This is a genomic window from Tractidigestivibacter scatoligenes (genome assembly GCF_001494635.1).
GTDB classification, from domain to species: domain Bacteria; phylum Actinomycetota; class Coriobacteriia; order Coriobacteriales; family Atopobiaceae; genus Tractidigestivibacter; species Tractidigestivibacter scatoligenes.
Genome location: NZ_LOJF01000009.1, coordinates 171992 through 287334, shown reverse-complemented (window position 1 = coordinate 287334; position 115343 = coordinate 171992). Strand labels below are relative to the sequence as shown.

The following is a 115343-nucleotide window of genomic DNA, read 5'->3' as shown; positions in this document are numbered from 1 at the left end:
CCTTGGCCTCTCGGAGGCAGACCGCCTCGTGGCGCTTCGCTCGACGGTTCGGGGCTACCACCAGGCAATGTCGCGCTTCTCCAAGATGGGCAACCTAGACGTGTGGTATGCCCACCTCGACGTCGAGGAGCTCTTGCAAGAGCATGCCGACTACCTCAACAATGCCGAGAAGAGCGCCCTTGCGGCAACCGCCGGGAAGGCCATCAAGAAGACAAACAGCCGCGCCGTCGAAAAGTTCACCGAGACCGTCGATGGCGAGCTGCGCGTGGTGAGCGACCCGCCGCTCCTGATTCTCCTACGCGACCTTGCGAGCTATGCCATCTCACAGGAGACAATCGTCAAGGTGCTTGGCGCCTATCTCGCGAGATACCGCCTCACCCTTCCGCGCGAGCGCCGGTCGCTCATCGACCAGTACACCCCGCAGGACATGGCACGCAAGGTCGTTGGCGTGGGCAGCGTTGGCATGCGCGCGTGGATCATCGTGCTCGAGGGGGCTGCCCCCAACGACTCCCTGGTGCTCCAGCTCAAGGAAGCAACCTCCTCGGTTCTCGAGCCATACGCGGGCCAAAGCGAGTTTCTCGACCATGGCAGGAGGGTCGTCGAGGGACAGCGGGCCATGCAGACGGCCGGCGACGTTCTTCTCGGCTGGGCTCGCTCGCCAGACGAGAAGGGCGTCATGCGTGACTACTACGTGCGCCAGCTGTGGGATTCCAAGGGGTCGGTCGACCTGGAGCGTATGGATGCCTACGAGCTCTCACGCTTTGGGTCACTTTGCGCTTGGACCCTCGCGCACGCACACGCCCGCACGGGTGACCGCCACGCCATTGCCGGATACCTGGGGAAAGGCGCGGTCATCGACAACGCGCTCTGCGAGTTTGCACAGGCCTATGCAGACCAGAACGAGGTCGATTACCAGCTGTTCCTCAAAACCTTCGACGACGTGCGGTAGGGGAGAGGACCGCCGTGCCCGCATTGGCTCTGTACGGCTGACCCGCCATAATGCTGCCTCGCGAAGCTAAGCAGCTCCCTCCCCGAATATACGGAATTGCCCATGCCCAATCCCTCTACTCTGTGCCTAGAGCCGTAATGTGCGCCGACGCAAGCCGGCGCGGCAGCGAAGGGAGAGGGGCATGTACGACAAGCTTTTCGAACCTGGCCGTATTGGATCGGTCGAGCTCAGGAACCGCCTGGTCATGGAGCCCATGGGGGTAGGGCTTGCTAATCTTGACGGGACACCCACTGAAGAGATGATTCGTTATTACGAGCTGCGCGCCGCAGGTGGTGCCGGCCTAGTGATACCGGAGATCTGCCGGATTGACGACGAGACGGGCGTCGGTGAGCTGCGCCAGATTTCCGTCACACGCGACCGCAATGTTCCGCAACTCGCGCGTCTTGCTGAGGCAATTCACCGCCATGGTTCCAAGACATTCCTGCAGCTGCATCACCCAGGCAGGGAGACACCCAATGTCCTTCTCGGCGGAAAGCCGGTTGTCTCGGCGTCTGCGATTCCTTGCAAGAAGACGCAGGCGGAGACCCGCGCGCTCTCTACGGAAGAGGTCCAGCATATAGTCCAGGAGTTTATCGAAGGCGCAGTTCGTGCCGAGCGCGCGGGCTTCGATGGTGTCGAGCTGCACTGCGCGCATGGCTACCTGCTGCAGCAGTTCCTCTCTCCCTACACCAACAAGCGAACAGACCAGTATGGTGGCAGCTTTGAGAACCGCCTGCGCATTGTCACCGAGATCATCGCAGGCATTCGCGAGCGCTGTTCTGCAGGCTTTGCGCTTGGCTGCCGCGTCACCGTCGAGGAATTCCTCGACAAGACCGGGGTTACCGAGGACTACATCCACACTGCAGACGGCGTCAAGATCTGCATGGCGTTCGAAAAGGCAGGCGTCGACTTCATAGACGTGTCCGTTGGCCTCTACGAGACCGGCATTACGTGCGTGGAGCCAGTAAGTTATCCCGAGGGATGGCGCCATGACATCATCCGAGCGGTGAAAGAGCACGTCAGCGTTCCCGTGATTGCGGTCTCCGCATATCGTGGCCCCGACGTTCCCGAGGCATTCCTCGAGGAAGGAACTATCGACTTCGCCGGTCTTGGCCGCGCGTGGCTCGCCGATCCCGAGTGGGGCAATAAGGTTCAGCAGGGTAGAGTTTCCGAACTTCGCAAGTGCATCAGTTGTCTGCGCTGCTTCGAGTCCCTGGAACAGAACGCCGAGAAATGCATGCCCCTTGAGTGCGCCGTCAATCCGGAGTGCGCGCATGAGCTGCGCTATGGTGAGCTGCCAATCGACGTTGACCATCATCACATTGTTGTAATTGGTGGCGGCCCCGGTGGCTGCCAGGCGGCGGAGACCGCGGCGCGACGCGGCTGCAAGGTGACGCTGCTTGAAAAGGGCGATCGCCTTGGCGGCCAGGTTCTTCTCGCCGAGCGCCCGCCACGCAAGGAGAAGATGGACTTTGTCCCGCAGTATTACGAGACGATGCTGCCCAAGCTGGGCGTGGACGTCCGCCTTGGCGAGGAGGCGACGGTTGACTCGGTGATGGCATTCGAGCCCGATGCCGTCATCTGCGCTACCGGCGGAGATCCCATCGTGCCCGGGTCGATTCCCGGGATTCACGGCGAGAACGTGATCTGCGTGCCCGAGGCCCTTTCCCGCGAGAGCTACGAGGGCGGGCGCGTCGTTGTCGTGGGCGCTGGCATGACGGGCCTTGAGACCGCCGAGTACATTGCCGATAAGGGTGCGGCTTCCGTTACGGTCGTCGATATGGTGGCCACGCCGGCTCCGGGTACAAACCAGACCAACCTCGCTGACCTGATGGGACGCCTGCGCGCACAGCAGGTTGAGCTCAAGCTGGGCGAGAAGCTCGTTGAGGTTGGGTCCGATGGCATTGCTGTCGAGAGCGTTGCCGATGGAGGGCGCTCCAAGGTTGAGGCGGACCTTGTGGTGCTTTCGCTGGGGAACCGGCCTGCAAAGGAGCTTGCGGAGGGTCTGCGTAAGCGCGGCGTCGATGTTTGCCTTGTTGGCTCCGCTGTGCGCGACGGGAACATTGCGCCTGCTACACGTGGTGGTTACGAGGCTGCCCGCGGTCTCTTCTCGGCGCGCGCCGCTCGCTCGAGCTTTTGCATGGACTCCGCAGACCTCCAAAAGTTCGGCGCACCGTCCGTAATGTCTGACCAGCGTGGCTTGTATCTCGCCTACACCACCGACCCTTCTGCCATCGAGCGCATCCTGCCTGCACCGCTCAAGCCCTTCTCGATGCCCGTGGTGACGCTCTCCGTGAATCACATCCTGCGGCCGTCGTTTACCGATGACTACTACGAGGCAATTCTCGGCGTGTACTGCTATCTTGACGATCAGCTTGGACAGTACACGATGTCGCTGCTCTTGGGCGGTAACGGTGCTGAGATGGCAACGCAGCTTGGGCGTGACAACGGATCCATGCCCAAGAAGCTTGGCACCCAGTTCTCGATTCGCAAGGAAGGCTCGGCGCTCTGCGTTGACCTTGCGCGCCGCGGTCACCGGCTGGTACACGTGGAGGCAGACCTTGGCGAGTACAACAGCCCCCTCTGCCACCTGATCTTCCAGTCCCCGGCTGCCGGGAAGACCACCAAGGGTTGTGGGTTCTACTACCACTTCGACCGTCCGGCACTGGCGCAGGGCGGAGCGCAGCTGACCGGCGGTGCCATCAATGCCGCGCTCATCCAGTACGACTACCACCAGTGGGTGCCGGGCTATGTGACGAGCGTCGAGATGGCCTCGAGTCCAGATGACCCGTGGGGAGAGCTTCCTGTGCTCTCTGTGCTCGGCTGCGCTTACTCCGAGCTTGACCTGACGGTTCTAGGCGAGAAGAAGCTGGCAGACGTCGATGCGGGCGAGTTCTTCCCCTACGTCTTTGCCGGCTGGTACGACCGCACCACCCTTGGTGAAGTTGGCCGCGTCTAGCTTTTATGCTGCCTGTTTGTGTTGGTTGCGCCGTGGCGCCCGTCTTTCGATAGTGGAGACGGGCGCCACGCATGTAGACCTACCCCCACACCTTCCTTTGTGCATGTGGTATTTCTTCCCTGTGGCAACGTCTCTCTGGTGTAAAGTGTCAACTGTCTGCGTAACCGCAGGCAGCGTAGGTGACTCTGCTCGCAATCGAGCGGCGGCGTCGCGTGCGCCCGCAGAAGTGCCAGTGAATGCGCGGGGGAGTCATTAGGGTATGCGCCACACGAGCGACGTGCACATGTTCCGTCAGGCCACGGATGCTTGCTGCATCCACGCATTTCTCGCCACGCGTGTAACGACTACGGTGACTATCTAGGCGGCTGTCCCTCACCTGGCCTCGTGCCATGTGACAGTCGCCGTTATGCGCCGCGGTGCCGGGTTTGGCCCGCAACGTCACCTTGCAGTCAGAATTTGGGGAGCTACCCCAAGGAAGAGGTTTCTCATGAAGGTTCTCTACAACGACGGTCACGTGGACGAGTGCCCCGAGGACCAGGAGCTGCACGTCGTGCGCCACTCCGCGGCGCACATCATGGCCCAGGCCATCAAGCGCCTGTACCCCGAGGCGGACTTCGCCTTTGGCCCCGCAACCGAGAACGGCTTCTACTACGACATCGACCTGCCCGAGGGCACCAAGATCTCCGAGGAGGACTTCCCCAAGATTGAGGCTGAGATGGCCAAGATCTGCAAGGAGAACCTCAAGTTTGAGACCTACGAGCTGCCCCGCGCCGAGGCCATTGCCCACATGCAGGAGCGTGGCGAGAAGTACAAGGTAGAGCACATCGGCGACCTTCCCGAGGATGCCCGCATCACCTTCTACAAGCAGGGCGAGTACGTCGACATGTGCGTTGGCCCCCACATCCTCTACACCAAGGCGCTCAAGGCCTTCAAGCTCACTGGCGTCTCTGGCGCATATTGGAAGGGCGACAAGGACAACAAGATGCTCACCCGCATCAATGGCGTCGCCTTCCGCAGCAAGGATGAGCTTGCGCAGTGGGAGCACATGCGCGAGGAGGCGGAGAAGCGCGACCACAGGAAGATCGGCCAGGAGATGGAGATCTTCATGATGAACGAGGCTGGTCCTGGCTTCCCGTTCTGGCTGCCCAACGGCATGCGCATCCGCAACTCTCTCATGCAGTACTGGCAGGAGATGCAGGACAAGTACGGCTACGACCAGGTCCAGACGCCGATCATCCTGTCCCGCAGCCTGTGGGAGACCTCGGGCCACTGGGACCACTACAAAGAGAACATGTACACCACCAAGATCGACGACGAGGACTACGCGATCAAGCCCATGAACTGCCCGGGTGCCTGCCTCATCTACAAGAGCAAGCCGCGCAGCTACCGTGACCTGCCCCTGAAGCTCGCCGAGGCCGGCATCGACCACCGCCACGAGCTCAAGGGCGCCCTCCATGGCCTCTTCCGCGTTCGCGAGTTCCAGCAGGACGACGCTCACCTCTTCATCCGCCCGGACCAGATCACCGAACAGGTCACGGACGTTGCGCACCTCATCACTGCCTACTATGCGCAGTTTGGCTTCCCATACCGCGTCGAGCTCTCCACGCGCCCCGAGAACTCCATGGGCTCCGACGAGGACTGGGAGCGCGCCGAGCAGGGCCTGAAGGACGCCCTCGACGCCATGCACGTCGACTACAAGCTCAACCCCGGCGACGGTGCCTTCTACGGTCCCAAGATTGACTTCCACCTGCAGGACTGCCTGGGCCGCGAGTGGCAGTGCGGCACCATCCAGCTGGACTTCCAGCTCCCGCACAACTTCCAGCTCGAGTACACCGACAAGGACGGCTCCAAGAAGCAGCCCATCATGATCCACCGCGCAGGCTTTGGCTCGTTCGAGCGCTTCATCGGCATGCTCATCGAGCAGTACGCGGGCAAGTTCCCCACGTGGCTCTCGCCCTGCCAGGTCAAGGTGCTCCCCGTCTCCGAGAAGACCCGCGACTACGCGAACGAGGTTGCGCAGAAGCTGCGCGACGCCGGCGTGCGCGTGAAGGTCGACGAGCGTGACGAGAAGATCGGCTACAAGATTCGCGAGGCCCGCTCCATCGATCGCGTCCCATACATGCTGATCCTTGGCGAGAAGGAGGCCGAGGCTGGCAACATCTCCGTGCGCGACCGCTCCAACGAGACCACCCAGCGTGACCTCGACGAGTTCATCGCCGACGTCACCGAGGAGATTCGCGAGCGTCGATGAGACAAAGGGACAGTCCCTTTGTCTCATGTGTGCGGCGGGGCGGCCTCGGCTGGCTGTCCCGCCGCTTTCTTGTTGGGAGTAGTTATGGCCAAGCGAGGCAGCGTTCTGCGGGTTGTGTCCAAGGATGAGCTTGAGGGGGCCCTGGCCAAGGGCTTCTCAGCGCCCATCGAGCCGCTGGTAGGCGTGCCCGTAGCATGTGCGGACGTACGGGGCCTTGCTGCCGCTGCACACGAGCAGGGCATAGCTGTAGCCTGTGACCTCTCGCTTGTAGGAGCGGCTTGCGCTGCCGTGAGGCTTGGTGCAGACGTTGCCTTTGCGCCTGCTGCTGATGAGGGCGAAATGCTGGTATGGGTAGCGAGAGGTGAGCAGGGCATTGCGGATGCGGCACGCGGGCTCCTCTCGGCGGGTCGCGAGGCCGGAGACCCAGAGTTGGCGCTGCTCGAGCAGCGCACCCGCATGTGGCGTGCGTCTTCCGATGCGGCACAGGTGGTGGCGAGCTACCTCGTATGCCATCCGCGCGTCGAGCGCGTCGCGTACCCAGGGCTGCGCTCGGACCCCTCGTACGAGATTGCTTCTCGCACACTTGAGAACGGTTTTGGCCCGCTGGTCGACGTGCGGCTGGTGGGGGAGGGCTCGTGGCGCCGCATCACCTGCACCCCAGATGATTCCATGGCGCAAGTGGCCCGGCTGGAGCAGCGGCTTCGCGAGCGCCTGTCGTAAGCGCTTCTAGCTGCAGGAATGCTACTTTCGGCGAGAATTTGGTGCCCGAAAGGGCGTTTTGGAAGCAACCCCGCACGAAGCCGCTGCTCCGGCGTCGTTTTGGCGCCCGAGGGCTCGTTTGCGCAGCAACCTCGCACAAAGTCGCCACTCCGGCGCCAATTTCTCGCCGCAAGGCAATCTTTCTCAGCTCCAGTGCCGGATTTCCCGTGCCCCAAACACGTTTAGAAACATGCCGATAAACGAAGCGTTCTTCTATATGCACAATCGACCGTAAGCGGTATGATTATGCCGTCGAATGGCACCAGGGTAGTTTCCTGGCGTCTCCGGCAGCCCACGCGGGCAACCATGTCCCCTGGGCGCTGCGCTTCATCGGTACTACCTCGCTCTCTTGTTCGGTCTGCTGTTAAGTTCGGCTGGCCTCAGGGTCTGCCGACCGGGGATATGGAGGTAACATGGCACAGAATGCTTCGGTCATCGATAGCGTGGAGACGCTGGAGGCGCATCTGAAGACGATGCGCGAAGCCCAGGCAGAGTTCGCAAAGTTCACGCAGGAGCAGGTGGACAAGATTTTCTATGCCGCCGCCATTGCAGCGAACAAGGCCCGCATTCCTCTCGCCCAGATGGCCTACGAGGAGACCGGCTACGGCGTGATGGAGGACAAGGTCGTCAAGAACCACTACGCCGCCGAGTTTGTCTACAACAAGTACAAGGACACCAAGACCTGCGGCGTCATCGAGGACGATCGTGCCTTTGGCATGAAGAAGATCGCCGAGCCCCTCGGTGTCGTGGCTGCCGTCATCCCCACCACCAACCCCACGTCGACGGCCATCTTCAAGACGCTGATTTGCCTCAAGACGAGGAACGCCATCATCATCTCCCCGCACCCGCGTGCCAAGAAGTGCACGTCGGAGGCCGCACGCGTCGTCCGTGACGCCGCCGAGGCCGCGGGCTGCCCCAAGGGCATCATCGACTGGATCGACACACCCTCCATCGAGCTTACCAACACGCTCATGCAGGAGGCCGACATCATCCTCGCGACGGGCGGCCCCGGCATGGTCAACGCCGCATACAGCTCCGGCACCCCTGCCCTGGGCGTTGGCCCGGGCAACAACCCCGCCATCATCGACGACACCGCAGACGTCATCGAGGCCGTCAACTCCATCATGCATTCCAAGACCTTCGACAACGGCATGATCTGTGCTACCGAGCAGAACGTAATCGTTCTCGACGGCGTGTATGACGCGGTCAAGGCTGAGTTCCAGAAGCGCGGCGCCTACTTCCTCAACGACGAGGAGGCCGACAAGGTCGGCAACACCGTTATCGTGAACGGTGGCGTCAACGCCAAGATGGTTGGCCAGCCTGCCACCAGAATCGCGGAGGCTGCAGGCATCGAGGTTCCCGCCTGGACCAAGATCCTCATTGGCGAGACCGAGTCCGTCGAGCCCTCCAACCCCTGGGCGCACGAGAAGCTGACCACCATCCTCGGTATGTACCGCGCTACGGACTTCGATGATGCCCTCGCCAAGGCGTCCCGTCTCATCGCTGACGGCGGCTACGGCCACACCTCCTCGCTCTTCATCGACACCCGTGAGACCGAGAAGGTCGACAAGCACTCCGAGGCCATGAAGACCTGCCGTATCCTGATCAACACCCCGGCCTCCCTCGGCGGAATTGGCGACATCTACAACTTCGAGCTTGCCCCGTCGCTTACGCTTGGCTGCGGCTCCTGGGGCGGCAACTCGTTCTCTGGCAACCTCGATATCCACCAGCTGCTCAACATCAAGTCGGTCGCAGAGAGGCGCGAGAACATGCTTTGGTTCAGGACTCCCGAGAAGGTCTACTTCAAGAAGGGCTGCATGCCCGTTGCCCTCCGCGAGCTCAAGGAGGTCTACGGCTGCAAGCGCGCCTTCATCGTCACGGACTCCTTCCTCTACACCTCCGGCTTCACCAAGAAGATTGAGGGCCCGCTGGACGAGATGGGCATCACCCACTCCAGCTTCTGGTCCATCTCGCCTGACCCCAAGCTCCAGGATGCCGAGAAGGGCGAGGAGCTTCTCCGCGCCTTCAACCCCGACGTGATCATTGCCATCGGCGGTGGCTCCGCAATGGACGCCGGCAAGATCATGTGGACCATGTACGAGCACCCGGAGGAGAAGTTCGACGACATGGCCGTCGACTTCATGGACATCCGCAAGCGCGTCTACCGCTTCAAGCCCATGGGCCAGAAGGCAAAGTTCGTCGCCATCCCCACGTCCTCCGGTACCGGCTCTGAGGTCACCCCGTTCGCCATCATCACGGACGCGAACACCGGCATCAAGTGGCCCATCACGGACTACGAGCTCATGCCCACCATGTCCATCGTCGACACCGACAACATGATGACGCAGCCCAAGGGCCTCACCTCCGCCTCCGGCATCGACGTCCTCACCCACGCGATGGAGGCCTACGTCTCGATCATGGCATCCGACTACACGGACGCCATCGCCCTCAAGGCCGCGAAGCTCGTCTTTGACTGGCTGCCCACGGCCTACTCCGAGCCCACGAACGTCGAGGCCCGCGACCACATGGCCAACGCCTCCTGCCTCGCCGGCATGGCGTTCGCCAACGCCTTCCTCGGCCTCAACCACTCCATGGCCCACAAGCTGGGTGCCTATCACCACATCCCGCACGGCTGGGCCAACGCCGTCATCCTTACTCGCGTGGCGCGCTACAACGCCGCCGAGCGCCCGACCCGCATGGGCACGTTCTCCCAGTACGAGTATCCCCACGCAAAGGCCCGCTATGCCGAGATGGGCCGCTTCTGCGGCTTTGGCACTGCCGCCGATTCCGACGACGTGGTGTTCGAGCGCTTCATGGACGGCATCGAGAAGCTCAAGGACTTCATCGGCGTCAAGAAGACCATCGCCGAGTACGGCGTGGACGAGAAGTACTTCCTCGACACCCTGGACGAGATGAGCCTCAACGCCTTCAACGACCAGTGCACCGGCGCCAACCCCCGTTACCCGCTCGTGGCCGAGATCAGGAGCCTGTACCTGGACGCCTACTACGGCCGTCCCGCCACGTCCTACGAGGACGAGGGCCTGGAGATCCGCGAGATCGAGAAGACCGACCACGCCGGTCAGGCGGAGTCCGCAGAAGAGTAACGTCCAGAGGCCACGCTTGATAGGAGGAAGCATGAAGCTTTCCGATGATAAGGTCGAGATTGTCCGCAGGCACAACAAGGTCGTCTATCACGACGGAGACCGCACGGTGAAGGTCTTCGTCCCCACGAAGCCCGCCGTCGACGTGTTTCGCGAGGCTCTCAACCTTGCCCGCATGGAGCAGGCTGAGGGGCTCAACACGCCGCAGGTGCTCGAGGTCTCGCAGGTCGAGGACGGTTCTTGGGCGCTCGCGATGAAGTACGTCCCCGGCAAGACCCTCCACGAGATGATGGACGAGGCCAAGGGCACGCCCAAGTTCGACGAGCTCCTCAAGTTCTTCGTGGACCTGCAGATCAAGGTTCAGAAGACCCCCGCGCCCAAGGCGCTCAACGCGCAGGGCGACAAGCTCGTCCGCATGATCTCTCGCGTCAAGGGGATGGACCCCTCCGCCCGCTACGATCTTCAGATGCGCGCGGACCGCATGAAGCGCGGCACGGCGATCTGCCATGGCGACTTCAACCCCACGAACATTGTGGTTGGCGAGGGCGAGCCGTTCGTCTGCGACTGGACTCACGTGACGGTTGGCCTGCCTGAGGCGGATGCAGCCATGACCTACATGCTGCTCAAGCTTGAGTTCCCCGAGGCTGCCGACAAGTACCTTGACGTCTACTCCAAGTCTGCCGATGTCCCCAAGCAGAAGATTATGTACTGGCTGCCCGTCGTCGCTGCCGCAGAGCTCTCGCGCGGCCGTAAGGGCAACGAGGAGTTCCTCAAGGGCTGGATCGACATGGCCAGCGACTACGAGTAGGCCGTTCGACCTTCTTGCCATCTCGTTTGATCGAGGCATCCGGTGCAAGCCGGGTGCCTCTTTCTGTGCAGGAGAGGCCTGTTTCGTCTAAGCTTGATTGGTTACTTTCAGGTAGATCCCGCTCGTGCATCGCAAGGAGTTATCCATGCGTTTCTCGTCTCGTCGTCGCCATCAGCTTGCCCAGGCGCTCTCGTTCCTGGGTGTCCTTGTCCTTGCCGTGGTCGTTGTCTTCTCACTTTCTGCCTGCAAGAGCGATACCGAGAAGGTCACAGAGACCGTGACACAGTTCATGGACGGCTACGATGCCCTCGCCCACCCTAAGGACGATGACGACAAGAAGGACGACGAGAAGCCCAAGGACGATGGCGTGCCAGACCCCCAGTTTGGCGACGACGCGACCGTCACCAAGCTCGACGAGTTTGGCGTTGAGACGGAGGAGTACCACCAGCACCTGCTTACGCACTTCTCGTACCAGGTGGGAGACGTGAGTGTGGCCGATGACGGCAAGACCGCCACAGCTACGGTGAGCATTACCAACGCAACGCTCTCAGACGCCATCACCAACGCCGCGTCAGACTTCGAGGCTTGGATGCTCTCGGACGAGATGCAATCTACGCTTGACTCCGGTGGGCGCGCCGCACTCGTGGACAAGCTCTTTAACTTTCTCTACCAGCGCCTCGATGCCGATGACGCCACGTGCGCCACGACTGACGCCACGCTGACGCTTACCAAGGGCGATGACGGCACCTGGGCCATCGACACCCCGCTTCCTGATGAGTTCTACGCAGCGCTCTATGGCGGTACCGATATCCGCACCGCCGAGGAGGCCGTCACTCAATGAGACAAAGGGAGTTTCCCTTTGTCTCATTCCCTCACATACGTGAAAAACGAGAAGTGCGTGCCCTTTGCGGTGACGCCGGCGTCCTCCTCGTGCTCGACGCGCCACGCGGGGTCATCGTCCAGGTTGGGAAAGAAAGCATCGGCAGGTTTCTCGACGTCGAACTTGGTCACGTAGATGTGCGTGCACTGGCCGAGAAGCGCCCGGTAGATGGACTCGCCGCCAATCAGCCACACCCTGTTGGGGTCATCTGCCGCAACAGCCTTCAGCGCCGCGGCGGGGGAGTCAACGCCAACGACGCCCTCTGGCAGCGCCGCGGGGTCGTGCGTGACCACGACGTTCCTCCTCCCCTTGAGCGGACCCCCGGGGAAGCTCTCGAGGGTCTTTCTCCCCATGACAACGGTGCCACCCATGGTCAGCTCCACAAAGCGGTGCATGTCGACCTTGCTGTGGACAAGAAGCGAGCCCTGGTAGCCAATGCCCCAGTCACGGCACACAGCAACGATTGCGTTCATTGAGACCTCCAATTTCTCATCCCAGTTGTTCCCGCCCCATCTTCCTTTCCCCGTTCTTTATCGGTTTCTGAGAAAACGCCCCTGCATTTGCCCAGTTGGCGAGAAGATCAATTCTCAAATTCCGATAAAGAACGAGGGGCCGGCGGAACCAGCAGGGGCGGCGGAACCAGCAGGGTCGGCGGGATAGGGGCAGCAGCTAGATGGCGATGGGGATGTTCTTGACCTGTGGGCCGCACTCGTAGTCCTCGACGATAAGGTCATCGGTCGTGAACTGGTAGAAGTCCGTGACCTCGGGGTTGAGGCTTACCTTGGGCGCCGTGTGGCGCGGGCGGGAGATGAGTTCGCGGATGATGGGCACGTGGCGGTCGTAGATGTGGGCATCGGCGATCATGTGCACAAGCTCGCCCGCGTTCATGTTGGAGACCTGCGCCACCATCATGAGGAGGATGGCGTACTGGCACACGTTCCAGTTATTTGCCGCAAGCACGTCCTGACTGCGCTGGACGAGGAGCATGTTGAGCGTGGGTCGGCTCTCGCCAGGCTCCTGCGTCACGTTGTAGATGGCGTTATAGGCACAGGGATACAGGTGCATCTCGGAGAGGTCCGAGAACGTGTAGAGGTTGGTCATGATGCGGCGCGAGTAGGGGTTCTCGCGCAGGTCCTTGAGAACGCGGTCCATCTGGTCATAGTCGCCGTCGGCGTAGTGGGAGACCTTGCCCACCTGGTAGCCGTACGCCTTGCCAATGGAGCCCGTCTCGTCTGCCCACTCGTCCCAGATGTGGCTGTGGAGGTCGTGGACGTTGTTGGACTTGCGCTGGTAGATCCAGAGGACCTCGTCCATGCAGCTCTTGAGCGCCGTGCGCCTCAGCGTGATGGCCGGGAACTCCTCTCGCAGGTCGTAGCGATTGCACACGCCAAAGCGCTTGATGGTGTAGGCCGGCGTGCCGTCCTCCCAGTGCGGACGAACCTTCTGGCCCTCGGTGGTGGTGCCGTTCTCAAGAATATCGGTGCACATGTCGACAAAGATGTCGTCTGCCTTGCTCATGGGTCTCCCTCCCGTGCGTGGTGGCGTGTGGGCTCGTCTTCCTACAGGGGCTCCGATTCAATTATCTGGTCCCAGGCAGTCCCCAGCGTCTGGATGAGCCCTTTGTCTGCCGGAAGCCAGTCCACGCCGAGAAGCCCGTCGCGCCCAAGCCACCGCAGCTCCTTGTGCTCACCGGGCTTTGCGACGGGCTCTGCTCCCGGTGCCAGCGTGCACACGAAGCAGTCCATGACCAGGTGGAACTCAGGGTAGTCGTAGGCCAGCGTGTCGAGAAGCCACATCACCTGAAGCTTGCAGCCAAGCTCCTCCGTGATCTCTCGACGGCAGGCCTCCTCGCTCGTCTCGCTGGGCTCCACCTTGCCGCCGGGAAACTCCCAGCCGTCCATGCCGTGCGCGCGCCGAGCTGCCAGGATAAGCCCGTCTCGCTGGATGATCGCTGCCGCCACGTGGACCGTGGGAAGCGCGACCTCGGTCTCCTCCGTCATGCGCGGCCCTCCATCCTCATGATGGCTCGGGCCTTGCCGTCATCGCCGTTGATGCTCACGGTGATGTCGTTGCCGTCGCCATAGACCACGGGGGTCAAGGTGTCGCCGAGGAGTGCCATGGTGCGGTACTGCACCTCAAGGCGCACAAGGTCGATGGCGTGCCCCAGCTCGCCGGCTGCGAGAAGGGCAAAGCGCACGTACTCCGCGTTGTTCACGTGACGGTTGGTGTCCAGGTGTTGCTCGGTTATCACGATGGGGGAGGTTGCGGTGCCCTCGCCCTGGGGCTTCAGGTGGCGCGAGATCTGCGGCAGGTCCGCCGGGCGTTCGTCTCCCTGAAGGAAGACCGACTCGCTCTGCGGGATGCTGATGACGCGCTCCTGCGAGAAGTCGTACATGTACCACTGAGAGTCTGCGCGCACGTGCGTGGTACCGTCTGCCCCGCGAATCTCGAAGCAGCGTTCGGCCTGTAGGCGCTTCATGGCATAGCACCAGGTGCTTGTCGTGATGGTGTCGCAGAAGTGGGGGAGCGAGTCGATCTGGATGAGCCAGGAGGTCACAAACCAGCCAAGGTGGTCGCGATTGAGCTCTTTGAGGCCCCTACCCACCTCCTCGCACTGGAAGGTGGAGCAGTCCTGAAGGTAGTTCATCATGGGGACGAGGGCGAGCACGCCCTTCTCGTCGCACTCGCTGTAGCGTACCCTGCTGTCGAATGAGTACATGCTGCCTCCGGTAAGGTAGGTAAACCCCCTCACCTTACAGCAATCCGGGTTAGCGACGAAGCGTTATTCTCCGCCTGCCGGCGCCCGCGTCCTGTGCCATCACAGAAAGAGCCGTGTCAGCTGCAAAGGTCAGCGCGCACGTGGTGGCGGTTGCCTCGCACGCGAACTCTCCCCACGACGAGAAGAAGGCAATGAGCTGTGGCTCGATGACAAAGACCACCAGCACCGAGAAGATGCCAAAGACCGCCGAGGCTATGGGGCAAACAATCCCACGGTAGTTGAGTGGCCAGCCCGTGTAGTCCCACCAGCGCCTCCCAAAGCGCTCCTCAAGTACGTGTCCCGTGGCATACTCGATGGCTGTTGCAAGGATGGAACCCGCAACAAACACGGCCAGCGGGCTCTCCAGGTGCCCGAGAAGAACGTAGACAGCAACTGCGCCGGTGCCGTAGATGGGGCATGCGGGTCCAAAGAGAAAGCCGCGCCGCACGGGGCGCCTCTCCACAATCGAGCAGTACACGGTCTCCCAGACCCACCCTCCCACGGATATCGTTGTCATCGAGAGCATGAGAATCGAGATGCCCCATGGCGTAAGGTCCGGCGCGTTCATGGTTGCGAGCGCGGCAATTACCGCCACGATGCGTTCTAGCATGCGGTACCTCCCTCAGATGTGGTGGCCCAGGGGCGTTGCGCGAAGACCTCGACCGTCGAGCAGGCCTTGTCGACAAGCGAGACCACAAGGGCTTCCACGTGACGTGGGGGAGAGGGCACGAGCGGGAACATGTGGTGGGCGATGATGTCTCGTTCGAGCGGGGTAAGGTCGGGAAAGTCTGCCTCGGCGTTTCTCAGCGCATGGCGTGGGTGCGTGAAACCGTGCCACGCGTCGGGAGCGGCGTTGTGGTCATGCCAGTCGTAGAGATAGTAGTCGTGGAGTAGCGCCCCGCGCACCAGCGCGCGTTCGTTGCAGCGGATGTCAAGCTTTCTCACCAGAGCCAGGCTTAGGTAGGCTACGGCAGCAACGTGCTCGAGTGTGGTGGTCTGGCCGTGCTGCACGTAGCCTGCCATGAGCGCCACGCGAGGGGCTGCAAGCGTGGGCGCCGCCAGCTCCTCGTAGCGTTGACGAATTTCATCTGGGGTAGAATTCACGCGTGGCTCCCTAATCCGGAGAATCGACTTATTTCCAATATTGGAAATAAGTATACTATGGGAAGTAAATGACGGGCATGGTAAACATCACGTCGTTCTTGAGGAGTGAGTGAGATGGGCACCCAGCCCACGGTACACATCGACCTTCGCGTAAAGCGCTCGCAGGCAGCCATACGAGCCGCCGTGGTTTCGCTGCTCTCCGAGAAGCCCACACAGGACATCACCGCAAAGGACGTTGCCGAGCGTGCTCTCATCAACAAGAAGACCTTCTATGCTCACTACCCAAGCGTGCGCGCTGTTCTTCAGGAGATAGAGAACGATGCTGTGAGCGAGGTCTCGGGCATCTTCAAGTCCGGCGACGTGAGCACCCCTGCCGGGCTCTCGAAGGTGCTTTCCCAGCTCAAGGGCCTGGCTTCCGACGGTGCCACGGCGTTTGGCGCGCTCGCCCGTACGCCTGCCCGCACGCTTCTCTCCGAGCGTCTCAGGCGCGAGCTCTCCGGGCACCTGGGCGGACTCTCGGCCGTATCCTCGCAGCTCTCCACATCCCTCTCGTCTCGAGTTTCATGCGCCGTCGACTTTGCCTCTGGTGGCATCGTTTCGCTGTTGGCAAGTTGGCTATTTGGAGAGCGTTCTATGAGTGAGGATGAGCTTTCGCAGACTGTCATACAGTCGGTGCGCTCGTGCCTGGGTGCCGTGCGCTCTATGGCTATGACTCCAACCGGAGATACTAACTGCGCATAGCTCCTCCGCCAACGCCCGGCCTTCTCTGCTCTAGAATCTCTTGTATCAGATGCGTGTCGCGCTGTCTTGTGCGGTGCGATCGCGCCGAGCGGTGGCAGGCGAAAGGGGCGTCCCATGACCCAGGGGCAGAAGGTACGCATCGCAACCATTGGCACAAGCGGGATAGCCCAACGCTTTCTCGATGCGCTTGCCGGCTTTGAGGGTGCCTCCTACGCGGGGGCCTACTCGCGCGACATCTCGCGTGCCCGTGCATTTGCGCACGAGCATGGGGGAGAGCTTGCCTTCGATTCTCTCGATGAGCTGTGCGCCTGCCCCGACGTCGATGCCGTCTACATCAGCTCCCCTAATGCAGTTCACGCACCTCAGGCGCTTGCCTTGGTGCGTGCCGGCAAGCACGTGCTTGTCGAGAAGACCTTCGCCTCCAATGCTCGCGAGGCCAAGCGCGTGTTCGACGCGGCTTCCGAGCAGGGCGTTGTTGCCATGGAGGCCATGCGCTCGATCCACACGCCGGGCTTTCGCGCCGTCGTGGAGACATTGCCGCAGCTTGGCGAAGTGCGTCTCGCCCAGATGGGCTTCGCAAAGGTCACGTCGCGCATTTCGCGCCTAAGGGCGGGCGAGCGCCTCAATGTCTTTGACCCTCGACTCTCCGGCGGCAGCCTCATGGACATTGGCGTCTACTGCGTGGAACCCGCTATAGCACTCTTCGAGCGCCCAACTTCGGTGAATGCTTCGCTGGTGCTCACCGAGGTGCCTGGCGAGCCTGCCGATTCCCCGTACCGCAAGGTGGACCTTGCCGGTGCCATTCTCCTTGGGTATGGCGACAAGGTCGTGACGCTCTCGTTTGGCAAGGTCTCGGATGACCTGGCACCCTGCCAGGTGGAAGGCGAGCGCGCCACGCTCATCTACCAAGACATCACCAAGCCGCATGACCTCCGCGTAGTCGAGCACGTTGACCGTGGAATGACATGGGGGACCGTGGGCGGCACCGAGCGCACGGTGCGAGTTGAGAACCCCGAGAACGACATGGTCTGCGAGCTGGCGGACTTCTGCGAGGCGGCAAGCGGCGATGCCGTGGCGATTGAGCACGCGAATATGTGGGCAGACGTCACGCTGGCGTCGCTCGAGGTGATGGACAAGGTTCGCGCGCAGGCGGGTGTCCGCTTCCCGGCAGATGACGAGGGCTAGGCGCGGGCGCTACTCCTTGGGGAACGCAATCTCGTCAGCATCTGCAAAGCGGGCGGGTGCGTCCGAGTTTGGCTGGTACGAGCTCATGCTGTCGACCACAATGCTGCACGCCCCTGGAAGTACCTTGGCGTGATACTCGGTGACGTCTGAGCTCACCACGTCACCGTCAATCTCGAGCGGTACGGGTTCCTCGGTGCGCACCGTGATCTCATGGCCGCGGAAGGCTTCAAGGTGCGGACGGCCTATCGACTTGCCCGTCTTGTCAACAATGCCTGAGAAGAGAGGACGCAGCACCTGGGCTGCGTCCTGCGTCTCGATGACAATAACGTCGAGAAGCCCGTCGTCCATGCGGCAGTCAGGCACAATCTGAATGTCACCCTGGATCATGGCATTGTCTGCCACCATGCAGGAGATACCGCGACGGTGGTACTCCTGGCCGTCCACGATGATGGTGAACTCCTCGACAGTGGGCCGTGGGTTGGCGAATGCCGCGGCGAAGTAGGCGGCCTGTCCCATGGCGGCCTTGTTGGGCAGTGCCGCCTCCATGAGCTGGGCGTCAAAGCCTGTGCCAGACATGAGCCCAAAGCCCTTCACGTGCTGGGTGCCCTGCTCGTCTTCCCAGGAGATCTCTCCGAGGTCGATGCAGGCAGTGTGGCCAACGCGGCACGCCCGGGCCAGCGCCGCCGGCTCGGGCGCGTTGCCAATGTTTGCGAAGAGCAGGTTCGCCGTGCCCGAGGGAAACACGCAGACGGGCACGTTGCGGTTGCGCAAGGCGTAGAGCAGCCCCGTCACGGAGCCGTCACCACCGGAGAGCACGCAGACGTCAAAGTCTTCGGCGTCTGCCACAGCCTCCTCGGCAACGAAGTCCGGTGCGAGCGCGCGGAACGTGCACTCGTCGCCAGCGTGGACGAGGGCCCGCTCGAACTCGAATATGGCATCCGAGCCAAACCCCGACATGGGGTTGTGAATGATGACGCTGCGCATGATGGTCCTCCCCGGTCCCCCAACAAGGGATAGCATGTATCATGTTCCGGGCGCCGGCCCCCCGCCGGGCCACATGCACATGGTAGCCCAACGCTGGGGCCTTTGGCTAACACCTTTGAGCTGGGAGAGTCGAGTGTACATATCCACAAGCGATGAACTGAGTGCCTTCTGCGAGCGAATTGGCAACGAGCCCGTCATTGCCGTGGACACGGAGTTCCTCCGCGAGAGGACCTACTATCCCAAGCTCTGCCTCGTGCAGGTTGGTACGCCCACAGAGATTGGTGCTATCGATCCCATCCTGATCGAGGACCTCTCGCCCTTGGCGCACATCTTTGCAGACGAGCGGGTCACTAAGGTCTTCCACGCCTGTGGGCAGGACCTCGAGGTCATTCTCGACGGCATGGGCGTGACCTGCGCTTCGGTCTTCGACACGCAGGTCGCTGCCGCGTTTCTGGGCATGCGCCAGCAGGTGAGCTACGCTTCGCTGGTTGAGGCCTACGCAGGCGTGAGGCTTCCCAAGGCAGAGTCCCTCACGGATTGGTCGCGCCGCCCGCTCGACCCAGAGCAGCTCACCTACGCCGAGGATGACGTGCGCTATCTGCCTGCCATCTACGACCGCATGATGGAGCAGCTCGTCGAGAAGGACCGTCTGGCCTGGGTCCAGCCCGAGATGGCGGAGGTGACCGACCCTTCCCACATGCACAGGGACCCTCGAGAGGCCTATCTCAGACTCAAGCGCTCGAGCTCCCTCACGCGCCGGCAGCTTGCCATCGCGCGCGAGGTCTGCGCGTGGCGCGAGCAGACGGCGGCAAACCACGACGTTCCCCGCAAGTGGGTTCTCTCGGACGAGGTGGTGGTTGAGGTCTGCAAGAGGGCGCCGCGCAGCCGCGACCGGCTGCGCAAGATTCGCGGCACCGACCAGCTTAGCGAGAGGGACGTGCGCGACCTTCTCGACGCCGTCCACGCAGGGGAGGAAGTCCCCGGCTCTGCCTGCCCACAGCCGGAGCGCCATGCGCACCCCTCCGCCGAGGTGGAGAGCGTGGTGGACCTCATGGTTGCGCTGGTGAGGATTGTCTCCGAGAAGTCCGGCATCGCAACGCAGCTCATAGCCACCAGGGATGACCTTGTGGAGTTCGCGCAGGACCGCTCTAAGTCGCGTCTTGCGACCGGTTGGCGACACGAGCTGGCCGGCAAGCAGCTCGAGAGCCTGCTCGAAGGTTCTGTGGGCCTCACGGTGCGCGACGGCCGCATCGAGGTCATCTAGGGCGGGGACGAGAGGAACCGGCATCAGGCCTTTCTTGCGCATGCTATTTGTGTCGCGCGGCTTTTGTATCATCGTTGGTGCCGGACGGCCTTGGGTACATATGCCCCACGGCCCCCAACGATTGGAGCTTCCTATATGGGCTATTACTACTACGGGTACGGTATCGACTTTGCCTACTACGGCATCGTGATCCTCTCCCTCTTCTTGGGTCTAATCACCCAGTCCTACATCAAGCGTAAGTACGAGCGCTGGTCCAAGGTCGACGCATCTTTTGACGGCACCGGCGCAGACGTTGCGCGCCAGATGCTCAACGAGGGTGGCGCATCGAGCGTGGGGATCACCTCGGTTGCCGGGCACCTCACGGATTACTACGACCCACGTGACAACAACCTGCACCTCTCCGAGGAGAACATGCGTGGCGGCTCCGTTGCCTCCGTTGCCGTGGCCTGCCACGAGGCGGGTCATGCCGTGCAGCGCGCCAAGGACTATGCCCCCATGCGCGTGCGTACGGCACTCGTGCCGGTGGTCAACTTCTCGCAGAACGTGTGGATGCTCGTGTTTCTCGCCGGCGTCTTCATGAACGCCGTCGGCCTCGTGCGCATCGCTATTGCGCTCTTTGCCTTCTCGGTCATCTTCCAGCTTGTCACGCTCCCGGTAGAGATAAACGCCTCCAGGCGCGCCGTCCAGTTCCTCGAGACGCACGGCCAGGGCATAGACCGCCAGGGCGCCAAGGAGGTGCTCACGGCGGCCGCGCTTACATACGTCGCCGCGGCGCTCGTCTCGGTGGTGCAGCTGCTCTACCTCATGGGCCGCACCGATAGGAGGGATTAGCCCATGGCGGGCACCAAGGAGGAGCCGCTCTCGGTGACCGAGGCGGTTCAGGTGGCCAAGGGCCAGGTGGCGCAGATTCCCACCCTGGTGGTCATGGGCGAGGTGAGCGGCTTCCGCGGGCCAAACGCCCGCTCCGGACACTGCTACTTCGAGGTCAAGGATGCCACGGCGGCCATGTCGACCATCGCGTGGCGCGGTGTTTACCGTGACTTTGTCGAGACCTCTGGCACGCAGCTGCGCGACGGCCTCCAGATTCAGATGACAGGCGCCTTCGACGTCTACCAGAACACGGGCAAGCTCTCGTTTGTCGCCAAGCACATCACGGTGGCGGGGGAGGGGCTTCTCCGCCAGCAGGTTGCCGAGCTTGCGCGCAAGCTCGAGCGCGAGGGCCTCATGGACCCGGCGCGCAAGAGGCGCATCCCAGCCTTCTGCTCGCGTGTCTGCGTTGTCACATCGCTTTCCGGCAGCGTGATTGAGGACGTCAAGCGCACGCTGCGGAGAAGGAACCCGCTCGTGCAGATAGACGCGGTGGGCTGTGCCGTGCAGGGCAAGCATGCCCCGGCAACCATCATCCGCGCGCTTGAGGTCGCCGCGGCGTCGAAGCCAGACGCAATCCTGCTCGTGCGCGGTGGTGGCTCCTTCGAGGACCTCATGTGCTTCAATGACGAGCAGCTTGCCCGCGCCGTCGCCGCCTGTCCCGTGCCCGTGATCACGGGCATTGGCCACGAGCCGGACACGTCGATCTGCGACATGGTATCGGACAGGCGCTGCTCTACGCCCACGGCAGCGGCAGAGTCTGTGGCACCTGCCATGAATGAGATTGAGACCCTCATCAACCAGCGCGGCGTTCGTCTGGGCAACGCCATGGCAGCATCGTTGCAGGCTAACGCGAACGCTATGGACGCCCTTGGCGAGAGGGCTGCGCGTTCCATGGAGGCGAGCCTCTCTCGTCTGTCGGTATATGTGGACTCTCTTGCGTCACGGCGCTGCCTCACCGACCCCATGGCCACGTTGGAGGACCGCGCCCGTACGCTTGACCTCACCGAGGAGAGGCTGCATGCCGCAATCCCCAAGTCGCTCGCGCGATCCTGCGAGCGCGTCGAGAGTGACGCGCACCGTCTGTCCGTGGCGGGCAGGGGTCTCTTGCGCCCGTACCAGACGTCCGTGGCGCGGCATGCGGCAACGCTCGACGCGCTCTCGCCGCTCAAGGTCTTGGGCCGCGGCTACGCCCTTGCCCAAGACGCCGAGGGGCACGTGCTTTCCAACGCGTCCCAGGTGGAAGTGGGTGAAGAGATTTCCGTTCTCCTTGGCGAGGGGGAGCTTGGGGCAACGGTGACCAGTGTGGGCCAGGCCGCGTCGTAGGACAACTTGTCACACGTTCAACGCGAACACGCGGCTTTGCCGCGAGGAAGGGAGACAAAGATGGCAGATGACGCCACCAAGGACACGAGGAAGGTGGAGGACCTCAGCTTCAAGGAGGCCTCCGTCGAGCTCGAGCAGATCGTGCGCTCGCTCGAGGCGGGCGACCTTGAGCTCGAGGAGTCGCTCGAGCGCTACAGCAGGGGCGTGGAGCTCCTGAAGAGCCTGCGCGAGCGCCTTGCCAATGCAGAGCAGAAGGTGCGCGTGCTTCTCGACGCCACCGACGAGGACGCCCCCGTTACCGATACCACTGCGGCGCCCTCCACGGCCTACCTGGACGACTAGCTCCGCGGCGGGATTGAGTTGCCGGGCAATGGAATCCCATTGCCCGGCAACGGGATTCCATTGCCGGGGAGGAAAATCCCGCACACATGGGACGAGATAAGGAGTAAGAAATGCCAGACTGCCTCTTCTGCAAGATCGCGAACGGCGAGATTCCCACCAACTTCCTGTACGAGGATGATCTTGTGGTCGCCTTCCCCGATATCAACCCGCTCACGCCCACTCACGTGCTCGTGGTTCCCAAGAAGCACTACGAGAACATCACCGACAACGTTCCCGCCGAGACGCTTGCCGCCATTGCGCACGCGGTGAAGGTCGTCGCGGAGCAGACGGGCATTGACAAGACCGGTTTCCGCTGCATCACCAATACCGGCGACGACGGCGGCCAGTCCGTGCACCACCTGCACGTCCATGTGCTTGGCGGCCGGAAGCTCGATCCCACCGCAGGGGAGGGGAAGTAGCGTGGAGCCCAGAAGCGAGCTTGCCGCCGAGCGTCACGCCCGGGGCTACAACTGCGCGCAGGCCGTCGTCTGCACCTATGCAGACCTGGTAGGCATGGACGAGACCACGCTCTTCAGGGCGTGCGAGGGCTTGGGACTTGGCATGGGAGGCATGGAGGGCACCTGCGGCGCGCTGTCAGGCGCTTGCATGCTGGCTGGCCTTGTCAACAGCACGGGTGACCTCGCACACCCCACGAGCAAGGGTTCGACTTACGCGCTCTCCCGCCAGATGGTGGCGGAGTTCGGGCGTGAGGCCGGTGCCACGGCGTGCCATGACCTCAAGGGCCGCGAGACGGGTGTTGTTCTCACCCCCTGCCCGCGCTGCATCGAGATAGCCTGCGACCTGGTTGAGAAGACGCTCTTCTCGGGCAAAGTCGCCTAAACGTCACAGGGTTTTCTGCGCCTTCCGCGCGGGTTCGCTGCCATTTGGGTGGCAACGAGCCCGCGCGGCGCTATCATGGCCCTTGTTGCGTGTGCATTTGGGGCATCGCACCCTTCGAGAGGAGATTCATGAACGTTCTTGTCATCAACGCCGGCAGCTCGTCTCTTAAGTACCAGTTGCTCGACACCAAGACTCGCGAGGTCTACGCAAAGGGCAACTGCGAGCGCATCGGCATCGATGGGTCATTTGTTGGCCACGAGGAGCGCGGCGGCGAGAAGAAGAAGCTCGAGGTGGCCCTGCCCGACCACAAGACTGCCGTGAAGTACGTCTTCCAGATACTTGACGAGGCAGGCTTTGACACCGCAAAGATCGAGGGCATTGGCCACCGCGTCGTTCAGGGCGGCTGGTACTTCCCCGAGTCGAAGGTCGTGACCGACGAGACCCTGGGCTGGGTCCGAGAGGTCGCGCCGCTTGCGCCGCTGCACAACTACGCCGAGGCGGACGTCATCCAGATCTGCCGCGAGATGTTCCCCTCCATCGGCAACGTGATCGTGGCCGACACCTCGTTCCACTACAACATCCCCGAGAAGGCATGGCGCTACGCCCTCCCGCGCGACGTCGTGGACAAGCTGCATATCCGCAAGTACGGCGCGCATGGCACTTCTCACCGCTACATCTGGCGCACCACCAGCCAGTTCCTCAACGGTGACGTTCACAAGCTCGTCTCCTGCCACCTTGGCTCCGGCGCCTCTCTTGCCGCCATCCAGGATGGGCACGACATGGACACCACCATGGGCCTCACGCCGCTCGACGGTCTCATCATGGGCACTCGTTGCGGCACCATTGACCCGGCCACCGTCTGCTACCTGGTGCGTGAGGGCGGCTACACCATCGACGAGGTCGACACCATGATGAACAAGCAGTCCGGTCTGCTCGCGCTCTCCGGCGTCTCCTCTGACTCCCGCGATATCGAGGCGGGTGCCGAGAAGGGAGACAAGAACTGCCAGATGGCACTTGACATGTTCTATTACCGCACCTCTCAGCTCATCGCCGAGATGGCTCAGTCCATGCACGGCTTTGACACCATGGCCTTCTCCGCGGGCATTGGCGAGAACTCCGCCGAGATGCGTCTGGGTGTGGCCAAGGAGCTCGAGTGGCTGGGCGTCAAGATCGACGAGAAAGCCAACGAGGTCCGCTCCGACGAGCCGCGCGTCATCTCCACGCCGGACTCCAAGGTGAAGGTGCTCGTCGTCCCCACCAACGAGGAGTACATGATTGCCCTCGACGTCGAGGAGCTGCTCTCCAAGTAGCGCTGTTCAACGCATTGGCGTAACGAGAAGTCCGCCTGGGACCGGTTCCCAGGCGGACTTCTTTTTGCTACTGGTTGCGGCGACGTGCAGGGGCGTGCACGCTCCTAGAACGGCGATACCGAGAACTCGTAGGAGACCTTCTCGCCCAGGTCGAGCGACTCCATGCCGCGCTTCTCCTCGAAGATGTCCGACTCGTCGTGGCAGGTGGCAACGCCGCGCCAGGGCTCGATGGCAACGAAGGGCGCGCCGGGCGCCGACCACACCCCAAGGTAGGGGAAGTCATCGAAGTCAAGCTCGACGCCGTGGCCGCTCTTAGTACCCAAGAGCGTGACCGTACGGCCGGGAACGTCCTGGAACGTGAGGGTGAGGTACTTGTCGAATAGCTCGTGCGAGAGGGACAGCGTGTCCGCGTCCTCGAAGAGCGTGAACGGTCGGTCAAAGTCGCAGAGCCCATCGGCGTCGATGGCGGGGGAGACGGCCGTCCAGGGACGTGTGAAGCGCAGCTCGTAGTCATCGAACGACTCGCCGTTGGCGTCTGGTGCGGGCACGTTGAACGCTGGGTGGCCACCAAGCGTGAAGGGCATGATTTCGTCACCAGTGTTGGTGACGGTGAAGCGCTGGAGCATGCGCTCGCCATCGACCGTGTAGGTCATGTTGAGACGGAAGGCATAGGGGAATGCGCTCATGGTCTCGGGCGTGCTCTCAAGCTCGAAGGTCACGGAGTCTTCGGTCTTCTCGACAATGCGGTGTTCGTAGTTTCTTGCCAGTCCGTGGCGGCCAAGGTGAACCTCGCCTGCGGCGCTCTTGGCGAAGTTGTTGCGCAGGCAACCCACGATGGGGAAGAGGATGGGTGCCCTTCTCGGCCAGAACTTCTCGTCTCCCTGCCAGAGGTATTCATTGCCACTGAGCTTGAGGCTCATGAGCTGCGCGCCCTGTGAGTCTATCGAGGCCTCGAGTGCGCCCTTGCGTATTGTGGTCGTGGTCGACATCTCTTCCCCCAAACGTCGCTTGCGTCCCAGGCGGGTGCCTGGCCGGAGCACCTCAGGTGCCTGCTCTGTCTATTCCCAAAATCGGACAGCGCCCACCCCCTGACGGGATCATTTCGACATATCCGGCCAGAAGGGGCAGAAGTTCATCAAGGATTCGACAAGGTGCCGCGATTGTTAACAAATAGTCACTCCACCAAAGGTACGGGTAGAATCAACCCTCGGGGCGCGGTTCCCGGAGCTAACTTCCGGGCTCCTGCCAATCCCACACGGTGAGCGCCCGTTTTGCGCCACCGCTCGCATGCTTGTCTTTGTTCGGCGCACGTAAGCTGCACCTAGGAGGTCTGCATGGTAGTTGAGGAACTTGAGCAGTATGGGATTCACCACACCGATGACAGGACGGCGATAGACCCGTCGCCCGCTCGCCTGATCGAGAAGGCCGTCTCGCGCGGGGAGGGCATTCTCACCAGCACGGGCGCGCTTGCGGTCACCACGGGCAAGTACACGGGTCGCTCGCCAAAGGACCGCTTCATCGTGGACACCCCCGACGTCCACGACAAGATTGCCTGGGGTAACGTTAACGTACCCTTCTCCGAGGAGGACTACCAGCTCGTTCACGATGAGGTCATCTCGTACCTCTCCGAGCGTCGCATCTTCATGGTCCACGGCATCGCTGGTGCAGACAGGCGCTACTCTCGCAAGATCCTGGTCCTGACTGAGCTCGCCAGCCAGGCGCTCTTTGCGCACCAGATGCTCGTGCGCCCCACCGAGGAGGAGCTTGCCAACTACGGCCGCGCCGACTTCGTGGTTATGGCGTGCCCCGGACTCAAGCTTGATCCGGCCGTGCACCACACCCACTCCGAGGCCGCGGTCATCATCAACTTCAAGGAGCGCGTGGTTCTCATCGCTGGCACCCAGTACTCCGGCGAGATCAAGAAGTCTATCTTCTCGGTTATGAACTACCTGCTCCCCGTTGAGGAGAACGTGCTCACCATGCACTGCTCCTGTAACATGAACCCGCAGTCGCACGGCACCACGGTCTTCTTTGGCCTCTCCGGCACCGGCAAGACCACGCTCTCTGCCGCAGAGGGGCGCCTGCTCATTGGCGACGACGAGCACGGCTGGGCAAAGGACTCCGTCTTCAACATCGAGGGTGGCTGCTACGCCAAGACCATCCGCATCTCCGAGGAGACCGAGCCCCAGATCTGGCACGCCATCCGCTTTGGTGCCCTTTGCGAGAACGTGGTGCTTGACCCCAACAGCCGCATCGCCGACTACGATGATGATTCCCTCACCGAGAACGGCCGCGTTGCCTACCCGGTCGAGTTCATCGACAACGCCGTGGTCAAGGGCCGCGCCAAGCGTACGCCCGACGTAGTAATCTTCCTCACTGCCGATGCCTTCGGCGTATTGCCCCCCATCTCCAAGCTGGACGAGAATGCCGCCATGTACCACTTCATGACCGGCTTCACCTCCAAAGTCGCCGGTACCGAGCGCGGCATCAAGGAGCCCACGCCCACGTTCTCCTCGCTCTTTGGCGAGCCGTTCATGCCGCTTGACCCCATGGTCTACGCCAAGATGCTTGGCGAGAAGATCGAGCACAACGGCACGCGCGTCTACCTCATTAACACCGGTTGGTCCGGCGGCTCTTACGGCACCGGCAGTCGCATCAAGCTCAAGTACACGCGCAAGATGGTTGAAGCCGCTCAGTCTGGCATCATCGACGACTCCGAGTTTGTGCATGACGAGCGCTTCAACCTCGATGTGCCCACGAGCTGCCCCGGCGTGCCCGACGAGCTGCTCAACCCGCGCAGCACCTGGGCCGACAAGGACGCCTACGACGCCACTGCCGAGAAGCTCGCGCAGATGTTCGTCGAGAATGCCGAGAAGCGACTGCAGTCGATGACCCCCGAGGTCCGTGCTGCCGGCCCGCGGCCGCTGGGGAAGTAAGGGGGTCTCGCCTTTACGCCCTGACGTCTCTGCACTGACGCCTGATTGCCCTTCCTCGTGAAAAAATTGCTCCGAAGAGTGCCCTCCTGCGCCAGTTCGACGCCGGAGGGCATTTCATGCACGCAATTACGACAGCGCGGGCTATTGCCATCCGGAAATGGAATCCCGTTGCCCGGTAAACGAATCCCATCCCAGGGGAGGGTTGGGAGGTCGATACACATTCGTCACCCGAATGTGTATCGACCTGGGCGCGTCACAGATTCGTTCACGAATGTGTATCGGACGAGAAGGGCAATGGCGGACAAGTACCTCGCTCCGGCTCCATCTTTTGCGCCGATGGGCGCGTCTTGCGGGGAAAGACGTCGGGACCCACCTTTCGGTGTCATGCTCTCGTCCGAGGGGCATTTCGGCAGATAGCGGTGGCACTTCGGTGCCCCAGGACATGCTCTTTCCCAGAATGAGTGCAATTAGGACGCTGTCCGCTATTGGGTGAAGTCCGCAGCCACGAATCCTCACCTGCTGTTCAATCGCTTGTGCCTGGGCGCTTTCGAATAGGGGTTATCCTCAAGCTTGTATAACGACTAATAATTTGTTAGGCTTACATAAAGTAAGTATGTTAGATGCCCTCACGGCCAGGGCATTTCGTGGTTTTGGAAGGTACCATCCTTGAGAATCCTCAATGTCAGCGCTCAGAAGCCGGATGGCACAGGCAGTGGCACCTTCCTCGCGCAGACCGTGGCCTCGCAGGTTGAGCTGGGCTACGAGACGGCCGTGATCTGCGGCATTGACGATGGCGACCAAACGTCTGCGCTACCGGGGCAGACGGCCGTGTTTCCCGTGCGGTTTATGACCCCGGAGCTGCCGTTCCATGTGTGCGGCATGTCAGATGAGATGCCCTATTCCGCCACGCGCTACCGCGACCTCACCCCTGCCATGGAAACACGGTTCGAGGCCGCGTTCCTTGCTGCACTCGAGCGCGCCCTTGCGGATTTTGCCCCCGATGTCGTGCTCTGCCATCACCTGTATCTACTTTCCTCAATTGTGCGCGAGCAAATCAAGGGAATCCCCGTTGCCGTGATATGCCATTCGACCGACCTTAGGCAGATGGCGACCCACGACCTCGAGCGTCCACGCATCATCTCTGCCATGCGGTGCGCGGATGCGGTGTTCTGCCTCCATCGCGCTCAAGCCGAGGAGGTCGTGCGCGTCTACGGGATTGATCCCTTGCGAGTCCATGTGACAGGAACGGGCTACAATTCCTGCGTCTTCAACCAGGAAGGTCCGCGCGTCCCCCGGCAGGCTGGCAGGATTTGCTTCGTGGGCAAGGTCAGCTTTAAGAAGGGCGTGGAATCGCTCCTCTCTGCGATGGACCTCATCTCCCCAGCCGCAATCGGCGGGAGGAGCCTGGAGCTCGTGCTGGTAGGCGGCCATGACCCCGCCTCCCAGGACTACCGTCGCATAGCTGCGAAGGTTGGGGCTGCCACTGCCTGGCCGGTGAGAATGGCGGGTCGCGTCCCCACTGAGGAGCTTGTGAGAATCTATCGTTCGAGCGACGTATTTGTGCTGCCCTCTTTCTACGAGGGGCTGCCCCTTGTGGGTATCGAGGCCTTGGCCTGCGGCGACAAGGTCGTCATGACGGCGCTTCCCGGTGTGAGGGAGGGTATGGGGGACGTTCTCCCCGGAAACCCCATCCAATGGGTTGAGCCTCCTGCCATGCTCGATGTGGATACGCCAGACCCAGGCAGTCTGCCGGCGTTCGAGAGGCGTCTCGCGGATGCCATCGTCCACTCATTGGTGACGCCGCAGCCAAGCTTTGACGTGACCCATGCGTCATGGGACAAGGTCGTCTCGCGCATGCTCATGTGCCTGAGGGAGGCAGACATAGCGTGAGAAGCACTATTCGCCGTAGGTGCGGAAGTGCCCTGGACTTTGCCCTTCTTTTTGTCCTTGCCGCCTTTTGCGCCGTGTTCGTTGTCTGGCCCATAGGGTCGTTTGTCTGGCAGGCACTGCCCTTTTCCGGCTCTGCGCCCAACATGCTCGAGGTTCTTACCCAGAACTCTGGGGCCATACTCAACAGCGTCTTCGTTGCCGTGCTGGTAAGCCTTCTCTCGTGTGCCATTGCGCTGGCAGTCGCCCTTGTCGTTACGTTTGGCCGGCGAGGCTGGGCGAGCTTGGTGACGGGGCTTGTCACGCTGAGCCTGGCCTCTCCTCCTTTTGTGGCGTCTCTTGCCTACATCGAGCTCTTTGGCCGAAGGGGGCTCGTGACACACGGGCTCCTTGGCCTTTCCGTGAGCCCGTATGGCTGGCAGGGCATAGTCTTCATGGAGGCGCTCTTCTTCACCGGCATCAACGTCATCCTGCTTGACAGCGTGCTCGAACGCGTTGACAAGAGCGCCGTGAGCGCTGCGCTTGACCTTGGCGCGCCCATGCGTCGCGTGTTCGCGGACATCATCCTTCCGCTCCTGAGGCCGGGCGTCGCGGTGTGCCTGCTGCTCACGTTCGTGCGCTCGATTGCCGACTACGCCACGCCCGTGGTCATCGGTGGCAAGTTCGAGACCATCTCTACCCAGATTTACGTGCGCGTCGTTGGCTACTCTGACCTTGGTGCGGCGGCCGTGCTGAACCTCGTGCTCTTTGCTGCCTCCTTTGTCGCCTTCATCGCATACCGTCGGCTTGGGTCGACCCTCGATGTGGCGTCTAAGTCCTTGGGGGCGTCCGTCCGGCCGGCCGACGACGAGGCGGGCTTCAGACTTCGGGGCGCGCTCGGGGTCTTCGCCCACGTTGTGACGGCGGCATTCTCGTCTGCCATCGTGGCCGTCTACGCGACGATAGTCCATGCCGCGTTCACCAAGGGCATGGGGTGGTCTGCGCCGCTCACCTTGGACAACCTCACTCACCTCATGGAGTACAACGTCGACGCAATCGGCCGAAGCATCCTCTATGCCCTGCTTAGCGCTGGCGCATCAACGTTGATCGGGCTTCTCGCCGCCTACTTCGTGCACAGGCGCCGTGTTGCCGGAAGCTTTCTGCTCGACTTCCTGACTTCGCTTCCCTATACGATCCCAGGCATCTGCCTTGGCTTGGGCTACATCCTTGCATTCAACCGTCCGCCGCTTGAGCTTGTGGGAACGTCCACGATCATCGTTGCTGTCCTTACCGCCAAGGAGATCGCCATCTCAACGAGGGCCTTCACGGCCGCCCTTGCCCAGGTGCCCCCCGAGCTTGACATGGCGGCGAAGGACCTGGGCGCACCAGATACCTCGGTTCTTTGGGGCGTCCTCGCCCCCAACCTTCGCTCGGCCTTTGGCGTGAGCCTCATCAACGGCTTCACGGGCTCAATGATGGCCTATGCAGCCGTCCTCTTCCTCATAGTTCCTGGCCACAAGACGGCGATATTCGAGCTGTTCGATGCCCTCTCCGGCGGAAAGTACGGCGAAGCCGCCATGATCTCGCTCGCGCTGGTGGCCATCACGTCCCTTGTGTGCGCGGCCTTCGGACGCCTTCTCGTCAAGCGTAGGAGCTAGCATGTTTCTTGAGCTTTCCCACCTCTCCAAGTCCTTTGGGAGTCACGAGGTCATCGATGACCTTTGCCTCAGCGTCGAGAAGGGCGAAGTCATGTGCCTTCTCGGGGCATCCGGCTGCGGGAAGACAACGACGCTCCGCCTGGTTGGGGGGTTTCTCGCTCCGGATGGCGGCAGGGTGGTCATCGATGGGCAGGACGTGACCGGAATGTCGCCCGAAATTCGTCCAACGGCAACGGTGTTTCAGTCCTACGCGCTCTTCCCCCACATGAGCGTGGTGGAAAACGTTGGCTATGGCGTGCGTTTTTCTGGCGCAACGCGCGCCGAGGCCAAGCAACGGGCGATGGAGATGCTCGAGGCCGTAGGGCTTTCCGAATGCGCGTCCAGCCGTGTCCAGGACATATCGGGTGGCCAACAACAGCGTGTCGCGCTTGCGAGGGCACTCGTTCTGGGGCCCAAGGTGCTTCTTCTCGACGAGCCGTTTAGCAACCTCGACGCCAACCTCCGCATCCGAATGCGCGAGGAGGTACGCCAAATCCAGCGTCGGTTCGGCGTGACGATGGTCTTCGTCACACACGATCGTGAGGAGGCCATGTCCTTCGCGGACAGGTTGGCGATCATGCGCAATGGCAAGATCCTCCAAGTGGCTACCCCGCGCGAGGCATACGACCATCCCGCCGACCTTTACTGCGCAAGGTTTCTCGGCCACGTAAACGAACTTGACGTGCCAGGCGGAACGCGATTCTTCCGAGACGAGGCGGTGACCCTTGGCAAGGAAGGCGGGGTCCTGGGCGTCGTCGGGGATGCCACCTACCTTGGCGGCTATTGGCGCTATGAGCTGCTTGTGGGGGAATCGCGCGTGTACGTTCGCGCTCCTGCAAACCAACGCTACGCAAGGGGTGCGACAGTGCCTTTTGTCATAGACCAGACCATCGACGTATAGAGAGGGAGACAAGGTGAGTAACATCGTTTCGAGAAGGGGATTCATTCGCATTGCCGGGGCGGCGAGCCTCCTTGGCCTTGCGGGCTGTTCTCAGGGCAACGGGGGAGGGTCCGCCGAGCCGGACAAGGCCGACACGTCAACCGAGGGGCTTACGTCCACCTCGGGGAAGACGCTCAAGGTCCTCTGCACGAGCGAGAGCTACAAGGCGCTCTTTGATAAGTTCACCTCCGAGGTGGGTGCTCCCGTCGAGTACATCTCGATGTCTTCGGGTGAGGTTCTCTCCAAGCTCAAGGCCGAGGGGGGCAAGCCAGCGGCGGACCTCTGGTTTGGAGGCGGAATCGACTCGTTCATGAGTGCGGCTGACTCCGGCCTTCTCGAGAGGGTCGATTTCGACCGTGCCTCCGAGTTTGCCGAAGGCTTCAAGTCTGAGGACAACTACTGGTTCTCCAAGGGTGCCACCATCGTCGGCTTCATCGTGAACAATGACATCCTTGACGAGATTGGCGCCGAGAAGCCAGCGTCTTGGGCGGACCTTGCGAGTTCCGACTACAAGGGCGAGATCATGATGTCCTCGCCTGCGGTCTCGGGCACGAACTACGCGGCCGTTGCTGCCATCCTCCAGACCATGGGAGAGGACAAGGGCTGGGAGTACCTCACGGCCCTTAACGAGAACATCCCGTATTACACCAAGCGCGGCAGCGACCCCTCCACGCGCGTGGCTGCAGGCGAGGCGGCTGTTGGCATCACCTACATCGACAATACGCTCGATGACATTCTGGCCGACGGTACGCTCGAGATCGTCTACCCCGAGGAGGGCATGCCCTACATTCCTGATGGGGTTGCGGCCTTTGCCAACGCGGACGACACCGAGGACGCCAAGCTCTTCATCCAGTGGTTCTTCTCGTCTGACGAGAACCTCCGGGCTCTGGCTGACATCGACAAGAAGTCAACGATACTGCTTGCGCTGCCTACGATCGACGGCCTCGAGCTTGACTTTGACCCATCGCAGCTCATGACTGAGGATCTAAGCAGGTTTGGGTCCGACCGCGATGCGACGCTCGCCAGGTGGGATGAGGTCACAAGCGGCAAGGAGGTCGTCTCCAGCAAGTAGGCCTTTGCCTTGGCAGACTTCCCGGCAGTTCCCGCGGTGCGCTTTTGCGCCCCATAAAACGAGCGACGAGACCGTAGGGCACTGAAAGCTCGTGGATGGCGCACCGGCCGTGTAGCTACCAAGATGAAGAGCGCCCCCGCCCCTTCTGACCTGTGAGGGTGAACGGTCGGAAGGGGCGGGGGAGGTTTTAGGCGAGAAAACCGCAGGGTTATGCGCTCTTTAGGCGAGCGACAGACATGTCCTACTCGGCCATCTGCGCCTGGACGGCGGTGATGGCAACAACGCCCACGATGTCCTCGGCGGAGCAGCCACGCGAGAGGTCGTTGACAGGCTTCGCGATGCCCTGGAGCACCGGGCCGTAGGCTTCGGCGCCGGCGAAGCGCTGGACCAGCTTGTAGCCGATGTTTCCGGCCTCGAGGTCGGGGAACACGAGCACGTTGGCGTGACCGGCAACGGTGGAACCGGGAGCCTTGAGCTCGGCCACGCTCGGCACCAGGGCGGCGTCAAGCTGCAGGTCGCCGTCGACGGCGAGCTCGGGGGCCTTCTCGTGCGCAAGGGCGGTTGCCTCCTGGACCTTGGTGGGCACGTCGCCCTTGGCGGAGCCCATGGTGGAGAAGGAGAGCATGGCGACCTTGGGCTCGGAGCTCATGTACTTCTTCCAAGAGCCCGCGGAGGCGATGGCAATCTCGGAGAGCTCGTCGGCCGTGGGGTTGATGTTGAGGCCGCAGTCAGCAAAGAGCAGCGTGCCGTTCTCGCCGTACTCTGCCTTGTCGGTGCACATAATAAAGAACGCCGAGACGAGCTTGGTTCCGGGGGCGGTCTTCAGGATCTGGAGCGCGGGTCGCAGCGTGTTGGCGGTCGAGTGGCAGGCGCCGGAGACCAGGCCGTCAGCGTCGCCCATCTTGACCATCATGGTGCCAAAGTAGGTGGCGTCGTTCATCTGCTCCATGGCCTCGGGCAGCGTGACGCCCTTCTTCTTGCGCAGCTCGGCGAAGGCGGCAGCGTACTCGTCGTGCCTCTCAGCAGTGCGCGGGTCGATCACGGTGACGCCGGGGACGTCGATCTTGGCAGGGTCGCCAAGGATGACAAGGTCGGCGATGCCTTCGTCCACAATCTGGCGGGCGGCCGCAATGGTGCGCGGATCCTCGCCCTCGGGAAGGACGATCTTCTTCCTGTCGGCCTTGGCGGCGGTCTTCATGCGGTCAAGAAACTCACTCATCGATGCTGCTCCCTCTTGTCTTGTGGTGTGCCGCTTACACCCCTTGTGCGGTCCGTTCGCGGGCCTTGGCCTGTAGATTGTGAGACCGTGCCCGGCCAGCCGCATGGGTCGTTACCCATTATAGGAGCGAGTGTTAAAATCAACAGCCAGATCGAGATGCGTTGCGCCCTGCGCACACACTCGATTCTTTTTGGCCGCGCTTCGCGGTCCGAGGTATCGGGGCCCCACGGGGCGCTTGGGAAGGACTTTCATGGGAATCGCAAACGGACTGCCTGCCGGCTTCAACCCAGATGCATATGATGCCATCATCGTGGGCGCGGGCTACGCGGGTGCGGTCTGCGCCCGCCGCCTTGCAGAGGCGTGCGGCATGAAGGTTGCCGTCATCGAGCGACGCGACCACATTGGCGGAAACGCCTACGACTACGTTGATGATGCCGGCATCCTGGTGCACAAGTACGGCCCGCACATCTACCACACCATGAACGACCGCGTGAACCAGTACCTCTCGCGTTTCACCGAGTGGACGGGCTACCAGCACAAGGTCCTAGCCAACATTCACGGCACGCTCATGCCGGTTCCCTTCAACCACACCTCGCTCAAGCTCGCGTTTGGTGACGAGAGGGGAGAGGCGCTCTACCAGAAGCTCGTGGCGACCTTCGGTGAGAACAAGAAGGTCCCCATCATGGAGCTGCGCGAGAAGAACGACCCCGAGCTCTCCGAGGTCGCCGACTACGTCTATGAGAACGTCTTTCTCCACTACACCATGAAGCAGTGGGGCAAAACTCCCGACCAGATTGACCCGTCGATCACTGGCCGCGTGCCCGTCTTTGTTGGTGACGACGACCGCTACTTCCCCACGGCAAAGTACCAGGGCATGCCCGCCGAGGGTTACACGAAGCTCTTTGAGAACATGCTCAACCACGATCTGATTTCCGTGTTTCTCGGCGTAGACGTGCGTGACATCCTTAAGGTGAGCACCTCGAATGTCCTCATCTGCGGGCGTCCCTACGGCGGAGAGATTGTCTACTCCGGTCCCCTTGACGAGCTCTTTGGGCTTGACTTGGGCGCGCTGCCGTACCGCACGCTCGACATGCAGTTCGAGACGCTCCCCATCGACCAGTTCCAGCCCGTGGGCACCGTCAACTACACCACCTCCGAGGACTTCACGCGCATCACCGAGTTCAAGAACATGACCGGCCAGGTGGCGCCTGGGCGCACGACCATCATGCGCGAGTACTCCAAGGCATACGTGCCCGAGAGCGGCCAGACACCGTACTATGCCATCCTGGAGGATGACAACCTCGAGCTCTACCGCCGCTACCGCGAGCGTGTTGCCGGCATTCTCAACTTCCACTGTGTTGGCCGCCTTGCGGAGTACCGCTACTACGACATGGATGGTGTGGTTGCCTCGGCGCTCAACCTGTCGGACGAGCTCATTCAGGTGCACAAGTAGCACGCTTCGGAGCGGGGCACAGCGCTCCGCCCCATTTTTCTCGCGCGCTTTAAGACCGTTTGGTCTGTCGTGCCAACCACAGCCACGCTCCCTCGACCAAGGACAAACTCACATGGAGAAGACCATCACCTTTGGCATCCCGTGCTATAACGCGGCGGCCTACATGGACAAGTGCATCACTTCCATCCTCGAGGGGTCCGGCTATGCCGAGGACGTCGAGATTGTGATTGTGGACGATGGCTCCACCAAGGATGACACCCCCCAGAAGGCTGACGACTGGGCAAAGCGCTACCCTAACATCATCCGCGCGGTGCACCAGGAGAACGGCGGACACGGCAAGGCCGTGATGGCTGCTGTGGGTGCAGCCCAGGGCGCGTACTTCAAGAACATCGACTCCGACGACTGGTTTGACGCAGAGGCACTCCAGCGCCTTCTCACCACGCTCCGCCGCTTTGACGAGCTTGGCGACAACGTCGACCTCGTGATTACCAACTACGTCTACGAGCACGTGGAGGATGGCACGCAGAACGTGGTCGACTATCGCCACGTGCTGCCGGTGGGACGCGTCTTTACCTGGGGAGAGATTGGTCACTTCAAGAAGACGCAGTATCTTCTCATGCACGCGCTCACGTACCGCACCAAGACGCTGCGCGCGGCCAACCTACAGATGCCGGCCCACACGTTCTACGTGGACAACATCTACGCCTACGTGCCGTTCCCCAGGTGCCACAACCTCTACTACCTTGATGTGGACCTCTATCGCTACTTCATTGGGCGCGAGGACCAGTCCGTGAACGACGCCGTACTCACGAGTCGCGTTGACCACTACTGGCGCGTTGCTCGCGTGATGTGGGAGGCCTATCACCTCTACGACGACGTCCAGCCGCGCAAGCTACGCGAGTACATGATGAGCTACTTCACCATCATCATGGCCATCTGCTCGGTCTTCTCGAAGAAGTCCGATAGGCCCGATGCCGAGGAGCAGCTGCAGAAGCTCTGGGATGACCTCAAAGCCTACGATCCCAAGATGTATCGTCGTGCGCGTCATGGCGTTGTGGGCATCGCGACCAACCTGCCTGGCCTCGTGGGCAAGGACATCACGCTCTGGGGCTATCGCGTGGCCCAGAAGCACGTGAAATTCAACTAGGGACGCGCAAGGGGAGACGTACGGGGGCTTGGGGCCCTGTTTGCTTCTGGAGTTACGCTTCGCGAAGAACTCCTGAAGCAAACAGGGCCCCGCGCATGCGTATTCCCTTGGCGCGTCAGGCTTCGGGTCTTGGCTCGGGGTCCTTCCTTTTCGGAGAACAGCTCTTTTTCTTAAAACGACTACACGCCAACAGGGCAAATGCAGACTGCTTTTAAGAAATGGAGCTGTTCTCCGCGAGGGGCGAGAACGACCTGACTATGGGCTCTGAGCCCTCGCCTTAGGCCGAGCTTACCTTGGCGGCATCTGGGAGACTATACGAGTCGGCACTGAGGCTGTGGACCAGAGCGCAGGCTGCCGGCTGCTGCTGTCTGGCTTTCGACTAGAGTCGACAATTGGCCGCTGAACTTCAAAAGAGCCAGGTAGCTAGTCCGCAATGGGCAGGTCCGGTGCTGTCGAGCCGCAATGCCTTCTGAAACCTGCCAGAAGAGAAGACGCAACCATGATTGACCGTGTCTCCTGTCTATAACTGCGTCTTCCGAGAATGAGCTCAGCCAGTTGAGGGATGAGCTGGAAGCTGATGTGAAAGGGGCATGCTATGAACCACGGGGACATCTCTTCAAGCGCGGACTGTGTAGGCGTTGCGGTTGTGAACTGGAAGATGCCGCGTCTTCATGACCAGGCGGGTATCCTCGAGAACTGCGAGCATATCGCTTCTTATATCAAGGGGCTCAAGACCGGGCTTCCCGGACTCGACCTCGTGGTCTTTCCCGAGTACTCCACGCATGGGATCATGTACGATTTCGACGAGATGATGGCGAATGCGACCACAGTGGATGGTCCTGAGGTCGCGATCTTCAAGAAGGCCTGCATAGAGAACCATGTCTGGGGCGTCTTCTCCCTGACAGGCGAGCGCCACGAAGAGCATCCGAAGAAGGTCCCCTACAACACCTTGATTCTGATCAATGACAAGGGGGAGATTGTCCAGAAGTACCGCAAGATGATTCCCTGGACGCCAATCGAGGGCTGGTATCCGGGAGACTCCACCTATGTGAGCGAGGGCCCCAAGGGCCTCAAGATTTCCCTCATCATCTGTGATGACGGCAACTATCCTGAGATTTGGCGAGACTGCGCGATGTGCGGGGCCGAGCTTGTTATCCGCTGCCAGGGCTACATGTATCCGGCGAATCAGGAAGAGGTCAATGTCGTCCCCGTCATGGCATGGTGCAACAATGTCTATGCGGCAGTTGCCAATGCATCGGGCTTCGATGGGGTCTATTCCTACTTCGGCCACAGCTCGATCTGCGGCTTTGATGGGCACATCCTTGGCATGACCGGTGCAGAGGACTACAGCTACCAGTATGCACAGCTCTCGGTGTCTGCCATTCGCGATGCCCGTGCTAACTGGCAGTCTCAGAACCATCTCTACAAGCTCTTGCACCGCGGCTATACGGGCACAATCAATTCGGGCGAAGAGCGCTTCGGCGAGTCGAAGTGCCAGTTCGAGTTCTACCGCAAGTGGGTCGAGGACCCCGAAGGCACCCAGAAAGAGGTCGAGGGCATGACCAGGACGCTTCCGGGCGTCAAGTGGGCACCGATTCCCGGCATTCCCCACGAGGAATAGCACGAAGGAATAGCGCAGAGGAAAAAATGGTGAGCGGGACTGTCCAGCTGGGCAGCCCCGCTCTTTGCGCTAGCTCTCCGGTGCTGGCAGAATCTCTGCAAGCTTTTCCTCGAGCTTTGGTGCATCGCACTGATGGCAGGGAACGGACAGGATGCTCACGGCGGCGGTCCTTTCATGCTCGGGACAAGGCGCTGCCCCACTTCTGGGAACTCCACACATTGAGGGGCCTTGCCCGGCGCTTGCCAGTCGCCGCAGGAGTTACGCCAGGTCTCGAGCAGCAGGAAGGCCATACGCTGCGGTGGCGCCTCTCGCCCCGTCTGCTATCGCCCGCTCGAGGGCGCGTGTGGCGAGAACCCCAACCACATCCACCTGTGCCTCGACCTCGCCCGTGGCCATCACAAAGACGGTGTCGCCGTCGTTGGTCGTGTGGGTGGGCCTGATGGCGTGGGCGTAGGCGTCTGCCGCCATCTGCGCCACCTTCGTGGCCTGCGGCTTGGTGAGGCGCGCGTTGGTGACCACGCACGAGATGGTTGTGTTGGTGCGACGCTCGAGCGGCATCTGGGCTGCCAGCGAGAGGATCTCGTCCTCCGTGCTTGCAAGGGCCTCACCGTCCTTGGTGCGAAGACCTGCAATTGCCGCGCCGGTTGCGGGGTCGACTACGTCTCCGCAGGCGTTCACGGCGGTCACGGCGCCGCAGACCAAGGCTCCCACGCCCTCCACGTCCTCGCCAAGGCCGCTCTTCATGGCGCGCGTGGGACCTCCAACCTTGCCAACGGTGCAGCCCGTTCCTGCACCCACGTTGCCGCGAGCAAGCGGCTCTCCGTTCCCAGCAAGTGCCAGGCGCGTGGCCTGGGCCCCGTCCTCTGCCGTGGGTCGCACGTGCGGGTCTCCACATGCCAAGTCGAACACGCACGCGCCCGAGACAATGGGCACTACGCCAACTCCCACGTCCAGACCAATGCCGTGGCGCTCGAGCTCCTCTGCGACGCCACAGGACGCTGCAAGGCCGTATGCGGACCCACCCGAGAGAACCACGGCATTGATGGTCTGGACGGTCTCCTCAGGGCGGAGAAGGTCAGTCTCGCGCGTTGCCGGGGCCCCACCACGAACGTCGACGCCACCCGTGGCGCCCTTGGGGCACACAATGACCGTGCACCCCGTTCCGGCCTCGGCGTTGGTTGCATGCGCGGCAAAGATTCCAGGGATTTGGGTGATGCTCTCGATGCTTGCCATGGTTGTTCCTCTCGTCAGCTAGTCCTGCGCGCCCAGGCAGTGGGCAACGAGGTCCTGCCTGCCGAGAAGCGCCTCAAGTTCTCTCACCACGCGGGCAACCGGCAGCCCTACAACGTTTGCCCAGTCGCCTTCAATGCCACTCACAAGCAGCCTGCCGCGACCCTGGATGCCGTAGGCGCCGGCCTTGTCCATGGGCTCGCCAGAGGCAACGTAGGCACAGATCTCCTCGTCTGTGAGGTCAAAGAACGAGACGCGCGTGGTCTCGACAAAGGAACGGGTTGCAAGCGCCTTTGCTGTGGGGTCAAGGTGCATGAGGCAGACGCCCGTGGATACGTGATGCGCTCGACCCGAGAGCTCTCGCAGCATAGCGCGGGCGGCCTTCTCGTCTGCGGGCTTGCCCAGAACGTCGCCGTCCTCGGTCCAGACAATAGTGTCGGCGGCGAGAAGCACGTTCTCGGTAGTCCTGCCTCCCAGCGACGCGCGCGTAGCCTCTGCCTTCTGACAGGCAAGTCGCTTCACCAGATGCGTGGGCGTCTCGCCCGCTTGGCGTGTCTCGTCTATGTCTGCGGGCACAATGGTGAGCGAGAAGCCCGCTGCCTCGAGGAGCTGACGCCGTCTGGGGGATTGCGATGCCAGGTACATGTGCTTCCAATCACTAGGGTTTGCTCGTTGGTAGCATAGTCGTTCTTGAGCGCGCTGATGCCAATGCCAGGCAGAGACAAAGCGAGGGGGCCGCTTGCGCGACCCCCTCGCCTGTGCCAGAGCCGTATGAGCCGTGCTGGGCTACTCGACGGTGATGGCGGAGACGGGGCAGTTGTCAGCCGCCTCCTGGGCGCTATCCTCGGCATCCTCGGGCACGTCGCCCTCGATGGCGTGCGCGACGCCGTCGTCACCGATGCTGAAGACGTCGGGGCAGGTGCCCTCGCAAAGACCGCAGCCGATGCAATCCTCGTTGACAGAAGCCTTCATGTTGCGTTCCTCTCACTTGAACTTCTCGTCCCTGGGCCCCTTACCCAAGGTCCTAATCTTTTTACACGTTTCCGGAGCGGTGCGCAACGTAATTCTGCCTACGGTCTAAAAAGAGCTGCGAGGCACAGAATTGGGCCGTTGAGCTGCGGTTTATTCCTAGCTGTGAAGGGGGATTTGGCATAAGGGAGCCGGCCTTGCCGAGAGGGGCTCGGACGCCGAGAAGAACGAAACCCCCGCTCCGGCGACGATCTGGCGCCGGAGCGGCATCTTTGTACGTGATTGCCACGGGAACGGTACGTGATTGCTGTGACAACGAGCCCTCCGGCGATTGGGGTGTCTCCGCAGGGCGCGTCTTGTTGCAATCCGCATCAAAATCGCTCCTCCGGAGACAAATTGTCTCCGGAGGGCGCCCAGTGATGCAAATCGCACCAAAAGAGGCCTTCCGGCGACAATCGTCACCGGATGGCACGTTCTGGCAGCCGCAGCGTCCCAGCAACAGCGCCCCAAGCAGCAGCGTCCCAGCGACAGCTCCCCAGCAACAGCGCCCCTAAAAGCCTTTTCTCATCCAGACGTGGGGGCAACCCTCGTCGTCGCACCTCTCGTCGAGCGCCCGAAAGCCAAGCTTCTCGTAGAAGCCCTGCGCCCTCACCTGCGCCAGCAGCTCGATGCGGTGCTTGCCCTGCTCCAGCGCGCGCTGCTCGCACGCGCGCACAAGCGCCTGGCCTACGCCCTTACCCCTGCCGGCCTTGAGCACCGCAAGCCTTCCAAGCACAAGGCACCCGCGCTCATCCGAGGAGAACAGACGGCAGGTCCCTATTGGCGCGCCATCCTCGAAAGCAACAAGGTGCAGCGCGGAGCCGTCGATATCGTCAAACTCGTTCTGGAAGCCCTGCTCTTCCACAAAAACCTTCGTGCGGACGAGAACCGCCTCCCGTGGAAGCGAGCGATACGCGCGAATCTCCAAAACAGATCCTCCTGCCAAGGTCCTATTGCGCGACCTGCGTGCTCTTGCAATGAGACAAAGGGAAACTCCCTTTGTCTCATTGCCTGTGGAGGATGGTCACGTTCTCCACGTGGAAGGTCTGCGGGAAGAGGTCCACGGGCGTCACGCTCACGGGCTCGAACACGCCCTCGTCACGGAAGCGCGCGAGGTCGCGGGCAAGCGTCGCGGGGTCGCAGGAGACGTAGGCGATGGCGCGCGCTGGCTGGTCGGAGAGCTGCGCCACCACGTCGGCAGCAAGGCCCGCGCGTGGCGGGTCGACCACGATGACGTCCGCATCAACGTCGGGGAACTCGATGCCCGCGTCCCCGCCAATGGGGTCGACGTTGGTGAGGCTTGCCGCGTCAAGGTTGTGACGCAGGTCTCGCACGGCTGGGCCGTAGGACTCGACAGCCGAGACAAAGCCGGATTTGCGCGCCAGCGGCAGCGTAAAGGTGCCCGCCCCGCAGTAGAGGTCCATGGCCTCCTCGTCCTCGGCAGGGGAGAGCCCCTCCATGACCAGCGATACGAGCTTATCAGCGCCTCTAGTGTTCACCTGGAAGAACGAGGGTGCCGAGACGCGCATGGACTCGCTTCCCACAAGCTCGCCCCAGGAGCCCTTGCCTGAGAGGCGCTCGACGCCGGCGATGCGGCGCGCCTTAGCCGGCCCCTTCTGCATGACGCGGACCACGGAAGTCACCTTGGTGGCGTCCCCCAGCACCTTGGCCACCTGGGGGCGCGGGAAGGGGCCTGGTGCGCCCCAGAGGGCTACCTCAAGCTCCTTCGTACGCCGAGAAGCGCGTATGCCCACGCGCTCCAAGCCCAGGTCGCGAGAGCCGGCAAGGAAGTTCATGGCCCCCTGCACGGCCTTCACGACACCCTTGAACTTGGAGTCAAGAAGCGGGCAGGAGGGGACCTTCACTACGCCCGCGGAGCCCGCCGCATGCATGCCCACCACGGCACGCCCCCGCTGGGTCACCACGGCAAGCTCGACTTTGTTGCGGTAGCCCCAGGGCTCGCCGGGAGCCACGATCGGCGCCACGAGTGCATCGGCATCCTCTGCCGAGAAGCCCCCAAGGCGCGTGAGCGCATCGACAACGCCGGAGCGCTTGGCAGCAAGCTGCGCCTCGTAGGAGAGATGCGCCCAGGGGCAGCCGCCGCAGACGTCAACAAAGGGGCAGGGCGGTGTCACGCGGTCTGGCGAGGCCTCGAGCACCTTGGTCACATGCGCACGAGAGAAGCGCGCCTCATCGGCGTCTGTCTCGGCCTCCACGGTGTCACCCGGCACGCCTCCGGTCACGAACACGGTCTTGCCGTCAGCGTCGTGCGCAATCGCCTCTGGGCCGTAGCCCATGCGCTCGATCTCAAGCCTCTTTGTTGTCATGCGTTCGTCCTTGCGTTAGTCCTCGTTCATCGGTCCGCCAAAGAGTACGCCAAATCCGCGACCAATGAGTGAGAAAGCTGTGGCAAGACGGCTGTGCTTCTTCCGTGCAGGCGCTGGGGACGTAGCGGTAGGCTTGGGCGCGGGTGCCGGTGCGGGTTCGGGGTCCGCCTTCAATTCGGTGGCGGGCTCCGCCTCTGTTTCTGTCTTGGCCTTGGCTGCTGCCTCCGGCTCCAAATCCTCCTGCGGCTCGGGAGCTTCGGCCCCAGCGGTCTCCTCGTTCGGACGGCTCTCCTCTTCCACTTCGGCGTCCTCGGCAGCGGTGAGCACGCGCTCGGCTACCTGCGCAGCGTGCTGCTCCTCGCGCTGCTTCTCCTCCTCGCGTTTCGCTTCGCGCTCGGTGATGCGCGCGGTGGCTTCGGACGTAGGGTCAATCGAGGCAACGAGCTTCTCGGCAACATGCGGGTGGTTGTAGCCGCCCGTTGCCGGCAGCGACGAGAGTGCCTGCGCAAGGCCGTGCGGGATCTTCTCGATGCGTGAGAAGGGCGTGAGGGCGGCGGCTTCGGAGCGCTTGGTATGCGCGCGAACGCGGGCAAGCGCGAGCAGGACCTCCTGGCTGTTGATAGGGGGCTCGTCCTTCTCGCGAGGGACCTTCTCCCAGGTGCCATCGGCGGTGAGCTGGCGCGCCTTCACGTTGTCGGCAAGCTGGAGGTTCACGAAGGTCGTGACCAGCGCACGGCAGGTGGGGTCGAGCACGGGATAGGCGATCTCAACGCGACGCTCGGTGTTTCTCGTCATCATGTCGGCGCTGGAGAGATAGATCGTGTCGGACTCGGCGCCAAAGGCGTAAACGCGGGCGTGCTCGAGGAATCGTCCCACGATCTGGCGCACGACAAGGCCGTCGGTCTTGCCGGGGACGTTGGCGCGGATGCAGCAGATGCCGCGCACAATCATGAGCACGCGCACGCCGGCCTCGCACGCCTCGGCGATCTTGTCGATCACGTCGCGGTCGGTGAGGGAGTTCATCTTGAGGAAGACCTGCGCGGGCTGGTTGGCACGTGCGCGCTCGATCTCGCGGTCAAGGCCGCGCATCACGAGCGGCTTGAGGCTTGCCGGAGCCACTCCCAGCAGCTGGTAGGAGCCGCGGAGGTTGCCCAGCGAGAGGTTGCGGAAGAACGTGTTGCCGTCCGCGCCAATGGTGGGGTTGGCCGTCATGAGCATGAAGTCCGAGTAGAGCTTGGCGGTCTTCTCGTTGAAGTTGCCCGTGCCGAGGCAGGTGATGCGGCTGATGCCAGCGTTGTCGTGGTAGGTGATCTGGCAGATCTTCGAGTGGCACTTGAAGCCCTCGGAGCCGTAGATCACGGTGCAGCCGGCGTCCTCCAGTCGCTCGGCCCAGGCAATGTTGTTCTCCTCGTCAAAGCGAGCGCGCAGCTCCATGAGGACGGTGACGTCCTTGCCTGCCTCGGCGGCGGCGATGAGGCTCTCGCACAGGTGGCTGCTCTTTGCCACACGATAGAGCGTGATCTTGATCGAGATGCACTGGTCGTCCGAGGAGGCCTCGCGCACAAGGCGGAGCAGCGGAGACATGCTCTCGTACGGGTAGGTGAGAAGGACGTCGTGGTCCTCCACCTGGCCGCGCATGGGGAGCTTTGGGTCGACCATGGGGGAGGGCTGGGGCTCGAAGGGCGGGAAGACAACGTCGGCGTGGGCCCAGTCGGGGATCTTTGCCTCGAGGCCATAGACGTAGCCTAGGTCAAGCGGCATGCCCACGTGGAAGACGCGGCGTTCCTCTAGGCCAAGCTCCTGCGTGACAAGCGCCTCCCACTTGCGGCCAAGCTCGCCGGAGACCTCGAGCCGCACCGGCTGCAGGCGCTGGCGCAGCTTGAGGATCTTCTTCATATGCTGACGGTAGTCCTCTTCCTCCTCGACTCCCTCGCCATCGGGGTCGATGTCGGCGTTGCGCGTGACGCGCAGCACCGCTGACTTCTTGGGAACGTAGTCGCCAAAGCTGCGGTCGAGGAAGGTGCGCATGACGTCCTCGATGAGGGTGTAGCGGAAGGTCCTGGCACCGGAGGGCAGCTCCACCACACGCGACTCTGAGGCGGGCACCTCAATGATGCCCAGGACGCCCGTCTCGTCGGGGCCGTTCAACGTGCATGCCACAAACAGGCGGCCGTTCCTCAGGTTGGGGAAGGGGTGGCGGGGGTCAACGACCATGGGGGAGATGATGGGGGCAAGCCTAGAGTCGAAGTACTTCGAGAGGGCGTCGCGGTCCTCCGGCGTGTACGCGTCGGGCGTCACGCGCTGAAGGCCGTGGGAGGCAAGCTCGCCCTCCACCAGGGAGAGCGCCTCCTGCTGACGCGCGACGTCTGCCGGCAGGGCGGCAAAGACGTCGTCGAGCTGCTCGGCTGGTGTCCTGTTTGACTTGTTGTCGCGCGGCTGGTTCTTGAGCGAGGCGAGGTCGGAGAGTCCGCCGATGCGGATCATGAACCACTCGTCGAGGTTTGAGCCAAAGATGGCGCAGAACTTGAGGCGCTCGAAGAGGGGGACCGTCTCGTCAAACGCCTCGTCGAGCACGCGGCAGTCGAAGCGCAGCCAGCTGAGCTCGCGGTTCTGTGTGTAGGAGAAGTCGCGCTTGCGGCGGGCGCCCGTCTCGTCCTTCTCGGTGGCGTCATCGGCAAACGCCGCGGCCGCCTTCTCGAGGGCGTTGTCGCGTGCCTTGACCTTCTTGGACTCCGCATTCTCCGACGGCGCCTTCTGCTGCTCCGACATGGCCATTCCTCCCCGTGCGCGGCTCCGCGCGAATGGATTGATTGTTCTGGTCCTGATTCTAGCAGGGCTCAAAATGACTTATCCGGCTCTCATGGGGTATCGTTTAGGAGGCGAGAAGATGCTTACGAAAGCATTACGGAGGATGCGATGACAACGGGCCTCAACATTTGCTCCGAGATAGGCGAGCTTCGCAAGGTCATGCTCCACCGCCCGGGTGACGAGCTTCTCAACCTTTCGCCTGACAACATCGGCCGCCTCCTCTTTGATGACATCCCGTTTCTGGAGACCGCCCAGGCAGAGCACGACCGCTTTGCTCAGATGCTTCGTGACGAAGGTGTCGAGGTGCTCTACCTCGATCAGCTCGTGGCGGAGGCGCTGGCTGCAAACCCCATGGCGCGCGAGTCGTTCGTTCGCGACTATGTGGCCGAGTGCGGCATAGACGGGCCCGGCGTGCGCGAGGCCGTGCGCCAGCGCCTGGAGGACATCGACGACCCCCTCGAGCTTGTCGAGAAGGCCATCACCGGCGTGCGTGCCGATGAGGTCGACCTGGCCTCGGTTAAGGACGCCTCGCTTGCAGACGTGATGGAGGCGGGCGGAGGAGACGAGAACCCCATCCTTGTGGATCCTATCCCCAACGTCTACTTCACGCGCGACACCTTCTCGGTCATTGGTTCTGGCGTGAGCCTCAACCGCATGCGCTCGGCGACGAGGCGCCGTGAGTCCCTCTTTGGCCGCTACCTCTTTACGTATCACCCCGAGTACTCGCATGTACCCATCTGGTACGACCCGGCGAGTCCCTACCACATCGAGGGCGGTGACATCCTGGTGCTGAGTGCCAGCGTGATTGGCGTGGGCATCTCCGAGCGCACGCAGCCGGCGGCAATCGACCGGCTTGCCAAACACCTGCTGTGGAGCGAGAAGTCCCAGGTGCGCGCCGTCTATGCCTTCTCGATTCCGCATAAGCGCTCCTTCATGCACCTCGACACCGTCTTCACGCAGGTTGACGTCGACACCTTCACGGTTCACCCCGGTATTCTGGGAACGCTCAAGGTCTTCTCCATCACGCGTGGGGCACATGAGGGCGAGACCCGCATCTCCCAGATGGAGGGGACGCTGGACCAGGTGCTGGCCAGCGCGCTGGGGCTTTCTGCCGTTCGCCTTATCAAGTGCGGCGGAGACGACCCCATTGCCGCCGCCCGCGAGCAGTGGAACGACGGCTCAAACACCCTTGCGGTGCGTCCCGGCACGGTGATGGTCTACCAGCGCAACGCCGTCACCAACGACATCCTCTATCACGCAGGCGTGAACCTCCTGGAGATTCCTTCGGCGGAGCTTTCGCGCGGTCGTGGCGGCCCGCACTGCATGAGCATGGCGTTCTGGAGGGATGCCGTGAAGTAGGCGGGCGGCTGTCTTCTCGTCCAAATGAGGGTTTAGACTTTGTCTTGCTGCCTTGCGCAACGGGCACCACAATCTCATCCCGCGTGCGGGAAGAAAGGACCATCCATGGCCGTTAACCTCTCTGGACGCAACTTCCTTAAGCTGCTGGACTTCACGCCTGAGGAGATTCGCTACCTCCTCGACCTCTCTGCAGACCTCAAGGCCAAGAAGCACGCGCACGAGCCGCACCGCTACCTCGAGGGCAAGAACATCGTCCTGCTCTTCGAGAAGACCTCCACCCGCACGCGCTGCAGCTTCGAGGTCGCCGGCCGTGACCTTGGCATGGGCGTGACCTACCTCGACCCCGGTTCTAGCCAGATGGGCAAGAAGGAGTCCATCGAGGACACCGCCCGCGTGCTTGGCCGCATGTTCGACGGCATCGAGTACCGCGGCTACGCGCAGTCCATCGTACAGACGCTCGCAGACTACGCAGGCGTTCCCGTGTGGAACGGCCTTACCACCGAGTTCCACCCCACGCAGATGCTCGCCGACGTCCTCACCATGCGCGAGGAGTTTGGTAACGACCTCTCCGGCCGCAAGCTCACCTTCATGGGCGATGCCGGTAACAACGTGGGCAACTCCCTCATGGTGGTGTGCGCGAAGCTTGGCATCGACTTCTGCGCCTGCGGGCCCGAGAAGCAGATGCCCGCGCCCGAGCTTGTCGAGCAGTGCCGCGCCATTGCCGCCGAGAACGGCTCCACCATCACCCTCACTGAAGACGTGGACGAGGGCGCGCGCAACGCTTCCGTCATCTACACCGACATCTGGGTCTCGATGGGCGAGCCTGACAGCCTGTGGGCCGAGCGCATCAAGCTCCTCAAGCCCTACCAGGTCACCGCTGACGTGATGGCAAAGGCCGCCCCCGATGCCATCTTCATGCACTGCCTCCCCAGCTTCCACGACCGCCACACCACCATTGGCGAGGACATCTACGAGAAGTTCGGCCTTGCCGAGATGGAGGTCACAAACGAGGTCTTCGAGGGGCCTCGCTCTCGCGTCTTCGATGAGGCCGAGAACCGCATGCACACGATTAAGGCCGTGATGTACGCGACGCTCAAGTAGGCAAACGTAGCTGTGGGGCGGGGGTTGGGCTTTCCCTCTGAGGGCGAAGGACATCAAGGACACGCCCTCCGAGAGAAAGCCCAACCCCCGCATTCCGTTATCGTTGGCCGTTTGAGCGTAGTGGCATGCAGCGGCGGCGCCTGGGAAGAGCACATACATTCGTGGGGGCAACCTGTGGTTGATGCTGGAATGCAGGAGAGGTTCGACACCCTTCTTGCGGATTGTGCCATCTGCCTGCGGCGCATTGGTCTCTCTCCGCGCGAGTACCTTCCTTCCGTGAGGCTCACGCACAACCGCTCGCGTATTGGCAGCTGCAAGAAGCTGCGCGGCGGGTGCAGGCCGCTCTTCCAGATCTCGTGCTCCGTCGATGCGTGCAAGACCGACGCTCAGGTGCGAGACGTCCTCTACCACGAGCTCATCCACACGCTCCCAGGCTGCTTCGACCACGGGGAACGCTTCCGCGAGGCTGCCGCCAGGGTCAACGAGGCGTACGGCACGGACGTTCGCGCCACGCGGCGCGAGCCGGCCAGCAGGGTGCCCGAGGTCCCGCGCTCCGAGGTGGAGCCCCTCGTGGGTTCCGAGCTTGTGGTGCGCTGCCGCCGCTACCGGTTCGTCGGCATGAACGGGAGGCCCAAGCGCTGCTGCAACCTCATGGACGAACGGGGACGCATCTACGTGTGCGCACCTGCCTATGTGCTTTCGCATATGAAAGCTACCCCGGAGCTAACTCCGAGGTAGCTTGCCTTGCCAGAATTCTTTGTGCTGGATCCTAGTACACCATGCCCATGGCCTCGCGGACCTCGTTCAGGGTCTCGTGCGCTATCTCGTTCGCACGGCGGTTGCCGTCGTGGAGAACATCCTTCACGTAGTCGAGGTCCCCGGCGAGCTTCTCGCGGCGCTCGCGGATGGGAGCAAAGTACTCGTTTACCACCTCGGTGGTGTAGCGCTTGAGCTGGCCTGCGCCGCCCATGCCAATCTCGTCTGCGATCTCCTTGGGGTCGCGGCCGCTGCAGATGCCGGCCGTGGTGAGCAGCGCCGAGACTCCGGGGCGCCCCTCGGGGTCGAAAGTGATATTGCGCTCGGAGTCGGTCTTCGACTTCTTTATGAGCTTGGCGGTCTCCTCAGCGGTCATCGAGAGCGAGATGGCGTTGCCGTAGGACTTGCTCATCTTGCGGCCGTCAAGGCCGGGCAGGAGCGGCGTCGAGGTGAGAAGCCCTGCGACCTCGGGAAAGACCTTGCCGTAGCGCTCGTTGAAGCGACGGGCGATCTTCGAGGTAATCTCGATGTGGGGGAGTTGGTCACGCCCCACGGGCACGATGTTGCCCTTGCAGAAGAGGATGTCGCACGCCTGGTGCACGGGGTAGGTGAGAAGTAGCCCCGTGAGCGCGTGGCCGGAGGCCGCCTGCTCTGCCTTCACAGTGGGATTGCGCTCCATCTCGGCCTCGGTCACCAGCGAGAGGAACGGCAGCATGAGCTGGTTCTCCTCCGGGACGGCGGAGTGGGTGAATATCATGGTCTTCTCTGGGTCGATGCCACAGGCAAGGTAGTCGATGACCATGTTGTACACGTTGTCGCGGATGTGCTCGGTGGTGTCGCGGTCCGTGATCACCTGGTAGTCCGCAATGATGATGTTGGTGTTGACGCCCAGGTCCTGGAGGCGCACACGCTCCTTGATGGTGCCAAAGTAGTGGCCTAGGTGCAGGCGGCCAGTGGGCCTGTCACCCGTGAGCATGGTGTAGTTCTCCGGGTGCTGGGGCAGGTCGGCCTGAATCTGGTCGCTGCGCTTGAGTGCGGCTTCGTAGCTTCCCTCGTTGGGCATGATGTCTCTCCTGGTCCTTCGCGTGTTAGTGCCGCCGGGCGGCGCGTATGTTCGCAAATGTCAATCTTACGGCAACCCGCCGCTTTCTCCTTGCGGGGTTTGCGAAATATAAGTACCTGTACAGCTGGCATTTAAGACCACTCGCTTGCTGCATGGTTGCGAGATTGGCAATGATGCCAAGGTGAGAAGCATAATGAGGTAAAGTGGTGCCTACGGGAGAAGGAGGATGCGGTGGCGAGTTCCCAAGGATCAGACGCTGGCAAGACCGCTCTCCGTGCGGAGTACGTGCGCATCCGCACCCGTATGGGCGCTTCAGTTCGTGCTGCCACAGACGCACGCATTCTGCTTGGGCTTGAGGAACTTTCTGCTTGGAAGAATGCGCGTCTTATCCTCACCTATGTCTCGTTTGGGAGCGAGGTAGACACCCACGCGCTCATGCAGGCCGCCTGGGCAGCTGGCAAACAGGTTGCCGTCCCGCGCTGTCGCCGCTTCCATTCGCTTGACTTCTACGTGATCTCCTCTGAGGATGACCTCGAGCCAGGTCTTCGCGGGCTCATGGAGCCTTCGCCGGACTGCGGACGTCCCCTCACGCCACCGCAGATGGTGGGCTCGCTGTGCATTGTTCCTGGCCTTGTGTTTGACGCCGATGGCTACCGCATTGGCTACGGTGGCGGCTACTACGACAGGTTCCTTGCGTTCTACCCTGGCGAGAAGGTCGCGCTGGTACGCTCGCGGCAGCTCTCGGGGAACCCACTGCCAAGAGACGAGCATGACGTGCCCGTGGACTGGCTGGTAAGCGAGTCCGGGACGTGGTGCTGCAACCCCATGGTGCGATAGCAGCTGCGCTTTTGTGTGCGCCTAGCTAGTTTTTCTCGGCACCCTTGTGCTCGCGGAGGTAGGCCGCCATATCCTTGATTGCCTTGCGATAGCCGTCGAGTCCCATGCCAACGATGGTCTCGAAGCACGCCGCACGCACGTAGGAGACCTGGCGGAAGTCCTCACGCTCGTCGACCTTCGAGATGTGGACCTCGATTGTGGGGAGCGCCACGGACTTGAGCGCGTCGAGCAGCGCCACCGAAGTGTGCGTGTAGGCGGCGGGGTTGATGACAATGCCGTCGAACTCGCCGTAGGCGGCCTGAATCACGTCGACGAGGTCCCCCTCGTGGTTGGACTGGAAGCAGCGGCACTCCGAGAAGCCCGCCTCACGAGCGGCCTTACGGCAAAGGCGCACGAGGTCGGCATATGTCTTGCGGCCGTAGATCTTGGGCTCGCGCACGCCGAGCATGTTGATGTTGGGACCGTTGACCACCAGGAGGCGGTTTGCACTAGCTGCATCCGTTGCCTCGAGGAGCGAGGCGAGCTCCTCCATGTCATCCGAGTCGTCATCATCGGCTGCGGGGGCATCAACGTGTGCTGAGGCCAGCGTTTTCTTTGCGGCAACCGCCGCACGGACCGCCTTTGGGATGGGCGCGTGGCCGTTGATCTGCACGCTAATGGAGTCCTCTGGGGCAGAGGAAGAGTCGCGGAAGGCGGAGTAGCTGGGTTCGATGCCGGTAAGGCGCACAATGTCATTGCTGACCTCGTTAATGGAGCCGGGGCCAAAGACAATCTCGACACCGTTTGAGCCGCGACGCACGGTGCCAAGGACACCCCTGATGGAGCGGAGCCTGTTAAGGTCGATAAGGTCCGGTTCCTCGGTGAGAATCCTGAGCCTTGTCATGCAGATGTCGTTCGCCTTCACGTTGTCCTTGCCACCAAGGGCGTCGAGGACCTGCTCGGCGACATCCGTCTTTGCCATTTGCGCCAAACCCTTTCTTCTTGCGGCGCACTGCTCAAAAAGGCCTTCTCCCCAAGGTCTTCCATCGCTGCCCCACTTGTTTAAATGTGTTGAGCAGAGTATAGGGCTATCGCAGGCACGTCACGGTGTTTGGTTGGTCATGACTCCGTAGACGTTGCCCATTTTCGGTTGGCGTTGCGAGTTGCGCTAGAGGCCAAGCTGGTTCCTTATCGCGTGGGCGTTTCCGGCAGGAGACCCCATCGAGGAGATTGTGATGTCTGACCAGGCACGATAGATATCCATGCGCTCACGGGCGAGCTTCTCAACGCCTTTGGTGGCAGAGACGGGACGTCCTGCAGTCTCGAGTTCCGCTATGGGGCGGTCGATGAAAACGATAGTGCCGTTCTGGTGGAGGAGGTCGTAGTTGGCAGGCACCGTGACCACGCCACCGCCGCAGGCAATCACCAGCCCCGAACGCGCGCCGTACTCGCCCGTGACCTTGGACTCGACACGCCTGAACTCCTGCTCGCCCCTGGTGCTTATGATGTGTGCGGCGCTCTCTCCCGTACCTGCCTCGATGGCGTCGTCGATGTCGACGAAAGGCCTTCCAAGCATGCGCGCCAGGCGCTTGCCCGTGGTGGTCTTGCCGCAGCCCGGCATGCCGATGAGAACGACGTTGCCCGTCTCTGAGAGGATCTGGGCCTCGATCTGGTCTACGAGGGAGACGTCCAGCTGGCGGCCCTGGAAGAGCTCGCTCGACCGCAGTGCCTGTGCTACCAGCATGGAAAGGCCCGTCTCGGCGGGAATGCCCAGGCACTCTGCCGCAAGCACGATGCCCGTGCGCGTGGGGTTGTAGATCACGTCGAGCACGCCGGCGAGGCTCTTGAGCCGCGCGAGGTCCTTCTCGGGCACGGGAGTCGCGGGGCAGTTGGGATACATCCCCACGGGCGTTGCGTTGACTACGAGAACCGCGTCCGCATGGCGCTCGGTCAGCGTCTGGTACGTGTCCTCGCCGGAGCGCGAGATGACGGAGACCTGCGCCCCCGCGTCCTCGAGAGCCGCCTGGACGGCGGCGCTGGCACCGCCGCTTCCCAGTACGAGTGCGGGCTTGCCGGAGAGCAGCGCCTGTGCAGTTGTGCCCAGCCTGCGCTCGCAGAAACGCTGGAGCATGAGCGAGAAGCCCAGTACGTCGGTGTTCTCGGCGTAGATGCTGCCATTGGGGCGGCGGACCAGGGTGTTGGCCGCGCCCAGGCGCTCAACGCGGGGCGAGCGCTCGTCTGCCAGGCGCGCAGCGTCTCGCTTGTAGGGGATGGTCACGTTGATGCCGCGCCACGAGCCTTCGCGGACGAACGGCTCCACCTCCTCGGGCTCGCGCTCAAAGAGCTCGTAGGGGACGCTTCCCAGGGTGGTGTGGATGCGCGGCGACCAGCTGTGGCCGAGCTTTCGGCCGAGAAGGCCGAAGGGCGCCGTAGTGGCTTGCGGCTGCCGGGCAGGTGTGCTGGTCATCTACAGCACCTCCGAGTAGCTGCCAAGGTAGCGGCACTCCTCGCAGGCGTCCCCAATGGTCGCCATGAGCGTGCGGAACTCCGGTGCCGTGACCGGGCACTCCACATCGAAGTAGAACATGAACTCGAAGTCGCGTCCAGGGATCGGGCGGCTCTCAAGCTTGATGATGTTGATGTCGAGGGCGTAGAACTTCGCGAGCACCTTGAAGAGCGTGCCCGGGCGGTGGTCCACCACGATCATGAGGGATGTGCGGTCCGCGCCCGGGTAGACCTCGAGGGACTTAGAGATGCAGGCAAAGCGCGTGTAGTTGTCGTCTCGATCCTGGACGTCGCGCATGAGCACGTCGAGGCCGTAGAGCTGGGCGCACGCGCGGCTCGAGAGGGCCGCCACGTCCGTGCGGTCGCTGTCTGCCACGCTTTTGGCAGCCATGGCCGTGTTCTCGACTACGTGCGGCGTGAGCCCCATGCGCTCGATGAAGCCGGCGCACTGGTTGATGGCCTGCTCATGGCTATATACGTCATGGATCTGCTCGATCGCGGTGCCCGGCTTGGCCAGGAGGTTGTGGTCGATCTTGACGCGTGTGGTGCGCACGATGTGGAAGTCGTGCTGCATCATGAGGTCGTAGACCTTGTTCACGGAGCCGGCGGTGGAGTTCTCAATGGGAAGTACGCCATAGCGCGAGAAGTCCGTCTCGACTGCCCGGAAGACCCCCTCGAAGGACTCGAAGTACGAGATGAGCGGGTGCTTGAAGATGCGGTCTGCCGCAAACTGCGAGTAGGCGCCCTCGACGCCCTGGCAGGCAACGTAGGCCTCGCGCGGGAAGAGCCCCGGGGTCGTCTCGCAAGCGCGGTCGATTGCCGCAAGCGTCTGGGGCGCGTGCTCTTGCGCCAGTCGCTGCCCCTGCCGCGCGCGCGAGGCCTCCATGAGGAGCTGGAAGAGGACCTCGGTGTAGGTTCGCAGGTCCTCTGGGGCCTTTCCCGCAAGGGCGGCCATGTGCTCGCGCTCGCGGGAGCGGTCGAGTACGGGGAGGTTGTTGGCGCGCTTGTAGGCGGCCACGCGCTCCGCGCAGTCCATGCGCTGCTGGAACAGGTCGAGGATGGCGTTGTCTATGTCGTCGATCTCATGACGGATGTCCGAGAGGTCTTCCATGGGGTGCATCTCCGGTTCTTTCTGGTATGTCTAAGGCGCTTGGCGGCAGGCTACTCGGCCGGATAGCTGAGCAAGGCGTCGAGAAGCACGAGGGCACATATTGCCTCGGCCACGGGGACGGCGCGCGTCGCCACGCACGGGTCGTGCCGGCCGTGTACGCTGAGCTTGGCGTTTGCGCCGCTCTCGAGGTCGACGGAGTCCTGCTCGCGCGCGATGGACGAGGTGGGCTTCATCGCAATCCTAAAGAGAACGGGAGCCCCGGTGGTAATGCCGCCGAGGATGCCACCGGCATTGTTGGTCTTGGGGGTGGGCACGCCCTCGCGCATCTCGTAAGGGTCGTTGTTCTCGCTGCCATGGAGGCGTGCCACCTCGAAGCCGCGGCCAAACTCGATGCCCTTGACGGCTGGGATGCCAAACGCAGCGCGAGCCAGCATGTTCTCGATGCCGTCGAACATGGGCGAGCCGGCGCCTGCGGGCATGCCGCAGGCAACGCACTCGATGACGCCGCCGACGGAGTCGAGGCTTCGGCGGGCATCGTCGATCGCGGCGAGCATGCGCGTGCCGGCCTCGGCGTCTATCGTGGGGAAGCGCGGGCCGGAAGCGAGGATGTCGAGCTGCTCGGCAAGGTGTGCCTGCGACGCGGGGGAGTTGTCGAGGGCGTCGAAGCGCTCGTCTTCCACGTTGGCAACGGAGAGCAGGTGGGCGCCAATGCGCACCCCGCGTGCCGCGAGCGCCTGGAGGGCAATGCCGCCAGCGACGCACAGGGGTGCGGTGAGCCGCCCGGAGAAGTGCCCGCCTCCGGGAACGTCCTGGTTGCCGTGCCACTTCTCCCATGCGGTGAGGTCGGCGTGGCCGGGGCGGGGTACCTTGAGGAGGTTGTCGTAGTCGCCCGAGCGCGTGTTGGTGTTCTCGATGACGGCGGCGAGCGGCGCTCCACAGGTGGCGCCATGAACGTTGAGGCCGCTCACGATGCGTGGGCGGTCCTCCTCGCGGCGGGGCGTGGTCCAGCTTCCCTGGCCAGGGGCGCGTCGAGCCATGAAGGCGGCAAGGGCATCCTGGTCAACGACGAGCCCCGAGGGCAGGCCCTCGACCACGCACCCGATGGCGGGGGAGTGAGACTGGCCGAACAACGTGACGCGGAGCGTCTGTCCAAAGCTTGAGGGCATCTCTAGCCTTCCTCTGCAATCCCTCCGAGGGTTCGGAAGTCCTCGAAGAAGCGTGGGTATGACTTTGCGACGCACTCGGCGCCGCGGATGGTTGTGGGGCCGATGGCATTGGCACCGGCGATGGCGGCCATCATGGCTATGCGATGGTCGTTCGCCGCGTCGACGGTACCGCCGGAAAGCGAGCCGTTGCCGTGGATGACAAGGGCGTCAGGCTCTTCCTCGATGCTGGCCCCCATGGCCGTGAGGGCCTTGTTCACGGTGCTCAGGCGGTCAGACTCCTTGAGGCGAAGGCGCCCGGCGTTGGCGATGACCGTGGTGCCCGAGGCATTGGCGGCGATAGCGGCCAGCGGAGGCACGAGGTCCGGTGTGTCTCGCACGTCGATGGTGCGGCCGCGCAGCGTGTCTGGCGTTGTGGAGGCAACGTTTCCTGAGCGGCTCACGCGGGCGCCAAACGCGGCAGCGCAGGCCAAGATGGTGCGGTCCCCCTGGGCGCTCGCGAGGTCGAGCCCGCTCACGGAGACGCCCCCCGCGATGGCCCCCGCCGCAAGCCAGAAGGCGGCGTTCGACCAGTCGCCCTCGACCGTAACGGTGCCCGGCGACACGGCGCTGCGCGCAGGGGAAACCGAGAGGACCGTGGCACGGTTGCCGTCAACGGTCTCGTGCGTTACGCCCACGTCGATGCCAAACTCGGCAAGCGCTCGAATGGTGAGGCGGATGTAGGAGCGCGACTCCACGGGCTCGGTGACCACAATCTCGCTTGGCGCCGAGAGGAGCGGGGCGGCCATGAGCAGGCCGCTCACGAATTGGGACGAGACGTTGCCGGGAATGGAGAAGCGGCCCGGCAGGAGCGTGCCCGAAACCTCGAGTGGGAGCTTTCCGCGCGTAGAGAGCGTGACACCGTGGCAGACGAGCTCCTCGTAGAGGGGCGAGAGCGGGCGGTCGGCAAGGCGACCGTGGCCGTCGAGGCTGCCACCTCGGCCGAGCGCGGCGACGATGGGCAGCATGAACCGAAGCGTCGAGCCGGACTCGCCGCAGTCGAGGTGTGCTCCAGGTATGGCTTGACGGATGTTGTCTGTGGCGCTTGTGCCCGGAAGCGGGTTCACCCTAAAGCCCAGGCGCGTGCTCGCGATGCGTGCGCCGAGCGCCTCCAGGCAACTGACGGTGGCCTGGATGTCCTTGGAGGTCGCGTTGCAGTTGATGTCTGTGGTCCCAGGGCAGAGCGCTGCCATGATGAGCAGCCTGTGGGCCATCGACTTCGAGGCGATGGCAGGAATGGTGCCGTGAAGCGGTGCAGGGTGGATGGTCACGTCCATGCGCTACTCCCCGCAGCCGAGGTCGATCACGTGGCGAAGCTCCTCAAGCGAGACCTTGCGCAGCTCGACTGCGCCAATGCGCGTGGGCACCACGAGGGTCACGCCGTCCGAGCGGCGCTTCTTGTCGCGTGCCGCGTACTCGAGGAGCGTTTCGTGGTCGATGTCCGTGTTGGTGGGAAGCCCGTAGGCCTCGACGCAGGCCACGATGCGGTCTGCGACGTTCTGCTCACACCAGCCAAGGCGTGCGGAGGCGCGGGCAACGCAGCAGAGGCCTGCAGCGACGCAGCTCCCGTGGCCTAGCCTGAAGTTGCTTGCCGCCTCGATGGCGTGACCGATGGTGTGACCAAGGTTGAGCGTTTGGCGACGCCCGTGCTCCTGCTCGTCCGCGTCGACCACGTCGCGCTTGATCTGGACGTTTCTGGCAACGATGTCCACGAGCTTGTCTGGGTCAAAGCCAGGCGCGCACACGGGGTCCTCACGCAGCTGGTCAAAGAGCTTCTCATCTGCAAGCACGCCGTGCTTGATCATCTCGCCGCACGAGTCGCGCAGCAACTCGGGCGAGACGGTGGCCAGGCAGTCGATGTCGGCCACAACCAGCGACGGCTGCAGGAAGGCGCCGGCAAGGTTCTTGCCGGCCTCTAGGTCTACGGCGGTCTTGCCGCCCACGGACGAGTCGACCATCGCGAGGAGCGACGTGGGTACCTGAACTACCTGAATGCCACGCTGGTACAGGGCTGCGGCAAGGCCGGCCATGTCACCGGTAACGCCTCCGCCAACGGCAACGACGGCATCTGAGCGCGTGAGGCCCGCCTGCGCCATGCGCTCGAGGATGTCCCCCAAAGTCGAGAGGCGCTTGTGCTCCTCGCCCGCGGGGAAGATGATGGTCGAGACCGCAATGCCCGCTGCCCCAAGTGACTCCTCGACTGGCTTCGCGTAGAGCGGCGCCACGTTTGAGTCCGAGACGAGGGCAACATGCGTGACCTTGGGGCATGCCTTGGCGACAAGAGAGCCCGCTGAACCGAGAAGCCCGCGGCCAACGTGGACCTCGTACGAGCGGGAGGGCGTGTGTACGGGGATGACGTGGGTCTCGCTCATCGGGCCTCGGCCTCCCTCTTGAGGCGGTCGCCCTCCGCGAGTAGCGTCTGGAGTTTCTCGGCATCGCGGGCGTCGATGGCGTCCTTGTAGGCCTGGAGATTCTCGATGATGGTACCTACCTCGCGCGAGAGGTTATCGGCGTTGTCAAGGAAGAGTTCGGTCCACATGGGGGCGTTGAGGCGCGCCACACGCGTGAGGTCCTTGTACGAGCCGGCCGAGAAGCCCTTATGCTCCTGTGCCGTGGGGCTCTTGACGTAGGCATTGGAAACCACGTGTGCGAGCTGCGAGGTGTAGGCAATCATGCGGTCGTGGTTCTCGGCGGTCGAGAGCGTGAACGAGCCAAAGCCGCACGGCTCGAGCAGGTGCTTCAGGCGCTCCAGGATGGCCACGCGCTCGAAGTCGTCCATCTGAGGTGGCACCACGACCATGGGCGCGTTGTGGAACATGTTCGCGCGGGCGTGCGCAAATCCGGAGTACTGGGTGCCTGCCATGGGGTGGCAGCCCACGAAGGTCCAGGGCTGGCCCTCGGAGATCTTGCCGCAGCGCTCGCAGATGATGCGCTTGACGCCTACGGTGTCGATGACGATGGCACCCGGCGAGATGAGGTTGGCCATCTCTCCCAGCCAGTCTATGCTCACCTGGGGGTAGCCCGCGAGGATGATGAGCTCGCAGGTGGGGATCGTCTTGTCGGTGAGCTCGCCGGCAATGGTCTCTATCTCTGCCATCTCGGTGACGGAGTGCGTGCGGTTCCATCCGTACACCTCGCGCCCCGCAGCCGCGAGCGCCTTGGCAAACGAGCCGCCCATGAGGCCCAGGCCCACAACGCCCACGCGGTCTGGGACAAAGGTGGGGGAGAGGGCGGCCTGGTCTTTCTCGGCCATTTACTTCTCCTCCTCGACGGGTGCCGTCACTGCCTCGCGGATAAGGCGGATGCGGCGCATGGCATCGTCGAACTGTGCGGGCGTGAGCGCCTGCGCGCCATCGGACCACGCCTCGCTGGGGTTGTTGTGAACCTCGATCTCGAGGCCGTCGGCACCCGCCGCCGTTGCCGCATAGGCTGCAGGACGGACGTATCGCGTGTAGCCCGTGGCGTGGCTGGGATCGCCAACAACCGGCAGGTGGGAGAGGTGGTGAAGCACGGGAATCGCGTTTACGTCGAAGGTGTTTCTCGTCCGCGTCTCAAAGGTGCGGATGCCGCGCTCGCAGAGAATCACGTTGGGGTTCCCCTCGCTCATGATGTACTCGGCGCCCATGAGGAGCTCGTCGATGGTCTCGGAGAGGCCGCGCTTGAGAAGCACTGGCACCTGGGTCTTGCCAACCTCACGCAGCAGGGAGAAGTTCTGGGCGTTGCGGGCGCCAATCTGCATGACGTCGATGCCCTTGTCGAGGAAGAGCTGGACGTCGCGCGGGTCCATGACCTCGGTCACGATGGGCATGTCAAGCTCGGCGGACGCCTCGACGAGAAGGTCGAGGCCCCTCTCGCCCATGCCCTGGTAGGAGTACGGGCTGGTACGGGGCTTGTAGGCGCCGCCGCGGAGCATGGTTGCCCCGGAGGCCTTGACGGCACGCGCTATTTCGAAGAGGTTCTTGCCTTCCACGGAGCAGGGGCCGGCGATGACCTGGAAGTTGCCGCCGCCGATCCTCACGCCGTGGCCGCAGTCAACCACCGTATCCTCGGGGTGGAACTTGCGGTTGGCCTTCTTGAAGGGCTCCGAGACGCGCTGGACGCGCTCGATGATGTCCATCGACTCGAGGAGGAAGGGGTCAATCTGGGTGGTATCGCCAATGATGCCGACGATGGTTTCGTTGTCGCCCTGGGACACGTTGGTCTTGAAGCCGCGCCCTTCGATCCACTTGACGAAGTGGTCAAGCTGGTCTTGGGTGGCCGTCTCTTTAACTACTGCAATCATGGTGGCATGCCTTTCCGAGGCCGCGTGTGGGCAGCGGCCGTCTTGTCGCATAGGGATTGGAATGCTACCACGGAGGAGTCCCTTTGCAGGGCTTGTGCCTGCGGCGTTAACAAAGGTGAACTATTACCGTGTCGCTTACCGGGGCTTTCTAAGGGGCTTGCTTGCCCGCGCTCGAGGCGTTTCTCGGCCGCTCCTCGCTCTCTTCTCGGAGATTAGCTCCTATTCTTAAAACGTCTTCGTGTCAACTGGGCAAACGTCGGGGTCGTTTAAGAAATGGAGCTAATCTCTGCGGTAAACATCGCTGCGGCGGTTGTTCTCGTGCGCGTTTTGGTCTGTACACATGCGTATGCAACCGCGACTCGTACTCCAAGGTGGTTTTTGGAGCTCCCACTACGGAGATTAGCTCCTTTTCTTAAAACGAATTGACGTTTGCCCAGGTAACTCATGACGTTTTTAAGAAAAGGAGCTAAACTCCGCCGAGAGGGACGGTGACGGGCCGCCGAGAGTGACAACAGCGAGGCTGACGAGAGAGACCGCAGCGAGGCTGGCGAGAGGGACAGTGAAGAGAGACAGCCGAGAAGGACCTCGTTGCGCTACAAAAAAGCCCAGGACGATAAGCACCCTGGGCTGCGCAAACACCTGGTGACCCCGGTGGGGTTCGAACCCACGACCTTTCGCTCCGGAGGCGAACGCTCTAATCCACTGAGCTACGGGGCCAACGGCCTTTGATTATAGGCAAACATCTCAACTTGGCTACCGTCAGCGTAGATTGCCATCGTCACGACTCGCCCACAACACCTAAGTCGACCCGCCGCCCGTTTGGGCGGCTCGCATACAATAGGCGCTTGGCACCTGCTGCCATGCCGGCAGCGCAATCGAGGGGAGACCATGGCGCGCGATACCACATCTGCCACCAACGAAACGCCCACGACAAACGTCGAGGGCCTCTCTTCCGCCGAGGTCGAGGAGCGCATCGCTGCCGGGAAGACCAACGCCAACACCGACGTCAAGACCAAGACCGTGCGCCAGATCCTGGCCGAGCACACGTTCACGCTCTTCAACGGTGTCAACGTTGGCATGGCAATCCTCGTTGCCATAACGGGCCAGTGGCGAAACCTGCTTTTCATGGGCGTGGTCATCTGCAACCTGGTCATCGGCATCTTTCAGGAGATCCGGGCCAAGCGCATGGTCGACAAGCTCTCCATCCTTACCGAGAAGCGCGTCCGCGTGAAGCGTGACGGCCAGGTAGTGGAGCTGCTCCCTTCCGAGCTGGTGCTCGACGACTGCATCCTCCTGGCACACGGCGAGCAGGTCCCTGCGGACTCCGTGGTGCTCAGGGGCCAGGTCCAGATGGACGAGTCCCTGCTCACGGGCGAGAGCCGCCCCGTTCCCAAGGGTCCCGGCGACACACTCTTGAGTGGCAGCTTCATTGACTCCGGCGACCTTCTCGCCCGCGTGACCAAGGTGGGGCAGGAGGGCTACGCCGCGCGCATCAACGCCGAGGCAAAGTATGTGAAGCCCGTGCACTCGCAGATCCTCGACTCACTGAGGGTAATCATCCGGCTGGGCACCTACGCGCTCTTTCCGCTGGGCATCGGTCTTTTCCTGCGCACGCTCTTCATGGACAGCGCGACGCTCAACGACGCCATTCTCTCCGCCGTCGCTGCCGTGGTGGGCATGATCCCGCAGGGGCTCGTGCTGCTCACCTCGAGCATCCTTGCCATTGCCACTACGCGGCTGGCATCGCGCAAGGTCCTCGTGCAGCAGACCTATTGCGTGGAGACGCTTGCGCGCGTCGACACTCTGTGCCTCGACAAGACGGGGACCATCACCACAGGCCGCATGGAGGTCTCGCGCGTCGAGCCAGCGCCTTGCCACACGCTGTCAGAGGTCGACAAGGCACTGGCAGAGGTCGTCCGCGCGTCCGAGGGTGACGCAAACGACACGGCGCAGGCGCTTCTCGCCTACGCAAACAAGGCTGGCGTCGAGAGGGGAGGGGCTCCGCTGCGCGTGGTCCCCTTCAACTCGCGGCGCAAGTGCTCTGGCTGCGTGACGTCAGAGGGCCAGGCCCTTGTTCTTGGAGCCGCGCGCTTTGTGCTGGACGAGACGGGCGTGGCTCAGGCGACAGACCTTGCGGCCGGCTTTGACCCCTGCGAGCGCGTGCTTGTTGTCTGCGAGGTCACGGGCTTCGACGCCGAGGGGGCTCCCCTTGGCAAGGCGTCGCTTCTCGGCGTGGTCGGCATACAGGACGAGCTTCGCGCTACGGCCCCACAAACCATGCGCTACTTCATCGAGCAGGGCGTTGACCTGCGCGTCATCTCTGGCGACGACCCTACGACCGTCTCGGCCATCGCGGCAAGGGCGGGCGTGCCCCACGCGGAGCAAGCCGTTGACGCCACGACGCTTAAGACCGATGAGGACCTCGCTGCCGCCGCACGCCGCTACCACGTCTTTGGTCGGGTGACACCCGAGCAGAAGCGCTCGCTCGTGCGTGCCCTCCGCGCGGACGGCCACGTGGTTGCCATGACTGGCGACGGCGTGAACGACGTGCTCGCGCTGCGCGAGGCGGACTGCTCAATCTCGGTGGCCTCCGGCTCTGCCGCGGCTCGCAACGTCTCGGAGATCGTCCTTGCCGACAATGACTTCTCCCACATGCCCGAGGTCGTTGCCGAGGGGCGTCGTTCTATCAACAACCTGCAGCGTTCAGCATCGCTCTTCCTCGTCAAGACCGTCTACACGGCAGTTCTCGCGCTAGTGTGCATCATCTTCCCGCCGTACCCCTTCATTCCCATACAGATGTCGCTTATCTCGGCTGCCATCATCGGCATTCCGTCGTTCGTCCTTGCGCTTGAACCAAACCACGACCGCGTGAGCGGCGGCTTCCTTGGACATGTGCTGGCGCGTTCGCTCCCCGCGTCGGCTGGCATCACGGTGGCGCTTGTGGTGGCGCTTGCCGCCGAGCGCATCATGCCCATGACCTTTGCTCAGACGTCAACCGTCTGCATGCTGCTTGTCGCAATCGTGGGAATTCGACTCATCTGGCGCATCTCGCAGCCACTTACGCCATTGCGCACTGCGCTGCTCGTTACGGTTGGCGCGATTGTTGCCGTCGGGTGTACGGTCTTTGGTGCCTTCTTCAAGGTTGCGCCTCTCACGCCTAGTATGTGTGTCTTGGTCGTCGTTGCGGGGACGCTCTCGTGCGTCCTCTTCGACACGCTCTTCAACCGCTCGATAGCCCTTGCCAATGCCGGCGGGGGCATCGCCCGCCTTGCGGACAGACTGGAGGAGACCCATGTCACTCACAGAAGGAACGTCAAACACCAGGGAGTTTAGGGACGCCGTTCTCGCTGCTCGCCATCCCGTCCGCATCTCTGCTGGTGGACGAGACGCCCTTGTCTACAACGTCTCTGGCATTCCTGGTGCCAATCGTCTGCCCCGCGCCCTTGTCGAGCTTCTTGAGAACGTCGTGCGCCGCTCGGCCACCGATGATGACGCGGTTCGCCAGGCGCATGCCGTGGTCGAGGCCGGCCTTGCCGGAAAGCAGGGCTCCGAGATCGAGTTCATGCCTGCGCGTGTCCTCTTCCAGGACTTCACTGGCGTGCCCGTCTTTGTCGACTTTGCCTCCATGCGCGACGCTATGGTTGCCCGTGGCGGCGACCCCTCGCGTGTGAACCCCCACATTCCCTGCACCCTTGTCGTTGACCACTCGGTCATCGCTGACGTCGCTGGCGAGCGGGACGCGTGCGAGAAGAACCAGGAGCTCGAGGCAAAGCGCAACCACGAGCGCTTCGCATTCCTCAAGTGGGCCGGCGAGTCCTTTGGCAACGTCGAGATCGTCCCGCCCGGAGGCGGCATCTGCCACCAGCTCAACATCGAGCGCTTCTGTCGCGTGGTGACCACCGACGCGCTTTCTTCGCTTAATGAGCCCGTGGCCTGCTTTGACACGCTTGTGGGCACCGACTCGCACACCACCACGGCAAACGGCGTTGGCGTCATGGGCTGGGGCGTTGGCGGCATCGAGGCCGAGGCTGCGGCGCTGGGGCAGCCCATCTCGATGCTCGTGCCGCCGGTGGTGGAGCTGAGGCTCACCGGCGCCCTGCGCGACGGCATCTCCGGCATGGACCTTGCCCTCACGGTTGCGCAGCTCATGCGCGCGGCTGGCGTCGTCGGCTGCCTCGTCGAGGTGACGGGCGAGGGTGTGGCAACCCTCACCGCCACGCAGCGCTCCTGTGTCGCCAACATGACGCCGGAGTACGGTGCCACCACCACGCTCTTCCCGGTTGACGAGAAGACGCTAGACTATCTCAGGCTCACCGGCCGCGACCCCAAAGACGTGGCGTTCGCCCAGGCCTACCTTGAGCGCCAGGGTACCTTTGGCGCCACGACCGGCCGCACCTACGCCCGCACGGTCGCGCTCGACCTTGGCACAGTTGAGCCGAGCCTTGCTGGGCCCTCGCGCCCGCATGACCGCGTGAGCATCGCCGGCCTGCGCGAGCGCTTTGAGCAGAGCGCTGTGAAGAACGGGCACGGCGACCTGGACCAGTCCTTCTCGGTTACGTGCGGAAACAACGCCTATGACCTGCACCACGGCGCGCTGGCCATTGCCGCCATCACCAGCTGCACCACTGCGACTGACCCGGCAATGATGGTTGCCGCGGGGCTTCTCGCCAAGCGCGCCGTCGAGCGCGGCCTTGCGCCCAAGCCCTGGGTGAAGAAGATCCTCGCCCCTGGCAGCCACGCCACGCAGCTCCTGCTCGAGCGCGCTGGTCTTACCGCACCTCTTGCCAAGCTCGGCTTCTTCACCTGCGGTTTTGGCTGCATGAGCTGCATCGGCAACTCCGGCGACATCCATCCTGCCCTGCGCGAGCGCGCAGACGAGATGGAGCTCACGAGCGTCCTCTCGGGTAACCGCAACTTCGAGGGCCGCATCTCGCCCTACGTGAGCCAGAACTACCTCTGCCAGCCCGCCTACGTGGTTGCCTACTCGCTCGTGGGCACCATGGACGTGGACCTTGTCAAGGAGCCGGTTGGCACGGGCGCAAACGGTGAGCCCGTGATGCTCACAGACCTGGTTCCCTCCAACGCCGAGGTTGCCGAGGTCCTCTCGCACGCCCTCACGCCGTCCCTCTTTGCAGACGCCCAGGGGTCGCTCAAGGAGGGCTCCGCGTCCTGGCAGGCCATCGAGTCCTCGTCCTCCTCGACCTTCCCGTGGGATGATTCCTCCACGTATGTGCGCCGTGCACCGTACTTCGACATCGCCCGCAAACGCGAGACCATCCAGGTGTCTGGCGCCCGTACCCTGGCGCTTCTCGGCGACTTTGTGACCACCGACCACATCTCGCCCGCCGGTGCCATTGCGCCAGATTCCCCGGCCGCGCGCTACCTCACCGAGCACGGCGTGGCACAGAAGGACTTCAACACCTACGGTAGCCGCAGGGGCAACCACGAGGTTATGGCTCGGGGTACCTTTGCCAACGTCAAGCTCAAGAACGTGCTGGCAGATGGTCGCGTGGGCGGCTGGACCCGAGATTTTATCGACGGCGAGGTCAAGAGCATCTACGATGCCGCCGTGGACTATGCCGAGCATGACGTGCCCCTGGTGGTGGTCGCGGGCAAGCTTTACGGCTCTGGCTCCAGCCGCGACTGGGCAGGCAAGGGTCCGCTGCTCCTTGGCGTGCGCGCGGTCATCGCCGAGAGCTTCGAGCGCATCCACCGCTCCAACCTGGTGCAGATGGGAGTGCTCCCGCTGCAGTTCAAGGAGGGCGAGAATGCCGCCACGCTGGGCCTCACGGGCGAGGAGACATTCGACATCGCTCCCGTGAACCTTGCCGAGGGACTCCCCAGCCCGCGCGAGGTCGAGGTCACGGTCACGCGGCCGGATGGTACGGCGATGGCCTTTGCCTGCATCGTGCGCGTTGACACGCCCATGGAGGGACGCTTCCTCGCGAAGGGCGGCATCCTGCCATACGTCCTGGACGAGATTTCATAAGCCTTGTGAGAGCTTGCTTGACGGTATTGTGCGCGAACGACGGAACGGCGAGAATGTGCGCCTGGGTTTGCTCGGCTGGGTAAGAGTCAGACGGGAGGGATTTGCATGAGATGTCCAAATTGTGGTGCGGAGGTGCCTGCTGGCACCGCTGCCTGCCCCGCCTGTCACTATGATCTTGGCCTTACGCAGCGGATTCCTGTCACCAAGGTGGCGTGGTGTCCTTCTTGTGGAGCCCTAGTTCCACCAGACGCTCACTCGTGTCCTAAGTGCGGCGCTCCTGTCGGCGCGCCGGCTCGCTCGAGGAGCGGCCACGCCGTGAGAGATCTTGCCATCCCAACCATCGAGGGACCCGGAGACGCGGAGGGCGCAGATGCCGACGAGGGCGGTGCGGATGCCACGCGAGCCATGCCGCGCATCGAGAGCGCCATACCCTCGGAGCCTGGTCCGGAGTCTGCCACGGTGCGCCACGATCGCATGCCACGCACGCGTGTGCTCATGGTAGCTGCGGCGGCCGCCATTGCCCTTGCAGGTGGCATGGCCCTCTGGATCACGCATCCGTGGGATCCCAACCTCTACATCACCCACTCGCAGACCGACGCGGATACGTCGATGGCAGGCTACCCAGGCTATCTTTCGGCACTTACCGGCCAGGACGGGTCATCTTCTGCAACAGATACCTCGAGCGACTCCTCGACGGATGGCTCAGACTCGAGTAGCTCCACCGCTTACCAGGCAATTCTCGACGATTACAACAAGCTGGGCACCTATGCGGACCAGCTTGACCAGAGCGTGTCAGATCTGACGTCAACAGGCGTCAGCGGTACCGCTGCCGAGCGCCAGGACGGTCAGTCCACGGCAGAGCAGACCGCCATCGACATCTCAAACCTCATCGATGACATTGCCTCGCTCAACGATGGCGACGGCACGTATGCCAACGATATTGCCAACCTGACAACCTTGGGGAACTGGCTGCGCAACCGTTCCGACGCAATCTGCGAGGCGTGGGACTCCTCGGTTACGATGGCAACAGAGGAGAAGATTCTGGCACCACTCAAGAAGATTGGCTACTCCTCGGGAACCGACAACTACAAGACGCTCTTCGAGGAGAACTACGACGCATGGAAGCCCGTCGAACAGTAGGCAAGGGGCAAGCGGCCAGTCTGACGATTGCGTGCAGGCGGCCGCTTGCTGGTACTATCGTATGGATAGATGATTGCCACGACTCTGCCAGCATCGCAGGGGCGTCGTGCGCTTGGCACTTTGGAGGGGACATGGGTCTCTTTGGTTCTAAACCGCTCTACACTCCCTCGTATAAGGTACAGGGCGATGAGGTCGCTGTGTTCGACACCAGCAAGGGCACCATCGTGGTGCGGCTTGACGGTGAGGGCGCGCCCATCCACGTTGCCAACTTCTGCGAGCTTGCCGAAAAGGGCTTCTACAATGGACTCACGTTCCACCGCTACGAGCCCGGCTTTGTGATCCAGGGAGGAGACCCTGCTGGCAACGGCACGGGTGGTCCCGGGTACTGCATTCACGAGGAGTACACCACCAACCCGCACAATAGCCATGAGGATGGAGCGCTTGCCATGGCACGTGCCTCCGACCCCAACTCCGCGGGGTCCCAGTTCTACTTCTGCCTTGGCCCGCAGCACTTCCTGGACAAGGGCTACACCGTGTTCGGGCAGACCATCGAGGGCCTCGACACCATCGCCGCCCTGCGCAAGGGTGACGTCATCAACTCGATTACGATCGAGCACCGCGCGTAGCGTTTCGTCGGTGCCTAAGCGAGGGGGTCTCACGTGAATCAACAGGCATACGAGGCGGGCAAAGCCGCCTATCAGCAGGGGGACTGGCTCACTGCGGTTGACAGGCTCTCCCAGGCTAAGAATCCTGGCGAGGTCTCTGGTCCCGTCGACCACCTTGTGGGGAACTCCTACATGAAGCTCGGCCAGTATGAAGCTGCCGCTGCTGCATACGAGAGCGCCCTGCGTGACACCTCCTATGGCAAGGTGGGGCCGCTCTCTTGCAACCGTGGGCGCGCCCTTCTCGCCGCTGGCCATCCCGCAGAGGCGGTTACCGCTCTCACGCAGGCCCTTGCTGACACTTCCTACGCAACTCCGTACAAGGCCCACATGGCGCTAGGCACCGCCTACGAGCGCCTTGGTGACCCTCGCAACGCGGGCATTGCGTACAGGAATGCAGCAATCGACGAGTCCAACCCCAACCCGTCCTCTGCCCTGTGCGATCTTGGCGGCTGCTTCATGCAGCTTGGGCGTCCGGTTGACGCAGTCGAGGCCTACCGCACCGCCCTTGACTTCTCGGCACCTCTTCAGAGCCAGAACCAGGTCTACTGCGACCTCGGCCTGGCCTATGTGGCCGCCAACCGCATGTCCGAGGCAGTTGACGCATTCGATCACGCTACTGCGGACGGCACGCTGGTGCTCTCGCCCGAGGCACAGGCGTCCTACGATGCCGCCCGCAAAGCGATGGCTGCCATTGCCGGCAAGCAGCGCCCCTCCGACACCGATGCGCTCCTTGCAGCGGCCGGCTATGGCGGTGGCTACGATCCGCTCGATCCCACCGGCGCATCTGGCGAGCTCATGCCCTCGGCGGACGACACGGGCTTCTTCTCCGTGTCCGAGGAGGACCTTGTCGAGCAGGACAAGAAGGAGCGTAAGATTCGCCGCAAGCACAACCATCGCGGCCTCAAGGTCTTCATCACCATCCTCATTATCCTTGTGGTGGCGCTTTGCGCTGCTGGCTATGCCTACTACCGTGGGTATGGTTGGCCTACGCAGGAGACCGTGGTGGAGCAGCTCTTCGACGCCAAGACCTCTGGGCAAGATCTGGGCAGCTTCCTGTCCGCCTCTGTGCCCGCCTCCGAGGCCGAGACCATCGAGGCCACCGTTCCCTCTGGCGCCTCCATCAAGTCAACCCAGGTTGAGCGGAGCATGACCGAGTCAACGGTGACGGTTACGGCTGCGCTTCCCACTGGTGACACCCAGACCTACTCCATCGCTCTCGTGCGCGATGGCATATCCTGGAAGGTGACCAACGTGACGAGCGACGCGGCTACCACATCATCGACGGACGGCACCGCGTCCTCCACCTCGACCGGCACCACATCGACCTCTGCGGCAACCACGACCACTACCACCACGGGGACTGCTTCGCAGGGCTAGTAATTCGCACCATGCAACGTGCGCGCCTCTCGGGTGCGCAGACGGGATAAGGAAGCTATGTCGATCTTCGACTCACTGTTCGGCGAATATGGCGGCGACCTGGCTATCGACCTGGGCACTGCCAATACGCTCGTGGCTGTGCGTGGCCAGGGCATCGTCATTAACGAGCCCTCGGTCGTCGCCATCGACAAGAGCGAGAGTCGCGTCCTTGCCGTTGGCGCCGACGCCAAGCGCATGATTGGTCGTACGCCTGGGTCCATCATCGCCGAGAGGCCTCTCAAGGACGGCGTCATTGCCGACTTCGACGTTACCGAAGTCATGCTTCGGTACTTCATCGAGAAGGCCCGTGAGCGTCGCTACCCGTGGTCTCCGCGTCCTCGGGTGGTTGTGTGCGTCCCGTCAGGCGTTACCTCCGTCGAGAAGCGCGCGGTTTTTGAGGCGACAATCCAGGCTGGCGCACGCCAGGCATACCTCATCGAGGAGCCCATGGCTGCCGCCATTGGCGCAGACCTGCCCATCGAGGACCCAACCGGCTCGATGGTTGTCGACATTGGTGGCGGCACCACCGAGGTCGCCGTCATCTCAATGGGAGGCATAGTTGTCTCTCAGTCCATCCGCACTGCGGGTGACGAGTTTGACCAAACCATCCTCGAGCACGTGCGTGACGCATACAACCTCTCTATCGGCGAGCGCACTGCCGAAGACATCAAGATCAAGGTTGGCTCGGCGGCCCCGCTTGCGGAGGAGCTTGACGTTGAGGTCAACGGTAGAGACGTCATGAGCGGCCTTCCCAAGACGGTCCGCATTGAGAGCGAAGAGATCCGCCGCGCCCTGGATCGCCCGCTCGACGAGGTCACCAAGGCCGTCAAGGATGCGCTTGACGTGACGCCGCCCGATCTTGCCTCGGACCTCATGTTCTATGGCATTCTTCTCACTGGCGGCGGTGGCCTTCTCCGCGGTCTTGACCAGCGTCTTCGCGAGGAGACTGGCGTTCCCGTGAACGTGAGCCCCACGGCTCTCGAAAACGTCGTGACCGGCTGCGCCAAGGTCCTTGAGGCCAACGCGCTCTCCGGTGGCTTTGTCCAGAGTACGGGACAGTAGGCGTGCCGCTCGGAAGCAGCAGGGCCCCGTCCTCGGGGCTTGGGAACAACAACCAGGGCACGGGCGGGCGCGAGCTTGTCGTGTGCCTCATCATTTCGATCGTGCTCTTCACGGTAGGGGTCCGCACGGGTGACTCTGGTCCTCTGGGGGCTGTTCGTGGCGCCTTCCAGACCATAACCACGCCCGTGAGGCTCGTTGGGTCTGCCATCTCGCTGCCCTTCCAAGGCCTGGGCAACATCTTCTCCAACCTTACCGCTGACCAGGCTACGCTCTCCGAGCTTGAGGCCGAGAACGACCAGCTTCGCAGCAGGAACGCCGAGCTCGAAGAGGCGGAGCAGACGGCTACGCGCCTACAGGGGCTTCTCGACCTCCAGAATACCTATGACCTTCAGTCAACGGCTGCCCACATCATCTCCGGGTCGAGCGACTCTTGGTCATCGACGGTCACCATTGACAAGGGCACAACATCAGGGCTCTCCGTGGGCATGGCGGTGACCTCCTCTTCTGGCGTAATTGGGCAGATTGTCGAGTGTGGTGCAACGTCATCCACTGTTCTTCTTGTGACCGACGAGTCCTCGAGCATCTCCGCTATGGTCCAGTCGAGCAGGGCGCAGGGTATGCTCAATGGCTCTACGGCTGGTGAGGTTCGTCTCGACATGATTCGCACCGACCAGACCGTCGAGGTGGGCGACATCGTGGTCACAAGCGGCCTTGGCGGAGTTTTCCCCAAGGGCCTCCCGCTTGGCAAGGTGACAAGCGTCGAGAAGAACCCAGGCTCGATGTACTACACCATTGTGGTCGAGCCGTACGCTCACACGGAGAACGCCGAGGAGGTTCTCGTCATCACCTCGCTCACCGATTCCCAGGTTGCAACCTCAGAGGACGTTGCGGCTGCGGACGCGCAGGAGACGTCCTCGAGCACCACGAGCACTTCGGACACCTCGAGCACCAGCAACTCGGACTCGAGCGGGTCGAGCTCAAGTTCGAGTACGACTACCTCAGGCACGTCATCTACCTCGACATCCACCACATCGTCAACCGCCACTACAGGAAACTAGGAGGGTCGCCATGCAGGTTGCTGACAAAAACAGAGACCGTCGGGGCACCCTCATCCTTGCCATTGTGTGCGCTGTCTGCCAGCTTGCGCTTGCCCCCAACATAGGCATTGGCAACGGGCGCGCGAACTTCGCCCTTATCTTCACCGCCTGCGTTGCCTTTAACGTTGGCGGCAAAAGGGGAGTCCTTGCGGGCTTCTTTGCTGGCCTCTTCTTTGACCTTTCAACCACGGGGCCTGTTGGCCTCATGGCCGGCTGCTGTGCCGCTGCAGCCTACCTCATGGGCCAGGAGGGCAGAAACCGCATGGCGGGTGAGTTTGGCGCCACCGTTGCAGAGTTCTCTGTTGCCACGCTTGTGGTGTCGCTCATCTACCACTTTGCCATGCTTGTGGTTGGGCAGTCCTCTTCCTTGCTCGACGTACTTGTCTTGCGCACGCTTCCCACGGCGCTTCTCACCATCATTGCCTTCCTGCCGTTTGCCTGGTTCTACTCGCGCTCCACTGGAGGCGGGCCGAGCCTTTCCATGGGCGGAAGGCACCGTGGTGGCGGCTCCCACCTCAGCACCAGGGGTCTTTAGGGACGCGCCATGAGCTTTACGGTCATAATCATCATCGTCTGCGTCGCAGTTGCGGCGGCACTCGTTGCCGTTTTTCTCGTCTTTGGGCGGTCGGAGACAAACTTCAAGTTTGATATCGGCGGGAACGGCCCGAAGGCATCGGGCGGCTCGGATACGTCTGCCGAGACAACCATGCAGGGTCGTCTTGTGGGGCAGGCAGCCGTCTCGGGCGGAATCTTTGCGGTTCTTCTCGCCAAGCTCTGGTCGATGCAGCTTCTCTCGTCCGACGAGTACACGCAGCAGGCGGAGTCCAACCGCACACGTACCGTCGCGGTGCCAGCGCCTCGCGGCAGAATTCTGGACCGCAACGGCAACGAGATAGTCACTAACCGTTCGAGCCTCACGGTGCTTGCCGAGGCAGACGTTGCCAACGATGACATCGAGGTCACGCTCATAGGAAACCTCATCGGCATGCCGGCGTTGGCCGTAAAGCGCAAGGTTGAGGACTCCTCTGCCGGTGCCCAGAACCTGCGCTCTGTTGCCGTTGACGTGTCCCGTCGCGTGGTGGCCTTTCTGGGGGAGCATCCCACGGTTTTCTCTGGCGTCTCTGTCGCGCAGCGCACGCAGCGCTCTTATCCGTATGGCTCGCTTGCGGCACATGTTGTTGGCTATACGGGAACGGTAACCTCCGACCAGCTCAACTCAACCGATTCCTCTGATGAGGGAGCCGTTCACTACAGCTCGGGTGATACGGTGGGCCAGTCCGGCGTCGAGCTCCAGTACGAGAGCGTCCTCCAGGGAGTTGCAGGCGAGCAGACCGTCTACGTTGATGCCGACGGCAACGTCCTTGACTACTCCACCTATGTCGAGCCCAGGAGCGGCTCTGACGTTGTACTCACGCTTGACATTAACGTTCAGAAGGCGGCGGAGGAGTCTATCGTCAAAGTCGTTGAGTACCAACAGCAGATTGGCTATTCTGCGACCGGTGCCTGCGCCGTTGCCATCGACTGTACAAACGGCGAGGTAATCGCCATGGCGAGCTACCCCACGTACAATCCGAGCATCTTTGTCGGCGGCATCTCTACGAGCGACTGGGAATCGCTTTCGTCCGAGAATGCCCACTATCCGCTCATGAACCGCGCCATTGCCGGCCAGTACCCCTCGGGTTCCATCATCAAGGCGCTCACCACGCTCGCCGCGCTGAGCTACGGCATAGCCACGGCCAGTTCCTCCTGGTATTGCACAGGTTGGTGGACGGGCTTTGGCGAGGCCTACGGCATGAAGTGCTGGTGGACCTCAGGTCACGGGGAGATGAACCTTGTCACGGGCATCACCTACTCCTGCGACGTTGTCTTCTACGAGATTGGCAAGGGCTTTTTCTACGACCAGAACAACCCCGATGGTATGCAGGAGACTTTCAAGAAGTTTGGGCTTGGCTCGATCACCGGCATCGACCTCCCCAGCGAGGTTGAGGGGCGCGTTCCCGACGCAGACTGGAAGTGGAACTATTGGTCTAGTGCCACCGACGAGCAGCGCACCTGGCAAGGTGGCGACAACTGCAACCTTGCCATTGGCCAGGGAGACCTGCTTGTCACCTGCATGCAGATGGTCGACGCCTATGCGGGCATCGCTAACCGCGGGCCTATCTATAAGCCGCATGTGCTTAAGAGCGTCAAGAGCGCAACTGGTACTGGATCGGTAATTGACTACAGCCCCGAGGTCATCATCAACGCGGATGAGGACTCGGCTAACTTGGATATCGTGGACCAGGGCCTTTCTGGTGTCATCTACAAGGAGTCAGCAACGCAGGCTACCCACTGGACAAACCTGGACGTGGCCGTCTGCGGCAAGACGGGCACGGCGGAGCAGACGTCGGTTGGCGAGCCGGTAGGTTGGTTCATGGCCTTTGTACCAGCAGAAAACCCACAGTATGTTGTTGGCGCCAACGTTGACAGCGTCCTTTCCGGAGCCACTTCGGCTATGTATGTGGTTCGCGACATCATCGGCGCCATCTATGGGCAGCCAGATGACCAATCGCTCGATTCGTCGAACGTCGACCGATAGGGAGGAGGAAGGCTCATGGCCAACATGGCAAGGCGACAGGGGCTTCTCAACTCTGCGAGCAACCACCTCAACAAGGGCTCGTCAAGGGCCTCTTCCTCTCGGTCGGGGCGCCTTGGCAAGAGCTTGGGCGGCCTGTACTTGTCCCAGCTCATACCCGCGCTCCTGCTCGTTGTCTATGGCGTGGTCGTCATCTGGTCTGCATCGCTCACCATACCCGAGGCAAACTTTCCCCGGCATCTTTTAGGCATTGCCATGGGACTTGTGGGCGCTGTCCTTGTTTGGCGCTACGACTACCGCAACCTTCAGGGGATGACACGGACGCTCCTCATCATCGCGTGCATCCTCATGATCGCACCTAAGATTCCTGGGCTTAGCTACTCGGCGAAGGGCATCACGGGCTGGGTCAAGATTCCTGGAATAGGCATCACGTTCCAGCCATCTGAGCTTGCCAAGCTCGTGGTCATCTACCTCATGGCCGCGCTTGGTGCTCAGTACAACGGAAAGATCGAGTCGCTTCGCGACTACGTGCGCCTGTGTGCCATCCTACTCATTCCATTCGGCCTTATTCTTCTTCAGCCGGACCTTGGCACCGGTCTTGTACTTCTTGTCTTTGGCGCAACCATCATTATCTGTGCAGGAGCCAAGCGGAGCTGGGTGCTTGTGACCATTGCGCTCATTGTTGCCAGCGCCACGGCAATCATTGTGACGTCAATGCTCGATGGCTTCCCGCACCTTTTGAAGACATATCAGCTTAACCGCCTCATCGTCTTTGTAGATCCATCTGTTGACCCAACAAACAACGGGTACAACCTCCAACAGGCAAAGATCGCCGTGGGCTCTGGCGGGCTTCTTGGCAAGGGGATTGGCGGTGCCACGCAGGCGGGCAACGGCTTTCTCCCCGAGGCGCAGACCGACTTCGTCTTTGCGCTTCTCGCCGAGGAGTTTGGGTTTGTGGGTGGCGTCGTCCTGCTGGGGCTCTTTGCGTGGATGATCCTCTCGACCATATTGCTTTCCATGCGTTGCGAGTCTATGTTTGGCAAGCTTGTGTGCGTGGGGTGCGCGGCCATGTGGACGTTCCAGGTGCTTGAGGAAGTTGGCATGTGCATGGGCATCATGCCCATCACGGGCATTCCGCTGCCCTTCATTAGCTATGGTGCCACGTCGATGATTGCGCAGCTCATGGCTGTGGGGATGGTACAGTCTGTATGGAGACACCGGCAGAAGTCCGCCTAGCGGCGGCCTGTCGTAAGGAGGATTATGTCGCGCAAGATTCCATGGGGAAAGATCCTCGAGGTTGCTGGAGCGGGCAAGGACGCCCGCGAGGGCGGCTCTCAAATGGTGCGCCTCTGGGTGCGCATCTCTTCCGATGCACCTCGCGGACTTGTCCTTGCCGTCAAGGAGGCGCTTGTCGCCCGTGAGGCTTCCGGATTCGTAGACGTTAGGCCCGTTGACGCGCCGGCGCCGGATGATGTTGCACCTGACGCCGTCATCGTAGTCTGCGGTGGCCAGGTTGACGTTGAGGCCGCGCTTGCCCGCGATGCCGCCCGCCGTGGCGTGCCGGTAGCCCTTGTCGCCGAGTCGGCGGTTGAGGTTCCCGACGTTGAGCTCCCGGAGGAGGCGGCGCCGTTTCTTGAAGTTCTGGCCTGCGCCGATGCGCTCACCCTTGTTCCTCGACTTGGCACCTGGCTTGTGGATGCAACCGACAAGGGCCTGGCCCTTGCCGCAAACTTCCCCTTCTGCCGGCCGGCCGAGGTCGATGCCCTGGTGAGGCGTTGTGCAATGGAGAACGCCGCCGTTGGTGCCGTTACGCTCATTCCTGGCTCTGACATGGCCGTCATGACGGCAAACCAGGCAAAGCTCGCCCTCGACATCGCTGTTGCCTACGGGCGAGGTCTTGACCCCTCGCGTGCCCTCGAGCTTGCAGGCGTGGTGGGCGCCGGCTTTGGCTACCGAGCGCTCGCCCGTGCTGTCTCTCGACTTGTCCCCGGGCTTGGATGGGCCTTCAAAGGTGCCATGGGCTATGCCGGAACCGTTGCGACGGCCCGTGCTCTCCAGGTTCGCTTTGACTTCGAGGACGGCTCGCTTCGCCCCCACGGCGAGGAGATCTCTCGCCAGGCCCCGGCCCGTCACCTCGAGCTCCCCAAAAAGGTTGGCGACCACGCTGGTAAGAAGGGGGATTCTCACCGCGTGCGTCCACCTCGCACAGCCGCCCCCTCGTATGTGGTTCTTTGCCCCGACGGCTCCGTGGGTAGGGGTGAGTAGCAGTGCGACTAGCCCGAGAGGACCTCTTTAGGCTCATCGAGCCGCTGCTTCCGCTTGTCGAGAAGCCCTCGCGCTACCTTGACCACGAGTGGGGTGCCGTCGAAGACCAGCCCGGTCCGTTCCACGCCTGCCTCATCTATCCAGATGCGTATGAGGTTGGCCAGCCTAACCTTGGCATTTCGATTCTCTACGATGCCCTTAACGCCGCCGAAGGCATCTCGTGCGAGCGCTGCTACCTTCCGTGGCATGACATGGCAGACCTCATGCGCGAGCGCCATGTGCCGCTCCTTGCGCTTGAGTCCGCCGCTCCCGTTGCCTCCTTCGACCTTGTGGGCTTTACCCTTGCCCATGAGCTTGTGGCTACGAACATCGTTGAGACGCTTGACCTTGCCGGCATCCCCGTTCGTGCGGCAGAGCGTGCCGAAGACGATGCGATTGTCATCGCCGGCGGTCCCTCCGTGTGGAACGCGGAGCCGCTTGCCCCCATGTTCGATGCGATTCTGCTGGGCGATGGCGAGGACGCCATCGTTGAGATTGCCGCTTGCGTTCGCGATGCCAGATCTGCCGGGGCATCGCGCGAGAACATCCTCCTTGCGCTTTCGCGCATCCAGGGGGTCTACGTGCCCTCGCTCTACGATGTGGTTGTTGATGACACCTCGACGCGCTGGGGCTATGCCGTGCCCAAGGCCGGTACCGGCGCGCCGGAGGTTGTGCTCAAGCGCTGCGTTGCAGACTTTGCGTCCACTCCGGCCTGCGCAGAGCACATTGTGCCCTACATGAGCATCGTCCAGGACCGCCTTGCCATCGAGGTACTGCGGGGCTGTGCGCGCGGGTGCCGCTTCTGCCAGGCGGGTATGACCTATCGTCCCGTGCGAGAGCGTCCCATGGACCAGGTGGTGGAGGCAAGCGAGCGAGGCCTTGCCGAGACGGGCTATGACGAGCTATCCCTCACGTCACTCTCGACCACAGACCACTCCCAGTGCGCTCCCATGTTGAACGAGCTCGACGCGCGTCTCTCAGGCCGTGGCATCCGCGTCTCGATTCCCTCTCAGCGCCTCGACTCGTTTGGCGTTGACATGGCGAACGCGGCCTCTGGCTCCAAGCGCGGCGGCCTCACCTTTGCCCCCGAGGCGGGCACCCAGCGCCTGCGCGATGTCATCAACAAGAACGTGACCGAGGAGGACCTCGAGCGCGCTGCGAGAAACGCCTTCGAGCACGGCTGGCGCCGCGTCAAGCTCTACTTCATGATGGGCCTTCCCACCGAGACCGACGATGACATCCTGGCAATACCCGCCGCTACGCATCGTGTCCTCGAGATAGGCCGCGAGGTCGTGGGGCGTGGCAAGAAGAGCAAGGTGCAAGTCTCTGCCTCTGTTGCCGTCTTTGTGCCCAAGGCGTACACCCCCTTCCAGTGGGCGGGGCAGCTCGAAGTGGGGGAGGTGGAGCGCCGCGCCAGACTGCTACTGGGCGCCAACACCGACCGTGACGTGAAGATCTCCTATCATGACCCCAGGACCTCGCTCGTGGAGGGAGCTCTCTCCAAGATGGGACGCGCGGGCTTTGACCTGGTGCTTGCCGCCTGGCGCCGTGGATGCCGCTTTGACGCGTGGACGAGCGAGTTCAACTACGACGCCTGGGAGGCTGCCGCGCAAGAGCTTGGCTACGACCTGCCATCCATTGCATCCGAGGGCTTTCCGCTTGACACGAGGCTCCCGTGGGACCACACCTCTCCTGGCGTCTCCAAGGGCTTCCTCCAGCGAGAGTGGCGACGTGCCGCCCAGGGCGTCACCACACCGGATTGCACACGCGACTCCTGTGTGGGCTGTGGCGTGTGTCCCACGCTGGGCGTTGACAACGTGGTTTGGGGTGAGCGTGCATGATTAACACCGCCGCCATCACCAACAGCAAGCTCAACCAGTACCGGCTTCGCGTGCGCTACTGCAAGGACGGTAGGCTCGCGCACCTGGGGCACCTCGAGGTCATCAACACCATCAACCGCAGTGTTCGTCGCTCGCAGCTTCCCTTTGCGGTTGGCAACGGCTTTGCGCGTCGCATGCGCCTGCAGTTCTCGCAGGCACTTCCCGTGGGGGCAGCGTCGTTGGGGGAGTATTTCGATCTCTTCCTTACCGAGGAGATGGACCCCAAAGCTGCGCTCGACCGGCTTGCTACGTCGAGTCCAACGCTTTTGGCACCAATGGCAGCTGGCTATGTGCCCTACGGCCTGCCCGCCCTCGAAGCGTGGCTCACGCGCTCCACGTGGAGCGTAAACGTGATCGACGAAACTAGCGTGGAGACGCTTGCTCGGGGCATCGATGCCGTGCGCGCACAGGGAAGCCTTACGTACCTGCGCGGCGAGAAGGAAAAGCACGTGGACCTTGGGCGCACGCTTGTCTCTTGCGAGATGCGTCCCAGTGGCAACGGCTTTCTTCTCGACTGCTGCTCCACCGAGGAGGGCTCCCTCAGGCCGACAGTTCTCATCGCCGCTGCCGCTCGGGAGGAGGGACTTGCCATGCCGGCACTTTCTGTGTGCAGGGTCGCCCAGTGGCACGAGGATGAAGATGGGAGTCTTGTGGAGCCAATGTAGCGGGTCTCACCTTAGGCTCCTAGCAGGCTAGACTTATCAAGGTTGTGCGGAAAAGCGTCAGGCCTCGGTCACCCGATTCAGTTTCCCTTGCGGCACCGCAGGTCAAGACGATTTTTCGTTGACGGTTTTCCGTGTGGCTAGTAAGATTACTTACTGTTGCACTCACGCCAGCAATGAAGGGTTACACACATGTACGCAATCGTAGCAACTGGTGGCAAGCAGTATAAGGTTGCCAAGGGCGACGTCCTCGACGTCGAGAAGCTCGACGCGCAGCCTGGCGATTCGGTCCAGCTCGACGTTCTCCTCCTGAACGACGGCGAGAAGACCATCGTTGACCCTGCCGCCCTCGAGGACAAGAAGGTCACCGCCGAGGTCGTCGACCAGCACAAGGGCGAGAAGGTCCTCGTCTTCAAGTTCAAGAAGCGTAAGCGCTACCACCGCACCAAGGGTCACCGCCAGAACCTCACCAAGCTGAGGATTTCTGAGCTCCCCACCGCGTAGCCTCACTCACTCCGTCCACTTCAGATAGGCAGGTAGCACTATGGCACACAAGAAAGGCCTCGGCTCGTCTCGCAACGGCCGCGACTCCCACGCGCAGCGTCTTGGCGTGAAGATTTACGGCGGTCAGGCCATCAAGACCGGCCAGATCATCGTTCGTCAGCGTGGCACCCACATCACCCCCGGCGAGAACGTTGGCCGCGGCAAGGATGACACCCTGTTCGCACTCGCTGACGGCGTCGTGCAGTTCAAGAAGGGCACGAAGCACGTCGTCAACGTCGTTACTGAGTAACGACGTACGTCATACGTTTTAGGTGGGCCCTGCTTCGGCAGGGCCCGTTTCATATCGCGCCATGCGCACGTCCCCTGTGAGTTGCCGTACCATCAGGGGCAACCAAGGAGGAAACCATGGTCACATTCACAGACCTGTCTCATATCAATGTAAAGGGTGGCGACGGCGGTGCGGGATGCATGTCGTTCCGCCGCGAGGCCTATGTCCCCAAGGGAGGCCCGGACGGCGGCGACGGCGGCCATGGCGGCGACGTGATTGTCGAGGCAGACCCGCAGCTCTCATCCCTTATCGACTACCGCTACAAGCATCACTTCAAGGCCGAACGCGGAACCCACGGCCAGGGAAAGCGTATGCACGGCAAGGACGGTGCGGACCTAGTTCTTCGCGTTCCGCTGGGGACCGTGGTTCGCGAGCTTGATCCGGCAACGCAGAAGCCCGTCTACCAGATTGCCGACCTCACCCGCCCCGGCGAGCGTGTGGTTGTTGCCCCCGGTGGTATGGGCGGCCTTGGCAACACGCACTTTGTGACCTCTGTGCGCCGTGCGCCTGCGTTTGCCGAGAAGGGCGAGCCGGCCCAGGAGCACTGGATTGAGCTCGAGATGAAGCTTATGGCTGACGCCGCTCTCGTGGGCATGCCGTCGGTGGGGAAGAGCTCCATCATCGCGCGAATCTCGGCGGCACGCCCCAAGATCGCCGAGTATCCCTTCACCACGCTCGTCCCCAACCTGGGCGTGGCTCGCGCTCGTGACGGTCGCTCCTTTGTCTGCGCCGACGTCCCTGGCCTCATCGAGGGCGCCTCCGAGGGAAAGGGCCTGGGCCACGAGTTCCTGCGCCACATCGAGCGCACGGCACTCATCCTGCATGTGGTTGACGTAACAGGTGGCTTCGAGGGCAGAGATGCCGTCGAGGACTATCGCACCATCAACGCAGAGCTTGCGGCCTATGCCTCCGAGCTTGCCGAGCGGCCCCAGATCGTGGTTGCCAACAAGTGTGACATGCCTGGTACCGAGGATGCCGTCAAGGCGCTCCGTGAGGCCGCCGAGGCAGACGGGCACACGTTCCACGCCATCTCGGCCGTCACAGGTGATGGCATCGACGCCCTGGTAAGCGACACGGCAGACGCAGTGGCCAAGCTCCGCGCCGAGGCGCCTGCACCGACGGGCGAGGCGGACGAGGCCTCTGCACAGTGGGAGCGTCGCCGCCAGCAGCGCGACCGCACGATGTCGATCAAGCGCGAGGGCGCACACGTGTGGCGTGTGAGCGGCGCGGCCATCGAGCGCATGGTCATCCAGACCGACTGGGACAATGACGAAGCCGTGGCGTACCTGCAGCACCGATTTGACCGATCGGGCCTAGACGACCGCCTTGAGAAGGCCGGCTGCGTCCCCGGAGATGAGGTGCGCATCCTCGAGCTAGCCTTCACCTACGAGGGGGAGCCTAGCGAGGACGACTACGCAGAGCTTGCCGAGGACGAGCCGGATGTGCGTGACGACGGGGGCGAGGAGTAATGGCCAAGGCCCCTTCGCTTATCGTTGCCAAGGTTGGCTCGTCCACCCTCGTGGACGAGCATGGCGCGCTCGATCGCGCCTTCATTCGCTCGCTCTGCGACCAGGTGGTCGAGCTTGCGCACGAGGGCACGCACGTTGTTCTCGTCTCGTCTGGTGCCGCCGCCGCTGGGTGCGACGAGCTGGGGCTTTCCGAGCGCCCATCGGACATCATGACGCTCCAGGCGTGTGCAGCCGCGGGCCAGGCAAAGCTCACCGAGGCGTACGCCGATGTCCTTGCCGAGCGCGGCATCCCCTGCGGGCAGGTCCTGCTCACGCGCCGCGATGTCGTCGACCGCGAGGCGTACCTCAACGCGCGTAACACCCTGATGCGCCTCCTCGAGCTTGGGGCCATGCCGGTGGTTAACGAGAACGACACCGTCTCGGTTGCGGAGTTCGCCTTTGGCGACAACGATATGCTCGGCGCCATTGTGGCGGGGCTCGTCTCAGCAGACCTCTATGTGATTCTCTCGGACGTGGATGGGCTCTACACGGCAAACCCGCAGACAGACCCCACCGCCAAGCTCATCGATCGCGTGAGCGAGATAGACGGAAGGGTCTCTTCCATGGCGGGAGGAGCGGGTACCAGCTACGGTACGGGCGGCATGGCATCGAAGGTGCGGGCTGCCCGCGCCATGCTCGCCGCAGGCATTCCCACGGTCATCTGTCGCGGCAGGCGCGAGCGTGCGCTCGTGGACGTTGCCCATGGCGTGAAGGTTGGCACGCGTTTCGAGGCAAGCGCAAAGGAGACCCCGCACGAGCTGGGTCGCAAGCTCTGGATTGGCCTTGCTGAAGTTGTTCGCGGAACGCTCGTTGTAGATGACGGTGCGGCGCGTGCCGTCACCGAACGTGGCGCTTCGGTGCTTCCCGTTGGCGTTGTGGAGACCCGCGGCACCTACGTCGCTGGAGACGTGGTGGACGTCCGTGACCTTTCCGGAACGCTCTTGGGAAGGGGAGCAGTTCGCTACTCCTCGGAGGACATGTCACGTGTGCGTGGTCTTAAGCTGGACGTAATCGCCCGCTTCCTGGGCGAGGATGCGGCACAGCCCGCCATACACCGTGATGAGTTGTTGGTCTTCTAGCTGGTTACGGGTTGTCACAAACTAACCGTGGGCTGCTAGGATAGGCGTACTTGACTGGTCTTCGAAGGGGGCTTCCAATGTCTGAGGCACGTACCAAGGCGGGGCTCGCTCGTGCGGCATCGCATGCGCTAGGGCAGGCCGCGGCAGCCAAGAGGTCTGCTGCTATACGGGCCGCCGCGCGGCTCATCCGCGAGCGGACTGACGCCATCGTGGCTGCCAACGGCCGCGACATGGAGCGTTCGCGCAAGGCCGGCATGCCTGGCCCCCTTCTCGACAGGCTCATGCTCGACGCCAAGCGGCTGGATGGCATTGCGTCCTCGCTTGAGGAGATCTCTCGTCAGGAAGATCCCCTTGGCCGTGTGAGCTGGGGCCGCACCCTTGACTCCGGCGTACGTGTTGAGCGCATCTCGGTACCCATGGGCGTTGTTGCGATGATCTACGAGGCAAGGCCCAATGTCACGGCCGATGCTTTTGGCCTCTGCGTACGGTCGGGCAATGCCTGCGTTCTCAAGGGAGGCTCAGCGGCACGTGAGTCCTGCATGGCACTTGCCGCCTGCTGCAGGGACGCACTTGTCGAGACTGACCTTCCTGCGGATGCCGTTCAGTATGTGGACGATGATGCCGAGCATACCCAGACCTCTGAGCTTGTGCACGCGACCGGCCTCATTGATGTGCTCATCCCGCGCGGCGGTGCCTCCCTCATCCGCTACTGCGTTGAGAACGCTACGGTTCCCGTTATCGAGACCGGTACTGGCAACTGCCACATCTACCTGCACCGCGATGCCAACGCCGAGAAGGCCGTGAACATTGTTGTCAACGCCAAGTGCTCGAGGCCCGGCGTCTGTAACGCCGCAGAGTCGCTTCTCGTTGATTCTTGCGCTGCCGAGAAGCTCCTTCCGCCCGTGCTTGTAGCCCTTCACGCGCATGGCGTGGAGCTTGTGGGGGACGAGCTTGCCCGCAAGGTTGCCGCCGGAGTGCAGGTACCCATGGGGGCAGCAACCGAGGACGACTGGGGCAGGGAGTATTTGGACCTCAAGATGAGCGTGAAGTGCGTCGAGGACGTGGTTCAGGCAATCGAGCACGTCAACCGTTATGGCACTGGCCATTCTGAGGCTATTGTGAGCGACTCTTACGCGGCGTGCGAGGCATTTCTCGCCGGTGTTGACGCTGCTGTGGTCTACGCCAACGCGTCGACCCGCTTCACTGATGGCGGTGTCTTTGGCCTGGGCGGCGAGATTGGCATCTCCACCCAGAAGCTGCATGCGCGTGGTCCCATGGGCGCCTCCGCCCTCACCACCACCAAGTATGTTGTGCGGGGGGATGGTCAGGTACGATGAGCGTGGATGTGGGCGCCCTCAGGGAGCGCGACCTGCCGGTGCTTGGCACCGATGACAGCCGGACCTACCGTTTGGGCATCATGGGCGGTACCTTCGACCCAATCCACAACGGTCACCTTGTTGCCGCCGAGCAGGCCTTCGATGACCTTGACCTAGACCTCGTGGTTTTCATGCCTGCGGGGCGACCTGCCTTTAAGCAGGACCGCAATGTAAGCTCTGGCGAAGACCGCTATGCCATGACGCTTTTGGCCACGGCAGACAACCCGCATTTTGTTGCCTCTCGCTTCGAGGTTGACAGGGAAGGCGTTACCTATACGGCTGACACCCTCCGCCTTCTGAGGGAGCTGTATCCGGAAAACGTCGAGTTCTACTTCATCACGGGGGCCGATGCCATAACCGAGATTGTCAAGTGGCGCGACGCCCAAGACATCGCGCGCCTTGCTCATTTGGTTGCGGCGACGCGACCGGGCTACGACTTGGACCGCGCATGGGATGCCATTGATGCTTCCGGGCTCGCCTTTGACGTCACGTATCTCTCGGTGCCAGCGCTGGCCATCTCATCGAGCCACCTCAGGGAGCGCATAAAGGCGGGACAAAGCCTGCGCTATCTCACGCCCGACCCGGTTACGGGATACCTCCACAAGCACGGCCTCTACGGCACCTCGACCAACCGATATGGACACACCTCCGAGGTGGTCGCGTGACGGGTTACAAGGGCGTCATTTGCCACGATGAGCCGGACTACAGCGTCGAGCAGCGTGCGCTCATCGCGCGGCTGGAGTCGGACCTCCGGATGCAGCTTGCCCAGAAGCAGCACCGGCTCGCTCACTCGCTCTCGGTAGCGTCCTGTGCAGAGGGACTTGCCCTCCTCTACGGGGTGGACCCGTTTGAGGCGCGCTTGGCGGGAATCCTTCACGACTGGGAGAAAGCCCTCAGCGGCGAGAAGATCATTGCGCGTGCACGCGAGCTTGAGATTGACATGGGCGTTGACCTCGAGCTAGTCGCACCCTTGCTCCACGGAATCGTGGCCGCGCGCGAGCTCCCGTCGCGCTACCCCGAGGTCCCCCCTGAGGTGTGGCATGCCGTTGAGGTTCACACCACGGCCGCTTCCCAGATGAGCCCGCTCGACATGGTGCTCTTTGTGGCCGATGGCATAGAGCCGCTGCGACCTAAGACGCCTGGCATCGAGGAGTCGCGCTCGCTTGTGGGGGAGGCCACGCTTCCCGACCTGTTCTGGGAATCTTTTGTTGACGGCATTATCTACGTGCTCAAAGGCTCCAGGTACCTCTGGCCGGGTACCATCGATACATACAATAAGCTGGCTGCGGCGCGCAAAGACTCCGCAGCACGATAGGGGAGAACATGGCAATCACACCGTATGAGATCGCTCGAGTAGCCAGTATGGCGGCAGACTCCAAGAAGGCCCAGGACATCGTCGTTCTCGACCTCACGGCCAAGACTGACGTCTGCGACTACTTCGTTATTTGCTCGGCAACCAGCAACCCTCAGACCGACGCCATCGTTGATGAGGTGCGCGAGAAGGTTCGCACCAACTGCGGCGTCACCGCTCTCTCGACCGAGGGACGCGAGGGCAGGAACTGGGTGCTCATCGACTTTGGCAGCGTTGTGGTGCACGTCTTCAAGCCCGAGACGCGCGATTTCTACCGCCTTGAGAAGCTCTGGGGTGATGCCCCGGAAGTCGACATGGGCCTTGAGGATAACCCTGCCTAGCTCATCATTTCCTTAACGTTAACGCTTGGGTCCGCTGTGTGTTCGATGCCGGCGTCATCCCTTCTCGTTTGAACGACTGTGCTATTTTCCGAGAAACCGCAGGTGCGGTGATTGGCACGGAGCACGGTTCTAACTTGAAGGGATGGGTATCATGAAGAGCATTACCGAGCACACCTTCAGCCGTCGTCAGTTTGTCAAGCTTGGGGGCGGCAGCGCCATTGCGTTGGCCCTCTCCGGCTGCGCAAGCAGCGGAAGCAATGCCAGCTCCGGCGCCAGTGCAAGCACAGACGCTGGCTCTTCTTCTGATTCCGCTTCAATCAAGCCGGGCTTCATTACGCTGCATGATGAGAACTCCACGTATGACCTTAACTTCATCAATGCCGCCAAGGAGGCATGTAAGGAGCTAGGCATCAGCGAGGATACCTACATGCTCAAGACCAATGTCCCCGAGGGTCAGGAGTGCTATAACGCCGCAGCAGAGCTTGCCGACGCCGGTTGCAACATCATCTTTGCCGACTCCTTTGGCCATGAGGACTACATGATCCAGGCTGCCAAGGAGTTTCCCGACATCCAGTTCTGCCACTCCACCGGAACCAAGGCGCATACCGAAGGCCTCGACAACTACCACAACGCGTTCGCGTCCATCTACGAGGGCCGCTACCTTGCGGGCGTCGCTGCCGGCATGAAACTTAACGAGATGATCGACTCTGGCAAGATCACTGCCGACCAGGCAAAGATGGGATACGTCGGCGCCTACACGTACGCTGAGGTCATCTCTGGCTACACCTCGTTCTACCTTGGTGCCAAGTCCGTCTGCCCCTCCGTCACCATGGAAGTAACCTTCACGGGCTCCTGGTACGACGAGACTGCCGAGAAGGAGGGCGCAACCAAGCTCATCAACGATGGCTGCGTTCTTATCTCCCAGCACGCAGACTCCATGGGTGCCCCCACTGCCTGCGAGAATGCGGGCGTGCCCGATGTCTCCTACAACGGCAGCACTCAGGATGCATGCCCCAACACCTACATCATCTCGTCTCGCATCAACTGGGTCCCGTACTACAAGTATGCAATCCAGGCCGTGATGGACGGCTCTGCCATCGACACCGACTGGACAGGCACCCTTTCCACTGGCTCCGTTGAGCTTACGGACCTCAACACCTCCGTTGCCGCTGAGGGCACCCAGGACAAGCTCAATGAGGTCAAGGGCAAGCTCGAGGATGGCAGCCTCCACGTCTTTGACACCTCCACCTTCACGGTCAAGGGCGCGAAGCTCGACTCATACAAGGCAGACGTCGACACCGATGCCAATTACACGCCCGATACCGAGGTCGTCTCGGACGGCTACTTCCACGAGTCCGAGTACCGCTCGGCGCCGTACTTCGACGTGCAGATTGACGGCATCGAGCTTCTCGACACCGCCTTCTAAGCTGGCGCGGCCATGAGTGGACGGCCTCCGGTAGTGCGGAGGCCGTCTTTCATTAGTCAGGCAATTCCTTCGAGTGATGGGAAGTCTCGTGGCAGATAGACAACCAGCCGTGCGGATGAGACACATCAGCAAGTCGTTCGGGCAGGTCAAGGCCAACAGCGATGTTGACCTTGACATCTATGGCGGAGAGATCCTAGCTCTGCTTGGCGAGAATGGCAGCGGTAAGACAACGCTCATGAACATGCTTTCTGGCATCTACTTTCCAGATGAGGGCCAGATTGAGATACAGGGTAGCCCCGTAACGATCGCCTCGCCCAAGGATGCCTTCGAGCATGGCATAGGCATGGTCCATCAGCACTTTAGGCTCGTGAATGTGTTCTCGGCTACCGAGAACATCGTGCTGGGGCTCGACGAAGGCGCCGGGCTTGACCTTAAGGGGGCTGCCGAGAAGATCAAAGGCATCTGCGATGCCTATGGTTTCGACGTTGATCCAGACCAGAAGATTTACGAGATGAGCGTGTCTCAGAAGCAGACCGTCGAGATCGTCAAGCTCATCTACCGTGGCGCCGATATTCTCATTCTTGATGAACCTACTGCCGTGCTTACCCCCCAGGAGACTGAGAAGCTCTTTGCCGTTCTTCGCAACATGCGTAATGACGGCAAGGCAATTGTCATCATCACGCACAAGCTTCACGAGGTGGAGGAGATTAGCGATCGCGTGGTGGTACTGCGCAAGGGTGAGAACGTGGGCGAGATGGTCACCGCCCAGTCCACCACGCAGCAGATGACCAACATGATGGTCGGTCACCAGGTGACGCTCAACATCGAGCGCCCCAAGCCCGTCAATCCCACCGAGCGCATCTGCGTCAAGGGCCTCACGGTGAGGGACGACGAGGGGGTGCTCAAGCTCGACGACGTGTCCTTCTCGGCATTTGGCGGAGAGGTGCTGGGTATTGCGGGCGTCTCGAACAGCGGCCAGAAGGAGCTGCTTGAGGCTATCGCAGGCCTTCAAGGCGTCGAGTCTGGCACCATAAGGTACGTTGGCGATGACGGACAGGTCCAAGAGCTTACGGGCAAGGATCCCTATCAGATTGCCTCCATGGGCGTGGCGCTCTCGTTTGTGCCAGAGGACCGCCTGGGCATGGGGCTCGTAGGCAGCATGAGCATTACCGACAACATGCTGCTGCGGTCGTTTCGCGATGGGAAGTCCATCTTTGTCGACAGGAAGGCCCCGAGAGAACTTGCCGAGAAGGTTGTCGACGAGCTTGAGGTAGATACCCCGGGCGTTGACACCCCCGTGCGGCGCCTTTCGGGAGGAAACGTCCAGAAGGTCCTGGTGGGACGCGAGATTTCCTCGTCACCAAGCGTGCTTCTCTGCGCCTATGCCGTGCGCGGGCTTGACGTGAACTCCTCCCACCTCATATATGATCTCATCAACAGGCAGAAGCAGTCCGGCGTTGCCGTGGTGTACGTAGGCGAGGACCTCGACGTCCTTCTCGAGCTATGCGACAAGATCCTGGTCTTGTGTGACGGCAAGGTAAGCGGCATCGTCGACACGCGCTCCACCTCAAAGAACGAGGTTGGTCTCATGATGACGAGACTCAAGGGGGGTGAGGCGGCGTGATTCGCATCACCAAGCGCAAGGAGATGCCTCTATCGCAGTCGATGGCCATTCGGGGTCTCTCGATCGTGCTCTCATTGGTCGTGTGCGGCATCATCACGACAATTCTTACCGGTCTCAACCCCATCGACGTCTACGTGACCTTCTTCAACGGTGCCTTTGGCTCTGCGCGCAAGATTTGGATTCTTCTGCAGGAGATTGCCATCCTGCTGTGCATCTCGCTTGCCCTTACGCCGGCGTTCAAGATGAAGTTCTGGAACCTGGGCGGCGAGGGCCAGGTGCTGGTGGGTGGCCTTGCCACGGCCGCCTGCATGATTCTTCTTGGAGACAAGATCCCCAATCCTCTGCTTATAGCGTGCATGGTTGTGTCTTCGATAGCCGCTGGCGCGGTTTGGGCGCTTATCCCCGCGCTCTTCAAGGCCAAGTGGAACACAAACGAGACTCTGTTCACGCTCATGATGAACTATGTGGCAACGCAGCTTGTTGCCTACTTCATCATTGTGTGGGAGGTCCCCAAGGGTTCGGGCAAAATTGGCATCATCAACCAGTCTACCGAGGCCGGTTGGCTGCCGCAGATTGGCGATTACAAGTATCTGCTCAACATCATCCTGGTGGCTGTCATTACCGTTTTGATGTACGTCTACCTCAAGTACACCAAGCACGGATATGAGATCTCAGTTGTGGGGGAGTCAACCAACACAGCTCGTTACGTTGGTATCAACGTCCCCAAAGTCATCGTCCGCACGCTCTTGCTCTCGGGTGCAATCTGCGGGTTTGCAGGGCTTCTCCTGGTGGGAGGCACCGACCACACCCTTACCACCACCATTGCCAACGGCCGAGGCTTCACGGGCGTCATGGTGGCATGGCTCGCCAAGTTTAACCCGTTCTCGATGATCGGCAGCTCGTTCCTGCTGGTCTTCATGGAGCGTGGCGCCAGCGAGATCTCCACCGCCTACGGACTAAACCAGAGCTTTGCCGACATCCTCACCGGCATCATCCTGTTCTTCATCATTGGTAGCGAGTTCTTCATTACCTACAAGATCAAATTCACCAAGAAGACGGAGGAGGTCGAGAAGGCAAATGTTTGATCTGGTCTCGTTCATTCCTCGAGCCATAGCCCAGAGCATTCCGCTTCTCTACGGCAGTACGGGCGAAATCATCACCGAGAAGTCGGGAAACCTCAACCTTGGCATTCCTGGCGTTATGTACGTTGGAGGAATCTGCGGCGTCATTGGGTCCTTCCTCTATGAGCAGAGCTTTGATGACCCCACGCAGATGAATGCCGCCCTAGGCATTCTGATTCCCCTGCTCTGCTGCCTGCTTGGGTCTCTTCTGATGGGGCTTCTGTACAGCTTCCTCACGGTCACGCTTCGTGCCAACCAGAATGTCACCGGCCTTGCCATGACAACATTTGGTGTTGGCTTTGGCAACTTCTTTGGTGGCTCGCTCATCAAGCTTGCAGGTTCGGACGTCCCCTCCATCTCGTTGTCGACCACGTCTGGCCTGTTTAGGACTACGCTTTCCTTTGCAGGGTCCTTGGGCGACTTTGGGAGCATGTTCCTCTCGTTTGGCTTTCTTGCCTACGTGGCGATAGTAATTGCACTTGTCTCGTCACACGTGCTCACGATGACTCGCATTGGCCTCCAGCTGCGCGCGGTAGGCGAGGATCCCGCCACCGCCGACGCCGCAGGAATTGACATCACACGCTACAAGTTCATGGCCACCTGCATCGGGTGCATGATCGCGGGACTTGGCGGCCTTTACTACGTGATGGACTACGCAAACGGCGTATGGTCAAACGACGCCTTCGGCGATCGTGGCTGGCTTGCCATCGCGTTGGTCATCTTCACGATTTGGCGCCCCAATGTGAGCATCTTCGCTTCGATTCTCTTCGGTGGCCTGTACATCCTGTACCTCTTCATCCCCACGGGTACAGACCTTGCCGTAAAGGAGCTCTATAAGATGCTTCCCTATGTGGTTACCATAGTTGTGCTCGTCATCACGAGCATGCGTAACAAACGCGAGAACCAACCTCCGGAAAGCCTCGGCTTGCCGTATTTCCGAGAAGATCGGTAGCGCTTGGATGAGACAAAGGGACTGTCCCTTTGTCTCATCCTTTGTCCTTTCCCATGGGCGCGGTGCCCGTGGTGTGGTCGCGGAAGCGCAGGTCTCGGCCATAGCTCACGGCGCCGTCGCCAAAGCGGTCACGCAGGGCGTCGGTGAGCTTTGAGAGGGCTGCCTGGTCACGGTGGGCGCCTTCCTCGTAGGGCGTCTCGTCGAAGAGGCCCAACTGCTGGCCTTGGCCGTCCGAGAAATCGGAGATTCCCACGCCCACGAGGCGTACCGGGGTACCCTCGCGCCAGAGTCCCCCTAGGAGGTCTACGGCGACGGGACCAAATACATGCTCGTCGTTTGTGGGCGCGGGAAGCTGCCGCTGAGCCGTTCGCACGTGGAGGTCTGCGTAGCGGAGCTTAAGGGTGACGGTGCTGCCGGCTAGGCCCTTGCGGCGTAGCCTTCTCCCCGTCATTGCGGCTATGTGAAGCACCGCCGCGCGAACCTCGTCACTGGTTGTAAGGTCGTGGTCGAAGGTCCGCTCGTTCGAGACGGACTTGACCTCCTCGGGTACGGCGCGCTCGGCCACGCGGCTCCTCTCGAGGCCAGCTGCGCGCTCCACCAGCCGGGGGCCCATCACTCCAAGGGCCGTACGCAGCTCTTGGGCGTCCGCCCGCGCCAGGTCTCCAAGCGTGTGAATCCCCATTGCGGCAAGGCGCCTCTCGGTTGCGGGGCCCACGCCACTCATAGCGCCAGTGGGTAGGGGAGCCAGAAACGTTCCCTCTGTTCCTGGAAATACAACGGTGAGCCCGCGTGGCTTGTCCCTCTCGGAGGCAATCTTGGCAACGGTCTTGTTCACGCCCAAGCCTATGGAGCAGCTCACCCCAAGGGTGGCAACGCGCGCCTGCACGCGTCGGCATATTTCGATGGGGTTCTCCCGCGAGAAGCGCCCAGGAGTCACGTCGAAGAAGGCCTCGTCGATGGAGACCTGCTCCACAAGCGGCGTCTCGGCGGAGAGAATGTCCATGACTTCGGCGCTTACCTCGCGGTAGCGGGTGAAGTTGCCGTGGGTCCAAATGGCGTTGGGGCAGAGCCTCCTTGCTTGAGCCGAAGGCATAGCAGAGTGCACGCCATAGCGCCTTGCCTCATACGATGCGGTGGAGACAACGCCGCGATGGTCGGCAGAGCCGCCTACAATCACGGGCTTTCCGCGCCATTCGGGATGATCGAGCTGCTCGACCGATGCGAAGAAGGCATCAAGGTCAAGCAGGCCAATAGCCGGCCCGTCCCACTCGAGGATGTCATGTGTGCTCTTTGCCATGGCCCGATTATAGGGTGACGGTGAAGGTGGTGCCCTCCTCGGCGGTGCTTGTGGCCGCAATGGTGCCACCGTGGGCGTCTATGATTCCCTTGCAGATGGCAAGCCCTAGCCCAAACCCGCCGGTCTCCTCGCGGCTGCGTGCCTTGTCAGAGCGGTAGAAGCGGTCGAAGATGTGCTCGAGGTCCTCGGGGTCCATGGGAGCGCTGGCATTATGCACCGTAAGCACCACGTGCTTGTCGGTCTTCTTGAGGCGCACGTCAACGGCAGTGCCCTTGGTTGCGTATTTGGTTGCGTTATCGATAAGGGTGCGTACCGCCCGCGCCATCTGTGTGCGGTCTGCCTGCAGGCGAATGTTGGGTTCGATTTTGCTCTCAATCGAGCACCCTCGCTCAAAAGCCACGCCATCAAACTCGATGGCGCATTCGTCAACAAGCTCCGAGAAGTCGATGTCCTCGAGGGCAAGAACCCGCTTGGCTCCGTCTGCCTGCGCCTCGTCTGTTCGCGCAAGCGTGAGCAGGTCCTCGACAAGCGCCTTCATGTGGCTTGCCTCGTCGTTGGTGCTTTCGACCCACGTACGAGTGTCTGGGGGGACGTTTGGGTCTTCGAGGAGTATCTGGGTGTTTGCAAGGATAACCGCCAAGGGCGTCTTGAGCTCGTGAGATGCATCAGAGACAAAGCGGCGCTGTGAGTCCCAAGACTTCTGTATGGGCTTCATGATCCAGGCGGATATCACCCAGACAATTGCAAACAGTACGGCCATGGCCACCAGAACAATCACGACGTCCGTCATGGTCTGTCGGGCAAGCGAGGAGTCAACTGATTGCGTGTCAACGATCGAGATGCGCCAGCCGGTCTCGTTTTGGGCTCGCATCCAAGAGAGGTGCAAGTTCGCATCGTGGCCCGAGTCTTCGCTCGATGAGAGCACCTCGGCGATTATCTGCGTGAGGACGTCAGGATCGATGTAGTAGGAGCTTTTTGCAATTATGGTTCCGTCTGTTGAGACGTCCGCAGAGAGCGTGAGCCAGTTTGGCCCATGGGGCTCATCCCCATCGCCCTGGTCACCAAAGCGCGGCGTGAAGTCGATGTCCTCCTTGAGCCCATGGGTCAAGGCCGAATACACGATACTGGACTGGTTCATGTAGCTGCTCACCAGCGTAGATCCAAGAGCAACTACAAGCACCAGTCCAACAAGAGCCATGGTGATGACGACGAACTCTCTGCGAAGCTTCTGCAGCATCCGGGGCACCTCCCCCCAACAAGATCCAGCGGGTGCCCGCTAGTCCTCGAAGAGCTCCAGCCTATAGCCGAGCATCCTGAGCGTGGTGATTTGTACCTTGGACCCAACATGTGCGAGCTTCTTGCGCAGGAACGAGATGTACGCTTCCACCGAGTTCTCGGAGGCCTCTGCGTCGGCACCCCAGACCCTCGTGAGGAGGTCCTGCTTTGAGATGACGCGAGAAGAGGCGCTCATGAGCATTCGCATGAGCTCGAACTCCTTGCCGGAGAGGTGAATCTTCTTGTCTCCGCAGGAGAGGTCATGCGTGGTGAGGTCAAGCGTGAGGTCCGCAAACTTGATCTCGTCGATCATCACCTCGCCCTTGCGACGGGTGACGGCACGCAGGCGAGCAAGAAGCTCCGGCGCGTCGAAGGGCTTTGTCATGTAGTCGTCGGCACCGGAGTCAAGGCCCTCGACCTTGTCCTCCGTGGAGTTGAGTGCCGTGAGCATGAGCACGGGCGTCGAGATGTCGGCACGACGCATCTCGTGCACGACGTCATAGCCATTCATGCCGGGCAGCATCACGTCAAGGATGACGGCATCGTAGAGACCGCTTTTCGCACTCGTGAGACCAGACGTGCCGTCATAGACGGCCTCGGCGTTGTAACCAGCGTCAGAGAGGATGCGGACAATGGCGTCGGCGAGGTTTCGCTCGTCTTCGACAACGAGAACGTTCATGGGTTCCTCCTTCATTTCCGTCTTGCCTGCATAATCGTACGTTGTGAGTCTTAAATCCCACTTAAACGCAAACTCGATGCAGCCCGTAAGCGCATGGTTCACAAAATCTGCAACTTGCGCACATGCTGGGTGGGCGTAGAATGTCTAATTGCTATGTGGCTATGCGGTGCAGCCATGACACTACACCAGGGCACCGCTCGTATGGAGGAGTTTTCATTGGCAGTTAAGATTCGTCTGGCCCGTCACGGTGCCAAGAAGCGTCCGTACTATCGCATCGTCGTCGCCGACAGCCGCATGCCTCGCGATGGCCGTTACATCGAGCAGGTGGGCCGCTACAACCCCCTGACCAACCCCAAGACCATCGAGATTGACCTCGAGAAGGTTGACACCTGGATTTCCAAGGGCGCCCAGCCCACCAACACCGTCTCTCACCTCATCGACGTTGTCCGCAATGGTCAGCCCGTCGTTGAGAAGAAGGCTAAGATCTCCAAGAAGGCCGCTGCCAAGGCTGCCAAGGCGGCCGAGGAGGCTGCTGAGGCCGCTGCCGAGTAGGGGCGCCTTTCATGGAAGACACCATTAACGACGAGGTCGACGAGGAGCAGGAGATGCCCTCCGACAAGGTGGCAGACCTTGTCGAGTACATCGTCTGTGGTCTTGTCGACGATGAGGGTGCCGTATCGCTTGACGTTACCGATAGCGACGAGGGCTCGCTCATTGAGGTCACCTGCGCCGAGGCCGATGCCGGCCGCGTGATTGGCCGTAAGGGCCGCACCATTAAGGCCATTCGCACTCTCGCGCGCGCCCTTGGGCAGCGCGTGGGGACCTCTGTCGAGGTCGAGGTCGTAGGCTAGGCAACCTTGCGGGATCGCTACAGAGTCATAGCCCGTGTCGAGAAGTCACACGGAAGAACGGGGGAGGTCGTGACGGTTGCCGTTCACGGCCTTCCCCCTCTTGTTCGCGAGGGCCTCGAGGTCTTTGTGGTGCCTCCTCGTCTTAAGGGGCCCAGGTCCTACGTCGTGACGCACGTCTCCGAAGGGGCACGTGGGCAGCTTGTCTCGCTTTCGGGCGTGACAGGCATCAACGAGGCTGACGGCCTTCGCGGTCGCTACTTCCTCGCACGCGAGAAAGATTTGCCGGATGACGTCGCGCTTCATGATGCAGAGGCGCTCTTTGGCCGCGAGGTCACCGACGAGTGCCTTGGCTTTCTCGGCACCATCGAGGAGGTCATGGTGGGACCCGCCAATGATGTCTGGGTTATCGAGGGGCCGTTTGGCGAGGTGCTTGTGCCCGTCGTGGAAGACGTTGTCCTGGAGGTTCCGGATACAGGCGCCATTCGGGTCTGTGTGCCTTCCGGCCTTGTCGATGGCGGTGACGTCCAGTGATCATCGAGACCCTCTCTGTCTTTCCCGGCGTCTTTGCACCCTATCTTGACGCTTCTATCATGGGGCGCGCACAGGCCAAGGGCATCTTTTCGTTCGAGGCATATGACCTGCGCGACTGGACCCATGACCGGCATCGTACGGTTGACGATGCGCCGTTTGGCGGGGGTCAGGGCATGCTCATGAAGCCCGCACCCATCTTCGAGGCGGTTCGCGACATCTCGTCGCGCGGAGAGCACGTTCCCCATGTAGTGTTCTTCTCCCCCTGCGGACGCCGCTTTGACGAGGAGGTGGCCGAGCGCCTCTCCCACGAGGAGCGCCTGCTCTTTGTCTGTGGTCGGTACGAGGGTATGGATGAGCGCGCCTATCGCCTTGCGGACGATGTGCTCTCGCTTGGCGACTATGTGCTTACCGGCGGGGAGCTTCCAGCCCTCGTCGTTATCGATGCCGTTGTGAGGCTTCTGCCTGGGGCGCTTGGGGACGAGATGAGCGCCCTCGACGAGTCCTTCTCGGATGGACTTCTCGAGTACGCTCAGTACACGAGGCCGGCAGACTATGATGGGCTGTGCGTGCCTGAGGTCCTTCTCTCCGGCGACCACGGTGCCGTGGACGCATGGCGAAGGAAGAGCGCCATCGAGCGCACGGCACGCTGGCGTCCGGATCTGCTTGCTGGAGCCGGTCTCTCCCCGGACGAATGGGAGCTCGCGCGGCAGATAATGGAGCAGGACCATGTCACAGGGGCGGATGGCAACGACGATTCTGCAACAGGAGGCGAGTAGCGTGGCCAAAAGCACGACAAAGGAGAAGGGAAACGGTTTTCTCGACGTTATCGTGACCATCCTCGTTGCGCTTGGCGTGGCGTTTCTCCTCCGCACCTTTGTGGTTGGGGTCTATGAGGTTCCCTCTGGATCCATGCTCGAGACCATACAGGAAGGCGATCTGCTCCTTGGCGAGAAGGTTTCGCTTAACTGGGAGTCACCCAAGGCTGGCGACATCGTGACGTTTGACAGCCCACGCGAGCCTGGCACCACCCTTGTGAAGCGCGTCATCGCTGCGGGCGGCCAGACCGTCGACCTGCGAGACGGAAATGTGTATGTTGACGGCGTCCAGCTGGACGAGTCCTCCTATACCTTGGGCAAGCCCAGCTACTCGCTGTCCGACCAGGCTGGTTCGGCCGGCATAACCTACCCCTACACCGTTCCCGATGGCTGCATCTGGGTCATGGGGGACAACCGCACCAACTCGCTTGATTCGCGCTACTTTGGCGCGGTGAGGGTGAGTTCGGTGACGTCGAAGATACTCTGCATCTATTGGCCGATTTCCGACGTAAAGGGCCTGTAGCACCCGCGTCGGCGTCTTTGCCTGGAGGAAGGACGGATATGAGCGAAAGCCCGCTTACGTTCCAAGACATGATCCTCGCCCTCGAGCACTATTGGGCTGACAAGGGCTGCACCGTGATGCAGCCGTATGACTCTGAGGTGGGCGCAGGTACCTTCCACACGGCTACGCTCCTGCGCTCGCTTGGACCCGCTGCCTGGCGCACCTGCTACCCGCAGCCGTGCCGTCGACCGGCTGACGGCCGTTATGGCGAGAACCCCAACCGCCTGCAGCACTACTACCAGTTCCAGGTGCTCCTCAAGCCCTCGCCTGTGGACTCCCAGGACCTCTACCTTGGCTCTCTTGCCGCCATTGGCCTTGACCCCGCCGAGCACGACGTCCGCTTTGTCGAGGACGACTGGGAGAGCCCAACGCTCGGCGCCTGGGGCCTTGGCTGGGAAGTGTGGATGGACGGCATGGAGGTAACGCAGTTCACCTACTTCCAGCAGGTTGGTGGCATCGAGGTCGACCCGGTGCCCGTCGAGATCACCTACGGCCTCGAGCGCATTGCCATGTACGCGCAGGGCGTGAACTCGGTATATGACATCGTCTGGAGCTACCTGCCTGACGGCACCCCCATGACCTACGGTGACGTCTTCCTCGAGAACGAGCGCGAGTTCTCTGCCTATAACTTCGAGGTTGCCAACGTCGACCTCATGCGCGAGAAGTTCGACGAGTACGAGGCCGAGTGCCACTCCTGCCTCGATGCCCACCTGCCGCTTCCTGCCTATGACTGCGTGATGAAGTGCAGCCACGCGTTTAACCTGCTCGACTCCCGCGGAGCAATCTCCGCCACGGAGCGTGCCAACTACATCCTGCGCGTCCGTACCGTTGCCAAGGACTGCTGCGAGGCCTACCTCGCTGAGGTGGCTGGCAAGAAGGATGCTGCAACCACGAAGGGGGAGGTGGCCTAGATGGCCGAGACGAGGGACTTCCTGCTTGAGATTGGCTGCGAGGAGATGCCGTCTGCCCCGCTCAACCACGCCGTGGTTCAGCTTGGCGAGCTGGTGCGCAAGGGGCTGGACGAGGCCGGCCTTGCGCACGGCAAGGTTGAGACCCACCAGACTCCGAGGAGGCTCGTTGCCTACGTCCATGACGTGGCACTTGCTACCGAGGAGCTCAACGAGGTAAAGCGCGGGCCCGCGGCCAGCATCGCCTTTGACGCCAACGGCGCCCCCACCAAGGCGGCCCAGGGCTTTGCCCGCAAGTTTGGCGTCGATGCCTCCCAGCTTGCGCGCCGCGTGGACTCGGACGGCCGCGAATATGTCTTTGCCGAGAAGCACGTTGACGCTCGTCCAGCAACGCCAATCCTCTCGGCTCTTTCCGAGCAGGTAATCGGCTCCATCGAGTGGCCCAACTACAGGAGCCAGCGCTGGGGCTCGGAGCACCAGACCTTCGTGCGCCCCATCCGCTGGATTTGCGCTCTTCTCGGCTCTGACGTTGTGCCCGTGAGATATGCCGACGTCAAGAGTGCTGGCACCACGCGCGGGCATCGCGTGCTTGGCCCTGGCGACCACAAGGTTGAGAGCCCCGCTGCCTATGCCGACGTGCTGCGCCAGAACGGCGTACTGCTCGAGGACGAGCGGCGCGCCGCCATTCTCGATGGTGTGAGCAAGGTCGAGGCAGAGCGCCCCGGCTGCCGCGTTGACACACCCAAGCGCACCCTCGACGAGGTCGTGAACCTCTGCGAGTGGCCCACGGTCCTGGTCGGCACCTTCGACGAGGAGTTCCTCAAGGTCCCGCATGAGATCATCTGCGAGTCCATGCTCTCCAACCAGCGCTATTTCCCCGTCTACGACGCCGAGGGCAACCTTACACGTGAGTTCGTCGTTGTCTCAAACGCGGACCCAAAGGTCTCTGCAACCGTGGTCGACGGCAACGAGCGCGTCGTGCGCGCCCGTCTCGACGACGCTAAGTTCTTCTACGAGGAGGACCTCAAGGTTCCCATGGACGAGTTCGTTGAGCGTCTGGGTACCGTCGTCTTCCAGGAGAAGCTTGGCACTGTGCGTCAGAAGGTCACGCGCATGGAGGCGCTCGCCGAGGCCGTGGCCAAGGCGGCCGGTGCAGACGAGCGCACGTGCGAACTTGCCAGGCGTGCGGCTCACCTTGCGAAGGCAGACCTCGTGAGCCAGGCCGTGGTCGAATTCACCAACCAGCAGGGCGTCATGGGCGGCTACTACGCCAAGGCGGCGGGCGAGCCCCAAGAGGTCTGCGACGCCATCCGCGAGCACTACCGTCCGCGCTTTGCCGGCGACGAGCTTCCGTCCGGATTGGTTGGCAAGTGCGTGGCCATTGCCGACAAGCTCGACACTGTGTGTGGCATCTTCGCCATTGACGAGCCGCCCACTGGCTCCTCCGACCCGTTTGCCGTTCGCCGTGCGGCAATCGGTGTGATCGCCATGCTGCGTACGCTTCCCTCCGTCCATCTGCGCCCGCTCATTGACCTTGCTCTTGCGTCCTACGCCGAGCAGGGCATCGAGTTTGATGCCAAGGGCGTTGCCTCCTCGGTTGCCTCCTTCTTCCAGGGTCGCCTTGCGGCCATCGCCAAGGACGAGGGAATCGCTCCCGACGCCATCGAGGCCGTGGGCTCCGTGGGCGTCATCGACCCCGATGAGTTCGTCCGCCGTGCTTCCGCCCTTGACCGCGCTCGCTCCGAGAGCCCTGAGCTTTTCGAGGACCTTGCGACCGCCTACGCGCGCGCCGCTCACCTTGCCGACGCCTCGCTTGGTACGGACGTCGACGCAAGCATGCTGGGAGACGCGGAGAAGGCGCTTCTCGCTGCTTGCCAGGAAGGCGAGAAGGCCGTCTCCGCTGCTCTTGCCTCCGGTGACTTTGATGCCGCTTGCGAGGCTCTCGCTGGCCTTCGTGGGCCAATCGACCGCTTCTTCACCGATGTTCTCGTCATGGATCCAGACGCCTCGGTGAGGGACAATAGGTTGCGACTTCTCAACCGTTTCGCTGGCGTCTTTGGTGACGTCGCCGATATTGGTGTACTTTCGAAGCGAAAGTAGGGCAAGAGCGGTTACACTTGCAGCAACGTCCCCGCACGATTGCGTCACTTGGGAGGATTGACTATGAGGAAACTTGATCTGGACGACGACGTCTTCGGCCATGTTGTCCCTGCCATCTACGTGCTCTCCGACGCACGCGGCGAGACTGCCAAGGCCGTTGTGGAGGCTGCCGCCGCACAGTTCGGTGACGGATCAGTCGAGATCATTCGCGTGTCTGGTGTCGAGAGCGTCGAGCAGGTCCGAGACTACTTCGACAAGAACTTTGACCCGGACAGGCCGAGCGCCGTTTTCCACACGTTTGCCAACGGCCAGCTTCGCCGCGAGATTCGCCGCGAGCTTGACAGGAGGGGCATTCCCTCCATCGACCTGCTTGGGCCTGCCGTCACGGTCATCTCCACGCTCACCGGTGAGGAGCCGAGCCACGCCATTGGCGCTACCTACTCCGAGCATCCGGCTGGCAACGAGTAGCTCATAGGTTCAATTTTTAGTCCGTTCAGGGGGCCAGACTCACGTCTGGCCCCAATTTTGTTACGTTCGCCGGCGTATTTTTCCGTCTACCGGTTGGTGCTTGATTTTGGCATCTTCCATAATTGGGTCTGTCTAGAATTGGGCGTTGCGGTGCCCTGAACCTGGCGCCGCGATGTGAGTGCGCGCTGAAAGGCGTGTCAGGTTGTTCGAACAGGGGAGTGAAATGTCTGAGAAGCACGTGTACCGCTTCGGAAAGGACGAGAACGGCAACAACGTGACCGAAGTTGCCGGCGCTACCGTCGACGAGGCGAAGTGGATCACCGGCGGCAAGGGCGCCAACCTGGCGGAGATGGCCAACATCGGCCTTCCCGTTCCTCCGGGATTCTCCATCACCTGCCAGACCTGCGTCGCTTACTCGTCCGCTGGTAACGTCTGGCCCGACGGCGTCCTCGACGAGATCGACGTCTACCGCAAGGACCTCGAGAAGCGCATGGGCAAGAAGCTCGGCGACAAGGACGATCCGCTGCTCGTCTCCGTCCGCTCCGGTGCCCCCTTCTCCATGCCCGGCATGATGGACACGGTCCTGAACCTCGGTCTCAACGACGACTCCGTCCAGGGCCTCATCAAGAAGACCGGCAACCCCCGCTTTGGCTACGACTCCTACCGCCGCTTCGTCCAGATGTTCTCGGACGTCGTCATGGGCGTCGATGGCCAGCTCTTCGAGGATGCCATCAACGCTAAGAAGGCCGAGCGCGGCGTGAAGCTCGACACCGAGCTCAACGCTGACGACCTCAAGGACCTCGTCGTTACCTTCAAGCAGATCTTCTCCGACAACGTCGACCCCGAGAAGTACCCCGAGGTCGTCGTCGACGGCAAGCCTGTGTTCCCGCACGACCCGTACCTCCAGCTGCGCCTTGCCGAGCAGGCGGTCTTCGGATCCTGGAACACCCCGCGTGCCATCCTGTATCGCAAGCAGAACAAGATCCCCGATGACCTGGGCACCGCTGTCAACGTCCAGTGCATGGTCTTCGGCAACATGGGTGACACCTCGGCCACTGGCGTCGCGTTCACGCGCAACCCCGCCGACGGCACCAATGAGCGCTACGGCGACTTCCTGGTCAACGCTCAGGGCGAGGACGTCGTGGCCGGCATCCGCAACACCGAGCCCATCTCCGACCTTCCCAAGACCCCTGGCCTCGAGGAGGCTGGCAAGGAGCTCTACCACGTCTTCGAGATTCTCGAGGATCACTACGCTGACATGATGGACCTCGAGTTCACCATCCAGGAGGGCAAGCTCTGGATGCTCCAGACCCGCGTGGGCAAGCGTACCGCTCTCTCTGCGCTCAAGGTTGCCATCCAGATGTACGAGGAGGGTCGCATCTCCAGGGAGACCGCCGTCATGCGCGTTGCCCCCGAGCAGCTCGACCAGCTCCTGCACCCGCAGTTCGACCCTAAGGCCAAGTACGAGGTCCTCGCCAAGGGCCTGAACGCCTCCCCCGGTGCTGCTACCGGTGCCGTGGTATTCTCGTCCGCTGACGCCGAGGCCTTCAAGGAGGCCGGCAAGCCCTCCATCCTCGTGCGTTGGGAGACCACGCCCGACGACCTTAAGGGCATGGTTGCTGCTGAGGGCATCCTCACCTCTCACGGCGGCAAGACGTCCCACGCGGCCGTTATCGCCCGTGGCATGGGCGCCCCCTGCGTCTGCGGCGTCGAGGCGCTCCACATCGACGCTCCCAACAAGGAGTGCAAGGTTGCCGGCACCGACGTTGTCCTCCACGAGGGTGACATCATCTCCATCGACGGCACCACGGGTGACGTCATCCTGGGCGAGGTGCCCCTGGTTCGTCCGCAGCTTGGCGGCGACCTCGAGACCATCCTCGACTGGGCAGACGAGGTCCGCAAGGATCCTGCCCGCGGCCGCGTGATTGGCGTTCGCGCCAACGCCGACAACCCCGCCGACGCGCAGCTCTCCGCCGACAACGGCGCCGAGGGCATTGGCCTGGACCGCACCGAGCACATGTTCCTGGGCGAGCGCAAGCAGCTCATCCAGAACTTCATTCTCGCCGAGTCCGACGACGTCAAGCAGGAGTCCCTCAAGAAGCTGGGTGAGGCCCAGAAGGGTGACTTCCTTGGCATGTTCAAGGCCATGGACGGCAAGACCGTCATCGTGCGCCTGCTCGATCCCCCTCTGCACGAGTTCCTCGACAACCCGCGCGACCTTGAGGTCGAGATCACCAAGGAGGAGTGCGCCGGCAAGGACTGCACCGAGAAGCGCGCCCTGCTTGCCAAGCTCGACTCCTTCCAGGAGGCCAACCCCATGCTCGGTCTTCGTGGCTGCCGCCTGGGTATCGTCTACCCCGAGCTCAACGTCATGCAGGTCCGTGCCATCGCGGGGGCCGCTGCCGAGCTCAAGAAGGAGGGCTTCGACCCCAAGCCCGAGATCATGATCCCGCTCGTTGCCTTCGAGTCCGAGATCGAGCTCGTCCGCGCCGGCGTCGAGAAGACCCTGAAGGAGGTCGAGGAGGAGACGGGCGTCAAGCTCGAGATCCCCATCGGCACTATGATCGAGCTTCCTCGCGCTGCCATCACCGCCGACGAGATTGGCAAGCACGCCGACTTCTTCTCCTTCGGCACCAACGACCTCACCCAGACTTGCCTCGGGTTCTCCCGTGACGACGTCGAGTCCGCGTTCATGCCGCTCTACCTCGACAAGAAGATCGTCAAGCGCAACCCGTTCGCGACCGTCGACCCCGGCGTCGCCAAGCTCGTTCAGATGGGCGTCGAGGGTGGCCACAAGGCCAACCCGGACATCGTCTGCGGCGTCTGCGGCGAGACCGGTGGCGACCCCGAGTCCATCCAGGTCTACTATGACCTCGGTCTCGACTACGTGTCCTGCTCGCCGTACCGCGTGCCCATCGCCCGCCTTGCGGCCGCACAGGCAAAGATCAACTCCAACGGCGGTCCTGCTAAGGTCGCCTAGCATTCTGGCGTTGATGCACGTCTAGCTCACAAGGGGGGAGGGGCTTTGAGCCTCTCCCCCTGTTTTTAGACCCGGTCTTGTTGGAGGCGTCCATGAGGGTTCACGACAGAGGTGACCAGATTGCCCGCGAGGAAGAGTCCCTCTCTGCGCAGGCGGCAAAGAGCTCGCGGACAAGGGGTAGGGACATGCCCGAGGAGGAGGACTTCCTCAGGCCTTGCTACCAGCGCGACCGTGACCGCATCCTTCACTGCAAGAGCTTCAGGCGCCTTGCCAACAAGACCCAGGTCTTCCTTGCGCCCGAAGGCGACCACTACCGCACGCGGCTTACGCACACGCTTGAGGTGGCGCAGATTGCCCGCACCATTTCCCGTGCGCTTGGCTTGAACGAGGACCTGACTGAGGCAATTGCGCTTGGCCACGACCTTGGGCACACACCCTTTGGCCACTGCGGAGAGCGTGCCCTATCGCGTGCCATGGCACACTACCGCGGAATCGACCCTGAGTCCGAGCAGGGACGATACCTATTTCGCCACAACAAGCAGAGTGTGAGGCTCGTGGAGTTCCTTGAGAAGGACGGTCGTGGTCTCAACCTCACCTGGGAGGTGCGTGACGGCATCTTCTGCCATACGGGCTCGCAGCGTGCTCAGACTCTTGAGGGCAGGGTCGTGGCTTGCGCGGACCGCATTGCCTATGTCTGCCATGACATCGATGATGCCGAGCGTGCGGGTCTTCTTACCGAGAATGACCTGCCCCAACGTCCGCGCGAACTTCTTGGCGATAGCTCTTCGGAGCGCATAGACGTTATGGTCCGGGACATCTGCGCGGGCAGCGCTGCGGCCGGGGACATCCGCATGTCCGATGACGTTTGGGGCGCCATGATGGAGCTTCGTTCGTTCCTCTTCGAGTCGCTGTACACCAAGGGAGACGCCAAGGAGGAGGAACCCAAGGCCACGCGTATGATCGAGCTTCTCTTCGACCACCTGGTGAACCACCTGGATGAGGTTCCGGAGGAGTATCTCAAGCATGACTCCGATCATCCGGACGTGCAGGTGGCCGATTACGTCTCTGGCATGACCGACCGCTATGCCGTTCGCGTCTTTGAGGACCTCATGGTGCCCCGATCTTGGAAGGGCGTAATGGCGCGTGGTCGCTGAGAGCTTGGGCTACTTGGTGCGCATCTCTGCTACGCTTTTGAAGTCTTGCTCACAAGCAGGGAGGGGAGTATGGCTCCAAAGCATAGCCGTAAAACCGAGACAGGCACGGGGCGGGGGCTTCTCGTCGCTGCCTGCATATTCGTGGTGCTTGCCGTTGGGGTGCTCGTGCTTGCCGTGACCGGTCGGCTTCGCCCGTTTGTGGAGCAAGTGGCTCCTGGCTTGGCGGGGAAGCCAGACGTCCAAACCCAACAGCAGGACGCAAGCTCAGACACAGCTACATCGCAGGCGCTGGAACCCAAGTCCTACTCTGAATACAGCTGGGACGAGCTCACGCAGATTTCTGCCAAGATAGCCGCTGCTGCCACGGACAATGAGGGCCTGGAGATTGCGCGCGAGTACAACCTGGCAGATGCCACAGGGGTGCCTGTCAACGAGACGCGTGAGGTGGTTCTCGACGACAATACCCTTGCCTATGCGCGTATCGTGGGGTTCAGGCATGACCAGCGCGCCGATGGCTCGGGCATTGCGGGCATGACGCTCATGGTGTCAATGCTCTCTGAGCAGCCCATGGAGGCCTCCAACACCAACGAGGGAGGCTGGGAGTCTTCCGCCCTGAGGTCGTGGCTGGCAGGTGACGGCATGGCTCTCCTTCCGGACGACCTTGCGACGCATATCGTGAGCGTTGCGAAGGCAACCAACAATGCGGGCATAACGGCGGATTCCGCTTCAGTGACCCAGACCTCTGATTCCCTGTGGGCGTTCTCTGCAGTTGAGGTCTGCGGGCAAATCTCATGGTTCGAGGACGAGTTTGCCTCCGAGATTTCCTATACGGCGGGTCTTGATGCCGTCCTCAATGCAGAGGGGACGCAGTACCCGTACTTTGCTTCCAAAGGCGTCACAGATGAGACGGGGGGCTCTGGGGGCGCGCTTGCCCTTTCGTACAGAGGGTCCGCTCGCTCGTGGTGGTATCGCTCCGCCTATCCCCTGAACTATGCTGACACCAGCTCCAGCTCGTACTTCTTCAGGGTTAGCGAGACAGGATTTCCTTCCTCGGTCGGGCAGGCGGATTCGACGTCTGGTGTAGTTGCGGGATTCTGTATCTAGGGTATGCCTGTACGAGGTGCCGGGATTGATGCTCAAAGGTCGGACTCCCATCAAGTTATGTAGTTCTTGTCCGACAGGTCGTTGTGCTCTATAATTCTCGCTTGTGTGCAAGCCTATGTGTCGTTCGCATGTGCGTCGGCACCTCTAGTCTAGAGATGAGGAAGAGCATGGATTACATTCGCGCCATCGAGCGTCAGCAGATTCGTGAGGACATCCCCACGGTCCTGGTTGGCGACAACGTCAAGGTCCACTATCGCATCATCGAGGGTGACCGCACCCGCGAGCAGGTCTTCCAGGGCGATGTCATCCGCATGAGCGGTGCCGGGTCCCGCGAGACCTTCACCGTCCGCAAGATCAGCTTTGGCGTTGGCGTGGAGCGCACCTTCCCCCTTCACAGCCCCAAGATTGCCAAGCTCGAGGTTGTGCGTCATGGTGACGTGCGTCGTGCCAAGCTTTACTACCTCCGCGATCGAGTGGGCAAGGCTGCTCGCATTCCTGAGAAGCGCTAGGTTTTACCATCGTTCTGTATGGAGGGGCTGCCCAATGCGGGTGGCCCCTCTTCGCTATGAAGGCATAGTGCGTCCTACTCCTGGATTGGCTGGGCGCTCGTTGAGAGGGGTCCCATGGCAAGGTCTTCGGCGACGGCACATGAGGTGGCGGCGTTGTTTGCCTGTGCGGACGAGGACGAGTTTGACCGCCTTGATCAGCGATATGCCGATGACCCTCGCAAGCAGGTGCAGCACGCTCGTGAGGTTGCCCAGAAGCGTCTTGCCCGCGAGCGGGGTGAGCGCGAGCGCGTGCTGGGGATGTACGCAAAGGCTCGTGAGCTCGGCGGGCCGGGTCTCGTGCTTGGCGTGGACGAGGTGGGGCGTGGCGCGCTGGCGGGGCCTCTCACTGTGGCTGCGGTGGCGCTCCCTGACGATCCAATCGTCTGGGGCATAAACGACTCCAAGCAGCTTTCGCCTGCCCAGCGTGAGGTGCTTGCCGCGCGTATTGCAGACGTTGCCCTTGCCATTGGCATCGCGCACATAGAGCCGGAATCAATCGATGCCGTTGGCATGGCAGTTGCTCTTCGAATGGCCATGAAGCGCGCGATTGAGGATGCTGGCGTTGATGCCGATGCCGTACTCATTGACGGCAACCCCGTACACGTGAGCCCCAAGGAGGTTACTCTCGTTAAAGGAGACGCTCGCGTCTCGTGTATTGCGGCTGCCTCCATTGTGGCCAAGGTGACGAGAGACGCCCTGATGGTCTCGCTCGCAGAGGAGTATCCCGGATACCATCTTGCCGAGTGCAAGGGCTATGGGTCTCCCGAGCACATTGCTGCCATACGCGCGCATGGTCTTACTCCCATACATCGCGTTTCGTTCTGCGGGAACTTCCTCGAGACGCCTCCGCTTTTCTAGGATTTCTCAGCACAAATCTCTCTAGAAAAAATCTCACTCCGCACTTTGGTTTTGAAGGATTTCCCTAGGCTGGCGAATTCGAGGGTAGCAAGCTGGTCTTCTCTCATGAGGCATCGTTGAACCGTCGGCTGCATGCCAGCTCGATGTCCGCGCATCGTCAGATACTTGCAAGCTCTCGCTGTCATCATCGCTCTCCCGTTTGGTTGCGAGAAGGGAGTCGACGATGCGAGACACCACGTTTGGCGCACAGGGCATGCCTGGTTGGAGTAGGGAAAGCGGCCCCATCCACAGCGAGTATTGCTATGGACACATTGCCTGGGATCCCGATGAAGATGGCTTTGGCTATAGCGGTCAGAGCGAATCCAGGTATTTTGAGTTTGACGGGGCTGGCGATCCTAGCATTGGGCTCGACCTTCCTAGAAAACCCCTGGAGGAGTACACCACCAAGGAACTTGGAGTCAAGGGGGAAAGAATAGCTGCGAGCTACCTGGCATCCCACGGCTTCCGCATTCTCGAGATGAACTGGAGATGCAAGGCTGGTGAGGTGGATATTGTCGCCACGATGGATGAGCCGGACGAAGACCTTCGGCGCAGCGTAGTGCTCATTGAGGTAAAGACCAGGCTGGCACTGGGCGACGAGGCAGACTACATGCCGGAGATTGCCGTGGACCCCAAGAAGAGAAACAAGTACAGGTTGCTGGGCCTGCTCTATTTGGTCGATCACACCGATGTTGACTCGGTTCGATTTGACGTGGTCGCCGTTAACATCACCCGTGACGAGCACGCCGAGCTTCGCCACCTTGTCTGTGCCTTTAGTTGGGATGACTGATGGGAAGCCCAGACGTTCGCATTCCCACGGCAACGCTCAGGGGCGTGGAGGCGGTCCCCGTAACTGTCGAGGTGAGCGTTTCTGGGGGAATCCCGGGGCTCTCCATCGTGGGCATGCCAGACACCTCGGTTCTTGAGGCTAGGTCTAGAGTGCGTTGTGCGCTCAAGGCATGCGGATACAAGATTCCAAGACTCCATGTAACGGTGAACCTTGCGCCGGCCGAGATTCGCAAGACGGGAACCGCGTTTGATCTCCCAATTGCAGTCGCCGTGCTTGCCGTTACGGGCCAGATCCCACTTGATAGTCTCTCTAAGCTGCTCTTTGTTGGGGAGCTCGCGCTCGATGGGAGCGTTTGTCCTCCCAGAGGGGCGGTGGCATATGCTGCGCTTGCCGAGCGAGAAGGGTTCTCCCTTGTCTGCTCTGAGCAGACGAGGCTGCCTCTCGCGCTTTCAACGGGTGCCTATGGCATCTCGGAAATCTCGCGTCTGAAGGCTGGCGTTGGGGAGCTGCCCCTTCTGGGAACCCGGTTGGGTGCCAATGACCTTGATGTAGGCGATGGGGCCACCGGCTTAGACTTCTCCGATGTGGTTGACCAGGACATCCCCAAGCGAGCCATGGTCATAGCTGCAGCGGGGCGGCACGGGATGCTCATGGTGGGGCCACCGGGTTCGGGGAAGACCATGCTCGCCCGTAGGATGCCCACGATACTCCCGCCTCTATCAGATGCCGAGCGCTCCGAGGCCATGCTCATCCACTCGGTGGCTGGCCAATCCATTGCCACCCTCGAGCGAGGGGAGCGCCCCTTCCGTGCGCCGCATCACTCCATCTCGATGGGTGGTCTTGTCGGAGGAGGCAGGCCCGTTATGCCTGGAGAGGTTTCACTGGCCCATGGCGGGGTTCTCTTTCTGGATGAGCTCCCCGAGTTTGCCACCAACGTTCTTCAGTCACTGCGGCAGCCTCTTGAGGACCATGAGGTCCGGATTGTCCGGGTGGATGGCGTCTATGTCTTTCCTTGCGACTTTCAACTGATTGCCGCGGCCAATCCCTGCCCCTGCGGGCACCTTGGTGACGAAAAACACGAATGCACGTGCTCGCCAGCACGCATTGCCGCTTATCAGGGGCGAATCGGTGGACCACTCATGGACCGCATCGATGTGGTAGTCGACGTCCATAGGCCTGCCTCAACTGACGTGATTAGGGGGTCTCAGGGGGTTGGTTCCGCCGAGATGCTCGATCAGGTCATGGCAGCTCGGGAGTTTGCCTCCTGGCGTGAGGCCAGGGAGGAGGCTCACTATGGCACGTCGACCCAAGGCATTGCGCGGCTTGGTTTTGAACCGGATGCAAGCACCTTCTTTATCGACTCAGCCGAGAGGCTGGCGCTCGGTGGCAGAGGCATCGCCCGCGTGGGACGGGTGGCAAGAACCATCGCGGACATGGACGGTCACGAGCTTGTATCTCGCGACGATGTGGGCGAAGCCCTGCAATACCGTTCTAGGAGGCAGCTATGAGCGCTGACGGCATGCGCAAGACAAACTGTTGGGAAATGAGTGCCGAGGACGAAGGGTTTCCGGCCTCGCTTCTAGATCTTGATCCTGTCCCTGCAACGCTCTATGGAAGAGGAGACCCAGAGGTCCTCGGTGGTCCTTGCCTTTCTGTCATTGGCGCGAGGAGGGCTACTCCCTATGGGATAGCCGTTGCCGAGATGGCGGGTAGGGTTGCCGCCGAATGTGGCATTACCGTGGTCTCGGGCGGGGCGATGGGGTGTGACTGCGCCGCAGGGAGGGCTGCGCTGGAGGCCGGAGGCAAGACGGTTGTGGTTTCGGGCTGTGGTGCAGACATGGTCTACCCAGCGAGCTCTGCAGACGTCTACGCCGGTGCTGTGGCGACGGGTGGTGCCGTAGTGTCGCTCGAGCGTTGGGGGTCTCCGCCAAAGCGCTATGCCTTCCCAAAACGCAATGCCATCATTGCCGCGCTCTCGAACTGCCTCTTTGTCACTGAAGCCGGGATGCGCTCGGGTACCATGAGTACGGCAGACGTGGCGCTGGAACTTGGTCGCAAGGTCTACGGTATACCGGGGTCGATTTTCTCGCCGCTCTCAGCGGGGACGAACTGGCTCATCTCCGAAGGTGCGCGAGTCATCTGCGACGAGGCTTCGCTCGAAGCGGCCATATCCCTAGACTATGGTCGCCTTCGCTTCACCGATGCCCCGGGGAGACGCGAGGACCTTGGTCGGGTGCTCTCGGCGCTCGTCGCGTCGCCGTCTAGGGCAGATGACCTTGCATCGCGTTTGGGTGAGAGTGTCATTACCGTCCTGAGCGCACTTTCAGACTATGAGGCCGCCGGCGTGGTAACCAAGCTTCCAGATGGGCGGTACGCGCCCACGAGCGCGTTTTATTTGTCGCACAATGGTCTGGCTGGGGCCAAGGCGTCCCCGGCCGGAGCGAAGGAGGAGCATGGAGCAGACAGTTGACGTGGTTGGAGCGGGCCTTGCGGGAAGCGAGTGCGCACTACAGCTTGCCGACAGGGGCGTGAGGGTTCGGCTCCACGAGCAGCGGCCCGTGCACATGTCACCCGCGCACCATACCGACCGCTTTGCGGAGCTCGTGTGCTCAAACTCCCTGAAGTCCACCAAGCCGGAGACCGCAGCTGGCGTCCTCAAGTGGGAGCTCGGCGCCATGGGGTGCCGCCTTCTGCCTCTTGCCCAAGAGTGCTCCGTGCCCGCAGGGGGCGCCCTGGCGGTCGATCGCGAGAGGTTCTCGGATGCCGTGACCAATGCCGTCATGTCACACCCGCTCATCGAGGTCGTGAGGGAGGAGGTCACGCGGATTTCAGAGGGACCATCGGTCATTGCCGCCGGCCCGCTCTGCTCCGACGCACTCTTCGAGGCAATCTCGCAGGCCGTGGGGGAGGGGTCGATGTCTTTCTTCGATGCCGCCGCCCCCATTGTCTCTGCCGAAAGTATCGACCGCTCCATTGCGTTCTCGCAGTCTCGCTACGAGGAGGGCGGCGCCGGCGACTACCTCAACTGCCCCATGGAGCGAGACGAGTACGACGCCTTCGTGGATGCGCTGCTCTCTGCTGACCGCGTCATCTCTCGCGACTTCGAGCAGAAAGACCTCTTCTGCGCGTGCCAGCCCATAGAGGAGGTTGCGCGTACGGGGCATGACTCCATCCGTTTTGGCGCGCTCAAACCCGTGGGCCTTACCGACCCAAGGACTGGCCGTCGTCCCTGGGCTGCGGTGCAGCTCCGAGCCGAGAACGCCCAGCGCACCGCCTACAACCTTGTGGGATTCCAGACCAACCTCACCTGGCCGGAGCAGCGGCGCGTCTTTAGGATGATTCCGGGTCTCGCCCAGGCGGAGTTTCTCCGCTATGGCGTCATGCACCGCAACTCGTTTGTTGACTCGCCGCACGCCCTCGACGCAACCTTTGCCATCCCCGGCTCCCACACGCGGCTTGCGGGGCAGATAACGGGGACGGAGGGTTATGTCGAGGCCATAGCGTCGGGCCTTCTCGCTGCGCTCAACACGTACGCGGAGCTCTCTGGGCTGCCCTATCCGGCGCTACCCCAGACCGGCACGTTGGGTTCGCTTGTTGCGTATGCCACGAATCCGGCAACCGTGGGATACCAGCCCATGCACGTGAACTTTGGGCTGGTCCCGCCTCTGGAGGACGCACCAAGGCGAAAGGACGACCGCCGTCGTCGCATGGCCGAGCGCGCACGCACCGACATGGCGGCGTTTGTGGAGGAGAGACGGGACCTCTTTCCCGGGACTGGGCAGGGTATCGCATCATGAGCCCCAAGCGTGACAGCGTCCGTGTCGCCAAGAACCAGGCGGAGTCAGCGGATCACGCTCCACTTGGGGCAAGCGTGCTGCTCGAGGAGCGGCGTGCCTTCCTCGCATACCTTGGGCAGGTCCGTGGCCTCTCAGAGAACACCGTGAAGGCGTATCGGGCAGACCTGGCGTCCTTTGCCTCGTGGGCAGAGCGCTCTCGCGTGGAACCCCTCCATGCGACCCACCGTGACCTTCGCGGGTTTCTTGCCGACCTCAATCGTGCGGGCTACACGGTCCGTACGGTTGACAGGCGCCTCTCGGCCGTTCGCGACTTCTATGGGTGGATGCTCCGAGAGGGAATCTGCTCGGTGGACCCCGCGGCCGCGCTCGCCACGCCCAAAGGGGCCCGACGCCTCCCCAAGACCATGTCCGACGAGGACGTACGGAAGCTCCTTGCCACCTGCGACACGGACGATGCCACGGGTGTGAGGGACCGAGCGTTCTTGGAGCTGCTCTACGCCTCCGGTGCCCGCATCTCCGAAGTTTCGCGCCTCGACGTTGGGTCGGTGGACTTTGGTAGGTGCCAGGTTACGCTCTTTGGCAAGGGCTCTAAAGAGCGAATCGTTCCCCTCTACGAGGTGGCGCTCGACTGGGTGAGGCGCTATCTCGACGAGACGCGCCCTTTGCTGGCCTCCGCTGCCAGGGGAGAGGAGGCCGAGGGTCCATATGGAGCGCTTTTCCTTTCCACGCGGGGCAGGCGCATGAGCGCCGATGCCCTGCGAACCGTTTTCGAGACTCACGTGCGCATCGCGCGGCTTGACCCAACGCTCACGCCCCACGCTATGCGGCACACCTATGCCACCGAGCTCGTCTCAGGCGGTGCCGACCTTCGAAGCGTTCAGGAGCTTCTGGGCCACGAGAGCCTCTCAACCACGCAGGTCTACACGCACCTCTCGGTGGAGAAGCTCAAAGACGCGGCGCGGCAGGCACACCCAAGGGCGCAGTAAGGAGACGAGACGCGCCAAAATCAAGGTAAAACGGTGAACGCGGACAGGTCTTACACGCTGCTTGCCCGAGTTGACTTTTACCTGCTATACTCTTCAATCGCTGTGCAGATGCCCAGCATGTCGCTACCAGGCGGCAACATCACACACGCGCGACGACTCGAAGGCCGTGGTGCCCCAGGCTCTAAGCCAGGCCAGGGGTGGTACTTCGGGGATGACATCGCGCGGAGGACCAACCAATGGAGGTCAAACATGGCTGCTAAGGTTACTATCCAGACCCTTCTCGACGCAGGCTGCCACTACGGTCACCAGACCCGCCGCTGGAACCCCAAGATGAAGCCGTACATCTTTGGCGAGCGCAACGGCATCTACATCCTCGACCTCAAGCAGACCCTCATCGACGCTGACAAGGCCTACACCTTCCTGCGTGAGACCGCTGCCAAGGGCGGCAAGGTCCTCTTCGTCGGCACCAAGAAGCAGGCCCAGGAGCCCATCCAGACCCAGGCCGAGCGCGCCAACATGCCCTACATCAACCAGCGCTGGCTCGGCGGCATGCTCACCAACTTCGTGACCATGCGCTCCCGCATTGCCCGCATGGAGGAGCTCGAGGCCATGGTCGAGGACGGCCGCATGAACGCGCTGCCCAAGAAGGAGCAGGCCCTGCTCACCAAGGAGCTTGACAAGCTCCAGAAGAACCTCGGCGGCGTCCGCGACATGACCGCCCTGCCGCAGGCCATCTTCGTCGTCGACACCAAGCGCGAGGAGATTGCCGTCCGCGAGGCCAACCGTCTGCACATCCCCGTTGTTGGTCTGCTCGACACCAACTCCGACCCTGACGTCATCGACTACGGCGTGCCTGCCAACGACGACGCTATCCGCTCCGTCTCGCTTATGTGCGAGCTTGCTGCCGACGCCGTTCTCGCTGGCACCGGCGAGACTCAGGTGACCGCAGAGGAGATGCAGACCGGCGAGGCTTCTGCTCCCGTCGCGACCGAGGAGGCCGCCGCTCCTGCCGCCGAGGCTCCCGCGGCTGAGTAGCCCTCGTTTTCTCTCACACCAACCAACCCCTTTAGGAGGTTCACATGGCAAAGATTTCCGCCGCTCTTGTCAAGCAGCTCCGCGAGATGACCGACTCCCCCATGATGGAGTGCAAGAAGGCCCTCGTCGAGGCCGATGGCGACCTTGACAAGGCCGTCGACGTCCTCCGCAAGATGGGCCTTGCCAAGGCCGTCAAGCGCGCTGGTCGCGAGACCAACGAGGGCACCATCGCCATCTACGTCTCTGACGATGCCAAGCTCGCTGCCATGGTCGAGCTCACCTGCGAGACCGACTTCGTGGGCACCAATGGCAAGTTCAAGGACTTTGCGCACTCCGTGGCCGAGGTCGTCGCCAAGAACGACCCCGCTGACGTCGACGCCCTCAAGGCCTGCGCCATGGGCGAGGGCACCGTCGAGTCCGAGCTCACCGAGATGATTCACGTCATCGGCGAGAACATGAAGATCAACCGCTTCGCCCGTCTTACCGCTGAGAACGGCGCCATCGGCTGCTACATCCACCACGATGGCAAGCATGCCGACATGGTGAGCTTCTCCTTCTCGAAGTCTGAGACCGCAGAGGCTGCTGAGTTCAAGACCTTCGCGCACGATGTTGCCATGCAGGTTGTCGCCAGCAACCCCGTCTCCGCCGTGCGCGAGGATGTCCCTCAGGACGTCATCGACCACGAGATGGGCATCTACAAGGCGCAGGCTGCCGAGTCTGGCAAGCCCGAGGCCATCCAGGAGAAGATTGCCCTCGGCAAGCTTGAGAAGTTCTACAAGGAGAACGTCCTCACCGAGCAGGTGTTTGTGAAGGACTCCAACGAGACCATCTCCTCCCTTGCGAAGAAGGTCTCCAAGTCCCTCGGCGACGACATCAAGGTTGTCACCTTCGTGCGCTTCAACTTCGGCGAGTAGCCTGCGCGGTCTCATAAGAAGTCGTCTTTATTGCCCCGGCTGGCACACCGCCCGCCGGGGCTTTTCCTTGTGTTGCGCCCAGATTTTGGCCCTTGACGTGTCCTCCGTATGCAGAGACCTTACACTCGCCGAGGATGCGGGGGCGCCTCCTCGGCGCTCTGATAGAATCGGTGGGGTTACGGCTGTGCCATATGACGGCCGCGACGTCCCGACGAATGGAGGATGGCTTGTCGACCTACAAGTACCAGCGCGTTCTTCTTAAGCTTTCTGGCGAAGCCCTCATGGGCGACCAGGCCTTTGGCATTGATCCCAAGGTACCGCAGAGACTTGCCGAGGAGATCAAGCCCGTGTGGGAGGACGGAGTGCAGGTTGCCGTTGTCGTGGGTGGTGGCAACATCTTCCGTGGCATCCAGGGTGCCGCCGCTGGCATGGATCGCGCTCAGGGCGACAACATGGGCATGCTCGCAACGGTTATTAACGCCCTTTCGCTCCAGGATTGCTTCGAGCGTAACGGCATGGATTGCCGCGTCATGAGCGCCATCGAGATGCATCAAGTGTGCGAGACTTACATCCGTCGCCGTGCAATCAGGCACCTCGAGAAGGGGCGTATCGTCATCTTTGCTGCCGGTACGGGTAACCCCTACTTCACCACGGACACCGCAGCCGCCCTGCGCGCTTGCGAGATTGGCGCCGAGGTGCTCATGAAGGCGACCAAGGTCGACGGCATCTACGATGCCGACCCCGTCACTCACCCCGAGGCTACCAAGTTCGATACCATCACCTACAAGGAGGTCCTCGCTCGCGACCTCAAGGTCATGGATGCAACCGCCACTGCGCTCTGCCACGACAACAAGATGCCCATCATGGTCTTTGATATGGGGCAGAACGGCGTCTTTATGAGCGCGCTCGCGGGTGAGAACGTGGGTACCACCGTCATTGAGGAGGACCAAGCATGAGCCAGTACACCGACAAGGCAAAGAAGCACATGGACAAGTGCCTGGAGGCCCTCCAGGCGAACTTCTCACGCGTTCGCACCGGCCGTGCGAACCCCCACATCCTTGATCCCATCAAGGTTGACTACTATGGGCAGCCAACTCCTATCACGCAGCTTGCCGGCGTGAAGGTCCCCGAGGCATCCATGATGGTCATCGAGCCGTGGGACAAGAGCGCCCTCAAGAGCATCGAGAAGGCCATTGAGGCCTCTGACCTAGGCATCACGCCTTCCAA

General features: G+C 62.2%; 101 protein-coding genes, 1 tRNA gene and 2 pseudogenes (2 of these 104 running past the window's edge). 76 read left to right on the top strand and 28 right to left on the bottom strand.

Features of this window, described 5'->3' with window-relative positions; genetic code table 11:
- The 7 genes and pseudogenes from AUL39_RS05810 to AUL39_RS05780 all read left to right on the top strand — a co-directional run.
- A pseudogene (locus tag AUL39_RS05810) lies at nt 1–949 on the top strand (DUF2252 domain-containing protein); it begins 627 nt to the left of the window's first position.
- Between the two features lie 181 nt (nt 950–1130).
- Complete coding sequence (locus tag AUL39_RS05805; RefSeq protein WP_059054608.1) at nt 1131–3947, top strand: oxidoreductase; 2817 nt, start codon at nt 1131–1133, stop codon at nt 3945–3947.
- A 487-nt stretch (nt 3948–4434) separates the two neighbouring features.
- Complete coding sequence (thrS, locus tag AUL39_RS05800) at nt 4435–6198, top strand: threonine--tRNA ligase (RefSeq protein ID WP_059054607.1); 1764 nt, start codon at nt 4435–4437, stop codon at nt 6196–6198.
- 84 nt (nt 6199–6282) lie between these two features.
- Complete coding sequence (locus AUL39_RS05795) at nt 6283–6918, top strand: PLP-dependent transferase (protein WP_059054605.1); 636 nt, start codon at nt 6283–6285, stop codon at nt 6916–6918.
- A gap of 452 nt (nt 6919–7370) precedes the next feature.
- A complete protein-coding gene (gene adhE, locus AUL39_RS05790) occupies nt 7371–10061 on the top strand; it encodes a bifunctional acetaldehyde-CoA/alcohol dehydrogenase (RefSeq protein WP_082667270.1) in 2691 nt (896 codons plus the stop codon).
- 31 nt (nt 10062–10092) lie between these two features.
- A complete protein-coding gene (locus AUL39_RS05785; protein ID WP_059054603.1) occupies nt 10093–10866 on the top strand; it encodes a phosphotransferase family protein in 774 nt (257 codons plus the stop codon).
- A gap of 145 nt (nt 10867–11011) precedes the next feature.
- Entirely contained in the window at nt 11012–11707 is a 696-nt protein-coding gene (locus AUL39_RS05780; RefSeq protein ID WP_059054601.1) for a hypothetical protein, read from the top strand.
- A 23-nt stretch (nt 11708–11730) separates the two neighbouring features.
- On the opposite strand, the gene AUL39_RS05775 is transcribed toward AUL39_RS05780, so the two are convergent.
- From AUL39_RS05775 to AUL39_RS05750, 6 genes are all read right to left on the bottom strand, one after another.
- Complete coding sequence (locus AUL39_RS05775; protein ID WP_059054598.1) at nt 11731–12219, bottom strand: dihydrofolate reductase; 489 nt, start codon at nt 12217–12219, stop codon at nt 11731–11733.
- A gap of 196 nt (nt 12220–12415) precedes the next feature.
- Nucleotides 12416–13264, bottom strand: coding sequence for a thymidylate synthase (gene thyA, locus AUL39_RS05770; protein WP_032111869.1), 849 nt, complete (start codon nt 13262–13264; stop codon nt 12416–12418).
- Nucleotides 13265–13305: 41 nt separating this feature from the next.
- Nucleotides 13306–13746: a (deoxy)nucleoside triphosphate pyrophosphohydrolase gene (locus AUL39_RS05765; protein WP_059054596.1), complete on the bottom strand. Its 441-nt coding sequence runs from the start codon at nt 13744–13746 to the stop codon at nt 13306–13308.
- Complete coding sequence (locus AUL39_RS05760) at nt 13743–14465, bottom strand: acyl-[acyl-carrier-protein] thioesterase (protein WP_059054594.1); 723 nt, start codon at nt 14463–14465, stop codon at nt 13743–13745. Before AUL39_RS05760 ends, AUL39_RS05765 begins: the two co-directional genes overlap by 4 nt.
- A gap of 49 nt (nt 14466–14514) precedes the next feature.
- Nucleotides 14515–15114: a putative ABC transporter permease gene (locus tag AUL39_RS05755; protein ID WP_059054592.1), complete on the bottom strand. Its 600-nt coding sequence runs from the start codon at nt 15112–15114 to the stop codon at nt 14515–14517.
- Nucleotides 15108–15608, bottom strand: a complete 501-nt coding sequence (locus tag AUL39_RS05750; RefSeq protein WP_201783920.1) for an HD domain-containing protein — start codon at nt 15606–15608, stop codon at nt 15108–15110. The genes AUL39_RS05755 and AUL39_RS05750 overlap by 7 nt, the downstream gene beginning before the upstream one ends.
- Before the next feature lie 114 nt (nt 15609–15722).
- Between AUL39_RS05750 and AUL39_RS05745 the strand changes: the two genes are divergently transcribed.
- Together AUL39_RS05745 and AUL39_RS05740 are read left to right on the top strand one after the other, a co-directional pair.
- Nucleotides 15723–16349: a TetR/AcrR family transcriptional regulator gene (locus AUL39_RS05745; protein ID WP_059054587.1), complete on the top strand. Its 627-nt coding sequence runs from the start codon at nt 15723–15725 to the stop codon at nt 16347–16349.
- 114 nt (nt 16350–16463) lie between these two features.
- Nucleotides 16464–17534 (top strand): Gfo/Idh/MocA family protein, encoded by a 1071-nt coding sequence (locus AUL39_RS05740; RefSeq protein WP_059054586.1) that lies wholly within the window; start codon nt 16464–16466, stop codon nt 17532–17534.
- 9 nt (nt 17535–17543) lie between these two features.
- Here AUL39_RS05740 and AUL39_RS05735 read toward each other — a convergent pair whose 3' ends face one another.
- Complete coding sequence (locus AUL39_RS05735) at nt 17544–18518, bottom strand: diacylglycerol/lipid kinase family protein (protein ID WP_059054584.1); 975 nt, start codon at nt 18516–18518, stop codon at nt 17544–17546.
- A 133-nt stretch (nt 18519–18651) separates the two neighbouring features.
- Here AUL39_RS05735 and rnd point away from each other — a divergent pair, with 133 nt between their 5' ends.
- From rnd to AUL39_RS05700, 7 genes are all read left to right on the top strand, one after another.
- Nucleotides 18652–19782 carry a ribonuclease D gene (gene rnd / locus AUL39_RS05730; RefSeq protein ID WP_059054582.1) on the top strand — a complete coding sequence of 377 codons (1131 nt, stop codon included), beginning with the start codon at nt 18652–18654 and terminating at the stop codon, nt 19780–19782.
- Nucleotides 19783–19917: 135 nt separating this feature from the next.
- Nucleotides 19918–20613, top strand: a complete 696-nt coding sequence (locus AUL39_RS05725) for a zinc metallopeptidase (protein WP_059054580.1) — start codon at nt 19918–19920, stop codon at nt 20611–20613.
- A gap of 3 nt (nt 20614–20616) precedes the next feature.
- Nucleotides 20617–21975 carry an exodeoxyribonuclease VII large subunit gene (xseA, locus tag AUL39_RS05720; protein ID WP_059054578.1) on the top strand — a complete coding sequence of 453 codons (1359 nt, stop codon included), beginning with the start codon at nt 20617–20619 and terminating at the stop codon, nt 21973–21975.
- Nucleotides 21976–22035: 60 nt separating this feature from the next.
- Nucleotides 22036–22317 (top strand): exodeoxyribonuclease VII small subunit, encoded by a 282-nt coding sequence (xseB, locus tag AUL39_RS05715; protein ID WP_059054576.1) that lies wholly within the window; start codon nt 22036–22038, stop codon nt 22315–22317.
- A gap of 110 nt (nt 22318–22427) precedes the next feature.
- Nucleotides 22428–22775, top strand: coding sequence for a histidine triad nucleotide-binding protein (locus tag AUL39_RS05710; RefSeq protein WP_059054575.1), 348 nt, complete (start codon nt 22428–22430; stop codon nt 22773–22775).
- A 1-nt stretch (nt 22776) separates the two neighbouring features.
- Complete coding sequence (locus tag AUL39_RS05705; RefSeq protein ID WP_235810776.1) at nt 22777–23196, top strand: C-GCAxxG-C-C family protein; 420 nt, start codon at nt 22777–22779, stop codon at nt 23194–23196.
- Nucleotides 23197–23324: 128 nt separating this feature from the next.
- Nucleotides 23325–24506 (top strand): acetate/propionate family kinase, encoded by a 1182-nt coding sequence (locus AUL39_RS05700; RefSeq protein WP_059054570.1) that lies wholly within the window; start codon nt 23325–23327, stop codon nt 24504–24506.
- Nucleotides 24507–24610: 104 nt separating this feature from the next.
- On the opposite strand, the gene AUL39_RS05695 is transcribed toward AUL39_RS05700, so the two are convergent.
- On the bottom strand, nt 24611–25495 hold the full coding sequence (locus AUL39_RS05695) for an aldose 1-epimerase family protein (RefSeq protein ID WP_059054568.1): 885 nt from the start codon (nt 25493–25495) through the stop codon (nt 24611–24613).
- 345 nt (nt 25496–25840) lie between these two features.
- Between AUL39_RS05695 and pckA the strand changes: the two genes are divergently transcribed.
- The 5 genes from pckA to AUL39_RS05670 all read left to right on the top strand — a co-directional run bounded on the left by pckA (nt 25841) and on the right by AUL39_RS05670 (nt 33017).
- Nucleotides 25841–27442 carry a phosphoenolpyruvate carboxykinase (ATP) gene (pckA, locus tag AUL39_RS05690; protein WP_059054566.1) on the top strand — a complete coding sequence of 534 codons (1602 nt, stop codon included), beginning with the start codon at nt 25841–25843 and terminating at the stop codon, nt 27440–27442.
- A gap of 666 nt (nt 27443–28108) precedes the next feature.
- Nucleotides 28109–29332, top strand: coding sequence for a glycosyltransferase (locus AUL39_RS05685; protein ID WP_059054564.1), 1224 nt, complete (start codon nt 28109–28111; stop codon nt 29330–29332).
- Nucleotides 29329–30966, top strand: a complete 1638-nt coding sequence (locus AUL39_RS05680; protein WP_059054561.1) for an ABC transporter permease — start codon at nt 29329–29331, stop codon at nt 30964–30966. The genes AUL39_RS05685 and AUL39_RS05680 overlap by 4 nt, the downstream gene beginning before the upstream one ends.
- A gap of 1 nt (nt 30967) precedes the next feature.
- Nucleotides 30968–31906 carry an ABC transporter ATP-binding protein gene (locus tag AUL39_RS05675; RefSeq protein ID WP_070807562.1) on the top strand — a complete coding sequence of 313 codons (939 nt, stop codon included), beginning with the start codon at nt 30968–30970 and terminating at the stop codon, nt 31904–31906.
- 13 nt (nt 31907–31919) lie between these two features.
- Nucleotides 31920–33017 carry an ABC transporter substrate-binding protein gene (locus tag AUL39_RS05670; RefSeq protein ID WP_201783919.1) on the top strand — a complete coding sequence of 366 codons (1098 nt, stop codon included), beginning with the start codon at nt 31920–31922 and terminating at the stop codon, nt 33015–33017.
- A 241-nt stretch (nt 33018–33258) separates the two neighbouring features.
- Here AUL39_RS05670 and pta read toward each other — a convergent pair whose 3' ends face one another.
- Nucleotides 33259–34341: a phosphate acetyltransferase gene (gene pta, locus AUL39_RS05665; RefSeq protein WP_268873224.1), complete on the bottom strand. Its 1083-nt coding sequence runs from the start codon at nt 34339–34341 to the stop codon at nt 33259–33261.
- Nucleotides 34342–34486: 145 nt separating this feature from the next.
- Here pta and glf point away from each other — a divergent pair, with 145 nt between their 5' ends.
- The 3 genes from glf (at nt 34487) to AUL39_RS05650 (ending at nt 38457) form a co-directional block, all read left to right on the top strand.
- The gene (gene glf / locus AUL39_RS05660; protein ID WP_059054556.1) at nt 34487–35689 is read left to right on the top strand and encodes a UDP-galactopyranose mutase; all 1203 of its coding nucleotides are present in this window, start codon (nt 34487–34489) and stop codon (nt 35687–35689) included.
- Nucleotides 35690–35801: 112 nt separating this feature from the next.
- Entirely contained in the window at nt 35802–36836 is a 1035-nt protein-coding gene (locus tag AUL39_RS05655; protein ID WP_059054554.1) for a glycosyltransferase family 2 protein, read from the top strand.
- Nucleotides 36837–37431: 595 nt separating this feature from the next.
- A complete protein-coding gene (locus AUL39_RS05650; RefSeq protein ID WP_059054552.1) occupies nt 37432–38457 on the top strand; it encodes an aliphatic amidase in 1026 nt (341 codons plus the stop codon).
- Between the two features lie 258 nt (nt 38458–38715).
- Here AUL39_RS05650 and AUL39_RS05645 read toward each other — a convergent pair whose 3' ends face one another.
- The 6 genes from AUL39_RS05645 to ppk1 all read right to left on the bottom strand — a co-directional run bounded on the left by AUL39_RS05645 (nt 38716) and on the right by ppk1 (nt 45791).
- Nucleotides 38716–39690, bottom strand: a complete 975-nt coding sequence (locus AUL39_RS05645) for a P1 family peptidase (protein ID WP_059054550.1) — start codon at nt 39688–39690, stop codon at nt 38716–38718.
- A gap of 18 nt (nt 39691–39708) precedes the next feature.
- Nucleotides 39709–40332: a Maf family protein gene (locus AUL39_RS05640; RefSeq protein WP_059054548.1), complete on the bottom strand. Its 624-nt coding sequence runs from the start codon at nt 40330–40332 to the stop codon at nt 39709–39711.
- Nucleotides 40333–40473: 141 nt separating this feature from the next.
- Entirely contained in the window at nt 40474–40659 is a 186-nt protein-coding gene (locus AUL39_RS05635; RefSeq protein WP_059054545.1) for a ferredoxin, read from the bottom strand.
- A 547-nt stretch (nt 40660–41206) separates the two neighbouring features.
- Nucleotides 41207–41623 carry a GNAT family N-acetyltransferase gene (locus AUL39_RS05630; RefSeq protein WP_059054543.1) on the bottom strand — a complete coding sequence of 139 codons (417 nt, stop codon included), beginning with the start codon at nt 41621–41623 and terminating at the stop codon, nt 41207–41209.
- Between the two features lie 76 nt (nt 41624–41699).
- Nucleotides 41700–43022, bottom strand: coding sequence for a 23S rRNA (uracil(1939)-C(5))-methyltransferase RlmD (rlmD, locus tag AUL39_RS05625; protein WP_059054541.1), 1323 nt, complete (start codon nt 43020–43022; stop codon nt 41700–41702).
- Between the two features lie 15 nt (nt 43023–43037).
- On the bottom strand, nt 43038–45791 hold the full coding sequence (gene ppk1 / locus AUL39_RS05620; protein WP_082667268.1) for a polyphosphate kinase 1: 2754 nt from the start codon (nt 45789–45791) through the stop codon (nt 43038–43040).
- A 147-nt stretch (nt 45792–45938) separates the two neighbouring features.
- On the opposite strand from ppk1, the gene AUL39_RS05615 reads away from it, so the two are divergent.
- From AUL39_RS05615 to AUL39_RS05605, 3 genes are all read left to right on the top strand, one after another.
- Nucleotides 45939–47189 (top strand): arginine deiminase, encoded by a 1251-nt coding sequence (locus AUL39_RS05615; protein ID WP_059054539.1) that lies wholly within the window; start codon nt 45939–45941, stop codon nt 47187–47189.
- Between the two features lie 105 nt (nt 47190–47294).
- The gene (argF, locus tag AUL39_RS05610) at nt 47295–48290 is read left to right on the top strand and encodes an ornithine carbamoyltransferase (RefSeq protein WP_059054538.1); all 996 of its coding nucleotides are present in this window, start codon (nt 47295–47297) and stop codon (nt 48288–48290) included.
- A gap of 189 nt (nt 48291–48479) precedes the next feature.
- The gene (locus AUL39_RS05605; protein ID WP_160327038.1) at nt 48480–49028 is read left to right on the top strand and encodes a SprT family zinc-dependent metalloprotease; all 549 of its coding nucleotides are present in this window, start codon (nt 48480–48482) and stop codon (nt 49026–49028) included.
- Between the two features lie 31 nt (nt 49029–49059).
- Here AUL39_RS05605 and trpS read toward each other — a convergent pair whose 3' ends face one another.
- Nucleotides 49060–50109: a tryptophan--tRNA ligase gene (trpS, locus tag AUL39_RS05600; RefSeq protein ID WP_059054534.1), complete on the bottom strand. Its 1050-nt coding sequence runs from the start codon at nt 50107–50109 to the stop codon at nt 49060–49062.
- A 231-nt stretch (nt 50110–50340) separates the two neighbouring features.
- On the opposite strand from trpS, the gene AUL39_RS05595 reads away from it, so the two are divergent.
- Nucleotides 50341–50946 carry a 5-formyltetrahydrofolate cyclo-ligase gene (locus AUL39_RS05595; protein ID WP_059054532.1) on the top strand — a complete coding sequence of 202 codons (606 nt, stop codon included), beginning with the start codon at nt 50341–50343 and terminating at the stop codon, nt 50944–50946.
- Nucleotides 50947–50971: 25 nt separating this feature from the next.
- Here AUL39_RS05595 and aroQ read toward each other — a convergent pair whose 3' ends face one another.
- The 9 genes from aroQ to AUL39_RS05550 all read right to left on the bottom strand — a co-directional run bounded on the left by aroQ (nt 50972) and on the right by AUL39_RS05550 (nt 60742).
- Nucleotides 50972–51907, bottom strand: a complete 936-nt coding sequence (gene aroQ, locus AUL39_RS10900; RefSeq protein WP_082667267.1) for a type II 3-dehydroquinate dehydratase — start codon at nt 51905–51907, stop codon at nt 50972–50974.
- A 186-nt stretch (nt 51908–52093) separates the two neighbouring features.
- Nucleotides 52094–53392: a shikimate kinase gene (locus AUL39_RS05585; protein ID WP_059054530.1), complete on the bottom strand. Its 1299-nt coding sequence runs from the start codon at nt 53390–53392 to the stop codon at nt 52094–52096.
- Complete coding sequence (locus tag AUL39_RS05580) at nt 53393–54541, bottom strand: bifunctional chorismate mutase/prephenate dehydratase (protein WP_174519244.1); 1149 nt, start codon at nt 54539–54541, stop codon at nt 53393–53395. It lies immediately after the preceding gene.
- A 50-nt stretch (nt 54542–54591) separates the two neighbouring features.
- Nucleotides 54592–55707 (bottom strand): chorismate synthase, encoded by a 1116-nt coding sequence (aroC, locus tag AUL39_RS05575; RefSeq protein WP_059054526.1) that lies wholly within the window; start codon nt 55705–55707, stop codon nt 54592–54594.
- A 2-nt stretch (nt 55708–55709) separates the two neighbouring features.
- On the bottom strand, nt 55710–57020 hold the full coding sequence (aroA, locus tag AUL39_RS05570; RefSeq protein ID WP_059054523.1) for a 3-phosphoshikimate 1-carboxyvinyltransferase: 1311 nt from the start codon (nt 57018–57020) through the stop codon (nt 55710–55712).
- Nucleotides 57021–57023: 3 nt separating this feature from the next.
- Nucleotides 57024–58115: a 3-dehydroquinate synthase gene (aroB, locus tag AUL39_RS05565; protein ID WP_059054521.1), complete on the bottom strand. Its 1092-nt coding sequence runs from the start codon at nt 58113–58115 to the stop codon at nt 57024–57026.
- Complete coding sequence (locus AUL39_RS05560; RefSeq protein WP_059054519.1) at nt 58112–58996, bottom strand: prephenate dehydrogenase; 885 nt, start codon at nt 58994–58996, stop codon at nt 58112–58114. The genes aroB and AUL39_RS05560 overlap by 4 nt, the downstream gene beginning before the upstream one ends.
- Nucleotides 58997–60025 (bottom strand): 3-deoxy-7-phosphoheptulonate synthase, encoded by a 1029-nt coding sequence (gene aroF, locus AUL39_RS05555; RefSeq protein WP_059054517.1) that lies wholly within the window; start codon nt 60023–60025, stop codon nt 58997–58999. It lies immediately after the preceding gene.
- A 640-nt stretch (nt 60026–60665) separates the two neighbouring features.
- Nucleotides 60666–60742, bottom strand: a tRNA-Arg gene (locus tag AUL39_RS05550).
- Nucleotides 60743–60913: 171 nt separating this feature from the next.
- Here AUL39_RS05550 and AUL39_RS05545 point away from each other — a divergent pair.
- The 26 genes and pseudogenes from AUL39_RS05545 to AUL39_RS05425 all read left to right on the top strand — a co-directional run bounded on the left by AUL39_RS05545 (nt 60914) and on the right by AUL39_RS05425 (nt 90425).
- Entirely contained in the window at nt 60914–63358 is a 2445-nt protein-coding gene (locus tag AUL39_RS05545) for an HAD-IC family P-type ATPase (RefSeq protein ID WP_059054515.1), read from the top strand.
- Nucleotides 63318–66014 carry an aconitate hydratase AcnA gene (gene acnA / locus AUL39_RS05540; RefSeq protein ID WP_082667266.1) on the top strand — a complete coding sequence of 899 codons (2697 nt, stop codon included), beginning with the start codon at nt 63318–63320 and terminating at the stop codon, nt 66012–66014. The genes AUL39_RS05545 and acnA overlap by 41 nt, the downstream gene beginning before the upstream one ends.
- 105 nt (nt 66015–66119) lie before the next feature.
- Nucleotides 66120–66290: pseudogene (locus AUL39_RS11630) on the top strand (zinc-ribbon domain-containing protein); the annotation flags it as partial.
- 39 nt (nt 66291–66329) lie between these two features.
- Nucleotides 66330–67154 carry a hypothetical protein gene (locus AUL39_RS05535; protein WP_059054512.1) on the top strand — a complete coding sequence of 275 codons (825 nt, stop codon included), beginning with the start codon at nt 66330–66332 and terminating at the stop codon, nt 67152–67154.
- A 131-nt stretch (nt 67155–67285) separates the two neighbouring features.
- Entirely contained in the window at nt 67286–67780 is a 495-nt protein-coding gene (locus AUL39_RS05530) for a peptidylprolyl isomerase (RefSeq protein WP_059054510.1), read from the top strand.
- Between the two features lie 33 nt (nt 67781–67813).
- Nucleotides 67814–69196, top strand: coding sequence for a tetratricopeptide repeat protein (locus AUL39_RS05525; RefSeq protein WP_059054508.1), 1383 nt, complete (start codon nt 67814–67816; stop codon nt 69194–69196).
- Between the two features lie 57 nt (nt 69197–69253).
- Nucleotides 69254–70297: a rod shape-determining protein gene (mreB, locus tag AUL39_RS05520; RefSeq protein ID WP_032111833.1), complete on the top strand. Its 1044-nt coding sequence runs from the start codon at nt 69254–69256 to the stop codon at nt 70295–70297.
- A 2-nt stretch (nt 70298–70299) separates the two neighbouring features.
- Complete coding sequence (gene mreC / locus AUL39_RS05515) at nt 70300–71355, top strand: rod shape-determining protein MreC (protein WP_059054506.1); 1056 nt, start codon at nt 70300–70302, stop codon at nt 71353–71355.
- 10 nt (nt 71356–71365) lie between these two features.
- The gene (mreD, locus tag AUL39_RS05510; protein WP_059054504.1) at nt 71366–71929 is read left to right on the top strand and encodes a rod shape-determining protein MreD; all 564 of its coding nucleotides are present in this window, start codon (nt 71366–71368) and stop codon (nt 71927–71929) included.
- 9 nt (nt 71930–71938) lie between these two features.
- A complete protein-coding gene (mrdA, locus tag AUL39_RS05505) occupies nt 71939–73972 on the top strand; it encodes a penicillin-binding protein 2 (protein ID WP_059054502.1) in 2034 nt (677 codons plus the stop codon).
- A gap of 15 nt (nt 73973–73987) precedes the next feature.
- A complete protein-coding gene (locus AUL39_RS05500) occupies nt 73988–75205 on the top strand; it encodes an FtsW/RodA/SpoVE family cell cycle protein (protein WP_082667264.1) in 1218 nt (405 codons plus the stop codon).
- A 24-nt stretch (nt 75206–75229) separates the two neighbouring features.
- Entirely contained in the window at nt 75230–76234 is a 1005-nt protein-coding gene (locus tag AUL39_RS05495) for a DUF697 domain-containing protein (protein ID WP_059054500.1), read from the top strand.
- A 2-nt stretch (nt 76235–76236) separates the two neighbouring features.
- On the top strand, nt 76237–78114 hold the full coding sequence (locus AUL39_RS05490; protein WP_059054497.1) for a TIGR03960 family B12-binding radical SAM protein: 1878 nt from the start codon (nt 76237–76239) through the stop codon (nt 78112–78114).
- Nucleotides 78111–78818, top strand: coding sequence for a TIGR03936 family radical SAM-associated protein (locus tag AUL39_RS05485; protein WP_059054495.1), 708 nt, complete (start codon nt 78111–78113; stop codon nt 78816–78818). The genes AUL39_RS05490 and AUL39_RS05485 overlap by 4 nt, the downstream gene beginning before the upstream one ends.
- Nucleotides 78819–79007: 189 nt before the next feature.
- The gene (gene rplU / locus AUL39_RS05480) at nt 79008–79319 is read left to right on the top strand and encodes a 50S ribosomal protein L21 (protein WP_042089376.1); all 312 of its coding nucleotides are present in this window, start codon (nt 79008–79010) and stop codon (nt 79317–79319) included.
- A gap of 40 nt (nt 79320–79359) precedes the next feature.
- Nucleotides 79360–79608, top strand: coding sequence for a 50S ribosomal protein L27 (rpmA, locus tag AUL39_RS05475; protein WP_059054493.1), 249 nt, complete (start codon nt 79360–79362; stop codon nt 79606–79608).
- Between the two features lie 116 nt (nt 79609–79724).
- Nucleotides 79725–81116 carry a GTPase ObgE gene (gene obgE, locus AUL39_RS05470; RefSeq protein WP_059054490.1) on the top strand — a complete coding sequence of 464 codons (1392 nt, stop codon included), beginning with the start codon at nt 79725–79727 and terminating at the stop codon, nt 81114–81116.
- Complete coding sequence (proB, locus tag AUL39_RS05465) at nt 81116–82234, top strand: glutamate 5-kinase (protein ID WP_059054488.1); 1119 nt, start codon at nt 81116–81118, stop codon at nt 82232–82234. The genes obgE and proB overlap by 1 nt, the downstream gene beginning before the upstream one ends.
- Nucleotides 82235–82311: 77 nt before the next feature.
- Nucleotides 82312–83571 (top strand): glutamate-5-semialdehyde dehydrogenase, encoded by a 1260-nt coding sequence (locus AUL39_RS05460; protein WP_059054486.1) that lies wholly within the window; start codon nt 82312–82314, stop codon nt 83569–83571.
- Nucleotides 83568–84275: a nicotinate-nucleotide adenylyltransferase gene (gene nadD, locus AUL39_RS05455; RefSeq protein ID WP_059054484.1), complete on the top strand. Its 708-nt coding sequence runs from the start codon at nt 83568–83570 to the stop codon at nt 84273–84275. The genes AUL39_RS05460 and nadD overlap by 4 nt, the downstream gene beginning before the upstream one ends.
- Nucleotides 84272–84925: a bis(5'-nucleosyl)-tetraphosphatase (symmetrical) YqeK gene (yqeK, locus tag AUL39_RS05450; RefSeq protein WP_235810775.1), complete on the top strand. Its 654-nt coding sequence runs from the start codon at nt 84272–84274 to the stop codon at nt 84923–84925. Before nadD ends, yqeK begins: the two co-directional genes overlap by 4 nt.
- A gap of 8 nt (nt 84926–84933) precedes the next feature.
- Nucleotides 84934–85302, top strand: coding sequence for a ribosome silencing factor (rsfS, locus tag AUL39_RS05445; protein WP_059054482.1), 369 nt, complete (start codon nt 84934–84936; stop codon nt 85300–85302).
- Between the two features lie 151 nt (nt 85303–85453).
- Entirely contained in the window at nt 85454–86728 is a 1275-nt protein-coding gene (locus AUL39_RS05440) for a BMP family ABC transporter substrate-binding protein (protein ID WP_082667263.1), read from the top strand.
- An 88-nt stretch (nt 86729–86816) separates the two neighbouring features.
- Nucleotides 86817–88352: an ABC transporter ATP-binding protein gene (locus AUL39_RS05435; RefSeq protein WP_201783917.1), complete on the top strand. Its 1536-nt coding sequence runs from the start codon at nt 86817–86819 to the stop codon at nt 88350–88352.
- The gene (locus AUL39_RS05430) at nt 88349–89437 is read left to right on the top strand and encodes an ABC transporter permease (RefSeq protein ID WP_059054480.1); all 1089 of its coding nucleotides are present in this window, start codon (nt 88349–88351) and stop codon (nt 89435–89437) included. The genes AUL39_RS05435 and AUL39_RS05430 overlap by 4 nt, the downstream gene beginning before the upstream one ends.
- Nucleotides 89430–90425, top strand: coding sequence for an ABC transporter permease (locus AUL39_RS05425; RefSeq protein WP_059054478.1), 996 nt, complete (start codon nt 89430–89432; stop codon nt 90423–90425). The genes AUL39_RS05430 and AUL39_RS05425 overlap by 8 nt, the downstream gene beginning before the upstream one ends.
- Before the next feature lie 34 nt (nt 90426–90459).
- On the opposite strand, the gene dinB is transcribed toward AUL39_RS05425, so the two are convergent.
- The 3 genes from dinB to AUL39_RS05410 are packed head-to-tail and all read right to left on the bottom strand — an operon-like array spanning nt 90460 to nt 93676.
- Nucleotides 90460–91722 carry a DNA polymerase IV gene (gene dinB / locus AUL39_RS05420; protein ID WP_059054477.1) on the bottom strand — a complete coding sequence of 421 codons (1263 nt, stop codon included), beginning with the start codon at nt 91720–91722 and terminating at the stop codon, nt 90460–90462.
- A gap of 7 nt (nt 91723–91729) precedes the next feature.
- Nucleotides 91730–92959, bottom strand: a complete 1230-nt coding sequence (locus AUL39_RS05415) for a sensor histidine kinase (protein WP_070807561.1) — start codon at nt 92957–92959, stop codon at nt 91730–91732.
- A gap of 39 nt (nt 92960–92998) precedes the next feature.
- A complete protein-coding gene (locus AUL39_RS05410) occupies nt 92999–93676 on the bottom strand; it encodes a response regulator transcription factor (protein ID WP_059054475.1) in 678 nt (225 codons plus the stop codon).
- A gap of 216 nt (nt 93677–93892) precedes the next feature.
- Between AUL39_RS05410 and rpsP the strand changes: the two genes are divergently transcribed.
- From rpsP to frr, 22 genes are all read left to right on the top strand, one after another.
- A complete protein-coding gene (gene rpsP, locus AUL39_RS05405; protein ID WP_059054473.1) occupies nt 93893–94228 on the top strand; it encodes a 30S ribosomal protein S16 in 336 nt (111 codons plus the stop codon).
- An 11-nt stretch (nt 94229–94239) separates the two neighbouring features.
- The gene (locus AUL39_RS05400; protein WP_059054471.1) at nt 94240–94527 is read left to right on the top strand and encodes a KH domain-containing protein; all 288 of its coding nucleotides are present in this window, start codon (nt 94240–94242) and stop codon (nt 94525–94527) included.
- Between the two features lie 69 nt (nt 94528–94596).
- The gene (locus AUL39_RS05395; protein ID WP_235810774.1) at nt 94597–95058 is read left to right on the top strand and encodes a ribosome maturation factor RimM; all 462 of its coding nucleotides are present in this window, start codon (nt 94597–94599) and stop codon (nt 95056–95058) included.
- Nucleotides 95055–95834, top strand: coding sequence for a tRNA (guanosine(37)-N1)-methyltransferase TrmD (gene trmD / locus AUL39_RS05390; RefSeq protein WP_059054468.1), 780 nt, complete (start codon nt 95055–95057; stop codon nt 95832–95834). The genes AUL39_RS05395 and trmD overlap by 4 nt, the downstream gene beginning before the upstream one ends.
- A gap of 1 nt (nt 95835) precedes the next feature.
- Nucleotides 95836–96396 carry a signal peptidase I gene (gene lepB, locus AUL39_RS05385; RefSeq protein ID WP_059054466.1) on the top strand — a complete coding sequence of 187 codons (561 nt, stop codon included), beginning with the start codon at nt 95836–95838 and terminating at the stop codon, nt 96394–96396.
- A 38-nt stretch (nt 96397–96434) separates the two neighbouring features.
- Nucleotides 96435–97346, top strand: a complete 912-nt coding sequence (locus AUL39_RS05380) for a glycine--tRNA ligase subunit alpha (protein WP_059054464.1) — start codon at nt 96435–96437, stop codon at nt 97344–97346.
- Complete coding sequence (gene glyS / locus AUL39_RS05375) at nt 97347–99443, top strand: glycine--tRNA ligase subunit beta (RefSeq protein ID WP_059054462.1); 2097 nt, start codon at nt 97347–97349, stop codon at nt 99441–99443.
- Nucleotides 99444–99506: 63 nt separating this feature from the next.
- Entirely contained in the window at nt 99507–99911 is a 405-nt protein-coding gene (locus AUL39_RS05370; protein ID WP_059054460.1) for a kinase/pyrophosphorylase, read from the top strand.
- Between the two features lie 223 nt (nt 99912–100134).
- Nucleotides 100135–102891: a pyruvate, phosphate dikinase gene (gene ppdK / locus AUL39_RS05365; RefSeq protein ID WP_059054458.1), complete on the top strand. Its 2757-nt coding sequence runs from the start codon at nt 100135–100137 to the stop codon at nt 102889–102891.
- Nucleotides 102892–102983: 92 nt separating this feature from the next.
- A complete protein-coding gene (locus tag AUL39_RS05360) occupies nt 102984–104045 on the top strand; it encodes a deoxyguanosinetriphosphate triphosphohydrolase (protein WP_059054456.1) in 1062 nt (353 codons plus the stop codon).
- A gap of 69 nt (nt 104046–104114) precedes the next feature.
- The gene (locus tag AUL39_RS05355) at nt 104115–105149 is read left to right on the top strand and encodes a DUF6273 domain-containing protein (RefSeq protein ID WP_059054453.1); all 1035 of its coding nucleotides are present in this window, start codon (nt 104115–104117) and stop codon (nt 105147–105149) included.
- A gap of 167 nt (nt 105150–105316) precedes the next feature.
- A complete protein-coding gene (gene rplS, locus AUL39_RS05350; protein ID WP_059054451.1) occupies nt 105317–105658 on the top strand; it encodes a 50S ribosomal protein L19 in 342 nt (113 codons plus the stop codon).
- Nucleotides 105659–105772: 114 nt separating this feature from the next.
- Nucleotides 105773–106555 carry a ribonuclease HII gene (locus AUL39_RS05345; RefSeq protein ID WP_059054449.1) on the top strand — a complete coding sequence of 261 codons (783 nt, stop codon included), beginning with the start codon at nt 105773–105775 and terminating at the stop codon, nt 106553–106555.
- A gap of 223 nt (nt 106556–106778) precedes the next feature.
- Nucleotides 106779–107384 (top strand): YraN family protein, encoded by a 606-nt coding sequence (locus AUL39_RS05335; RefSeq protein WP_059054445.1) that lies wholly within the window; start codon nt 106779–106781, stop codon nt 107382–107384.
- On the top strand, nt 107384–108892 hold the full coding sequence (locus tag AUL39_RS05330; protein ID WP_059054442.1) for a YifB family Mg chelatase-like AAA ATPase: 1509 nt from the start codon (nt 107384–107386) through the stop codon (nt 108890–108892). The genes AUL39_RS05335 and AUL39_RS05330 overlap by 1 nt, the downstream gene beginning before the upstream one ends.
- Nucleotides 108889–109854, top strand: coding sequence for a DNA-processing protein DprA (locus AUL39_RS05325; protein WP_059054440.1), 966 nt, complete (start codon nt 108889–108891; stop codon nt 109852–109854). The genes AUL39_RS05330 and AUL39_RS05325 overlap by 4 nt, the downstream gene beginning before the upstream one ends.
- A complete protein-coding gene (gene trmFO, locus AUL39_RS05320) occupies nt 109838–111181 on the top strand; it encodes a methylenetetrahydrofolate--tRNA-(uracil(54)-C(5))-methyltransferase (FADH(2)-oxidizing) TrmFO (protein ID WP_059054438.1) in 1344 nt (447 codons plus the stop codon). The genes AUL39_RS05325 and trmFO overlap by 17 nt, the downstream gene beginning before the upstream one ends.
- Nucleotides 111178–112167 (top strand): tyrosine recombinase XerC, encoded by a 990-nt coding sequence (locus AUL39_RS05315; protein ID WP_082667261.1) that lies wholly within the window; start codon nt 111178–111180, stop codon nt 112165–112167. The genes trmFO and AUL39_RS05315 overlap by 4 nt, the downstream gene beginning before the upstream one ends.
- 249 nt (nt 112168–112416) lie before the next feature.
- Nucleotides 112417–113202: a 30S ribosomal protein S2 gene (gene rpsB, locus AUL39_RS05310; RefSeq protein WP_059054436.1), complete on the top strand. Its 786-nt coding sequence runs from the start codon at nt 112417–112419 to the stop codon at nt 113200–113202.
- A gap of 44 nt (nt 113203–113246) precedes the next feature.
- Entirely contained in the window at nt 113247–114116 is an 870-nt protein-coding gene (gene tsf / locus AUL39_RS05305) for a translation elongation factor Ts (RefSeq protein ID WP_059054434.1), read from the top strand.
- Nucleotides 114117–114343: 227 nt separating this feature from the next.
- A complete protein-coding gene (gene pyrH, locus AUL39_RS05300; protein WP_059054431.1) occupies nt 114344–115072 on the top strand; it encodes a UMP kinase in 729 nt (242 codons plus the stop codon).
- A protein-coding gene (frr, locus tag AUL39_RS05295; RefSeq protein WP_059054429.1) for a ribosome recycling factor crosses the window boundary here: on the top strand, nt 115069–115343 show its 5' portion. Its footprint extends 271 nt past the window's final position; 275 of the gene's 546 nt are visible here — the first part of the coding sequence; the start codon lies at nt 115069–115071; its stop codon lies beyond the right edge, outside the window. Before pyrH ends, frr begins: the two co-directional genes overlap by 4 nt.

Excerpts from the sequence above, each read along its gene's own strand:
- AUL39_RS05675 (WP_070807562.1), top strand. The coding sequence starts at position 30,968 with ATGTTTCTTGAGCTTTCCCACCTCTCCAAGTCCTTTGGGAGTCACGAG.
- AUL39_RS05545 (WP_059054515.1), top strand. The coding sequence starts at position 60,914 with ATGGCGCGCGATACCACATCTGCCACCAACGAAACGCCCACGACAAAC.
- proB (WP_059054488.1), top strand. The coding sequence starts at position 81,116 with ATGGCCAAGGCCCCTTCGCTTATCGTTGCCAAGGTTGGCTCGTCCACC.
- ppdK (WP_059054458.1), top strand. The coding sequence starts at position 100,135 with ATGTCTGAGAAGCACGTGTACCGCTTCGGAAAGGACGAGAACGGCAAC.
- mrdA (WP_059054502.1), top strand. The coding sequence starts at position 71,939 with ATGAGCTTTACGGTCATAATCATCATCGTCTGCGTCGCAGTTGCGGCG.
- AUL39_RS05495 (WP_059054500.1), top strand. The coding sequence starts at position 75,230 with ATGTCGCGCAAGATTCCATGGGGAAAGATCCTCGAGGTTGCTGGAGCG.
- AUL39_RS05330 (WP_059054442.1), top strand. The coding sequence starts at position 107,384 with ATGGGAAGCCCAGACGTTCGCATTCCCACGGCAACGCTCAGGGGCGTG.
- aroA (WP_059054523.1), bottom strand. The coding sequence starts at position 57,020 with ATGGACGTGACCATCCACCCTGCACCGCTTCACGGCACCATTCCTGCC.
- AUL39_RS05615 (WP_059054539.1), top strand. The coding sequence starts at position 45,939 with ATGACAACGGGCCTCAACATTTGCTCCGAGATAGGCGAGCTTCGCAAG.
- obgE (WP_059054490.1), top strand. The coding sequence starts at position 79,725 with ATGGTCACATTCACAGACCTGTCTCATATCAATGTAAAGGGTGGCGAC.
- mreD (WP_059054504.1), top strand. The coding sequence starts at position 71,366 with ATGCAGGTTGCTGACAAAAACAGAGACCGTCGGGGCACCCTCATCCTT.
- AUL39_RS05755 (WP_059054592.1), bottom strand. The coding sequence starts at position 15,114 with ATGCTAGAACGCATCGTGGCGGTAATTGCCGCGCTCGCAACCATGAAC.
- AUL39_RS05795 (WP_059054605.1), top strand. The coding sequence starts at position 6,283 with ATGGCCAAGCGAGGCAGCGTTCTGCGGGTTGTGTCCAAGGATGAGCTT.
- AUL39_RS05745 (WP_059054587.1), top strand. The coding sequence starts at position 15,723 with ATGGGCACCCAGCCCACGGTACACATCGACCTTCGCGTAAAGCGCTCG.
- AUL39_RS05700 (WP_059054570.1), top strand. The coding sequence starts at position 23,325 with ATGAACGTTCTTGTCATCAACGCCGGCAGCTCGTCTCTTAAGTACCAG.
- rpmA (WP_059054493.1), top strand. The coding sequence starts at position 79,360 with ATGGCACACAAGAAAGGCCTCGGCTCGTCTCGCAACGGCCGCGACTCC.
- argF (WP_059054538.1), top strand. The coding sequence starts at position 47,295 with ATGGCCGTTAACCTCTCTGGACGCAACTTCCTTAAGCTGCTGGACTTC.
- dinB (WP_059054477.1), bottom strand. The coding sequence starts at position 91,722 with ATGGCAAAGAGCACACATGACATCCTCGAGTGGGACGGGCCGGCTATT.
- tsf (WP_059054434.1), top strand. The coding sequence starts at position 113,247 with ATGGCAAAGATTTCCGCCGCTCTTGTCAAGCAGCTCCGCGAGATGACC.
- AUL39_RS05785 (WP_059054603.1), top strand. The coding sequence starts at position 10,093 with ATGAAGCTTTCCGATGATAAGGTCGAGATTGTCCGCAGGCACAACAAG.
- AUL39_RS05780 (WP_059054601.1), top strand. The coding sequence starts at position 11,012 with ATGCGTTTCTCGTCTCGTCGTCGCCATCAGCTTGCCCAGGCGCTCTCG.
- AUL39_RS05645 (WP_059054550.1), bottom strand. The coding sequence starts at position 39,690 with ATGGCAAGCATCGAGAGCATCACCCAAATCCCTGGAATCTTTGCCGCG.
- aroF (WP_059054517.1), bottom strand. The coding sequence starts at position 60,025 with ATGATTGCAGTAGTTAAAGAGACGGCCACCCAAGACCAGCTTGACCAC.
- aroC (WP_059054526.1), bottom strand. The coding sequence starts at position 55,707 with ATGCCCTCAAGCTTTGGACAGACGCTCCGCGTCACGTTGTTCGGCCAG.
- AUL39_RS05315 (WP_082667261.1), top strand. The coding sequence starts at position 111,178 with ATGAGCCCCAAGCGTGACAGCGTCCGTGTCGCCAAGAACCAGGCGGAG.
- AUL39_RS05650 (WP_059054552.1), top strand. The coding sequence starts at position 37,432 with ATGAACCACGGGGACATCTCTTCAAGCGCGGACTGTGTAGGCGTTGCG.
- AUL39_RS05440 (WP_082667263.1), top strand. The coding sequence starts at position 85,454 with ATGAAGAGCATTACCGAGCACACCTTCAGCCGTCGTCAGTTTGTCAAG.
- aroQ (WP_082667267.1), bottom strand. The coding sequence starts at position 51,907 with ATGGCAAAGACGGATGTCGCCGAGCAGGTCCTCGACGCCCTTGGTGGC.
- rplS (WP_059054451.1), top strand. The coding sequence starts at position 105,317 with ATGGATTACATTCGCGCCATCGAGCGTCAGCAGATTCGTGAGGACATC.
- pta (WP_268873224.1), bottom strand. The coding sequence starts at position 34,341 with ATGCGGCTGGCCGGGCACGGTCTCACAATCTACAGGCCAAGGCCCGCG.
- AUL39_RS05585 (WP_059054530.1), bottom strand. The coding sequence starts at position 53,392 with ATGACCAGCACACCTGCCCGGCAGCCGCAAGCCACTACGGCGCCCTTC.
- adhE (WP_082667270.1), top strand. The coding sequence starts at position 7,371 with ATGGCACAGAATGCTTCGGTCATCGATAGCGTGGAGACGCTGGAGGCG.
- AUL39_RS05695 (WP_059054568.1), bottom strand. The coding sequence starts at position 25,495 with ATGTCGACCACGACCACAATACGCAAGGGCGCACTCGAGGCCTCGATA.
- rplU (WP_042089376.1), top strand. The coding sequence starts at position 79,008 with ATGTACGCAATCGTAGCAACTGGTGGCAAGCAGTATAAGGTTGCCAAG.
- AUL39_RS05360 (WP_059054456.1), top strand. The coding sequence starts at position 102,984 with ATGAGGGTTCACGACAGAGGTGACCAGATTGCCCGCGAGGAAGAGTCC.
- mreB (WP_032111833.1), top strand. The coding sequence starts at position 69,254 with ATGTCGATCTTCGACTCACTGTTCGGCGAATATGGCGGCGACCTGGCT.
- AUL39_RS05605 (WP_160327038.1), top strand. The coding sequence starts at position 48,480 with ATGCAGGAGAGGTTCGACACCCTTCTTGCGGATTGTGCCATCTGCCTG.
- AUL39_RS05425 (WP_059054478.1), top strand. The coding sequence starts at position 89,430 with ATGTTTGATCTGGTCTCGTTCATTCCTCGAGCCATAGCCCAGAGCATT.
- AUL39_RS05580 (WP_174519244.1), bottom strand. The coding sequence starts at position 54,541 with ATGGAAGACCTCTCGGACATCCGTCATGAGATCGACGACATAGACAAC.
- rpsB (WP_059054436.1), top strand. The coding sequence starts at position 112,417 with ATGGCTGCTAAGGTTACTATCCAGACCCTTCTCGACGCAGGCTGCCAC.
- AUL39_RS05370 (WP_059054460.1), top strand. The coding sequence starts at position 99,507 with ATGAGGAAACTTGATCTGGACGACGACGTCTTCGGCCATGTTGTCCCT.
- AUL39_RS05355 (WP_059054453.1), top strand. The coding sequence starts at position 104,115 with ATGGCTCCAAAGCATAGCCGTAAAACCGAGACAGGCACGGGGCGGGGG.
- glyS (WP_059054462.1), top strand. The coding sequence starts at position 97,347 with ATGGCCGAGACGAGGGACTTCCTGCTTGAGATTGGCTGCGAGGAGATG.
- AUL39_RS05775 (WP_059054598.1), bottom strand. The coding sequence starts at position 12,219 with ATGAACGCAATCGTTGCTGTGTGCCGTGACTGGGGCATTGGCTACCAG.
- trpS (WP_059054534.1), bottom strand. The coding sequence starts at position 50,109 with ATGCCCAACGAGGGAAGCTACGAAGCCGCACTCAAGCGCAGCGACCAG.
- AUL39_RS05400 (WP_059054471.1), top strand. The coding sequence starts at position 94,240 with ATGGAAGACACCATTAACGACGAGGTCGACGAGGAGCAGGAGATGCCC.
- AUL39_RS05740 (WP_059054586.1), top strand. The coding sequence starts at position 16,464 with ATGACCCAGGGGCAGAAGGTACGCATCGCAACCATTGGCACAAGCGGG.
- glf (WP_059054556.1), top strand. The coding sequence starts at position 34,487 with ATGGGAATCGCAAACGGACTGCCTGCCGGCTTCAACCCAGATGCATAT.
- acnA (WP_082667266.1), top strand. The coding sequence starts at position 63,318 with ATGTCACTCACAGAAGGAACGTCAAACACCAGGGAGTTTAGGGACGCC.
- AUL39_RS05415 (WP_070807561.1), bottom strand. The coding sequence starts at position 92,959 with ATGCTGCAGAAGCTTCGCAGAGAGTTCGTCGTCATCACCATGGCTCTT.
- AUL39_RS05710 (WP_059054575.1), top strand. The coding sequence starts at position 22,428 with ATGCCAGACTGCCTCTTCTGCAAGATCGCGAACGGCGAGATTCCCACC.
- AUL39_RS05325 (WP_059054440.1), top strand. The coding sequence starts at position 108,889 with ATGAGCGCTGACGGCATGCGCAAGACAAACTGTTGGGAAATGAGTGCC.
- rsfS (WP_059054482.1), top strand. The coding sequence starts at position 84,934 with ATGGCAATCACACCGTATGAGATCGCTCGAGTAGCCAGTATGGCGGCA.
- thyA (WP_032111869.1), bottom strand. The coding sequence starts at position 13,264 with ATGAGCAAGGCAGACGACATCTTTGTCGACATGTGCACCGATATTCTT.
- xseB (WP_059054576.1), top strand. The coding sequence starts at position 22,036 with ATGGCAGATGACGCCACCAAGGACACGAGGAAGGTGGAGGACCTCAGC.
- pckA (WP_059054566.1), top strand. The coding sequence starts at position 25,841 with ATGGTAGTTGAGGAACTTGAGCAGTATGGGATTCACCACACCGATGAC.
- AUL39_RS05460 (WP_059054486.1), top strand. The coding sequence starts at position 82,312 with ATGTCTGAGGCACGTACCAAGGCGGGGCTCGCTCGTGCGGCATCGCAT.
- AUL39_RS05500 (WP_082667264.1), top strand. The coding sequence starts at position 73,988 with ATGGCCAACATGGCAAGGCGACAGGGGCTTCTCAACTCTGCGAGCAAC.
- AUL39_RS05760 (WP_059054594.1), bottom strand. The coding sequence starts at position 14,465 with ATGTACTCATTCGACAGCAGGGTACGCTACAGCGAGTGCGACGAGAAG.
- thrS (WP_059054607.1), top strand. The coding sequence starts at position 4,435 with ATGAAGGTTCTCTACAACGACGGTCACGTGGACGAGTGCCCCGAGGAC.
- AUL39_RS05640 (WP_059054548.1), bottom strand. The coding sequence starts at position 40,332 with ATGTACCTGGCATCGCAATCCCCCAGACGGCGTCAGCTCCTCGAGGCA.
- AUL39_RS05765 (WP_059054596.1), bottom strand. The coding sequence starts at position 13,746 with ATGACGGAGGAGACCGAGGTCGCGCTTCCCACGGTCCACGTGGCGGCA.
- ppk1 (WP_082667268.1), bottom strand. The coding sequence starts at position 45,791 with ATGTCGGAGCAGCAGAAGGCGCCGTCGGAGAATGCGGAGTCCAAGAAG.
- AUL39_RS05345 (WP_059054449.1), top strand. The coding sequence starts at position 105,773 with ATGGCAAGGTCTTCGGCGACGGCACATGAGGTGGCGGCGTTGTTTGCC.
- nadD (WP_059054484.1), top strand. The coding sequence starts at position 83,568 with ATGAGCGTGGATGTGGGCGCCCTCAGGGAGCGCGACCTGCCGGTGCTT.
- AUL39_RS05635 (WP_059054545.1), bottom strand. The coding sequence starts at position 40,659 with ATGAAGGCTTCTGTCAACGAGGATTGCATCGGCTGCGGTCTTTGCGAG.
- AUL39_RS05335 (WP_059054445.1), top strand. The coding sequence starts at position 106,779 with ATGCGAGACACCACGTTTGGCGCACAGGGCATGCCTGGTTGGAGTAGG.
- rlmD (WP_059054541.1), bottom strand. The coding sequence starts at position 43,022 with ATGACAACAAAGAGGCTTGAGATCGAGCGCATGGGCTACGGCCCAGAG.
- AUL39_RS05560 (WP_059054519.1), bottom strand. The coding sequence starts at position 58,996 with ATGGCCGAGAAAGACCAGGCCGCCCTCTCCCCCACCTTTGTCCCAGAC.
- AUL39_RS05725 (WP_059054580.1), top strand. The coding sequence starts at position 19,918 with ATGGGCTATTACTACTACGGGTACGGTATCGACTTTGCCTACTACGGC.
- AUL39_RS05380 (WP_059054464.1), top strand. The coding sequence starts at position 96,435 with ATGAGCGAAAGCCCGCTTACGTTCCAAGACATGATCCTCGCCCTCGAG.
- AUL39_RS05410 (WP_059054475.1), bottom strand. The coding sequence starts at position 93,676 with ATGAACGTTCTCGTTGTCGAAGACGAGCGAAACCTCGCCGACGCCATT.
- AUL39_RS05735 (WP_059054584.1), bottom strand. The coding sequence starts at position 18,518 with ATGCGCAGCGTCATCATTCACAACCCCATGTCGGGGTTTGGCTCGGAT.
- AUL39_RS05655 (WP_059054554.1), top strand. The coding sequence starts at position 35,802 with ATGGAGAAGACCATCACCTTTGGCATCCCGTGCTATAACGCGGCGGCC.
- aroB (WP_059054521.1), bottom strand. The coding sequence starts at position 58,115 with ATGAGCGAGACCCACGTCATCCCCGTACACACGCCCTCCCGCTCGTAC.
- AUL39_RS05530 (WP_059054510.1), top strand. The coding sequence starts at position 67,286 with ATGGGTCTCTTTGGTTCTAAACCGCTCTACACTCCCTCGTATAAGGTA.
- trmFO (WP_059054438.1), top strand. The coding sequence starts at position 109,838 with ATGGAGCAGACAGTTGACGTGGTTGGAGCGGGCCTTGCGGGAAGCGAG.
- AUL39_RS05485 (WP_059054495.1), top strand. The coding sequence starts at position 78,111 with ATGATTAACACCGCCGCCATCACCAACAGCAAGCTCAACCAGTACCGG.
- xseA (WP_059054578.1), top strand. The coding sequence starts at position 20,617 with ATGGCGGGCACCAAGGAGGAGCCGCTCTCGGTGACCGAGGCGGTTCAG.
- AUL39_RS05805 (WP_059054608.1), top strand. The coding sequence starts at position 1,131 with ATGTACGACAAGCTTTTCGAACCTGGCCGTATTGGATCGGTCGAGCTC.